An 89,580-nucleotide genomic window follows, 5' to 3' on the forward strand; every position below is an offset into this window, starting at 1 on the left:
CTGGGACACGGAGGGGGCTCCAGGGGTGCGGGGGGAGGTCAGCGCGGGCGCGCTGCGGTCGAGGCGCGGGGGACCAGCGAGGTGGCCAGCTCCATGCGCTGGCTGTCCAGCTGGCCGCCGGTGATCAGCTCGTGGAGCATCCGGCCGGCCATCCGGCCCATGTCGGCCAGCGGCTGGCGCACGGTGGTCAGCGGCGGCGAGGACCAGCGGGCCATGGGCAGGTCGTCGAAGCCGACCACGGAGAGGTCCGCCGGCACCGAGAGACCGGCCTGGCGGGCCGCCTCCAGGACGCCGAACGCCTGCTCGTCGCTGCCGGCGAAGACCGCCGTCGGCGGGTCGGGCAGCTCCAGCAGCAGGCGGGCCTGGTCGTAGCCGCCCTCGTGGTGGAAGTTGCCGTGCCGGACCAGCTCGGGGTCGACGCCGATGCCGGCGCGCTCGAGGGCGGCGCGGTAGCCGTCGATGCGGGCCCGGCTGCACAGGAAGTCCTGCGGCCCGCCGATCACCGCGATGCGCCGGTGGCCGAGCTCGACCAGGTGCTCGGTGGCGGCGAGCCCGCCGGCCCAGTTGGTCGCGCCGACGCTGGGCACGTCCTGCCCGGGCATGTCGACGGGGTCGATGACGACGACGGGGAGGTGCGAGCTGCCCAGGCGCCGCTGGTCGGCGGCGGTGATCCGCGAGGTGACGACGAGCGCGCCCTGCCGGCCACCGTTGATCAGCTGCTGCACCCAGTCGGCGCCGGGGTCGCGGGCGAGGGTGCCCACGACCACGTCCAGCCCGCTCTCGGTGATCCCGCGCAGGATCTCCACCGCCCAGGGGCTGTCCAGCGCGGTGAAGACGACGTCGACCAGCGGCCGCGCGGCAGCGGCGGCACGGCGGGTGACGGGCACGTAGTTGTGCTCCTCGAGCAGGGCGAGGACGTGCGCGCGGGTGGTGGGTGAGACGTCCTGGCGGCCGTTGACGACCTTGGAGACGGTGGGGAGGGAGACGCCGGCCGCGGCCGCGATGCTGGCCAGCGTCGGCCTGCCCAGCTGGGGTGTCGCCACTGCCGTCCTCCTCCAGGTGCGCGCCTGCACGTGATCCCACCGGACCACCGCCGGCGCGGCCCGTCCAGTGGTGCACGTCACCGAACGGGAGCGGCGATGCTATCGAAAGTTTCGGAGCACCGGTAGCCCGGACGGTCGATCCGGGACGCTAGCCGGGCCACCCGGAACGCGCCAGACATCACTCGACATGGTCAGATCACGCGGCGTTTACGACGCCGTTGACACCGATGGTGACCCGGCTTACATTCTCGCAACTGCTCGAAACTTTCGGTGTTCAACGACGAAACAGGAAGGTGGCGGTGGGATGTCCCTCCGGCGTCTGACCCGCGTGACCACTCAGGCGGGCGCACTGGTCCTGGCAGGCGCGCTGGTCGCGGCCTGCGGCTCTTCCGGCCCCGCGGGCGGGGGTGGGGGAGAGGGCGGCACCGGTCAGGTGTGGGCTCTCGAGGACGCCGCCCTCAACCCGATCGAGGAGGCCTCGATCGAGCGCTTCAACGAGGGCTCCGACTCCGGCGAGCTGGAGCTGGCGACCTTCGGCAACGACCCCTACAAGCAGCGGCTGCGCGTCGCGCTCGGCTCGCCGAACGCGCCCGACCTGTTCTTCAACTGGGGCGGCGGCAACCTCAAGGAGTACGTGGACGCCGGCCAGGTCGAGGACCTCACCGGTCTGCTCGACGAGAACCCGGAGCTCCGCGACGCCTTCCTGCCCAGCGTGCTCGCCGGCGCGGAGCTGGACGGCGCGAACTACGGCCTGCCGATGCGCGGCATGCAGCCGGTGGTGCTCTTCTACAACCAGTCCGTGCTCGAGTCCGCCGGTGTCGAGGTGCCGCAGACCTGGGACGAGCTGCTCGCCGCCGTCGACGCCCTCAGCGCGGCCGGTGTCACGCCGATCGCGCTGGCCGGCACCCAGGCGTGGACCGAGCTGATGTGGATCGAGTACATCCTCGACCGCGTCGGTGGCCCCGAGGTCTTCCAGGCCATCCGGGACGGCGAGGAGGGCGCGTGGGAGGACCCGGCGGTCCTCGAGTCGCTGGAGATGCTCCGCGAGCTCATCGACCGCGGCGCCTTCGGGAACGACTTCGCCTCCGTCGGCTACGACGTCGGCGGCGCGTCGACGATCCTGGCGCAGGGTGACGCGGGCTTCCACCTCATGGGCTCGTGGGAGTACACCAACCAGCTCAACGACAGCCCCGAGTTCGTCGAGGCCGGCGACCTGGGCTGGACCACCTTCCCGGCGATCGAGGGCGGCGCGGGCGACCCGTCGAACCTGGTCGGCAACGTGTCGAACTTCTACTCGCTGACCAGCTCCTCGGAGAACAAGGAGGCGGCGCGGGAGTACCTGTCGACCGCGCTCACCAGTGAGGAGTACATCTCCGACCTCATCGAGGCCGGTGACGTGCCGCCGGTGCAGGGCATCCGCGACCAGCTCGCGGAGACCGAGAACGGCGACTACGCGACGTTCATCTACGACGCGACGGCCGACGCGGACAACTTCCAGCTGTCCTGGGACCAGGACCTGCCGGCCGACGAGGCCACGGAGATGCTGACCCAGCTGGAGCAGTTCTTCCTCGGCACCCAGACGCCGCAGGGTTTCGTCGACGCGATGTCCGGCGTCTGACCGGTACCTGAACGGCATGCAGGACACGGCACAGCGGACCAGGACAGGGGCACCACGCATGGCGGTCACCCGGCAGGACCGGCCCTCGGGCTGGTACCTGGCACCAGCGGTCGCGTTCTTCGGGGCGTTCGCGGTGCTGCCCATGGTCCTGGTCGTCTACCTCAGCTTCACCTCCTGGAACGGCTTCGGGTTCCCCGCGCTGTCCGGCGCGGAGAACTGGACCCGGCTGATCGAGGACGGGCGGGCCTGGGACTCGCTGTGGCTGACCCTGCTGTTCATGGTGCTGACCTGGGTCGTCCAGACCCCGATCGCGATGCTGATCGGGGTCTGGGCGGCCGGGCACCAGCGCAACCGCGCGGTGCTCAGCTCCTTCTTCTTCCTGCCGCTGCTGCTCTCCACGGCGGCGATCGCGCTGCTGTGGGCCGCGGTGCTCGACCCCAACTTCGGCGCCACCCAGGCGCTGCCGTTCCTGGACGGCGTCAACTTCCTGGGCAACACCGAGCTGGTCGTCTACACCGTGGTCTGGGTGATCAGCTGGCAGTACATCCCGTTCCACACGCTGCTGTACCAAGCCGCCGCCCGGCAGGTGCCGCAGAGCCTCTACGAGGCGGCCACCCTCGACGGTGCCGGCCGCTACCGGCAGTTCTTCACCATCACGCTGCCGCTGCTGAAGTACACCGTGATCACCTCGACGGTGCTGATGCTCGTCGGCTCGGTGACCACCTTCGACACCATCCTCATCCTCACCGGGGGCGGGCCGGGCACGGCGACCCGCATCCTGCCGCTGCACATGTACATCACCGGCTTCAGCGGGTTCGAGTTCGGCTACGCCAGCGCCATCGCGGTCCTGCTGCTGCTGCTGGGGGCGGGGCTCTCCCTCGCCGTGACCAGCGCCACCGGCTTCCGCAAGATGCAGAGCCAGCAGGAGGGCATGTGAGCGACCGCGCGCCGCTGGGCGGGGACGACAGCACGAGGGGCGCGGTGGGCGTGCGGACGGCGGAGGCGCCGACCTCGCCGATCGCCCCGGTGCCCGAGGTGCCCGAGCGCCAGCGGCGCCGGGTGTGGAACCGGCGGCGTGCCCACGGCCGCCCCAACGTCCTGGCCGGGGTGCTGGCCACCGTCTGGCTGGCGCTGGTCGCCGTCCCGCTGTACTTCCTGGTCGCGGCGAGCTTCCGCACCCGCTCGGAGTACCTGTCGGACAACCCGCTGGCCCCGCCGCCGAATCCGACGCTCGAGAACTACGAGACCGTCCTCACCGGCGACTTCCCGACGTACCTGCTCAACACCGTGCTCGTGACGGTGGCCACCGTCGCGATCGTCGTGGGCCTCACGCTCCCGGCCGGTTACGCCGTCGCCCGCAACGCCGGCCGCGCGGTGCAGCGCGGCTTCTCCCTCATGCTCGTCGGCCTGGCCATCCCCGCCCAGGCGGCGATCATCCCCGTCTACCTGATGATCACCCAGCTCCACCTGTACGACACCCTGCTCGCGGTCATCCTGCCGACGGCGGCCTTCGCGATGCCGGTGGCGCTGCTGGTGATGACCAACAGCCTGCGCGACATCCCCCGCGAGCTGTACGAGGCGCAGACCCTCGACGGCGCCGGCCCGTTCCAGGCCCTGCGCCACCTCGTGCTCCCGCTGGCCAAGCCGGCGATCACCACGGTGGCGGTCTTCACCTCGCTCACCGCGTGGAACGGCTTCCTCTTCCCCCTCGTGCTCACCCAGTCCGTGAGCACCCGCGTGCTCACCCTGGGCCTGTGGGACTACCAGGGGCAGTTCGGCACCAACGTCCCGGCGCTGCTGGCGGCGGTCACGCTGTCGGTCGTCCCGATCTTCATCCTGTACCTCGTCGGCCGCCGGTACCTGCTGAGCGGCCTGACGGCCGGCGCCGGCAAGTAGCCCGGCCGCGCACCCGAGAGGAAACCCATGGCCTCCGTCACCTACGAGGGCACCAGCTGCGTCTACGGCGGCGCGGCACGACCGGCGGTGGACCGGCTCGACCTGGCCATCGAGGACGGCGAGTTCCTCGTCCTCGTCGGCCCGTCCGGGTGCGGCAAGTCGACGTCGCTGCGGATGCTCGCCGGCCTCGAGGACGTCACCGACGGCCGCATCCTCATCGGCGACCGCGACGTCACCGAGGTCCCGCCGAAGGACCGCGACATCGCGATGGTCTTCCAGAACTACGCGCTCTACCCGCACATGACGGTCGCGGACAACATGGGCTTCGCCCTGAAGATGGCGGGGCTCGGCAAGGCGGAGATCGCCCAGCGGGTGCAGGAGGCGGCCCGGCTGCTGGACCTGGAGCCCTACCTGGACCGCCGGCCCAAGGCGCTCTCGGGCGGTCAGCGCCAGCGCGTCGCCATGGGCCGGGCCATCGTGCGCCAGCCGCAGGTGTTCCTGATGGACGAGCCGCTGTCCAACGATGACCATGGGCGACCGCGTCGCGGTGCTCAAGGACGGCGTGCTCATGCAGGTGGGCCGCCCGCGCGAGCTCTACGACCGGCCGGCGAACGTCTTCGTGGCCGGCTTCATCGGCTCGCCCGCGATGAACCTCCTCACCCTGCCGGTGGTCGAGGGCGGCGTGCGCCTCGGCGACGAGGTGCACCCGGTACCCCGGGACGTCCTCGGCGACGCCTCCGACCCGCGGGTCACCGTCGGCGTCCGACCGGAGGACCTGGAGCTCGCCGGCCACGGGCTGCCCGTCGAGGTCGACGTCGTGGAAGAGCTCGGGGCCGACGCCTTCGTCTACGGCCGCACGACCGCCGGGGGCGAGGAGCACCTGGTCACCGCCCGGGTCGACGGGCGCATGCCGCCGGCGAAGGGCGAGGTGGTGCACGTGCGCCCGCGCGCCGGGCACGTGCACCTGTTCGACGGCCGCAGCGGCGCCCGGCTGGGCGGCTGAGACCCCCGTCCGGCGGCCTGGACGCGGGCCGCCGGACCGGGCACCGCGGCGCGTGCGGAGAGGTGCAGCGCGCGCGGGGGGAGCGTCCGGCGGTGCGCTCCCTAGACTCGTGTGGTCCCCGGGCGAACGGGGCCGCGCGAACGAGGAGTGTGCATGGCCGTCCGAGCCATCCGGGGTGCGACCCAGGTCGACGCCGACGACCGGCAGCAGGTGCTCGAGGCGACCCGCGAGCTGGTGAGCGCGGTGCTGGAGCGCAACGGGCTAGAGCACGACGACGTCATCAGCATCCTGTTCACCGCCACCCCCGACCTGGTGTCCGAGTTCCCGGCCCTGGCCGCGCGCGAGCTGGGCATGGGCGGGGTGCCGCTGATGTGCGCCTCCGAGATCGGCGTGCCGCACGCGCTGCCGCGGGTGCTGCGCCTGATGGCCCACGTCGAGACGCCGCGGTCGCGCGCGGAGATCCAGCACGTCTACCTGCGCGGCGCCGTGGCGCTGCGGCGCGACATCGCGCAGTGATCCGAGAACGACGAACGAGCAGGAGCACATGAGCACCCCCCAGAGCCCCTTCCGCGGGTCGGTGACCCTCGACGGCCCGTCGGGGACCGGAAAGTCCAGCGTCGCCCGCGGCGTCGCCGCCCGGCTGGGCGCGGCGTACCTCGACACCGGGGCGATGTACCGCGCGGCCACCGTCGCCGTCCTCGACGCCGGTGTGGACCCCGCGGACGCCGAGGCCGTGGCCCGCACCGTCGCCGAGGCGGGCATCGTCGTGGGCACCGAGGCCGGCACCGAGCGGGTCGAGGTCGGCGGCGCCGACGTCGCCGCCCGCATCCGCGGCGCCGAGGTGACCCGCGCGGTCTCCGCGGTCTCGGCCGTCCCCGCGGTCCGCCGGCAGCTGGTCGCCCAGCAGCGCGCCCTGGTCGCCGGTGCCGAGGCGGTCGTGGTCGAGGGCCGCGACATCGGCACGGTGGTGCTGCCCGACGCGACGCTGAAGGTCTACCTGACCGCGGCCCCCGAGGTGCGGGCGCAGCGCCGCGCCGGCCAGCTCGGCGTCACCGACGCCGCGGAGATCGCCGCGCTCGCCGCCGACCTGCGCCGCCGCGACGAGTACGACAGCAGCCGGGCCGACAGCCCGCTGCGCCCGGCGGAGGACGCCGTCGTCGTCGACAGCAGCGACCTCTCCCAGGCGCAGGTGGTCGACCGCATCGTGCTCCTGGCGGAAACGGCCGTGCCCGCAGGGGAGCGCCGGTGACCGAGCCCGAGGGCGGGCCGCTGCCCGTCGTGGCCATCGTCGGCCGGCCCAACGTGGGCAAGTCGACCCTGGTGAACCGCTTCCTCGGCCGCCGTGCGGCCGTCGTGCAGGACACCCCGGGCGTGACCCGCGACCGCATCTCCTACGAGGCGCTGTGGAACGGCAAGCGCTTCACCGTGGTCGACACCGGCGGCTGGGACCCCAAGGCCGCGGGCCTGGGCGCCTCCATCACCCGGCAGGCCGAGCACGCGATGAGGACCGCCGACGTCATCGTCTTCGTCGTCGACAGCCAGGTGGGCGCCACCGAGACCGACCTGGCCGCGGCGCGGGTGCTCCGGCGCAGCGACCGGCCGGTGATCCTGGTCGCCAACAAGGTCGACGACGAGCGCAGCGAGGCCAACGCCGCCGAGCTGTGGTCGCTCGGTGTCGGCGAGCCGCACCCGGTCAGCGCGCTGCACGGCCGGGCCAGCGGCGACCTGCTCGACCTCGTCCTCGACGCGATGCCCGAGGCGCCGCGCGAGCAGGAGGGCGAGGGCGGCCCCCGCCGGGTGGCCCTGGTCGGCCGGCCCAACGTGGGCAAGTCCAGCCTGATCAACCGGCTGGCCAAGGAGGAGCGGTCGGTCGTCGACTCGGTCGCGGGCACCACCGTCGACCCGGTCGACTCGATCGTCACCCTGGGCGGCGAGGAGTGGCGGTTCGTCGACACCGCGGGGCTCCGCCGGAAGGTCAACACCGCCAGCGGCATGGAGTACTACGCCAGCCTGCGCACCGAGGCCGCGATCCAGGCCGCCGAGGTCTGCGTGGTGCTGCTGGCCGCCGACGAGGTGATCAGCGAGCAGGACCAGCGGGTCATCACCCAGGTCATCGAGGCCGGCCGCGCGCTCGTCCTGGCCTTCAACAAGTGGGACACCCTCGACGAGGACCGGCACGCCCAGCTCGAGCGGGAGATCGACCGCGACCTCGCGCACGTGAAGTGGGCGACGCGGGTGAACATCTCCGCGTCCACCGGCCGTGGCGTGGGCAAGCTCCCCGACCACCTCCGGGCCGCGATCGCCGCGTGGGAGACCCGCGTGCCGACCGCCGAGCTCAACACGTTCGTGCGGGGGCTGGTGCAGGAGACGCCACCGCCGGCCCGCGGTGGGCGCGCGCCGAAGATCAAGTACGTCACGCAGGCCGACGTCCGCCCGCCGCGGTTCGTCGTCTTCTCCACCGGCTTCCTGGAGGCGGGCTACCGCCGGTTCCTGCAGCGCAAGCTGCGCGAGCGGTGGGGCTTCCAGGGGACCCCGATCGAGATCTCGGTGAAGGTCCGCGAGGGGCGGGAGAAGGACGGCAAGCGCGGCTGACCACCGTCGAGGCCGGGGAGGGCCGTGCGGTAGCCTTCTCGGGCGGTCGTTCGCGGCCCGGGGAGCCCCCGGGTGTCGTCCGGCCCGCGGGCTGTAGCGCAGCTTGGTAGCGCACCTGACTGGGGGTCAGGGGGTCGCAGGTTCAAATCCTGTCAGCCCGACAGAGCAGGCCAGGGGCCGTCCGGGAGCGATCCGGGACGGCCCTGTGCGTCTGCGCCGGGCGGTCGTGCCCACCGCCCCGCACGACGTCGGCGAGCACGCGGACGCCCCGGCGGATCTGCTGCTCGCGGACGTTGCCGAAGGCCAGCACGAGGGCCGGCGGGTGCTCGTCGGTGCCCGCGTCCCCGCACCGGTAGCTGCTCAGCCCGTCGACCAGCACGCCCCTGGCCGCCGCGGCCGCCGCGACGGCGCGCTCGGACGCCCCCTCGGGCAGCCGCAGCACGGCGTGGCAGCCGGCCGCCAGCCCCGTGAGCCGGCCCACCCCGAAGGCGTGCTCCACCTCGGCCACCAGCACGTCGCGCCGGGCCCGGTAGACCTCGCGCACCCGGCGCAGGTGGCGGTCGAACCGGCCCGACTCCACCAGCAGCGCCAGCGCCTCCTGGTCCAGCCGCGGGGCGTCCCGGCAGCTGAGCCGCTTCTCCTCCGCGATCGCCGCCACGAGGTGCGGTGGCGCCAGCACCCAGCCCAGCCGGATCGCGGGGGCGAGCGTCTTGCTGACCGACCCGAGCGCGACCACCCGGTTGGGGGCGAGGCCCTGCAGCGAGCCGACGGGCTGCCGGTCGTAGCGGAACTCGGCGTCGTAGTCGTCCTCCAGCACCACCCCGTCGACCTCCTCGGCCCAGGTCACGAGGTCGCGGCGGCGGGACGGGCCGAGCGCGACACCGGTGGGGCACTGGTGGGCCGGCGTCAGCAGCACCGCCCGGGCCCCGCTCGCGCGGAGGCGGTCGACGTCGAGGCCGTCGTCGTCCACGGGGACCGGCACGGGCACCAGGCCGGCGCGGCGCGCGAGGGCCTCGTGCTCGCGCGGGCCCGGGTCCTCCAGCCCGATGTGCCGGACGCCGCGCCGGGCCAGCACCGCGAGGGTGAAGGTCAGCCCCTGCCGGAACCCCGAGACGACGACGGCGTCCCCGGCCACCGCGCAGCCCGCCCGGACGCGGCGGTGGTAGGCGGTCACCACCTCCCTCAGGTGCCGCGAGCCGGCCGGGTCCTCGTCGCCCAGGTCCGCCGTCGGCACCGTCCGCGCGGCCTCCGCCACCGCCCGGCTCCACGCGGTCAACGGAACCGAGGCCAGGTCGGGCAAGCCGTAGCGGAAGTCGACCTCGACCGGCCGGGGGAGCGGACCGGCCTCGCTCCGCGCCGGCCGCGGTGACCCCGGGGCGGGGGTGGCGGCGACCCGCGTGCCCGAGCCGGCCGCCGACTCGAGGTAGCCCTCGGCCAGCAGCTGCTCGTAGGCCTCGACGACGGTGCCGCGCGAGACGCCGAGCCGCTCGGCCAGCCGCCGGGTCGAGGGCAAGCGCTCCCCGGCGCCGAGCCGGCGGCCGCGGATCGCCGCCCGCAGCTGGTCCTGGAGCTGGACGCCGAGCCCACCGGCGCCGCGGTCGAGCGTCACCAGGAGGTCCGGTCCGTCCCGGCCCCACGCCACCGCCATGCGGCGAGTACACCAACTGGACCGCTCCAGCGGCGGGCGAGTGGACCTCCCGCCCGGACCGCGTTCCGCGCACGATCGGAGCCGATCCCCACGGGGGCGGACCACGGGCGGGAGGAACCACCGTGCTGATCCAGGTCGCCGACGACGTGCTGGTCCACCGGAGCGAGCTGCTGCAGAACAACGCCGTCGTCGTGCGGGGACGGGACGGCGTGCTGCTCGTCGACCCCGGTCTGACGGGCGACGAGATGGCCTGCCTGGCCGGGGACCTGGCCGGGCTGGGCCGGCCGGTCGTGGCCGGGTTCGCCACGCACCCCGACTGGGACCACGTGCTCTGGCACCCCGCTCTCGGCGACGCCCCGAGATACGGGACGGCGCGCTGCGCGGCGGTGCTGCGCGAGCACCTGGCGCAACCGGACTGGCGGGCCCGCGCCGCCGAGGGCCTGCCGCCGGAGATCGCCGGCGAGGTGCCGCTGGACCTGTTCGGCCGGATCACCGGCCTGCCTCCCGCGGCCGAGCAGCTGCCGTGGGACGGCCCTCGGGTCCGGGTGATCGAGCACCCGGCGCACTCCCCGGGGCACGCCGCGCTGCTGATCCCGGACGCCCGCGTCCTCGTGGCCGGCGACATGCTGTCCGACGTCTTCGTCCCGATGCTCGACGAGTGGTCCGGCGCCAACGACCCGGTGGAGGAGTACCTCGCCGGCCTGCGGCTGCTGGAGGCGGTGGCGGACGACGTCGACGTCGTCGTCCCGGGGCACGGGTCCGTCGGCGGCGCCGGTTCGGCGCGCGCCCGGCTCGCGCTGGACCGCGCGTACGTCTGCGCCCTGCGGGACGGCCGCGAGCCCGACGACCCGCGGATCGGCCCGTCGGTGCCGCCTGGCTGGGAGTGGGTGGCCGGCATCCACGCCGGGCAGGCGACGGAGGTCGCGCGGTGGCGCGGGCACGAGGGCGCCCCGGCGTGAGCGCGCGACACCGGCCCGGCACGCCGTCGCGTCGACCGTTATCCCCAACATACAGGCGGCAACACCTCGACGGGCGACGGCGCAGCGAGGGCAGAGGAGCGCGCCGGCGGGTGACCGGGGCCGCCGCCGCACCTACCGTCGGGTCATGTCGCTGACCCTCGGCACCGGCCCCCTCGCCCGTCCCGCGCAGGGGCAGGTGAACGGCGATCTGTGGGCGGCGCTGCCCGCCCACGCCGTCTACACCCACCCGCTGCAGGAGCGCATCCACGGCGTGCTGGCCGGCCGCACCGTCGTCGACACCACCCGAGCGGTCCTGCTGCACGAGACCGGCCTGCTGCCGCGCTGGTACCTCCCGGAGGACGACGTGGCGCCGGGCCTCCTCGTGCCCAGCAGCACCCGCACCACCTGCCCGTTCAAGGGCGAGGCCCGCTACTGGCACCTGGAGGTCGACGGGCGCCGGGTCGAGGACGCCGCCTGGTCCTACCCGGCGCCCGTCGCGGGCTGCCCGCCGCTGGCCGGCCTGCTCTCCTTCTACCCCGAGCGGCTGGACTCCTGGTGGATCGAGGACGAGCAGATGCTCGGCCACCCCCGCGACCCGTTCCACCGGGTCGACGCCCGGCGCTCCTCCCGGCACGTCGTCGTCCGCGTCGGCGGCGAGGTGGTCGCGGAGACGTGGTCGCCGGTCGCCGTCTTCGAGACCGGGCTTCCCGTGCGCTGGTACGTGCCCGAGGCCGACGTCGCCGACGGCGTGCTGGCCGAGAGCCCGACGACCTCGGAGTGCCCGTACAAGGGCGTGGCGACCTACGAGCACGTCGTCGTGGGCGGGCGCCGCTTCGAGGACGCCGCCTGGTGCTACCGCGAGCCGCTGCTCGAGGCGCTGCCCGTCGCGGGGTACCGCTCCTTCGACGGCGACGAGGTCGAGGTGCAGGTCGGCGGGTGACCGGCCCGGCGCTCAGGCGTCGTAGTCGACCGTGACCTCGTCGGTGGCCGGCAGCGACTGGCAGGTGAGCACGAAGCCGGCCTCGACCTCGGCGGGCTCGAGGGCGTAGTTCCGCCGCATCTCCACCGCGCCGGCGGTGACCCTCGCCCGGCAGGTGCCGCACACCCCGCCCTTGCACGCGAAGGGCAGGTCCGCGCGCACCCGCTGGGCGGAGTCGAGCACGGGCTCGCCCCGGGGGAGGGCCAGCGTGGTGGAGCGGCCGTCGAGGACGACGGTCACCTGCGCGCTCGGCCCCTCGACCGTCCCCTCGTCGCCGCGCACCGGCTCCGGCGGGACGTCGTCGACGTAGAACAGCTCCTGGTGCAACCGCTCCGGCGGTACGCCCAGCTCGGCGAGCAGCGCGCGGGCGTCGGTGACCATCCCGTGCGGACCGCACAGCCACCAGTGGTCGACGTGCGGGGCGTCGACCAGGTTGCCCACCAGCGCGCGCAGGCGGTCACCGTCGAGCCGGCCGCTGGTCAGCTCGGCGTCGCGCGGCTCTCGGGAGAGCACGTGCACCAGCTGGAGCCGGGGGCCGTGGCGGTCCTTCAGGTCGGCGAGCTCGTCGGCGAACATGACCGTGCTCGTGCGCCGGTTGCCGTAGAAGACGGTCACGGTCGACTCGCCGTCCCGCAGCACCGTGGCGGCCAGCGAGAGCGCCGGGGTGATCCCCGAGCCGGCCACCACGAAGACGTGGTCGCCGGGCACCGACAGGTCGGCGGTGAAGGTGCCCGACGGCGGCAGCACCTCGATCCGGTCACCCGGCTGCACCTCGTGCACCAGCCACGAGGAGAAGAAGCCGCCCGGCACCTCGCGGACGCCGACCCGCGGGGCGGCGCCCGCCGGCGCGCAGATGGAGTACGAGCGGCGCTCGTCCCGCTCGCCGTCCACGCGACGCAGCGTGAGTGCCTGCCCGGGCCGGAAGGCGTAGTCCTCGGCGAGCTCCGGGGGGACGTCGAAGGTCACCGCCACGGCGTCGTCGGTCAGCCGCTCGACGTCGGCCACGGTGAGCGGGTGGAACCGCGGCCGGCGGCGGGTCGGTGCGCTCACTAGATCTCCTTGACGTGCTCGAAGGGCTCGCGGCAGGTGCGGCAGCGGCGCAGTGCCTTGCAGGCGGTCGACCCGAACTCCGACAGCTCCTCGGTGTCGGCCGACCCGCAGAGCGGGCAGTCCGCGGTGCGCCGGGGCAGGCCGAGCTGGAGGGGGACGGGCCCGTCGGCGCGGACGGGGGCGCTGCCCGGGGGTGCGATGCCGGCGGCGGCGAGCTTGCGACGGCCCTCGGCGCTGATCCAGTCGCTGGTCCAGGCGGGGGAGAGGACGGTGCGGACGTCGACGTCGGCGAAGCCGGCCTCGTGCAGCGCGCGCAGCAGGTCGGCGCGCATCACGCCCATCGCCGGGCAGCCCGAGTAGGTGGGCGTGATCTCGACGACGACGGCGCCGTCGACCTCCGTGCGGACGTCGCGCAGCACGCCGAGGTCGGCGAGGGTGAGCGTGGGCAGCTCGGGGTCGGTGACCTGCTCGGCGACGGCGCGCGGGTCGGGGGCCACGGCGCTCACCAGGTCGCCGCCGGGTGCTGCCGGGCCAGCCCCTGCAGGGTGCCCAGCAGCTCGGCGAGCTCCGGGCCGTGCTGCCCCAAGCGCCCCCGCGGCGGCGCGGCCGCGGGCCAGGCGGGCACGGGCAGCGTGGCGCGCCCGAGCACCTGGCCGAGGACGTCGCGCACCTCGTCGCGCACCCCGGCGGGGTCGACGCCGACGCCCGCCGCGGCCAGCCGGGTCTCGACGTCGGTGGGGGTGAACAGGTCGGCGAGCAGCGGCCACACCGCGTCGACGGCGGACCGCGCGCGCCGGTGCGACTCCTCGGTGCCGTCGCCCAGCCGCAGCACCCAGCGGGCGGCGTGGTCACGGTGGTAGGCCAGCTCGTGCACGCCCTTGGCGGCGATCGCGGCCAGCACCGGGTCGCGGGAGGAGCGCAACCGGGTGAACACCGCGAGCCGCACGGCGGAGGCGGCCAGCAGCCGGACGACGGCCCGCGCGAAGTCGGCGTCGGGGGCGGCGACGAGCGCGGTGCTGCGGAACTCGTCGGCGTCCCGGAAGTAGGCGAGCGCGTCCTCGTCGGGGATGGTGGCGCCGGCCCGTTCGCGGGAGCGGCCCAGCACGCCGGCCGAGCCGGCGCGGGCCAGCAGCAGCCGGGCCTGGCCGAGCAGGTCCAGGGCGATGTTGCCGATCGCCACCTCCTCCTCGAGCTCGGGGGCGCGGGTGATCCACTGCGTCAGCCGCTGGGCCAGCACCAGGGCGTCGTCGCCGAGCATGAGGCAGTACGTGCCGAGGTCGGCGGGGTCGACGCCGTCGGGCACGGTGGTGTCGACGCCGGCCAGCGGGTCGTCGAAGCCCGTGCCGAACGCCCAGTGCCCCGCCTCCCCGTCCGCGTTCACCAACGCCTCGTACACCGTCTCCTCGTGCATGGTGACCTTTCGTGGTGACGTGCTGGAACGGCCCCGGTGCAGGGGCCCGCCGCGAGCTTGCGAGTGGCGGGGGGCACCGGGGTCCTTTCAGAGGTGCGGGACGCCGTCCGGGATCTCGTAGAACGTCGGGTGGCGGTAGACCTTGTCGCCGCTGGGGGCGAACAGCGGGTCCTTCTCGTCGGGGCTGGACGCGGTGATGTCGGCGGCTCTGACCACCCAGATGCTGACGCCCTCGTTGCGCCGGGTGTAGAGGTCGCGGGCCGCGTCGATCGCCATCTCGTCGTCGGGCGCGTGCAGCGAGCCGACGTGCACGTGGTTGAGCCCCCGCTTGCCGCGGACGAACACCTCGTACAGCGGCCAGTCACGGCGCACCGCCCGGCTCCGCGGCTCCACCGGCACCTCCGGTCCGGTCGGGACGGCGCCGTGGCCCCCCTCGGCGGTCACCTCGCTCACGCGGGCACCTCCTCGTGCTTCCGGGCGTACGCCGACGCCGCCTCGACCACCCAGGCGTTGTCGTCCCGTGCCGCCCGCCGCCGCGCTATGCGGACCGCGTTCATCGGACCCTGGCCGCCGATGACCCGCTTGAACTCGTCCCAGTCGATCGCGCCGAACCGCCAGTGGCCGGCGGCCTCGTCCCAGGCGAGGTCGGGGTCGGGGAGCGTCACGCCGAGGTGCCGCGCCTGGGGCACGGTCATGTCGACGAAGCGCTGGCGCAGCTCGTCGTTGGTGTGCCGCTTGATGCCCCACGCCATCGACTGCGCGGTGTTGGGGCTCTCGTCGTCGGGCGGGCCGAACATCATCAACGAGGGCCACCACCAGCGGTCGACGGCGTCCTGCACCATCGCCCGCTGCTCGTCGGTGCCGCCCATCATCGTCATGAGCAGCTCGTAGCCCTGCCGCTGGTGGAAGGACTCCTCCTTGCAGACGCGGATCATCGCCCGGGCGTAGGGCCCGTAGGAGGAGCGGCACAGCGGCACCTGGTTGCAGATCGCCGCGCCGTCGACCAGCCAGCCGATCACGCCGACGTCGGCGTAGGACAGCGTCGGGTAGTTGAAGATCGAGCTGTACTTCTGGCGGCCCTCGATCAGCTTGTCGGTGAGGTCGGCGCGGTCGGCGCCCAGGGTCTCGGCCGCCGAGTACAGGTAGAGACCGTGCCCGGCCTCGTCCTGCACCTTGGCCAGGAGCACCGCCTTGCGCCGCAGGCTGGGCGCGGCGAGCAGCCAGTCGCCCTCGGGCTGCATGCCGATGATCTCGGAATGCGCGTGCTGGGCCACCTGCCTCACCAGGGTCTTCCGGTAGCCCTCCGGCATCCAGTCCCGCGGCTCGATGCGCCGGTCGGCGGCGATCGTGGCGTCGAAGTGCTCCTGCAGGGCGGCCTCGCCGGGGCTCCCGGCCGGCTGCCGGTCCAGCGTGGGGGCGGACATCGGTCCTCCTCGGGCCTCTTTACCGACCGATCGGTCAGGAATAGTGTGACCCAGGTCGCAGGCGGGCACAAGCGCCCGGCGTGGACGGCGAGGACGGCAGGCGATGACGACGACCGGACGGCGGCTCGGCGAGCCCCCGCGGCTCGAGCAGCTCGACCCCGCGGAGCGGATGCCCGCCGAGGAGCTGCGCGCCCTGCAGCTGGACCGGCTGCGGTGGTCGCTGCGGCACGCCTACGACAACGTGCCGCACCACCGGCGGGCCTTCGACGCGGCCGGCGTGCACCCCGACGACTGCCGGGAGCTCGCCGATCTGGCGCGCTTCCCGATGACGGGCAAGGACGACCTGCGCGAGAACTACCCCTTCGGCATGTTCGCCGTCCCCCGGGAGCAGGTCCGCCGGGTGCACGCCTCGTCCGGCACCACCGGCAAGCCGACCGTCGTCGGCTACACCGGGCGCGACCTCGCCACCTGGGCCGCCCTGATGGCCCGCTCCATCCGGGCCGCCGGCGGCCGTCCCGGGGACGTGCTGCACAACGCCTACGGCTACGGCCTGTTCACCGGCGGCCTGGGCGCCCACTACGGCGCGGAGGCGCTGGGCTGCACCGTCGTCCCCGTCTCCGGTGGCATGACGCCGCGCCAGGTGCAGCTGATCACCGACTTCCGGCCGCGGGTGGTCATGGTGACGCCCTCGTACATGCTCACCGTCGTCGACGAGCTCGAGCAGCAGGGCATCGACCCGCGCTCGACCAGCCTGGAGATCGGCATCTTCGGCGCCGAGCCGTGGACCGAGCAGATGCGCCTGGAGCTGGAGGAGCGCCTCGGCATCCAGGCCGTGGACATCTACGGCCTCTCCGAGGTGATGGGGCCCGGGGTCGCCCAGGAGTGCGTGGAGACCAAGGACGGGCTGCACCTGTGGGAGGACCACTTCTACCCGGAGGTCGTCGACCCGCTCACCGGCGAGGTGCTGCCCGAGGGGGAGCAGGGCGAGCTCGTGCTCACCTCGCTGACCAAGGAGGCGATGCCCGTCGTCCGGTACCGCACGCGCGACCTCACCCGGCTGCTGCCCGGCACCGCCCGGCCCGGCATGCGCCGGATCGAGAAGATCACCGGGCGCAGCGACGACATGATCATCCTGCGCGGGGTCAACCTCTTCCCGACGCAGGTCGAGGAGATCGTGCTGCGCACCCCCGGGCTCTCCCCGCACTTCACCCTCGAGCTCACCACGCGCGGCCGGCTGGACCACCTGACCTGCCGGGTCGAGGCGCGCCCCGACACCCCGGCCGGGCGCCGCGAGCCCGCTGCGGCGGAGGTGGCGCAGGCCGTCAAGGACACCGTCGGCACCAGCATCGACGTGGTGGTGGTCGACCCGGAGACGCTGCCCCGCTCCGTCGGCAAGCTCAAGCGGCTGCACGACCTGCGCGACCGACCGTGACCGCGACCGGGACGGCGACGGGGCGGCGGGGGCGCCCCGGTCACTCGCTGGACTCCCTCCTGCGCACGGCCGTCGCGCTGTTCAACGAGCGGGGCTACGACGCCACGAGCATGGACGAGCTCGCCGCGCGGCTGGGCGTGACCAAGTCGGCGATCTACCACCACGTGCCGAGCAAGGTGGAGCTGCTCCGGCTGGCGCTGGACCGGGCCCTCGACGCGCTCTTCGCCGTCACCGGGGAGCCGGGCGCGACCACGGGGCCGGCCATCGACCGCCTCGAGCACGTCGTCCGCGGCTCGGTGCGCGTGCTCGCCGCCGAGCTGCCGTTCGTCACCCTGCTGCTGCGCGTGCGCGGCAACTCCGCGGTCGAGCAGGCCGCCCTGGAGCGGCGCCGCCGCTTCGACCGCATCGTCACCGACCTGGTGCGGGCCGCCGAGGGGGAGGGGGACGTCCGCCCGGACGTCGACCCCGCCGTCACCAGCCGGCTGCTGTTCGGCACCGTCAACTCGCTCACCGAGTGGTACCGGCCCGACGGCGGCCTCTCCGCCGACGACCTCGCCGACGCCGTCGTCACCACGGCGTTCGCCGGGCTGCGGACGCGGCGGGCGGCCGGCGGCTGACGCGCCGCCGGGCTCAGCCGGCGCCGGGCGGCAGCAGCCGGCTGTGCCCGCGCATCTCGGCGAGCAGCAGGCCGTCGGCGTCCCGGGTGACGGCGACGTCGTAGATGCCCCCGCGCCCGGCGACGGAACGCTCGACCGCGGTCGCGGTCACGGCGTCGCCGGCCCGGGCCGGCGCGAGGTACTCGATGCCGCACGACCGGGCCACCGCCGCCGGGCCGTGCGAGTTGCAGGCCATCGCGAAGGCGATGTCGGCGACGGCGAACAGCGCGGCCCCGTGCGCGGTGCCGTGGCCGTTGAGCATCTCCGGGCGGATGGTCATGTGCGCCGTGACGGCGCCGGGGGCCACGGAGCTGACGGTGACGCCCAGCGCCCGCGCCGCGGCGTCGCCGGCCAGGTAGCGGCGGACGGACTCCTCCGCGACGCGCTGGGGACCGGGGCCGTCCATCAGGGCGAGGTGAGCCGGACGCAGTCGGGGCAGGGGTCGGCCGAGCCGCGGCCCCGGGGGCCGTCCCACGCCCCCTGGACGACGCCGACCGACGCCCCGCAGATGCCGGCCCAGGGCGCCGGGAGGTCGGCGGTGCTGCGGAGGACGGCGTGCGCCCGGCCGGAGGCCTGGTCGCGGCCGGCCGCGTGGTCGCTGGTCATGCCCCCAGCATGCGTCCTGGCTGGGCCGCGGGCTGCCGGGGGTCTTGTCCACCGCCCGCCCGCCGGGCAGGCTGTGACGCAGGACACACCGGCACCCGGGAGGCGTCGTGGCAGCTCGCACCATCCATCCGACCGGCCTCGGCGGCTGAGGCACCCATGGGCAAGGACTTCCCGCCGGCCCCCGCGCCCCGCCCGGCCGCGCAGGTGCGCAACGTGGCCCTGGTCGGCCGGGCCGGCGCCGGCAAGACGACCCTCGCCGAGGCGCTGCTGGTGGCCACCGGGGCGATCCCGCGCGCCGGCCGCGTCGAGGAGGGCACCACCTGCCTCGACACCGAGGAGGTGGAGATCCGCCAGCAGCGCTCGATCGCCCTCGGCGTGGCCACCGTCGAGCACGAGGGCCACCGGATCACCCTGCTGGACACCCCCGGCTCCCCGGACTTCGTCGGCGAGCTGCGCGCGGGGCTCCGGGCCGCCGACTCGGCGCTCTTCGTCGTCTCGGCGGTCAGCGGTGTGGACGCCGCCACCGTCCAGCTGTGGGAGGAGTGCGCCGCGGTGGGGATGCCGCGCGCCGTCGTGCTCACCCAGATCGACCGGCCGCGCGCCGACGTCGACGAGGCGGTGCGCCTCTGCCAGCTGATGCTGGGCGAGGGCGTGTACCCGATGCACCTGGTCGACCGGGGCCCCGACGGGGCGGCCCGCGGGCTGGTCTCGCTGCTCGAGCCGCACGTGGACCCCGACCGGGTGGGCGACCACGACGCCGACCGCCTCCGCGCCGAGCTGATCGAGGGGATCATCGGCGAGAGCGAGGACGAGACGCTCATGGAGCGCTACCTCGCCGGTGACGAGCTCTCCGTCCCCGACCTGGTCGCCGACCTGGAGACCGCGGTCGCCCGCGGGCACTTCCACCCCGTCGTCTGCGCCGCCCCGCTCACCGGGGTGGGCACCGAGGAGCTGCTGCAGCTCGTCGTCTCCGCGCTGCCCTCGCCCACCGAGCACGGCTGCCCGCCGGTCACCCGGCCCGACGGGGCGCCCGCGCCCGCGCTGGGCTGCGACGCCGAGGGGCCGCTGGTCGCCGAGGTCGTCCGCACCACCACCGACCCCTACGTCGGCCGCATCTCCCTCGTGCGCGTCTTCTCCGGCACCCTGCGGCCGGACGTGGCGGTGCACGTCTCCGGCCACGGCATGGCCGAGCGGGGCCACCCCGACCACGACGCCGACGAGCGGATCGGCGTCCTCACCTCGCCGCTCGGTGCCGCCCTGCGGCCGGTGGCGGCGTGCCCGGCCGGCGACGTCTGCGCGGTCGCCCGCCTGACGACGGCGGAGACCGGCGACACGCTGAGCTCGCCGGAGGAGCCGCGCCTGGTCCCGCCCTGGGAGCTGCCGGTGCCGCAGCTGCCGGTCGCGGTGGAGGCCGCCTCCCGCGGCGACGAGGACCGGATGGCCACCGCGCTGGCCCGCCTCGTCGCCGAGGACCCCACCGTCCGGCTGGAGCGGCGGGCCGACACCGGGCAGCTGCTGCTGTGGTGCGTCGGCGACGCGCACGCCGAGGTGCTGCTGGAGCGGCTCCGCAGCCGGCACGGCGTCGCCGTTACCACGGTGCCGGTGCGGGTGCCGCTGGTCGAGACCCTCCGCGGCCCGGCCCGGGTGACCGGCCGGCACGTCAAGCAGTCCGGCGGGCACGGGCAGTACGCGGTCGTCGTCGTCGAGGGCGAGCCGGGGGGGCCGGGCTCGGGGATCGTCTTCGAGCAGCGCATCGTCGGCGGCACCGTGCCCGGGCAGTTCCACGCCAGCGTGGAGAAGGGCATCCGCGCCCAGGCGGCCCGCGGCGTCAACGGGGACCGCCCGCTGGTCGACCTCCGGGTCACCCTCGTCGACGGCAAGGCGCACTCGGTGGACTCCTCCGACGCCGCGTTCCAGGCCGCCGGCGCCCTCGCGCTGCGGGAGCTCGTGGCCGCGGGCGGCACCCAGGTGCTCGAACCGTGGTGCGAGATCGAGGTGCACGTGCCCGGCGAGCACGTCGGCGCGGTGATGAGCGACCTGTCGTCCCGGCGGGCGCGGGTGACCGGCAGCGAGGCCGACCCGGGCCGCGACCGCGCCACGGTGCGCGCCGAGGTGCCCGAGGTGGAGCTGCTCGGCTACCCGGGCGTCCTGCGGTCGGTCACGCACGGGACCGGCAGCTTCGACCGCCGCCCGCTCGGCTACGAGCCGGCGCCGGCGGCGGTGGCCGTCCCGGCCTGACCCCCGCGGCGGCCCGCCCCGTCCGGAGGCTCGCCGCGAGCCTGCGAGCGGTGGGGGGCAAGGGGTCCTTCTACTAGCCTCGGGCACGCTGCGCTGGGACTGGAGGGAACGTGACGTCGTCGAACGGGCCGTCGGCTGCCGCACCCGTCCCCCCGCCCCGGACGACCGGGGTGCCGCTGCCCGACCGCGCGGCCCTCCCGGACCGGGTCTGGACCCTGCCCAACGCCCTGTCGGTGCTGCGGCTGCTCGGCGTGCCGCTGTTCCTGTGGCTGCTCCTCGGGCCGGAGGAGGACGGCTGGGCGCTCGTCGTCCTCATGGTCTCGGGCTTCACCGACTGGCTGGACGGCAAGCTCGCCCGCTGGCTGGACCAGGGCAGCCGCCTCGGGGCGCTGCTGGACCCCGCGGCGGACCGGCTCTACATCGTCTCGGCCCTGGTCGCCCTGGCGCTGCGCGAGGTCGTGCCGCTGTGGCTGGTGGCCCTCCTGGTGGGCCGGGAGCTCCTGCTGGGCGTGCTGCTGCTCGTCCTGCGCGCGCACGGCTACCCGCCGCTGCAGGTGCACTACCTGGGCAAGGCGGCGACCCTCCTGCTCCTCTACGCGTTCCCCGTGCTGCTGATCGCCGACGGGGAGGGCACGCTGGCCGCCGTCGCCGAACCCTTCGCCTGGGCCCTCACCATCTGGGGCACCGCCCTCTACCTGCTGGCCGCCGCCTTCTACACCGTGCAGGTGGTCGGCCTGGTCGCCGCGGACCGCGCCGCGGCCCGCCAGGGCCCGCCGTGACCGGTGCACGCCCGCCCGGCGGCATCCGCTCGCTGGGCGCCTCGCTCCTCGACGACGTCCTCGCGGAGACCCTCGACCCCGCGTACGCCCAAGCTGCCGCCCGTCGTGCCGGGGAGGATCCGCCCCGGCGCGGCCGCGGCCGGGTGCTGGTCGCGCTCACCATGGCAGCGGCCGGCCTGCTGGCGGCGGTGACCTACGACCAGGCGGCCGCCCGCGCGGAGGGCCGCCAGGAGATCCGCGAGGCGCTGGTCAACGACATCCAGGACGAGTCGGCGGTCTCCGACGACCTGGCCGCCCGCCTGGAGGAGGTGCGCGCCGAGGTCAGCCGCACCAGCGACGAGCTGCTCGCCGCGACCGCGGTGGGGCAGCGGGCGCTCGACGCCCTGGCCCGCGCCGAGCAGGGCACCGCCGCCGTCCCCGTCACGGGGCCGGGGCTGCTGGTCACCCTGGCCAACGCCGAGCCCGACGCCGACGACGACCCGCTCGGCACCGGCGCGGCCGGGAGCGAGGCGGTCCAGGTGGCCGACGGCGACCTGCAGCTGGTGGTCAACGCGCTCTGGGGCGCCGGTGCCGAGGCGATCAGCGTCAACGGCCAGCGGCTGGGCCCCACCAGCGCCATCCGGTTCGCCGGCGAGGCGGTCCTGGTCAACTTCCGCCCGGTCACCAGCCCCTATCGGATCCGCGCCGTCGGCGACCCGGACGCGCTGTCCCAGAACTTCCTGCTCGACCCCCAGGTGCGCGACCTCGCGGAGTTCGCCGCGGCCACCGGGCTGCAGTTCCTGTTCAGCGAGGAGGACGACCTGTCCCTGCCGGCCGCCAACCCGCCGGAGCTCCGCTCCGCCGAGGTCGTCAGTTCCCGCCGGGCCCCCGGCACCGAGCCCAGCCCCGGAGGCTGACGTCGTGATCCCGATCCTCGGCCTCGCGGCCGGCGTCCTGCTCGGCCTGGTCTTCGACCCCACCGTCCCGCTCTGGCTGCAGCCCTACCTGCCGATCGCCGTCGTCGCCGCCCTCGACGCCGTCTTCGGCGGGTTCCGCGCCCGCCTCGACGGCATCTTCGACGCCAAGGTGTTCGTGATCTCGTTCGTGTCGAACGTGGTGGTGGCCGCGCTCATCGTCTTCCTGGGCGACCAGCTCGGCGTCGGCGCGCAGCTGTCGACGGCGGTCGTCGTCGTCCTGGGCATCCGCATCTTCGGCAACGCCGCCGCCATCCGCCGGCACGTCTTCCGCGCATGACCGGTCCGGAACGGCCCGATCCGCCCGGCGAGGAGAACCCGGGCGCGGGACCGGCCGGCCCGGGACCGGCGGGGGAGCCGCCCCCGGCGCGGCGCCGGCGGCGCGACCCCCTCGCGGCGACGCTGATCGGCGTCCTCACCCTGCTGCTGGGGTTCGCGCTGGCCGTGCAGGTGCGCAACGCCGACGAGGCCCAGGTGCTGGCGGGCGCGCGCGAGGAGGACCTCGTCCGCATCCTCGACGAGCTCGACAGCCGCGAGGAGCGGTTGCGCTCGCAGCTGGCCGAGCAGCGGGCCGCGCTGCGCGAGCTCAACGGCTCGGGCAGCCAGACCGGTGCCGCGCTCGAGGAGGCCCGCCAGCGCGCCGAGAGGCTCGGCATCCTCAACGGGACCCTCGCGGCGCAGGGGCCGGGGATGACCCTCACCGTCCGGGACCCGGCGGGCACCGTCCAGGTGTCCGACCTGATCGACGTGGTCCAGGAGCTGCGCGGGGCGGGCGCGGAGACCATGCAGGTCGACGACGTCCGGATCGGGCACTCCACCGCCGTCACCGGCGCGCCCGGCGAGCTCGTGGTCGACGGGACGCCGCTGCGCTCGCCCTACGAGTTCGTCGTCCTCGGCGACCCGCAGGGGATGGAGACGGCCATGAACATCCCGGGCGGGGTGGTGCAGCGCATCGAGCGGCGCGGCGGGTCGGTCGAGATCACCGGATCCCCGGAGCTCGTGGTGGACGCGTTGCGGCCCCTGGACCGCCCTCAATACGCTGCGCCCGACACCGAATAAGGACCTCGGTGCCCCCCACCTCTCGCTCCGCTCGAGGTGGGCCCCTGCACCGAGGCCGTTCCATCACCTCACCCGGGAGACGACCGCCGCATGGCCACGCCTGACGACCGCCGCTACACCGACCAGCACGAGTGGGCGCTGGTGCAGGGGACGGACGGCACGTCGACCGTCGTCCGGGTCGGCATCACCGACCACGCCCAGGACGCGCTCGGGGACATCGTCTTCGTGCAGCTGCCCGAGGTGGGGGCCGAGGTCGCCCCCGGCACGCCGATGGGCGAGGTGGAGTCGACCAAGAGCGTCTCCGACGTCTACGCGCCCGTCACCGGCGTCGTGGCGGCGGTGAACACCCGCCTGTCCGACGCGCCCGAGACGATCAACGCCGACCCCTACGGCGAGGGCTGGCTGGTCGACATCGCGGTCCCGGGGGAGGGCGGCGACCCGATCGGCCAGCTGCTCGACGCCGACGCCTACCAGGCGGTGGTCGAGGGCTCGTGACCGGCCCGCCGGGAGGCTGGCCCCGGCGGTCGCTCACTATGATCGTCGCGGGGTGCAGAACAGCGGGGGACCTGCGGCGAAGCCGCCCCCCGGCCCCGCCCGTCCGGTTGACCCTCGGGCCGACCGGCTGGTTCCATGACCCACGGTCCGCCGCCCACCCGCGGCGGCCGACCCACGGAGGGCCGCCCGGCCCACCGTCCGCCGGCCGCCCGCGGCCAATCGGTCCGCGGCGGGCCCCTCGCACCGGAGGAGACGCAACGTGCACTGCACTCGATGTGGCCACGAGAACCCCGAGGGCAGTCGCTTCTGCGCGCAGTGCGGTGCGGCGCTCTCCCCGGAGCGCGTGGGTGAGGCCACCAGCGTGATCCCCAAGGTCGGCGGCGAGGACACCGGCGACCAGCCCGAGGCGGTGGAGGCGGCCGACGCGCACGCGGGCGCGGTGGAGTCGCTGCCGGCCGGCTCGGCGCTGCTGGTGGTCAAGCGCGGCCCCAACGCCGGGAGCCGGTTCCTGCTCGACCAGGACGTCACCACGGCCGGCCGGCACCCCGACAGCGACATCTTCCTCGACGACGTCACGGTCAGCCGCCGGCACGTCGAGTTCCACCGCGAGGGCGGCGGCTTCTCGGTGCACGACGTCGGCAGCCTCAACGGCACCTACGTCAACCGGGAGCCGGTCGACGTCGCCACCCTCGCCGGGGGCGACGAGGTGCAGATCGGCAAGTTCCGCCTGGTGTACCTGACCGGCCCGCGCACGGGCGAGCCCGCCGCTCGCTAGTGCACCGACCGGTGACCGCCCGCACGTGGGATCCGCGGAGCGGGACCTCTGGACGAGGTCCCGGGGAGAGAGGGGCGTGACCGCCGTGCCCGGGCGCGAACCAGCGCTCGGGGACGCCGGCGACCAGCACGCGCCGCGCCTGACCATCGGTGAGGTGCTCGCGGTGCTGCGCGACGACTTCCCCGACGTGACGATCAGCAAGATCCGCTACCTCGAGTCCGAGGACCTGGTGCACCCGCAGCGCACGCCGTCGGGGTACCGGAAGTTCTCGCGGGCCGACGTCAGCCGGCTGCGGTACGTCCTCACCGCCCAGCGGGACCACTACCTGCCGCTGCGGGTGATCAAGGACCACCTCGACGCGCTCGACCGCGGGGAGCCGCTCCCCGGCACCGGCAGCGGCTCCGCGCCGCTGCCCCCCGCCTCCACGGAGAAGGGGACGACGGCCCCGCTGACCGCCGAGCAGTTCGCGCGGGCCGCGGGGCTGGAGCCCGGGCAGCTCGCCGACTGCGTGCAGTTCGGGCTGCTGACCACCGACGACGAGGGCCGGCACCCCGCGGCGGACCTGCCCATCGCGCGCGCGGCCGCGGGGCTCGCCCGGCACGGCATCGAGCCGCGGCACCTGCGGGTGTACCGCAGCGCCGTCGAGCGGGAGGCCGGGCTGGTCGAGCAGCTCGTCGCCCCGGTGCTGCGGGCCCGCTCGGAGGAGGCGCGCACCCGCGCCACCGAGAAGCTGCAGGAACTGGCGGCGCTCTCCGCGCAGCTGCACACCGCCCTGCTCGAGACGCGCCTGCGGGAGCTCCTCCGTCCCTGAGCGGGCGTACCGTTGACGCGTCGCCGCCCGGCCCCGCCCGGCGCGGCCGACGAGACACCGGCCGCCTGACCACACCGTCCCGCCCGACCCCGGGCCGCAGCCGAGGGAGCCGCACCGTGCAGGAGCTCAGAGTCGTCGGCGTCCGCGTCGAACTGCCCGGCAACCAGCCGATCCTCCTGCTCAAGGAGACGCAGGGGGAGCGGTACCTGCCGATCTGGATCGGTGCCGTCGAGGCGGCCGCCATCGCCTTCGAGCAGCAGGGCGTGCGCCCCGCCCGCCCGATGACCCACGACCTCCTCCGCGAGGTGGTGCGCACGCTGGGCGCCGAGCTCGAGGCGGTCAACATCACCGAGATGCGCGACGGCATCTACATCGCCGAGCTGGTGTTCGGCGACGAGCGGGTGGTCAGCGCCCGCCCCTCGGACGCGGTGGCGCTGGCCGTGCGCACCGGTGCGCCGATCTTCGGCGCCGACGACCTGCTCGACGAGGTGGGGATCGAGATCCCCGACGAGCAGGAGGACGAGGTCGAGAAGTTCCGCGAGTTCCTCGACCAGATCTCGCCGGAGGACTTCGGCGCCGGGTCCGGCTCCGGGGGCGGCCCCGCATAGCCCCCAACGGGTACCTATCGGCAGGCGCGCCGCATCCGTCACCCGAAATGGGGCTGGTGTGGCGACACGCCGCTCCTCTCAGTTGACCGGCCTCCGGGCCCGGCTTACCGTCGGCGAACGACAACGGTGTGACACCTGAGGGCATGGGGTGCCGGGCCGTCTACCCGCCCCAGCCGAGGCGGGACTGAGGAGGACGCTGGACGTGAGCGACCAGGGCAACGGCTCGCAGGGTCAGCTGTTCAGCGACGCCGCCGTCGGGGCGCCGCAGTACGACGAGGTCGACACCGACCTCGTCGGCTACCGCGGCCCGACCGCCTGCGCCGCTGCCGGCATCACCTACCGCCAGCTCGACTACTGGGCCCGCACCGGCCTGGTCTCGCCGTCCGTGCGCAGCGCCACCGGCTCGGGCACCCAGCGGCTCTACTCCTTCCGCGACATCCTCGTGCTCAAGGTCGTCAAGCGGCTGCTCGACACCGGGGTCTCGCTGCAGAACATCCGCAAGGCCGTCGACCACCTCCGCCAGCGCGGCGTCAAGGAGCTGGCCAACGTCACGCTCTTCTCCGACGGCGCCACGGTCTACGAGTGCACCTCCGCCGAGGAGGTCGTCGACCTGCTCGCCGGTGGCCAGGGCGTCTTCGGCATCGCCGTCTCCGGGGCGCTGCGCGAGCTCTCCGGTGAGCTGGCGGAGCTGCCCGCGGAGCGGATCGACGGCGGCCAGGTCGTGCCGTCCGACGACGAGCTGTCGATGCGCCGCCGGCGCCGCGCGGCCACCGCCTAGGCCGCTCTCCGGGTCCCCGGTCGCCGGGGGCTCCCGCTGGTAGCGTTCGAGCAGTGGCCGACCGTGCTGAGAACGCGGCCGGACCGGTGGGGGAGACCCTCCCGCCGCTGTCCGGATCGCTCCCTTCCCTGACGTCCCTCGACCCCGCCGGGGCCTTCGCCGGCCGGCACATCGGGCCACGGCCGGACGACACGGCGGCGATGCTCGCCGCCGTCGGCCACCCGTCGCTGGAATCGCTGGTCGACGCCTGCGTCCCCGAAGGGGTGCGCGACCGCGCGCCGCTGGACCTGCCGCCCGCGGAGAGCGAGGCCGCCGTCCTGGCGCTGCTGCGCGAGCGCGCCGCGGCCAACGAGGTGTTCACCTCGATGATCGGCCTGGGCTACTCCGGCACGGTGACCCCGCCGGTCATCCAGCGCACGGTCCTGGAGAACCCCGCCTGGTACACCGCCTACACGCCCTACCAGCCCGAGATCAGCCAGGGCCGGCTCGAGGCGCTGATCAACTTCCAGACGACGGTCGCCGACCTCACCGGTCTGCCCGTGGCCGGCGCCTCGATGCTGGACGAGGCCACCGCGGCCGCCGAGGCGATGACGCTGGTGCGGCGCGCCGGGCGGGCGAAGGGCGACGCGGTATTCGTCGTCGACGCCGACACCCTGCCGCAGACCCTGGGCGTGCTGCAGACCCGCGCCGAGCCCCTGGGCATCGCGTTGCACGTCGCCGACCTCTCCGCCGGCTGGCCGACCGACCTGCCCGAGGCCGGCGCGTTCGGCGTGCTGCTGTCCTACCCGGGTGCCAGCGGCGCGGTCCGCGACCACCGGGCCCTGGCCGCCGCCGCGCACGAGGCGGGGGCGGCGGTGGTCGTGGCCGCGGACCTGCTGGCTCTGACCCTGCTGGAGGCGCCGGGGGAGTGGGGTGCCGACGTCGCCTGCGGCACCACGCAGCGCTTCGGCGTCCCCATGGGGTACGGCGGCCCGCACGCCGGCTACCTCTCGGTGCGCGAGGGGCTGGCCCGCCAGCTGCCCGGCCGGCTCGTCGGGGTGTCGGTCGACGCCGACGGCGACGTCGCCTACCGGCTGGCGCTGCAGACCCGCGAGCAGCACATCCGCCGGGAGAAGGCGACCAGCAACATCTGCACCGCGCAGGTGCTGCTCGCTGTGATCGCCGGCGCCTACGCCGTCTACCACGGGCCGGAGGGGCTGACCGCCATCGCCGCCCGGGTGCACCGCGCCGCCACGGTGCTGGCCGGCTGGCTGCGCGCCGGCGGGCTGGAGCCGGTCCACGAGCACTACTTCGACACCCTCGCGGTGTCGGTGCCCGGGCGGGCCGACGAGGTCGTCGCCGCCGCGGCGCAGCGGCGGATCAACCTGCGCCGGGTCGACGCCGACACCGTCGCCGTCGCCTGCGACGAGACGACGACGCAGGAGGTCCTGCGGGCGGTGGCGGAGTCCTTCGGGGTTGCTGCCGACGACGCCGCGCTCGACGACGACGGCGCGGACGCGCTCCCGGCCGGCCTGCGCCGCCGGACGCCGTTCCTCACCCACCCGGTGTTCTCCGCGCACCGCTCGGAGACGGCGATGCTGCGCTACCTGCGCTCGCTGTCCGACAAGGACCTGGCGCTGGACCGCACGATGATCCCGCTGGGCTCGTGCACGATGAAGCTCAACGCGGCCACCGAGATGGCCGCGATCACCTGGCCGGAGTTCGCGCACCTGCACCCCTTCGCCCCGGCCGAGCAGGCCCGCGGCTACCGGCAGCTGATCGACGAGCTGTGCACCGGGCTCGCCGAGGTGACCGGCTACGCCGGGGTCAGCGTGCAGCCCAACGCCGGCTCGCAGGGGGAGTTCGCCGGGCTGCTGGCCATCCGCGGGTACCACCGCGCGCGGGGCGAGGAGCACCGCGACGTCTGCCTGATCCCCAGCTCGGCGCACGGCACCAACGCCGCGAGCGCGGTCATGGCCGGCATGCGGGTGGTCGTCGTGGCCTGCGACGAGGCCGGCAACGTCGACGTCGCCGACCTGCGCGCCAAGGTCGGGCAGCACGCCGAGCGGCTCGCCGCGATCATGATCACCTACCCGTCGACGCACGGCGTCTTCGAGACCGACATCCAGGAGATCTGCGCCGCGGTGCACGACGCCGGCGGCCAGGTGTACGTCGACGGGGCCAACCTCAACGCGCTGGTCGGGCTCGCCCGGCCCGGCCGGTTCGGCTCCGACGTCAGCCACCTGAACCTGCACAAGACCTTCTGCATCCCGCACGGCGGCGGCGGTCCCGGTGTCGGGCCGGTCGCCGTCCGGGAGCACCTGCTGCCGTTCCTCCCGGGGCACCCCGTGGTGGGCACCGGGGCTTCGGGCCCGGTCGTCTCGGCGGCGCCGTGGGGGTCGGCGGGGATCCTGCCGATCTCCTGGGCGTACATGCGGCTCATGGGGCCCGACGGCCTGACCCGGGCGACGCAGCACGCGATCCTCGCGGCGAACTACGTGGCGGCCCGGCTGCGGGAGCACTACCCGGTGCTCTACACCGGCGCCGACGGGCTGGTGGCCCACGAGTGCATCCTCGACATCCGGCCGCTGACCAAGGCGACCGGGATCACCAACGACGACATCGCCAAGCGGCTGATCGACTTCGGGTTCCACGCGCCGACGATGAGCTTCCCGGTGGCCGGGACGCTCATGGTCGAGCCGACCGAGAGCGAGGACAAGGCCGAGCTCGACCGCTTCGTCGAGGCGATGGTGACCATCCGCGCCGAGATCGAGAAGGTCGCGACCGGCGAGTACGACCGCACCGACAACCCGCTGCGCAACGCGCCGCACACCCTGGCCATGCTGGCGGGGGAGTGGGAGCGGCCCTACCCGCGGACCGAGGCGGTCTACCCGGTGCGCAGCCTGCAGGGGCGCAGCTACCTCAGCCCGGTGCGGCGGATCGACCAGGCCTACGGCGACCGCAACCTGGTCTGCTCCTGCCCCTCCCCGGAGGCCTTCGAGGAGCACGACTTCGGCGCGCACCCGCCGGCGGCGGACGGAGCCGTGCCCGGCCGCGGCGCCGGCCACCCCGACGACCTCGGCACCGCAGCCGACGTGGTGGGCGCGCCGGCCTAGCGGGAGGCCCCCGTCCCGCGGCGTGCCCCGGGACGGGGGCCGTGCCACTCCCAGGGTGCTGTGCCGGTCCCTGGTGGCAGGGTGGCGCCCGTGGACGCGAAGACCGCGCTGCGGCGCGACCTCCAGGCCGGCCGGGACGCCGTGCTCTGGAAGCTCGAGGGGCTTCCCGAGTACGACGTCCGGCGGCCGATGACGCCGACCGGCACGAACCTGCTGGGCCTGGTCAAGCACCTGGCGTTCGTGGAGCAGGGCTACCTCGGGGCGGTCTTCGGCCGGCCGGTCCCGGAGGCGCAGGCCTGGATCGAGGACGACGGCAGCGAGCCGAACTGGGACCTGTGGGCCACGGCGGACGAGACGCGCGAGCAGGTCGTGGACGGCTACCGGCGGGCCTGGGCCCATGCCGACGCGACGATCGGCGCGCTCCCGCTCGACGCCCCCGGGCACGTGCCGTGGTGGGGGCCCGGTCGCCGCGACGTCACGCTGCACCAGGTCCTGGTGCACGTCGTCGCGGAGACGCACCGCCACGCGGGGCACGCCGACATCGTGCGCGAGCTGATCGACGGGGCGGCGGGGCTCCGGGCGGGGGGCAGCAACCTGCCGGAGGTGGACCGGGCCTGGTGGTCGGCCCACCGCGAGCTGATCGAGCAGGTCGCCCGGGACGCCGCGGCGCGCTGACCGGCCGGCTAGGCCTCGTCCAGGGCACCGCACCGAGCGCGCGAGGGGTGGGGAGGACGAGGTCCTTTCTCAGGCGGGGGTCAGCCAGACGTGGTGGTCGGGGACGGCCCGGCCGTCGGGGAGCAGCGCGCCGTCGTCGTCGAACAGGACGACGCCGTTGCACAGCAGGCGCCAGCCCTGCTCGGGTCGGCTGCGGAGGACGGCGGCGAGGTCGCGCGCCTCGCTGGTGGCGTCGGGGCAGGGCGTGACGTGGTGGCACATGGCGGTTCCTCTTCGTCCGGTGTCCTCGTCGGCCGGTGCGGGTTGCGCACCGTGCTCGTCCGAGGAGTGGATTCGGCAGGTTCGCCTCCCGGCTGAAGCGCCGGCGGGTGAGCTGGGTCACCAATTCACCCGGAGGAGTCGGCAGGTCCTGCCATGCCGGCCCGCGGCGCCGGCATCCCCGCAGGTCGGACGGGTGGGACCGGTCAGAGCTTGCGGAGCAGGACCCGGCGCACCGCGTGGTCCGCGGCCTTCTGCAGCACCAGGCGCGCCCGCGACCGGGTCGGCGCGATGTTGTCCCGCAGGTTCGGGCCGTTGACCGCCGACCAGATGCCCAGCGCGGTCTCCCGGGCCTGGTCATCGGTGAGGTCGGCGAACCGGTGGAAGTAGGCGGTGGTGTCCTGGAACGCCGTCCGGCGCAGCGCCAGGAACCGCTCGACGTACCACCGCTGGATGTCGGCCTCCGCGGCGTCGACGTACACCGAGAAGTCGAAGAAGTCCGACAGGAAGATCTCCGGGGCCGACCCGTCGGTGCGGCGGCCCGCCTGCAGGACGTTGAGCCCCTCGAGCACCAGGATGTCGGGCCGGTCCACCGCCTGCACCCGGCCGGGCACGATGTCGTAGGACTGGTGGTCGTAGACCGGCGCGAACACCTCCTCGCGGCCGGACTTCACGTCGGCGAGGAAGCGCAGCAGCGCCCGGCGGTCGTAGCTCTCGGGGAAGCCCTTGCGGCCGAGCAGGCCGCGCTCCTCCAGCACGGCGTTGGGCAGCAGGAAGCCGTCGGTGGTCACCAGGTCGACCCGGGGGACGCCGGGGGTGGCCGCGAGCAGCGTCTGCAGCAGGCGCGCGGTGGTGCTCTTGCCGACGGCGACGCTGCCGGCGACGGCGATGACGAACGGCACCTTGGCGGTCGTGTCGCCCAGGAAGTCGCTCTGCGCGGCCCACAGCCGGCGGCTGGCCGTCACGTGCAGGCTGAGCAGGCGGGCCAGCGGCAGGTAGACGGTGGCCACCTCGTCGAGGTCGATGCGGTCCCCGAGGGAGGCGAGGTCCTCCAGCTCGGCCGCGTCGAGGGGCAGGCTCGAGCCGGCCGCGAGCGCCCGCCACGAGTCGCGGTCGAACACCGCGTAGGGCGAGATGGAGCCACGAGTCCCAGCCGTCACGGGCCCCATGGTGCCGTCCGCACCCGGGGCGGCCTGCGCGCGGGTCACCCGGGCGGGTGTGCGGCCGGGCCGCGGAGGGCCGGCGGCGGCTCGGCGGCGGAGAGCGGGGCTAGTGTTCTCCCGTGCCTTCCCGCCCGGGGCTGCTCGAGTGCATCGAGCGCTACTTCGCCGTCGCGCCGCAGCCGGATGCGCGGATCCAGGCCGCCGGGGCGCTGGACGTCCCGATCGCCGATCCCGCCTGGCCCTACCCGGCCCGGCCCCGGGGCGGTGGCGCGCGGGTGAGCGCCGACGACGTCCGCGCGGCGGTCGCGCTGCAGCGGGCGGCGGGGCTGCCGGCGGCCCTGGAGTGGATCCCGGAGTGCTCGCCCGAGGTGGCGGTGGCCGCCCGCGCCGCGGGTCTGGCCGTCGAGGAGCTGCCGCTGCTGGTGGCCGACGACCCGGTCGACGTCGTCCTCCCGGCCGGGATCCGGCTGTTCCTCGTCGGCGCCGACGACCCGGGGCTGCCGCTCTACCAGCACGTGGCCGCGCTCGCGTTCGCCCACCCCGGCGGGGTCACCGACGCGCCCGAGGTGCCGCCGGAGCAGTCGGCCGAGGCGCAGCGCCGCACGGCGGTCCTGCGGGAGCGGATCGCCGAGGGCCGCACGGTCATGATGGTGGCCATGGAGCACGGCCGGCCGGTGGCGGTCGGCTCGCACCAGCCCGTCGACGTCGAGGGCACCGAGGTCAGCGAGGTGGTCGGGGTCGCGACGCTGCCGCGGCTGCGCGGTCGCGGCCTGGGTGCCGGCCTGGCCTCGGCGCTCACCGCGCACGCCCGGGAGAGCGCGGACCTGGTGTTCCTGGCCGCGGGTGACGACGACGTCGCGCGCGTCTACGAGCGCATCGGCTTCGCCTGGATCGCGACCACCGCCGTCGCCGAGCCACCGCAGGCCTGAGCCCGGTCGCCGGCTCACCGGTGGCTCGGGACGGTCTTCCCGGCGGCGAGGGCCGCGCCCGCGGCGGTGAGGGCCGCGCGCGCGGCGTCGTAGCCCACCGACCGCGGGACCTCGCTGAGCAGGACGGCGACCGTGGAGCCCAGGACCGCCACCGAGTGCAGGTGCCGCTGCCCGCCGACGCAGCACATCCACCCCTGCTTGACCGCCGGCTCCGCGGGCAGCGTGCCGAAGAGCCCGAACTGCTGGTCGAAACCGTCCGCGGCCACCGGCGTCGCCTCCCGCATCCAGCCGAGCAGCGTCGCGGCGTCCTCCGGGTGGGCGACGACCGGCAGCCGGGCGAGGAAGGTGGCCAGGTCGTGCGCCGTCGTGACCGCCTGGCCCCACTGCCCGGGGATCCGCGCCGGTGGGGGGCCGGTGCCCTCGAGGTCGTAGCGGTCGGCGACGTCGCGCACCATCTGCCCGCCGTCGTACCGGACCCAGAGCGCGGAGGCGGCCGGGTCGTCGGAGCGGCGGATCATCTCGCGCAGCAGGTCGCGGTCGGCCGGCCCCAGCGCGATGGAGCCGGCGCGCGCTCGGGTGAGGATGTCCTCGGCCATGAACAGCTTGACCATCGACGCGGTCGGGAAGGGCCGGTCGGCCACCGCACCGTTCCCGGCGCCCCACGCGCGCTCGCGGAGCGCGCGCGCCTCGGCCGCACGGATGCTGCCCTCGCTGATCCGGCTGTGCTGGCGGTCCACCACGACCGCCAGCGTCCCGGTCGCCCCGTACGCCTGCACCGCGTCGGCCACCAGCGCGGCCGGCGGTTCCCCACCGGCCGCCGCGCGCCCCGGGCGGAAGCCCTCCAGCGCGAGCAGGTGGACGACCGCGAGCACGGCCGTCACCAGGGGGAGGGCCACGGCACGGGACCGGTATCGGGCAACCGGATGGGACACGCCCCGATAACTTCCCCGGCCGGGGCCGGATCTACCGCGCGCGGCGCGGCGCCCGGACCCGCCGGGGTGGCCGTGCCGCTGCGCGACCGGACGGCTGCGCAGCGGCGGCGCCTGCTGCTACTGCTGTTCGTAGGTGGCGACCAGGGTGGCCCGGGCGAGCGTGTGCGAGAAAAGGTTGAAGCCCAGCACGGCCGGGGCGGTGCCGGCGTCGACGTCGAGCCGGTCGGTGTCGACGGCGTGCACCACCACGAAGTAGCGGTGCGGCCCGTGACCCGGCGGGGGAGCGGCGCCGACGTACCCGTTGAAGCCGCCGTCGTTGCGCAGCTGCACCGCGCCCTCGGGCAGCTGCGGGGAGTCCTGGTCACCGGCACCGGCCGGCAGCTCGGTCACCGACGCCGGGATGTTCGCCACCGCCCAGTGCCAGAACCCGCTGGCGGTGGGGGCGTCGGGGTCGAAGACGGTCACCGCGAAGCTGCGGGTGCCCTCGGGGAAGCCGGACCAGGCCAGCTGCGGCGAGCGGTCCTCGCCGCCCGCGCCCATGACACCGCTCACCTGCGGCATCGGCATCGGCTGCCCGTCGGAGACGTCGCTGCTGGTCACGGTGAAGCCCGGCACCTGCGGCAGGAAGTCGTAGGGGTTGGGCGGGGTGGGCCGGTCGGCCATGGTGGTCCTCTCCCTGGAAGTCGTGTCCCTGGACGTCGTGGCTGGTCGGGGCCGCCGGAGCGCCCCCGTCGGACCCTAGGCAGCGCCGCCGCCCGGCGCCCGTCGGGACCGGCGCCGACGGGCTCCCGGGACGTGCGGGACGCCCGGCGCCGGTAGCGTCGCGACGTGTCCACCTCGCGATCGGTCGGCCTCCCCGACGGCGTCCGGGCCTGCCTGTTCGACCTCGACGGGGTCCTCACCCGGACGGCCACCGTGCACATGGCGGCCTGGAAGCGGACCTTCGACGCCTTCCTGCGCTCGCGGGACCCTGCCGCGCGGGAGTTCACGCAGGACGACTACAACCGGTACGTCGACGGCAAGCCCCGCGCCGACGGCGTGCGCGACTTCCTGGCCAGCCGGGGCATCGTGCTGCCCGAGGGGGAGCACGGCGACCCGCCGGACGCCGAGACGGTGCAGGGGGTGGCCACCCGCAAGAACGACCTGGTGCAGCGCGAGCTCGAGGAGCACGGCGTGGAGGTGTACGAGGGGTCGGTGCGCTACCTCCGCGCCGTCAAGGAGGCCGGGCTGGCCACCGCGGTGGTGACCGCGTCGGCCAACGGCGAGCAGGTCGTCGCCGCCGGCGGGTTCGCCGACCTGGTCGACACCCGGGTCGACGGCGTCGTCGCCCGGGAGCGGGGCCTGGCCGGCAAGCCGGCGCCCGACACCTTCCTCGCCGGCGCGCACGCCCTCGGGGTGACGCCGGAGCAGGCCGTCGTCTTCGAGGACGCCCTGGCCGGCGTGGCCGCCGGCCGGGCGGGTGGCTTCGCGCACGTCGTCGGCGTCGACCGGGTCGGGCACGCCGAGGCCCTGCGCGAGGCCGGCGCCGACGTGGTCGTGACCGACCTCGACGAGCTGCTGGACCGGCCGTGACGGAGGGGCGGGCGATCTTCCCGGTCGAGCCCTGGTCGCTCACCGAGGTCGGTCTGGACCACGAGAGCCTCGGGGTGCACGAATCGGTGTTCGCGCTGGCCAACGGCCACCTGGGCATGCGGGGCTCCCTGGAGGAGGGTGAGCCCGTCGTCGTCCCGGGCACGTACCTCAACGGCTTCTTCGAGGAGCGGCCGCTGCCCTACGCCGAGGCCGGCTACGGGTTCCCCGAGCAGGGCCAGACCGTCGTCAACGTGACCGACGGCAAGCTGATCCGGCTGCTGGTGAAGGACTCGCCGCTGGACCTCAACTACGGCGAGGTCATCGACCACCGGCGGACGCTGGACCTGCGTGCCGGCGTCCTGCGGCGGTCCACCGAGTGGCGCTCGCCCAGCGGCCGGTCGGTGCGGGTCAGCAGCACCCGCCTGGTGTCGCTGGCCCGCCGGTCGATCGCCGCGATCGAGTACCAGGTGGAGGTCACCGACGACCTCGGCGACCTCTACGTCGCCCTGCAGTCGGACCTGCTGGCCAACGAGGACGGCGCGCCGGACGGGGACCGCGACCCGCGCGGCGCCGCGGCGCTTGCCCGTCCGCTGGACTGCGAGCTCGCCGCCGGCCGCGGCCGGCGGGCGGTGCTGGTGCACCGCACCAAGCGCAGCCGGCTGCGGCTGGCGGCCGGCATGGACCACGTCATCGACATCCCCGACAGCGCCACCGAGGACATCGAGGCCGGCGGCGATCTGGCCCGGTACACGCTCGCGGCGCGCATCCCGCCCGGCGGGTCCCTGAAGCTGGTCAAGTTCCTGGCCTACGGCTGGTCCTCCCGGCGGTCCAGCCCGGCGCTGCGCGACCAGGTGGAAGCCGCGCTGGCGACGGCCAAGCTCGCCGGGTTCGAGCGCCTGCTGCGCGAGCAGCGGGAGCTGCTGGCCCAGCACTGGGACGAGGCCGACGTCGAGATCGAGGGCGACGACGAGCTCCAGCAGGCCGTCCGGGTCGGCATGTTCCACGTCCTGCAGGCCGGGCTGCGCGGCGAGCGGCAGCCGATCCCGGCCAAGGGGCTGACCGGCCCGGGGTACGACGGGCACACCTTCTGGGACACCGAGACCTACGTGCTCCCGGTGCTCACCTACACCGCCCCGCACGCCGCCCGCGACGCGCTCATCTGGCGGCACACCACCCTCGGCCTGGCCCGGGAGCGGGCCCGCGTGCTCGGACTCCGCGGGGCGGCCTTCCCCTGGCGGACGATCCGCGGCGAGGAGACGTCGGGCTACTGGCCGGCGGGCACGGCGGCCTTCCACATCAACGCCGACATCGCCGACGCGGTCATCCGGTACTACGACGCCACGCTGGACGACGCCTTCGACCGCGACTACGGGGCCGAGCTGCTGCTGGAGACCGCCCGGCTGTGGGCGTCGCTGGGACACTTCGACGCCGAGCACGGCTTCCGGATCGACGGCGTCACCGGGCCGGACGAGTACACCGCCGTGGTGGACAACAACGTCTACACCAACCTCATGGCCCAGCGGAACCTGCGCGAGGCCGCGGCCGCGGTGGCCCGCCAGCCCCTGGTGGCCGGCCGGCTCGGGGTCACCGACGAGGAGGTGGAGGAGTGGCTGCGGGCGGCGTCGCTGATGGCGGTGCCCTACGACACCCGCCACGGGGTGCACATGCAGTCCGACGGGTTCACCCACCACGAGGACTGGGACTTCGCCGCCACGCCGCGCGAGCACTACCCGCTGCTGCTGCACTACCCCTACTTCGAGCTGTACCGGAAGCAGGTGGTCAAGCAGGCCGACCTGGTGATGGCGCTGCACCTGCGCGGTGACGCCTTCACGCTCGAGGAGAAGATCGCCGACTTCGCCTACTACGAGCAGCGCACCACCCGGGACTCCTCGCTGTCGGCGACCCAGCAGGCGGTCGTCGCGGCCGAGACCGGCCACCTCGAGCTCGCCCACCAGTACTGGGCCGAGGCGGCGCTGACCGACATCCAGAACCTGCACCACAACTCCGGTCACGGGCTGCACATCGCCTCGCTGGCCGGCGGGTGGACCGTCGCGGTGGCCGGGTTCGGCGGGATGCGCGACCACGGCGGGGAGCTCGCCTTCGCGCCGCGGCTGCCCGAGCGGATCAGCCGGCTGCGGTTCCGGGTGGTCTACCGCGGCCGCAAGCTCACCGTCACCGTCGAACGGGACCGGGCCACCTACCGGCTGGTGGACGGCGACCCGCTGGACATCCGGCACCACGGCCGCCAGGTGCGGATCGACCACGACGACGTGGTGCTGGAGCTGCCGCCGCCACCCGAGGTCGAGCCGGTGCGCCAGCCGCCGGGCTGCGAGCCGCGGCGCCGCTCGCGCGGCTGACCGCTCCACCACGCCCCGACGTGGTGGAGCGGCGCCCTGCCTCGCCTACTACCGTTATCCCCAACATCGACCCGGCTCAGCCGGTGGTGCCGTCGAGCAACCAACTCACGCCCAGAACCAAGGCACCAACGTCCACGGCCAGGAACACGCCGACCCAGACCAGCGCGGGGAACGGGGTGAGCCGGGCCAGCTGGTCGGCGTCGGAGTCGCGGGCGCCCCGCCGGCGGCGGGCGCGCTGCAGCTCGACGACGGCCCGCGGCGCGGCCAGGAGCAGGAACCAGGTGGCGACGGCGGCGAATACGACCTGGCCGGTGGGCGGCAGCCACCACGTCGCGGCGAAGACGATGCCGCCGGTGACCAGCACCGACCAGAGCCCGTACCAGTTGCGGATCTGCACCAGCAGGAGCGCCAGGAGCAGCAGCAGCGCCCACAGCAGCCCGACGGCGTGCCCGGCGGCCAGCAGGGCCGCGGCGCCGAGCCCGAAGAGCGCCGGCCCGGTGTACCCCGCGGCGCAGGTGAGCACCATGCCCAGGCCGGTCGGGCGGCCGGCGGAGACGGTCAGGCCCGAGGTGTCCGAGTGCAGCCGGATGCCCGCGAGCCGGCGCCCGGCGGCCAGCGCCACCAGGCCGTGCGCGCCCTCGTGGGCGATCGTCACCACGTTCCGGGCCGGCCGCCACAGCGCGGGGGAGAGGACCAGCAGCGCGGCGACCGCGGCCGTGCCGAGCATCCACTCCACCGGGAGCTCCGGGGCCGTCGCCGTCACGCGGGCCCAGAAGCGGCCGAGGAGCTCCACGCCCGGCAGTCAACCGCACGGACCGGGCGGCGGCGGGGGAGTGGCCGGGGTGTCGGCCGAGGCAGGGCTCACACCGCCGCGGGGGACACAGCGACCCCGGATCCGGGCGATCCTGGACGCATGACGACGAGCACCGCCCTCATCCGGGACGACCTCCCGGTGACGGTGTCCTTCACGCGGCGCGCCGACCCGGCGCACACGCGGGAGATGACGGCGTGGATCCGCGCCGGTCTGAGCATGGCGGAGGGCTTCCCCGGCTTCCTGGGCGGTGGCTGGGTGCGCTCCCGGCGTGACGCGGACGAGTGGCACATGCTCGTCCGGTTCGCCGACCAGCCTGCCCTGGCCGCGTGGGAGGCGTCCGCCGAGCGGCAGTGGTGGCTGCGCTCGGCGCAGGGCCTGGCCGAGGTCACGCGCACCGAGCGGCGCACCGGGATCGAGGGCTGGTTCGACTCGCCCGTCGCCGAGGTCGTCGACCCGCCGCCGGCCGTCCCCGCCCCGCCCCGCTGGAAGCAGGCGGTGACGATCTGGCTGGTGTTCTTCCCGGTCAACTTGCTCGCCACGGTGACGCTGGGCGCGGCGCTCGCCGACGTCCACGTGGTGCTGCGGGTGCTGGCCATCACGCTGGCTCTCACGCCGCTGATGACCTACCTGCTGCTGCCGTGGATGACCGCGCGCCTGCAGTGGTGGCTGCAGGGACGGCGCTGGCGGGACCGCTGAGCAGCGGCTTCCCGGCCTAACAGCGTCGACGGCCCGGCCTGCGCCTGCCACCATCGCCGCGTGGAGGTGCTCGCGTGGCTGCCGGCGTTCCTGGTGGCCGTGCTGCTCATGGCGGCGACGCCCGGTCCGGCGATGGCGTTGATCCTCCGGCGGGCGGCGCTGCGGGGGCTGCGCGGCGCGGTGCCGACGGTGCTCGGGCTGGAGCTGGGCCTCTACCTCTGGGCGCTGGCGGCGGGCGCCGGCCTTGCTGCCCTCGTCGCGGCGTCCGAGGTCGCCTACCTCGTGCTGCGGGTCGTCGGGGCGGGCGTGCTGCTCTACCTCGGGCTGCGCGCCTGGCGGGCGGCCTGGCGCGACCGGGGGAGCGCGCCGGCGGCCGGCCCGGAGGAGTTCCGGCTGCCCCGCCGGGGGTGGTGGGCGGCGTTCGGCGAGGGGCTGCTGGTGCAGCTGGCCAACCCGAAGGCCGCCGTCTTCATGCTGGCGTTCTACCCGCAGTTCGTGCCGGCGGACGGCCCGGTGCTCGCCACGACCGCGGTGCTGGCGCTGCTGCAGGTCGTCGTCGAGACCGGGCTCTACCTTGCCCTGGCCGCCGCGGTGGCGCGCGCGGGCCGGTGGTTCCGCCGTCCCCGGGTGCGGCGACGGCTGGAGGCGGCCAGCGGCACGGTGCTGGTCGCGCTGGGGCTGCGGGTGGCGGTCTCCAGCCGGTGAGGCGCTCAGCCGCCCGGCTTGACCGCCTTGCCCCGCTCGCGCTCCGCGTCGTCGGCCTCGTAGGCGCCGGGGACCGCGCGGGCCCCGCCGTCGTCGTCCGTGCCGGGCGTGACCGGCCGGTCGGTCAGGTCCGCGGGGCCGGGCGAGGGCGTGCCGCCCGGCTCGTGGTGCTCCTCGGTGTCGGGACGGGCCTCGGTCACGGATCCTCCAGCGTCTCGGCGGCACGGTCCGCCGACGCCTACCCGGTGCGCCGCGCAGGCGAACCCGCTGCGGGTGGTCAGGAATCGAGAAGTCCGCGGGCCGGAGCCCTCGCTAGCGTGCCGGGAGCGGGCAGGGTGCCTGCGGGAGCGCGGAACGGGAGGGGCGGGACATGGCGGATCTATCGGCGGAGGAACGCGAGGCGGTGCAGCAGCGGGCCGCCGAGGTGCGGTCGTCGCGGCGGCGCGGTCGCGGCGCAGACCGGGCGGCGGCCGAGGCGCAGGACGTGGTCGACAAGATCGCCTCGATGCCGGCCGGCGACCGGAAGCTGGCCGAACGGGTGCACGCCGTCGTGACCGCCGCCGCGCCCGAGCTGGCGCCGAAGCTCTGGTACGGCATGCCGGCCTACGCCCGCAGCGGCACGGTGGTGTGCTTCTTCCGCAGCGGGGAGATGGACGGCACGCGCTACTCGGTGTTCGGCTTCAACGACAGCGCCGCCCTCGACGACGGCGGGATGTGGCCGACCTCCTGGGCGCTGACGGAGATGACCGACGCCGCCGAGGCGGAGATCGGCGCGCTGGTGCGGCGCGCCGTGCGCTGAGCTCAGACCAGCCCGGCGTCGTGCCCCACCAGCGCGACCTGCACCCGGTTCGCCGCCTCCAGCTCGGCCGGCAGCCGCGAGACGTGGGCCTCATCGCCTGAGCGGTCACTCCTCGCGGGTGAACAGCCAGCGGGCGAAGGACGCCTCCTGGTCGAGCTCCGTGCGCCACAGCACCGACAGCCGGAAGGTTCCGGGGGCGACGACGAGCAGCGGGCTCGCGTCGGTGGCAGCGCCCTCCTCCAGCGCGGCCGAGCGCGGTGTCGGGCCGGGTGACTCGGGCAGGAGGAAGGCGCCGTCCTCGCCGGTGCCGTCCAGCGCGGCGCTGATGAACGCCAGCCGGCCGCTGGGCACGGCGACGGCGTCCCCGACCTGGTCACCGGTCACGGGGAACGCCAGCGCGGTGTCCAGCGCGGTGCGGTAGTCCTCGGCGGCGGCCTGGACGACGGCCACGCTGCCGTCGTCGGCGCGGAACACCTCGAGCCAGCCCTCGTCGCCGACCTCGGGGTCGGTGAGCACCAGCGCCGCGCTTCCGCCGTCCAGGGGGATGCCCGTCAGCTGGTAGCCCAGCCGGGGCACCAGGGCCTCGTACGCCTGCTCGCTCATGCCCCGCCAGTGCGGGAGCAGGTCGCCGTCGAGGGCGAGGAACGGTTCGCCGTTGGTCCAGCAGCGGCCGACGTGGGTCCAGGAGCGGGGCATGCCCTCGATCATCACCCGGCACGGGGACGCACGCCGGGGGCGGTCAGCCGGCGCAGCAACTCCGGGGGAAAGCACCGGTCCCGGGTGCCGATGACGACACCGGTCGGCACGTCCGGCCACGCGCGCAGCGGCCATGTACCACCCGCCGTCGCCGGCTCCGTGGACCAACGCGTACGTGCTCACCCGGGACCTCCCGTCCTCGACGTGGAGAGGATCCGCCGGCGCGGCCGGACTCATCGGCAGCCGGGCCAGGTCAGCCGCCGTCGGAGGCCACGATCTCCTGCAGCGCGCGCACGTGCCCCCGGTAGGCGCGGTTCCCCTCCGCGGTCAGCGCCAGCCAGAGCCGGCTGCGGGCATCACGGACACCCTTTTCCTGCGTGACGTAACCGGCGTCGACGAGCTGGGACAGCTGCTTGCTCAGCGCCGACTTCGAGAGGCCGATCTTCTGCTGCAGCGCACCGAACTCGACCTTCTGGGCGGCGCTGAGCATCGCGCAGATGCGCAGCCGGTGCGGGGCGTGGATGACCTCGTCGAAGGCGGGCGCGTCAGCGGGCATGCCCGAACTCGCGGACGTAGCGCTGGCCGGTGACCAGCACCGCGGTGGCGGTGACGGCCGCGCACGGGATCCAGATCCACCACGCGTCGGTGGTCGCCTCGACGAGCCAGCCGACGGCGAAGGTTCCGAGGACGACGGTCAGGTAGCCGGCCATGTCGCCCAGCTTCACGGAGGCGCCGGAGACGCCGTCGGCGTTGAACCAGTAGCGGTGCGCGAGCAGGCCCATGACGACCACGAGGGGGAGGACCACGAGGCCGGCCGTCCTCGGCGGCAGCATCTGGGCGAGGGCGACGCCCGCGACGACGGCGGCTCCGACGAGGAAGAACCACCGGGGGATCGGTGGGTACCGGACGGCGTCCTCGTCCTCCGCCAACTGGGCGAGGGCTTCCCGGGCTTCCTGGGGCGACAGCCTGCGACCGCTGGGAGTTTCCATGCAGGAAACACTAGGGCAGTGTTTCCTACGTGGCAACTGTCTGGGACTGGCGAGGGAGCGGGGTGGTCATCGCCTCGGTCCGACTTGTCGGCCATGATGCTGGGGCAGCATGGTGCCGCGGCAGTGCATCGGCCACCAACGCGTGCTGCGCGGTCCTGGCCGGGTGTTGATCACGCAGGCCGCGCGGCGAGGCCTCACGTCGGTGTCAGCGGATCGACGCTTCGTCGACCACGGCGTCCAGGTGCTCGGGTAGCGGAGTCTCCTCGCTAGTTGACATAACGTCGATTATCGGCGCGAAGTTCAGAGGTTGGAGAGGGGGTGTGGACCCCGGATCGCCGCATCCGATCTGCCGGCGCCGACCACTCGACGATCGCCGGCGCCCGTTCCAGCCGGACGTGCTCGGTGACCCCTGATGCGCCGCCGCGGTTCGCAGCGCCGGCTCCTCGTCGACCGGCACGGCGACGTCGACGGCGATTCCCGGGCGGCGCATCGAACGGCTCGCGACGGCGAGCCGGCCGCCGTGCCTGTCGCCGACTCCCCCATGAGTTGATCTTGCAGACAGCGATCTTGATGAGGAGCCACCGGCCGGCCGGTACGACCGAGCTGACGTCCCTGTCGACGCCCGCCGTGGGGGTCGACGGCCGTCATGGCCGGCGCTCCCCCCATCCGCCCACACCACCCGTATTGCGTCACTGTGACGTAAGCACCGAGGTGTTGCGCGTTCGACGGGCGCCTGCCCGTCACCGTTCGTAGGCTCGACCCATGAGAACCCGACGACCGCTCGCCGCTCTGCTGACCTCACTGGCGCTGTTCGGTGGAGGTGCCACGCTGGCCGGCTGCCAGGCGGCCGGCGACGAGCAGAACGACGGCACCACCGACGAGGTCGTCGACACGCTGAGCCCGGAGGAGGCCGACCGGGAGAACCTGCCGGACGTCAGCAACCCGGAGGTCGAGCAGAACACCGACGAGGACACCCAGGACCCGGACTGATCCGGCCGGTCAGCTGGAGCGTTCGGTGACCCAAAGGCGGTCGAGCCGGCCCGTCGAGCGGACGAGATCGGCCAGCGAACGCTCCAGCTCCGCCTTGGTGGGCCGTTCCTGCAGCAGCGTCTGCACGTCCTCGAGGGCGCAGCGCAGCTGGTACAGCCGGTCCTGGAGGCCGTCGAGCTCGGCCCGGGACACGAGCACCACGTCACCAGGCAGCCCCGCCTTCGCCGTCGCGGAGCGCTGCTCGTAGGCCCGCTGGCGGCAGGCCTGCCCGCAGTACAGCCGCGGGCGGCCGACCGAGCCCTGCTGAGGGAGGACCCTGCGGCACCAGCCGCACCGCCGTTCCTCACCGCTCCCCCGGCTGGGGAGCGGCGCGACGGGGAGGGACGCCGTGCTGCCGGACGCGTGCTGCTGTGCCACGCAGCGCACGGTAGACGTCGCTGCCGACAGTCCGGCATGACACGCCAGGACGCCGGCTGGAACGGCGCCGCCTGCGGCTCCGGGCCGGCGTGGGGCGGCGCCCGTGGGGCCCCGCACGCCGCCGTGGGGCTGCCACTAGCGTGGACGCGTGCCCGCCGCGCGCTTCCCGTTCCTGGACGCGCCGACCCCGTTGGCCATGGCGCACCGCGGCGGGGCGATCGAGCACCTGGAGAACACCATGCCGGCCTTCGAGGCCTGCGTGGAACTCGGGTACCGCTACATCGAGACCGACGTCCAGGTGACGGCCGACGGCGTCCTCGTCGCCTTCCACGACCCCACCCTGGAACGGGTCACCGGCCAGAGCGGCCGGATCGACGGCCTCACGTGGGCCGAGGTGGCCGAGGCCCGGATCGGCGGCCGCGAGCCCATCGTGCGCCTCGAGGACCTGCTCGGGGCCTGGCCCGACGTCCGCTTCAACCTCGACGTCAAGGCCGCGGGGGTGCTCGTCCCGCTGGTGCGGCTGGTGCGCCGGATGCAGGTCCTCGACCGCATCTGCCTGGGCTCGTTCTCCGACGCGCGCATCGCCACCGCCCGGCGGCTGTTCGGCCCCGCCGTCTGCACCTCGCTGGGCCCCCGCGGGGTGGCGGCGCTGCGGCTGTCCTCCTACTCGCCCCGCGCCGCCGGGCTGGTGCGCATCTCGGCCGGCTGCGCGCAGGTACCCCTGCAGCTGGGCGGGCGCGCGCTGGTCGACGAGCGGTTCGTCGCGGCGGCGCACGCGCGCGGGCTCCAGGTGCACGTGTGGACCGTCGACGACCCGGCCGAGGCCGAGGCGATGCTCGACCTCGGGGTGGACGGCATCATGACCGACCGGCCGGCGATGCTGCGTGGGCTGCTGGAGAAGCGCGGTCAGTGGGCGCCTCCGTCGTGACGGCGCCACCCGACCGGGTGCCCGGCTCCGCGGGCCGGTGCTGGACCCCGGCCCGACCGGCTGGCACCCTGCCGCGGTGACCACCGCCGTGCCCTCCGCCGCCCCCGTGCCGCCGGCCGACCGGGCGCTCTCGCGCGAGCGCTTCGGCTGGTACTCCTACGACTGGGCGATGTCGGTCTTCAACACCTCGGTGACGACCGTCTTCCTCGGCCCCTACCTGACCGCCATCGCCCGCGACGCCGCCGGCCCCGACGAGCGGCTGTCCTTCCTCGGGCTGTCCGTCGCGGCCGGGAGCTGGTTCTCCTACGTTCTGTCGGCGTCGGTGGTGCTCCAGGTGCTGGTGCTCCCGCTCACCGGCGCCGTCGCCGACCGCACCGGCCGCAAGCGGGAGATGCTCGCCGGCTTCGCGCTGCTCGGGGCGCTGGCCACGACCGGCCTCTACTTCGCCGGCGACGGCCGGTGGCTCATGGCGGCGTTCCTGTTCGTCCTGGCGAACATCAGCTTCGGCGCGGCCACCGTCGTCTACTACTCGTGGCTGCCCGACCTCGCCGGGCCCGACGAGCGCGACCTGGTCTCCAGCCGGGGCTGGGCGTTCGGCTACGTCGGCGGGGCCCTGCTGCTCGCCGTCCACCTGGGGCTGGTCGTCGCCGCTGAGGACCTGGGGCTGACCACCGGCGAGGCGGTGCGGATCGCCCTGGCGACCTCCGGCCTGTGGTGGGGCGCCTTCACGCTGTTCTCGGTCTCCCGGCTGCGCAACCGCCCGGTGGCCGACTCCGCGGTGCGGTCGGGCAGCAGCTTCCGGCAGCTGGCCACCACTTTCCGGGAGATGCGGGCCTTCCCGCTCACGCTGTGGTTCCTGGGCGCCTACCTGCTCTTCAACGACGGCGTGCAGACGGTCATCTCGCTGTCGGCCACCTACGCCACCGAGGAGCTCGACCTCGCGCAGGACGTGCTCACCGGCGCGATCCTCATGGTGCAGGTCGTCGCGATCTTCGGGGCGCTGGGGCTTGGTCGGCTGGCGGGCCGCTACGGGGCCAAGCGGGTCGTCCTGGGCGCGCTGGTGGCCTGGATCGGCGTGCTGCTGGCAGCCTTCTTCCTGGAGACCGGCGCGGTCGCGCAGTTCTACGCGCTGGCCGCCGTGATCGGCCTGGTCCAGGGCGGCACGCAGGCGCTCTCCCGCTCGCTGTTCAGCCAGCTGATCCCGGCAGGCAAGGAGGCCGAGTACTACGGGTTCTACGAGATCAGCGACCGCGGCACGAGCTGGCTGGGCCCGCTCGCCTTCGGGCTCACCTACCAGCTCACCGGGTCCTACCGGCTGGCGATCGTCAGCCTGGTGGTCTTCTTCGTGGGCGGGTTCATCGCGCTCGCCGCGCTGCCGATGCGCCGGGCCGTCCTCGCGGCCGGCAACACCCCGCCGGAGAAGCTGTGACGCCCACCCCCTCCGGCGCCGCTCCCCTGCCGCCCGGCTCGGTACCCGCCTCCGGCGACCGGCGGCGGCACCCGGCCCCGGCGCACCTGCGGTTCTTCCACGGACCCATGGACTGCGGGAAATCCACCCTCGCGCTGCAGGTCGACCACAACCACAGCCGGCAGGGCCGGCACGGCCTGCTGGTGACCCAGGGCGACCGCTCCGCGGCCCCGCGCATCACCTCCCGGGTCGGCCTCTGCCGGGACGCCGTCGAGATCGACGCGGCCACCGACCTCCGGCTCCTCGTGCGCGACCGCTGGGCCGACGGGCACCGGGTCGACTACCTCATCGTCGATGAGGCGCAGTTCCTCTCCCCCGCCCAGGTCGACCAGTTGGCCGAGCTCGTCGACGAGTCGCACGTCGACGTCTACGCCTTCGGACTGACCACCGACTTCCGCACCCGGCTCTTCCCGGGCACCCAGCGGCTGCTGGAGCTCGCCGACGACGTGCAGCGCATCCAGGTGGAGGTGCTGTGCTGGTGCGGCCTGCCGGGGCAGCTGAACGCCCGTGTCGTCGACGGCGTCATGGTGCGCTCGGGCGCGACCGTCGTCGTCGCCGACACCGCCCCGGCCGAACTGCCCGGCGAGGGCGCCGTCGCGCCCGCCGTCCGGTACCAGGTGCTCTGCCGGCGGCACTACGTCCGCGGCGAGCTGGGCCCGACCGCGGCCGGTCCGGGGCAGCTGGCCCTGCCCTGAGCGGCGGATCCTCACCCGTGCGGGGGGCGCTGGGGGCGAGGATCCCACCCCATGCGATGATGGGCAGCCGATTCGGCGGAATCTCTCCGCCTTTTCCGTCGTTCATCTCTCTGACTCCCCGGTCGCCTGGGTACTGCCCTGGCCTCCGGACGTCGAGTCCAGACCGACACGAGCACGAGAGGACGGTGTGCCATGGGTGAGCGTTCCCTGCGCGGCAGCCGACTGGGCAGCGTCAGCTACGAGACCGAGCGGAACACCGCGCCCATCGAGCGGCAGTACGCCGAGTACCGGTGCCCCTCGGGCCACCTGTTCACGGTGCCCTTCGCCGACGACGCGGAGCTCCCCGACACCTGGGAGTGCAAGTTCGACGGCTCGGCCGCCAAGCTGGTCGGCGGGAGCGAGCCCGCGCCCAAGAAGGTGAAGCCGCCGCGCACGCACTGGGACATGCTCCTCGAGCGGCGCAGCGTCGAGGACCTCGAGGAGGTCCTGGCCGAGCGCCTCGAGGTGCTCCGCGGGCGGCGGACCCGCGCCAGCTGACGACGGACCCGCCCACGGGGCGGGTGGCGCACCGTCTTCGCGAACGGCCCCGGTGGAGGGATCCACCGGGGCCGTTCCGCGTCCCGGGCCGTGGCGCCGGTCGCTCAGGGACGCTGGTCGGGGTCCCGGAGCACCTCGCCCTCGATGACGAGCGGCTGAAAGGGGTCGGTGGCGTCCACCGGTGCGGTCCGCGTGCTGCCGACCCGGACCGGCCCGCGCAGGTGCTCGGGCAGGCGGGCCAGGACGACCCGCCGCAGCGCGGCGCGCACCAGGCCCCGCGTGCCCGGCAGCAGGCACAGCAGCCCGACGAGGTCGCCGAGGAAACCCGGCAGCACCATGAGCAGGCCGCCGACGGCGACGAGCCCGGCGTCACCGAGCTCGCGGCCCGCGGCCTCGCGCGAGCGCGCCCGCTGCCGCAGGTCGGCCAGCGTCCGCCGGCCCTGGCTGGCCAGCAGCACCCAGCCGAGCACGCTGGTGACCAGGGTGGCGACGATCGTCCACCCCAGCCCGATCCAGGCGGCGACCAGGACGAAGACCACCAGCTCCGCCAGCGCGGTCAGCCCCACCACCGTGCGCAGTCTCCGACGCACCACGTCAGCCACGCCGCCTCCTCATCCTCCGTCGTCCCCTCGCCGCTCCCCCGCCGGCCGCTGCCGAGGGGGGCGCTACCGCCCGGCCGGGTCGGCCGTGCCGGTCACCGGCGGGCGCACGCGGCCCGGCAGCCAGTCGGCCAGCCGGTCCTGCACGCCCCACGCGGTCACGCGGGCCCACGCCTCTCCAACGATCGAGCCGCTCATCTTGCTCCGGCCCCAGGTGCGTTCGGTGAAGGTGATCGGGACCTCGGTGACGCGGGCCCCCGCGCGCAGCGCCCGCCAGGCCCAGTCGACCTGGAAGCAGTAGCCCTCGCTGGCCACCTCGTCGAAGGGCAGCCGGTCGATCAGCTCGGCGCGGGCGGCGCGGAAGCCGCCGGTGGCGTCGCGCAGCGGCAGGCGCAGCGCCCAGCGGGTGTAGCGGTTTCCCACCCGGGACAGCAGCAGCCGGTGCGCCGGCCAGTCCTCGACCCGGCCGCCGGGGACGTAGCGGGACCCCAGCACGAGGTCGGCGTCGGCCAGCGCGGCGAGCAGGTCGGGCAGCTGCTCGGGCGCGTGCGACCCGTCGGCGTCCATCTCGACCAGCACGTCGTAGCCGCGCTCGCGGGCCCAGCGGAAGCCGGCCACGTACGCCCGCCCGAGACCGGCCTTGGTGCTGCGGTGCAGCACGTGCACGCGGGGGTCGGCGGCGGCCCGTGCGTCGGCGATCGCGCCGGTGCCGTCGGGCGAACCGTCGTCGACGACCAGGGCGTGCGCCTCGGGCACGCTGGCGTGCAGGCGGTCCAGGACCCGCGCCAGGTTCCCGGCCTCGTTGTAGGTGGGGATGACCACCAGCACGCGTCCGGTCACGGACGTGCCGCCCGGCGGAGCCGCAGGACCGCCAGCAGCACCGCGCCCAGGCCGAGAGCGGTGAGCAGCGCCTCGGGCAGCACCCCGAGGCGCTGGGCGACCGTGCGATCGTCGCGCTGGGCGATCTCCTCCACGAACACCGCCGGCTCGAACAGCTCCGAGGAGCGCACCACGGTGCCGTCGGGGGCCACGACGGCCGAGATGCCGCTGGTGGCCACCACGGCGACGCTGCGCCCGAACTCGACCGCGCGCACCCGGCTCATGGCCAGCTGCTGCTCGCTCTCGTCGGTGTAGCCGAAGGTCGCGTTGTTCGTCTGGACGACGAGCATCCCCGCGCCGCCGTCCACGACGTCGCGCACGAGACCGTCGTAGACCACCTCGAAGCAGATCAGGTCGCCCAGCCGGATGCCGGCCACGTCGAGCACCCCGACCTCCTCGCCCGCGGCGAAGTCGCGGCGCACCAGGTCGACCTTGTCGCTGAACAGCCGGAAGAAGTCGCGGTGGGGGACGTACTCGGCGAAGGGCACCGGGTGCCGCTTGACGTAGGTGTCACCGGGCCCCACTTCCGGTGACCAGACGATCGCGGTGTTGCTGATGAACTCGCCCGGCCCGCCGACGACGGCGCCGACGAGCACCGGCGCCCCCACGGCGTCGGCCGCCCGCTGGATCTGCGCGGCGGCGTCGGCGTTGCGGTAGGGGTCGATGTCGGAGCTGTTCTCCGGCCACAGGACGACGTCCGGGCGCGGCTGCCGGCCCGCCGCCACCTCCTCGGCGAGCCGCAGCGTCTGCTGGACGTGGTTGTCCAGCACCGCCCGTCGCTGCGCGTTGAAGTCCAGGCCCGCCCGCGGCACGTCGCCCTGGATGACCGCGACGGTGGTGGTCGGGCCGCCCGTGGTGAGCGACTCCCCCGGCAGCGGCAGCCAGGCCAGCGCGCCGACGAGCGGGAGGGCGAGCACCCCGGCCAGCGCCGCGGCGGCCGCGCGCAGCCTCCGGGCGCCGGTGCGCCGCGCCGAGGCCGCGGCGAGCAGCGCGGCGGCGAGCAGGGTGCCGGTCAGGGCGACGGCGAAGCCGGCCAGGGGGACGCCGCCGTAGGCCGCGAGGGCGAGGAACGGACCGTCGGTCTGGGAGAAGCCCAGCCGCCCCCAGGGGAAGCCGCCGAAGGGGAACCGCCCGCGGGCGGCCTCGACGGCCACCCAGAGCGCGGCCGCCCACAGCGGCCACCCGGGCAGCCGGGACGTGAGCGCGGTCAGGCCGCCCAGGACGGCGAGGTACAGCGCCTGGCTGATCGCGAGCGCCAGCCATGGGAACGCGCCGACGTAGATGCCGGTCCACGACAGCAGCGGGACGAAGAAGGCGAGGCCGGTGACCAGGCCGAGCCAGAGGCCGGCCCGCAGACCGCGCCCGTGGACGGCGACGGCCAGGGCGGCCGGACCCAGGACAGCCAGCGCGACCAGGCCGTGGCCGGGGAAGGCGAGGAACATGGCCAGCCCGCCGGCGGCGGCCAGCAGGGTGCGCCACGGTGCGCGGGACCAGCGGCTACCGGGTGCGGTCGACGGCGGCGCGGCCGCTCCGGCACCGCCGGGGCCGGTCGTCCGCGGGAGGGTCCCGGTCCCCGGCCCGCCTATGCCTGCGGGCACCCAGCGCCTCCCCGGTGCAGCCGCCCTGCGCGGGCGGGACGTCCCCGCGCCGTCCGGGCGGGGTCCGGACCGCGGTGTCCCGCGGTCCCGACCCAGCATCCCATCCCGGCGGCGCCGGCGGACGCGGCTGGGCCGCTCCCACCTGTCCGGGCACCCGGACCCCTGCCCCGGACGCGCCGGCGGTCGCTCCCGTGGGCGGCGCACCTTCGGGCCGGACGGCCGGTCGCTGGGTGCGATCGGCGCGACCGTTGTCTGATGGCGTGGGTCCACGCGGGCTCCGCCGGTTTCCCGCGCACGGTTCCCGGCCGGCCCGCCCGCCCCCTGCGGCCCGGGTGCGGCCCCGGGGAGGGGCGCCGGCCGGCGGGGTGAACGCGCCTGCCGGGGGACGCGCGCGCGGTGCTCCCGGTCAGGAACTGCAGGGACTGTAAGAAGTGCGCGGGCCCGAATCGAGACCTCGGACACCCCCGGGCCGCAGTGTGATCGGATCGTTACTGATCGTTGTGGCGCTCACACGGCGTCGAGCGGACGGCCGTCGACCACGAGCCCCGCGCACGCCGGGCGGCCGCGCTGCTCGAGGACGTCCGAGAGCCCGGCGTCGGTGGCCCAGAGCGCCAGGTCGGCCGGCGCGCCGACGGCCAGCGGTCCCACCGGGTGCTCGGCCCGGATCGCGGCCCAGCCGCCGTGCGTGGCGGCGTCGAAGGCGTCGAAGGGGCGCAGCCCGGACGCCGGGTTCCGGTGGTCGATGGCGGCGTGCACCGCTCCCCAGGGGTCCAGCGGGGTGACCGGCGCATCGCTGCCCAGCGCCAGCGTGACCTCGGCATCGGCGAGGTCGGCGAGCGGGTTGGTGGCCAGCGCCCGACCGGTACCGAGCCGCTCGGCGTACATCCCCGAGTCCCCGCCCCACGCCGCGTCGAAGGCGGGCTGCATGCTGGCGACCATCCGCCACTCCCGCATCCGGCCGATCACCGCCGCCGACGGCATCTCCAGGTGCTCGAGCCGGTGCCGGCAGGCGCGGACGGCGGCGACGCCCAGCTCGCCGACGACCACGCCCACGGCGTCGAGGACCTGCTCGACGGCGGCGTCGCCGATGACGTGGAAGCCGGCCTGGATGCCCGCCGCGGTGCAGGCGCGCACGTGCTCGACCAGCGCACCCGAGTCGAAGCGCAGCGCGCCGGAGGTCTCGGGCCGGTCGCTGTAAGGAGTGCTCAGCGCCGCCGTGTGCGAGCCGAGGGCGCCGTCACAGAAGAGGTCGCCCCCGGCGCCGGCCAGGCCGAGCTCGCGCACGAGGTCCAGCCCGCCGCGCTCGGAGAGCTCGCCCCAGTAGCCGACGACGCGCGGGCCGGGGACCTCCGCGGCCAGGGCGAGCAGCTCCCGGAGGTCGTCGGAGGAGGACACCTCGGGGCCGGCCATCTCGTGCAGGCTGCCGATCCCGAGCGCGGCCGCGGCCCGGCGGGTGGCGTGCTGGGCTGCGGCCCGCTGCACGGCCCCGACCGCTCCGTAGGCGGCCTGCCGGGCCGCGTGGTGGGCGTCCAGCCGCAGCCGCCCGTCCGCCGAGAAGCCCGGGAGCGCGGCGATGCCGGGGACGAGGTCGAGCAGCGCGGTGGAGACCGTGGCGGAGTGGACGTCGACCCGGGCCAGGTAGACGGGCCGGCCGGCGGCCACCGCGTCGACGTCGGCCCGCGTGGGCCCCCGCCCCTCGGGCCAGCCGGTCTCGTCCCACCCCGTGCCCAGGACGATGCCGCCGGGGGCCGCGGCGACGTGGTCGCGGAGGGCGGCCATCGCGTCCGCAAGGCTCAGGCTCGAGTGGAGGTCGAGACCGGTCAGCGCGAGCCCGGTCGCCGTCGCGTGCACGTGCGCATCCACGAAGGCGGGGGTGAGCAACGCCCCCTCCCCCGCGATGACCCGGTCCGCCGGGGGCGCCTCCCCCACGGTGCCGGTCCACGCGATCCGCCCGTCCACGACGTGCAGGGCACGCCCCGGCCGGTCGCCCACCCGCACGTCGGTGATCAGCAGGCTCACGCCGGTCCCTTCCCTCGCCGTCGCCTGCCGGGACGGCGGGCCGGCGAGTAGGAGACCACGGCCACCTCCGGCGGCATCCGGGTGGCCGGTCGTGCGGGGCAGCGGTAGGCAGGAGCGATGGGAGAGGGGCCGGCGGAGCTGCGCACGGAGCGGTTGCGCCTGCGCCCGTGGACCACGGGTCCGGCGGACCTGGCCCGGCTGTGCGACCTCTACGGCCGCACCGAGGTCACCTGCTGGCTGGGCGGGGCGCCCTCGGTCGCACCGGCGGAGCTCGTCGAGCGCTGGGCGGAGGTGCACCGGCAGGACGAGCGCTTCCTGTGCTGGGCGATCGAGCGGCCCGACGGGGTCCCGGCCGGCACGGTGCTGCTCAAGCCCCTGCCCGACGGCGTGGGCGAGGTCGAGGTGGGCTGGCACCTGCACCCCGACTCGTGGGGGCGGGGGTACGCCACCGAGGCCGCACGCGCAGTCATCGACCGCGCCTTCGGGCTCGGGCTCCCGGAGGTGTACGCCGTCGTCCGGCCCGGCAACGAGCCGTCGGTGGCGGTGTGCCGGCGCCTGGGCATGGCTCCGCTGGGGCGGATGCGCCGGTGGTACGGCGTGGAGCTGGAGGCGTTCCGCCTCATGGCCCCGGTCGTCGTGGAGTGAGCCGGGCGCTCAGCGGCGGAGCAGCGCGGTGAGCCTGGCGAGCGGCGACTTCTTCCGCTTCTTCACCTCGCGGCCGGCGGCGCGGAGCGTGTCGGCGGCCGCCGCCTCTGACGGCGTCGGCGCGGTACCCCCGAGGTGGGCGGGCAGCCACCAGCGGTCGTCGTCCCCGGCCGGCCGGTCGGGGTAGCTGCGCTGGGCCTCGTCGAGGAGCGCCTCCATGGCGGTGCGGGTGCGGTCCAGCAGGGCACCGATCTGCTCCCCGGGCTCGGCGACGATCGGTTCCCCCAGGACGACCGTCACCGGGACGCCGCGGCGCAGCTCGACCTCGTGGTTCTTGGTGGCCACGCGGTGCCCGCCCCAGACGGCGGCCGGGATGATCGGCGCCCCCGAGTCGACGGCCATGCGGGCGGCCCCGGCCTTGAGGTCCTTCACGGTGAAGCTGGTGCTGATGGTCGCCTCGGGGAAGACGCCGACGACCTCGCCGTCCTTGAGCGCCCGGACGGCCGCCTCGAACGCGGCGGACCCCGCCTTGCGGTCGACCGGGATGTGCTTCATGGCCCGCATGAAGCGGCCCGCGAACCAGTGCTCGAACACCGGCGACTTCGCCATGAACCGCACCAGCCGGTGCTGCGGGAGCGCGCCGAGCCCGAGGAACGTGAAGTCGAAGAAGCTCACGTGGTTGCTGCAGATGATCGCGCCGCCGGTGGTGGGCACGTGCTCCGAGCCGCGGACGTCGAAGCGGAACCCGAACAGCCGGAAGACCACCAGTGCCAGCCGGATGATGGCCCGGTAGGGCCTGTCCCGCGGGTCGGGCGACGGGCCGAACAGGCCGGGACGGACGACGTCACGCCAGCTCGCGGTGTACATGGCGGGAATCTAGCGGCTGGCCACGGCGGTCGCCCGAGGGGTCTCCTGCCCCGCCGTGGCGTCGACCGCCGCGCGGACGACGGCGGCGAGGTCCCCGGTCTCCCGGTGCACCTGCCGCTGCAGCTCCGCTCCCGTCCCGCGGGTGAGCAGCGCGGCCACCCCGTCGTGCACCCGCTGTTCGTCCCCGGAGTCGGCCAGCGCCGCGCCGACGTGCGCCAGGAGATCGGCGAGGACGTCACCGGCCGGCGCCGGCCGGCCGGTGCGCGGGTGCACCAGCTCGTCGGACAGCCCGGAGCGGGAGGCGCGCCAGCCGGCCAGGCGGAGCACCTCGGAGGACATCTCCGGGACCGCCCCGCCGGCGCGGGCGTCGCGCGCGGCGGTCTCGACCAGGCCGCGCACCAGCCCGGCGAGCGTGACGGCGTCCTCGACCCGGAGCAGCACGTCGGCGGTGCGGACCTCGACGGTGGGCCAGCTGGCCGACAGGCGGGCGTCGAAGTACACCATCCCGTCGTCGAGGACCGTCCGCGTCGCCAGCACCGCCTCGACGAGCCGGTGGTACTCCCCCGCGTCCCGGAACGGACCGGTCGGGCCCGCGGAGGGCCACCGGTGCCAGACCTGCGAGCGGAAGCTCGCGTAGGAGGTGTCCCGGCCCTGCCAGAACGGTGAGTTGGCGCTGATCGCCGTCAGCACGGGCAGCCAGACGCGGATGCGGTTGAGCACCGCGACGCCCTCCTCGTCGTCGGCCACCTGCACGTGCACATGGCAGCCGCAGGTGAGGACCTCCTCGGCGGTCCGCCCGAACGCCTCGTGCAGCCGCCCGTACCGCTCCCCCTCCGTGGGCACCGGGACGACGTCGACCGGCGAGGTGGCCAGCGCCGCGACGCGGGCCCCGACGGCACGGGCGGCCGCGTCGGCCCGGGAGCGCCAGTGCCGAAGCTGGGTGCCGACCTCGGTGAGCGTGGAGCACACCGGCGTCCCGAGCTCGAGTTGCTGCGCCTTGAGCTCGGGCACCAGGTGGGCGGTCTCGGGGACGGCGACGTCGTCGCCCTGCTCCTCGAGGTCGTGCTGGTGCACGTCCTCCCCCTCGCCCCGGCGCGCGGCGACGGCCAGGGCCTCCGGTGCCCGGGCGACGGGGATGCCGTCCGCGTCGACCACGAGCAGTTCCTCCTCGACGCCCACCGTCCGCACGGCTCCATGATCCGGAGGAGGATCGCCGGGCGCGCGGTCAACGGCCGAGGTCACCCGCCCGGGTCGGTTGCTGCGCCGGCGCCCGGAGGGCGCCCAGGTGGTCGTCTCGGCAGGTGACCACAAATGGTAGTCGCACATTTGTTGGGGATAACGGTAGAATTCGGGCATGCCTCGTGCATGGCAGCAGCCGCTGCCCCAGATGCCCGCTCTCCCGCCGGCGCGCGCCTGGGCCCGGCTGCGGCCCCCGCCGGGCTACGAGGACCAGTGGCGCCGCCTGGCCGATGCGGCGCTGGAGCTGGACCGGGGGCCCGAGGAGCTCGCGGCCGAGGGTCTCGACGAACTGGCCGCCGCCCGGGGGTGGAAGCCGGCCACGGTCGCGCTGTACAGCAAGGTCGCCCGCTACGGGGGGCTGGCGGTGCCGCTGCCCGTCACCCCGGAGCCGGATCCACCGCGGCTGGACCTGCGTCCGCTCACGAGGATCCGGGCCGAGGACCCGGAGCACCTGCGGTCGGTGGCCTGGTGCGCGCTGGCGCTGGGCTGGCCCGCCCCGGTCGGGACGTTCCGCTCGTTGCGGCGGGACCAGGTGCGGGCGACCGCGCGCCGCCTGCTCGTCACGACCGACGACGGCGAGTGGTCGGTGCCCGGTGCCCTCACCGCCTGGCACGCCTGGGAGGCGACGCGCGGGCGGTTCCCGGCGCTGGCCGCGAGCCCATGGGTGCTGCCCGCCCTGCGCCGCGGCCCGGGTCTGGACTCCCGCGTCGGGGGCCGGCTGTCCAACCAGGCGCTGCAGGCCACCTTCACCAAGCACGTGCGCGCGACCGTGGGCCACCTGCGGGCGACGGTGACGCCGTCGCGGCGGGAGGCGGTGGAGGAGCTCGCCGCCGCCTACCGCCTGCTCTCCTACGACAGCTACCGCCGGCTGGCCCTGGCGGCCGGCGCGCCACCGGTCGGCGCCCGCGGCGTGGTGAGAGCGGCGCGGGCCACCGCCCGTGCGGCCCGGGCCGGCGGCTGAGGGCGGCTCACAGCAGCGTCAGCTGCTCGGCCGGGTCGGCGGGCGCTACTCCGGAGCCGGGCGCCCGCGCGGGCAGGCTCCCGGCCGGGAAGCCCACCTCCTCGTCGCCCGGAACACCCTGCACCTCCACCTGGCGCGCCTCTCCCCCGCGTTGCCGGTCCAGGCCGTGCCGGGCCAGCAGCGGTGCCACCTGTCGGGCCAGCCAGGTGCGGTACTCCGCCGGGACGTAGGCCCGGCGGGCGTAGAGCCGCTCGTAGCGCGGCGCCAGCTCCGGGTGGGCGCGGCCCAGCCAGGCCATGAACCACTCCCGGGCGCCGGGGCGCAGGTGCAGCGGGATGACGGTCACCCCCGTCGCGCCGGCCGCGGCGATCGCGCCGAGCGCGGCGTCGAGGTGCTCCGGCGAGTCGGTGAGGCCGGGCAGCACGGGTGCGAGGAAGACGCCGCAGGGCAGCCCCGCGTCGGCGAGGGCGCGGACCAGGTCCAGCCGCGCCCGCGGCCTGGGCACGCCCGGCTCGAGCGCGGCGTGCAGGTCGTCGTCCCAGGTCGTCAGGGAGATCGCGAGGCCGATCGGGACCTCCCGGCCGGCAGTGGCCAGGAGCGGGATGTCCCGGCGGAGCAGCGTGCCCTTGGTGAGGATGGAGAACGGCGTCCCGGAGCCGGCGAGCGCGCCGATGACACCGGGCATCAGCCGGTAGCGGCCCTCGGCGCGCTGGTAGGGGTCGGTGTTCGTGCCCAGGGCGACGTGCTCGCGCTGCCACGACGGCCGACCGAGCTCCCGCCGCAGCACCTCGACCAGGTTGGTCTTCACCACGATCTGACGGTCGAAGTCGCGCCCGTTGTCGAACTCCAGGAACTCGTGCGTCCGCCGGGCGAAGCAGAAGCGGCAGGCATGACTGCATCCCCGGTAGGGGTTGATCGTCCACGGGAAGGGCATCGCCGACTCCCCCGGCACGCGATTCAGCGCGCTCTTGGACCGCACCTCGTGGAAGGTCAGCCCCGGGAACTCCGGCACCTGCACGCTGCGCAGCAGGCCCCGGATGCTGGGCATGCCGGGCAGCGCCCCGGGCTCGTCGAGGTCCAGCCGCTGCGCGTCCCACCGCATGACCCCATCCGAACACACGTTCGAACAGGTGTCCAGCCGGTCAGATCGGCGGCCGGGCCTCGTAGGAGGTGGAGAGCACCACGGTCGTGCGCGTGGTGACGTTCGCGGCCGACCGGATCTCCTTGAGCAGGTTCTCCAGCGCGTCCGGCGAGGCGACCCGCACCTTGAGGATGTAGCTCTCCACCCCGGCGACCGCGTGGCACTCCTCGATGGCGTCGAGGTGCGCCAGCAGTGAGGGGGCGTCGTCGGTCTGCGCGTCGGTCGGGGTGATGGACACGAACGCCGTCAGCGGCAGCCCGATCTGGGTCGCGTCCAGCGTCGCCCGGTACCCGGTGATCAGGCCGCGCTGCTCGAGCCGGCGCACCCGCTGGTGCACGGCCGAGACCGACAGGCCGACGTGCTCGGCCAGCTCGGTGAAGCTCGCCCGCCCGTCGCGCGCCAGCGCCGCCATGAGCGCCCGGTCGACGTCGACCGCGCCGGGCTCAGCCGGGGAGTTCGACGAGCTCACGGGGACCGTTGTTGAGCACGCGGACGCCGTCGTCGGTGCAGACGACGATGTCCTCGATGCGGGCGCCGTGGCGCCCGGGCAGGTAGATGCCCGGCTCCACGGAGAAGGCCATGCCGGGCTCGAGCGGCAGCCCGTTGCCGGACACGATGTAGGGCGCCTCGTGCGAGTCCAGCCCGATGCCGTGACCGGTGCGGTGGATGAAGTACCCGCCCCACCCGGCGTCGGCGATGACCGAGCGGGCGGCGGCGTCGATCTCCTCGGCCGGGACCCCCGGGCGCACCGCCGCGGTCGCCGCCTGCTGCGCGGCGTGCAGCACGGCGTACCAGTCGGCGACCTCGGCGTCCGGGCGGCCGCCGACGACGTAGGTGCGGGTGCAGTCTGAGCGGTAGCCGGTCGCGGTCTCGCCGCCGATGTCGACGACGACCAGGTCACCGGCCTCGACGACGCGGTCGGAGAGCTCGTGGTGCGGGCTGGCCCCGTTCGGGCCCGAGCCGACGATGGTGAAGTCGACGGCGACGTGCCCCTCGGCCAGGATCGCCGCGGCCACGTCGGCCCCGACCTCGGCCTCGGTGCGGCCGACGGTCAGCCACTCCCCCATGCGCGCGTGCACCCGGTCGATCGCCGCGCCGGCCCGGGCCAGCTCCTCGACCTCGGCCGGCGTCTTCACCATGCGCAGCCGGTCGACGACCGGTGCGGCCAGCTCCAGCGCGGCGCCGGGCAGGGCCCGCTGCACCCCGAGCGCGTGCTCGGCCCAGGTCCGCGAGCCGACGGCGACGCGTGCGGGGCCGGCGCCCAGGCGGGCCGTGGCCTCGCCCGCCAGGACGGCGAAGGCGTCGTCGGTCTCGTCCCACGCGAGCACCTCCAGCCCGAGCGTGCCCGCGGGGCCGGCGTCGACCATCGGGGCCTCCAGCCGCGGCACGACCAGGAACGGCTCGCCGCGGCGCGGCACCGCGAGCGCGGTCAGCCGCTCCATCGCGTGCGCGGCGTACCCGCAGAGGTAGCGCAGGTCGGCACCCGGGGTGAGCACGAGCAGGTCGATGCCGAGCTCGCCGGCGACCGCCCGGGCGGCGTGCAGGCGGTCGAGCGTCACGAGCGGGCCGGATCCGGGTTCTGGCGCGTTTCCCACCGGCGCAGAGTAGCCAGGCGGGACCGGGGTTCTCCCGAATCGTTGCCGGACCGCTACCGTCCGCGGACGTGGGCGAGCGCACGAGGCACCAGCGGACGACGGCACCGGGCGCCGGGGGTGCGCGGGCGTGACCACCATGCTGCTGGACGCCGCGTCGCTGTACTTCCGGGCCTTCTACGGGGTGCCCACCAGCGTCACGACCCCCGACGGTCGGCCGATCAACGCCGTCCGCGGCTTCCTGGACATGACGGCGCGGCTGGTGACCGCGCACGCACCCGACCGGCTGGTCGCCTGCTGGGACGACGACTGGCGGCCGGCCTTCCGGGTCGAGGCGCTGCCCTCCTACAAGGCGCACCGCCTGGCGCCCGACGGCGGCGAGGAGACCCCCGACGAGCTGGGGCCCCAGGTGCCGGTGCTGGTCGAGGTGCTGGCGGCGGCGGGGATCGCCCGCGTCGGCGCCCCCGGCTACGAGGCCGACGACGTGATCGGCACGCTCGCCACTCGGGCCCGCGGCCCGGTCGACGTCGTCACCGGCGACCGCGACCTGTTCCAGCTCGTGGACGACGCGCGCGGCGTGCGCATCCTCTACACCGCCCGCGGGATCTCCGACCTGGAGTACGTGGACGAGGCCGCCGTGGCCGAGAAGTACGGCATCCCCGGCCGCGCCTACGCCGACTTCGCGGTGCTGCGCGGCGACCCGAGCGACGGGCTGCCCGGGGTGGCCGGCGTGGGTGCCAAGACCGCGGCGGCGCTGATCGGCGCGTTCGGCGACCTGGCCGGCATCCGGGCGGCCGTGGCCCGCACCGTCGTCCCGGCGCCACCGCTGACCGCGGCGGTGCTGAAGAAGCTGCACGCGGCCGCGGACTACCTCGACGCCGCGCCGGTGGTGGTCGCCGTGGCGCGCGACGTCGACCTGCCGGCCGTGGAGGGGACGCTGCCCCGCTCCCCCGCCGACCCGGACGCGCTGGCCGCGCTCGCCGAGCGGCACGGGCTGCAGTCCTCGCTCGGCCGCCTGGGTGCCGCGCTGGGCTGGCCGCCCGACGTGCTGGGCTGAGCGGGGTCAGGGCTCGCTCCAGGTGTAGCGGGCGCCGTCGACGTCGGTGATCTCGATCCGCAGGGTGACCTGCTCGTCGTCGGCCGTGACGCCGGTGCACTCGTAGGTGGCCCCCGGCTCGACGTGCATCTCCTGCTCGCAGTCCAGGTCGACCGCGACCCCCTCCCGCTGTTGGAACTGCTCGGCCACGTCCCGCTCGACGGCCGGGCGGGAGAGGACGGTCGGCCCGGTCGTGCTCGCCAGGAGCGCCACGCCGGCGACCACCGCGAGCGCGACGGCGGCGAGCAGGAGGAGCAGGCCGGCGCGGCGTCGGTTCCCGGACGGCCGCGGGGCCGGCGGACCGTGACCGGGTGCCCCGTAACCGGGTGTGCCGTAGCCGGGTGTGCCGTAGCCGGGTGGGCCGTAGCCGGGTGCCCCGTGGCCCGGCGCGGGTGCGGGGTACGGCACCGGACGCGTGTGCTGCGGGGAGCCGCCGTAGGACGGCCGACCGGGCTGCTGCGGCGGTGGCCAGCCCGGCTGCCGCGGCGCACCGAGCGGGGGCTGCTGCGGCGCGCGGGGCGGGTCGTACGCGGGCGGACCGGAGGGCCCGGGCCCCTCCTGCGGCCGGTCGCCGTAGGGCGGCTGCGTCATCGTCGCTCCCGGGTCGGTGGGTGCCCCTGGGGGCCGGTCGGATTCTGCCCCACCTGCCGGGGGCGCCGCGGGCCGTGCGCCGGTCAGCCGCCGACGGCGACCGCGACGACCCCGCGCCGGATGCGGTCCACGGCCGCCCGCGCCGTGCGCGCCACCGGCTCGTCGGCGACCTTGCCCAGCTGGTCGAGGAGGTCCAGCAGCTGCCGCGCCCAGCGGACGAAGTCACCGCCGGAGAGCTCGGTGCCGGCCTGCTCGGCGCCGGCCAGCACCCGGTCCAGGCTCTGCCCGTCGGCCCAGCGGTACGCCGCCCAGGCGAAGCCGAGGTCCAGGTCGCGGCCGGCGGGGACGCCGTGGTCGAGCTCGACGTCCTGCAACCGGGAACGGATGCCGCGCATCACGCCGATGGCGGCGCCGACCTTGCCCGCCGGCACCGCGGGCAGCCCCGGCATGTCCCGCCGCGCCTCGAAGACCAGCGTGGAGACCGCGGCCGCCAGCTCGGCCGGGTCCAGGCCCCGCCACGCGCCGGCGCGCAGGCACTCGGCGGTGAGCAGGTCGGCCTCCGACCAGATGCGGGCCAGCCGACGGCCGTCGTCCGTCGTCACCGGCACGTCGTCCACGGCACCGACCACCTCGGTGTCGGCAGGGACCAGCGGCGCCGCCTCCGGCACCAGGTAGCCCAGCTCCTCGAGGACGTCGCAGGTGCGGTCGAACTGCCGCGTCAAGGAGCCGGTGCGCTCGGCCATCGTGCGCTGCAGCTTCTCGGCCTCGTGCACCGCCCGCAGCCAGCGCTCGGCCACCCGCACCCGCTCCTCGCGGTCGGGCAGCTGGTGGACCGGGTGGTGCCGGAGTGCCTGGCGCAGGTCGGCCAGCACCGGGTCGTCCGCGGCCGCGGACCGGCCCTTCTTCACCCGCCGCGCACCCAGGTCGTGCTCCACCCGCGCGTTGCGCAGCGTCGAGGCGAGGTCGCGGCGGGCGTGCGGGCTGCGGTGGTTGAAGTTCTTGGGCACCTTCACCCGCGCCAGGGCCTGCACCGGCGTCGGGAAGTCCACCGACGCCAGCCGGCCCGCCCACTTGTCCTCGGTCAGCACCAGCGGACGCGGGTCGGCCAGGTCGGTGATGCCCGGGTCGAGCACGACCGCCAGCCCCTGACGCCGGCCGCTGGGCACGCGGATGACGTCGCCCGGGCGCAGGGCCCCCAGCGCGTCCGCGGCCTCCGCCCGGCGCTTGGCCTGGCTGTCGCGGGAGAGCTCCTTCTCCCGCTCGGCGATCTCCCGGCGCAGCTGCGCGTAGGCGCCGACGTCCCCGCGGTCGGAGTGCATCTGGGCGGCGAACTGCTCGGCGTCCCGCTCGTGGCGGGCCGCTGCGCGGGCCAACCCGACGACCGAGCGGTCGGCCTGGAACTGCGCGAAGGAGCTGGCCAGCAGCTCCCGCGCGCGGGCGCGACCGAAGGAGCTGACCAGGTTGACCGCCATGTTGTAGCTGGGGCGGAAGGAGGACCGGAGGGGGTAGGTGCGGGTGCTGGCCAGCCCGGCCACGACGCTGGGGTCCATGCCGGGGGCCCAGACGACGACGGCGTGCCCCTCGACGTCGATACCGCGCCGCCCGGCCCGTCCGGTGAGCTGGGTGTACTCCCCCGGCGTGACGTCGACGTGCGCCTCGCCGTTCCACTTCACCAGCCGCTCGAGGACGACGGTGCGGGCCGGCATGTTGATGCCCAGTGCGAGGGTCTCGGTGGCGAACACGGCCTTGACCAGGCCCCGCACGAAGCACTCCTCGACCGTCTCCTTGAACGCCGGCACCAGGCCGGCGTGGTGGGCGGCGAGGCCGGCGAGCAGCCCCTCGCGCCACTCCCAGAAGCCGAGGACGTGCAGGTCCTCCTCCGGCAGCGAGCCGGTGCGCTCGTCGATGATGGCGGCGATCTCGGCGCGCTCGGCCTCGTCGGTCAGGCGCAGGCCGCTGAGCAGGCACTGGTGCACGGCGGCGTCGCAGCCGTTGCGGCTGAACACGAAGGTGATCGCCGGCAGCAGCCCCGCCCGGTCGAGCCGTTCCACGACGTCGGACCGGGCCGGGGGCCGGTGCCGGGGCCGGTGGTGGCCCTCGCGCCGGCCGGAGCCGCCCCAGCTGTCGAGCCGGCGCTCCTGCTCCCGGACGAAGCGCACCAGCTCCGGGTCGACGACGGATGCCCCGCGTTCGCGGGTGGACAGCGGCCGCGGCCCCTCCCCCTGCTCCGCCGCGTGCGCCGCGGGGCGCAGCGAGAACAGGTCGAACACCCGGTTGCCGACGAGCATGTGCTGCCAGAGCGGGATCGGCCGGACCTCGCTGACCACGACCTTCGTGTGGCCGCGCACGGTCACCAGCCAGTCGCCGAACTCCTCGGCGTTGCTCACAGTGGCCGAGAGCGAGACCAGGGTGACCGACTGCGGGAGGTGGATGATGACCTCCTCCCAGACCGCGCCGCGGAACCGGTCGGCGAGGTAGTGCACCTCGTCCATCACCACGTAGCCCAGGCCGGCGATCGACGGGGACTCCGCGTACAGCATGTTGCGCAGCACCTCGGTGGTCATCACGACCACGGGGGCGTCGCCGTTGACGGCGTTGTCGCCGGTCAGCAGCCCGACCCGGTCGGCGCCGTAGCGCTCGACCAGGTCGTTGTACTTCTGGTTGGACAGCGCCTTGATCGGCGTCGTGTAGAAGGCCTTGCGCCCCTCGGCCAGAGCCTTGTGCACGGCGAACTCGCCCACCACGGTCTTGCCGGCGCCGGTCGGCGCGCAGACCAGGACGCCGGAGCCCTCCTCCAGCGCCTCGCAGGCCTCGACCTGGAACGGGTCCAGGGACAAGCCGAGCTCGGCGGTGAAGTCGGCCAGCGTCGGGTGGGAGGTCCGCCGCCGGGCAGCGGCGTACCGCTCAGCGGGGCTGGACATGCCTCCACGTTAGGCGCGCGCCCCCGCGACGGCTCGCCACGCCCGCCCTCGACGCCTGCTGGCCACGATCAGGGTCCCTGATCATCGGGTGTCCTCCCTCACCGCCCACCGTGCGGGAGGACGCTTCATGATCACGTCAGCTGATCGTGGCGCGGCCGGTGCCGACGACGGTGAACGCGCCGGGGACGCACTCGGTGACGGCGGGCAGCGGCGCGACGAGCTCCCCGTCGGCGTAGGCGCTCACCCCGGCGCAGCTGAGCTCCACCCGCGCCGCGCGGTGCACCGTCACGGCGGGGTGCTCGACGTGCGTGCCGTCGGCGAGCCGGGGCCGGGTGCGCACCAGCTCGCGGCGCGACACCGGCCCCACCACGGTGACGTCGAAGACCCCGTCGGCGCAGTCGGCGCCCGGGCACATCCGCAGGCCGCCCCCGTACCAGGCGGTGTTGCCGACGGCGACCATCGTCGCGGGCAGCGTGCGTTCGACGCCGTCCAGCCCGAGCGTCACCTCGTAGGGGCGCAGCCGCGCCAGCTCCGCCAGGACGGCGAGGTCGTAGCGCCGGCGGCCGCGGGGCCAGCGCAACCGGTTGGCCCGGTCGGTGACGGCCGAGTCGAAGCCGCAGCACAGCACGGTCGCCCACCAGCGGCCGGCGGTCCGGCCCGCGTCGAGCGCCCTCGAGCGCCCGGCCAGCAGGTCACCGGCGGCGGCGCGGGCGGCGGTGACCGGGTCGGCCGGGACGTCGAGGGCCAGCGCGAGGTCGTTGCCCGTGCCGGCGGGGACGACGGCCAGCGGGACCGCCGTCCCGGCGACCGCCTGCAGCCCGGCGTGCGCCGCGCCGTCCCCGCCGACCGCGATCACCGCGCCGGCGCCGTCCGCGACCGCCTGCGCCGCCTGCCGCTCCGCGTCGGGCCGGGTGGTCGCGTCCAGCACGTGAGGCGCCACCCCCGCGTCGCGGAGCGCGTCCAGGACGGCCCGGGTCACGGCGCTCGCGCGCCCCCGCCCGGCGGCCGGGCTGACCAGGACCGCGGTCTGCACCGCCGTCAGCTGCGGGCCGACGGCGTGCGCTCGACCGGTTCGTCCAGCTCCGACGGGGTGGTGTCCAGCGGCGAGGCGACGTCGTCGTCCAGGTCGTGGAAGTGCTCCGCGGCGGCGCGCCGTGCCCGGCGCCGGTCGACGATGCGGGCGAGCTGGATGGCCAGCTCGAACAGCACGATCATCGGCCCGGCCATCAGCAGCATGGTGAACGGGTCCTGCGTCGGGGTGACGAAGGCGGCGAAGACGATGGTGAGGAAGAAGATCCAGCGACGGCTCTTCGACAGCACCTCGTAGCTGAGCACCCCCGCGAGGTTCAGCGCGACGGCGATGAGCGGCACCTCGAAGCTGACCCCGAACGCGACCAGCAACGACAGCACGAAGCCGATGTAGTCCTGCGCGGTCAGCGCCACGACCACGCCGTCGCCGGCGAGGCTCAGCAGCAGCTCCAGGCCGGCCGACAGCGAGACGTAGGCCAGCACGGCGCCGAGCGCGAACAGCGTCGAGGAGACGGCGACGAAGCCGATGCCGTAGCGCTTCTCGTTGCGCTTGAGGCCCGGGGTGATGAACGCCCACAGCTGGTAGAGCCAGAACGGGGACGAGAGCACCACCCCGGCGAGGAAGGACACCTTGAGGCGGATGAAGACGCCGCCGAAGACGTTGGTGATCAGCAGCCCGCAGCCGCCGGCGTCGTCCCCGGCGTAGCGCAGGTCCTCGGGCAGGCCGCAGTACGGGGCGCGGATGAACTCACCCAGCCCGTGCCCGTACCACCAGAAGGCGATCGCGGTGGCCACCAGGATCGCAAGCCCCGCCTTGAGGATGCGGTTGCGCAGCTCGGTCAGGTGCGCGATGAGGCTCATCGTCGCCTGCGCGTCGCGCGGTGGCCGCCGCCGCCGTCGCGCGCCACGGGTCGCCTCGCTCACCGCCGTCCCCCCGGGTGCGGTGCGGTCAGCGGGTGCGGTCGGCGGCGCACGCCTGGTCGGCCTGCGTCCGCAGCTCGGCGGCCCGGAGCTCGGCCTGCCGCGCCTCGTCCTGGAGCCGCGCGGCCGTGTCGTCCGACGCGGGCGTGACGATCTCGCCGCGCACCGGCGTGGTGCGCGCGGCGTCCTTGGTGCGGACGTCGTCGTCCTTCATGCCCTTCATCTCGCCCTTGAAGATGCGCAGCGAGCGGCCGAGCGAGCGGGAGGCATCAGGCAGCTTCTTGTAGCCGAAGAGCAGCAGGATGGCCAGGATGATCAGGCCGATCTCCATGGGGCCGAGGTTCATCGGGTCCTCCGAAAGTGGGTGGCGTCGTCGATGCTACGTGCCCGGAGGCCTCCTGCCGCCCCCGAAACGGGGGGATCAGCGCGGGGCCCTCGGCACCTCACGCGATGCTCACCGGCCGTTCAGCCGGCCGACGCCCGGGCGTCGCGGAGCCGCGCGGCCCGGTCGGCGGAGTCCTGGACCCCGGCCCGGACCGGCGCGACCTCGGCCTCTGCCTCGGCCAGCTCGCGGGAGAGCCGCCCGGCGGCACCGAGCACCCCGTGCACGAGCACGCCGAGGACGGCGAACGCCAGGACCACGACCACGCCGAGGACGATCCAGAACACCACGGTCGAACCCTAGCCCGCGTCGCCGGGGACGACGCCGTACCGGGCCAGGGCGGCCCGCGCCTCGGCGGCGACCTGCGCCCCGATCTCGGCCGGCTCCTCCACCACCGCGCTCCCACCGAGCAGCGCGACCAGCCGCCGCGCCCAGGCGAGGTCCGCGGTGCGGACCGTGACGGCCAGCCCGCCGGGCGGGTCGTCGACGGGGGTGACGTCCTCGGTCGGGTAGTAGTCGGCGACCCAGCGGGCGCTGCGGTCGAGCCGGAGCCGGACGGCGGGGGTGTCGGGCCCGGGCTGGTAGAGGCCGTCGTCGATGCTGCGGCTGGTGGCCTGGGGCGGGGCCGCGGCCGGCTCGTCGAGCACCGTGGCCTCGTCCACCCGGTCGAGCCGGAACAGCCGGACGCCCTCGGCCCGGCGGCACCAGGCCTCCAGGTACCAGTGGCCGTCGACGTAGAGCAGCTGCATCGGGTCGACGGTCCGCTCGGTGCGCTCGTCGCGGGCCGGCACGTAGTAGTGGAGGTGCACGGCCCGGCCGTCCTGGAGCGCGCGGCGGGCGAGCGCCAGGGTCTCCTCGCGGGCGTCGACGCTCACGGCCAGCGGCGCGAGCCGCGCCGCCGCGTCCCCGGCGGCCGCCGACACCTTGGCCAGCGCCCGGCTCACCGCGTCGCGCTCGGCCAGGCCCGGCAGCTCCAGCAGCGTGCGCAGCGCCACGACCAGCGCGACCGCCTCGTCGGTGGTCAGCCGCAGCGGGCGCACCATGCCGGCGTCGAAGGTGACCCGCACCCGGTCGCCCTCGAAGGCGACGTCGATCAGGTCGCCCGGGCCGTAGCCGGGGAGGCCGCACATCCAGAGCAGCTCGAGGTCGCGCTGCAGCTGCCGCTCCGGGACGCCGAAGTCGCGGGCGGCCTCGGCCACCGCCACCCCCTCGGGGCGGGCGGTGAGGTAAGGGACGAGGGCAAGCAGCCGGGTCATCCGGTCGGTGGTGCCGGTCGCGGTCACGCGCGCACCTCCAGCGCGGCCAGGCGGGTCAGCCGGGCGACGACGGCGTCCCGCATCGAGGTCGGGGCCTCCACGACGACGTCGGATCCGTAGGCGGCGATCTGCTCGGCCAGCACCCAGGGCTCGGTGGTGCGCAGCTGCAGCCGGTCCTCGCCCGCGCCGTCGCCGTGGGGAGCCGGGCCGAGGGGGGTGGCGTGCCGGCGCAGCCCGACGGCGGTGCCGGGGCGGGCCCGAACCACCACCAGGTGCTCCTCCCCCTGCCCCTGCTGCCGGGCGACGACCGCGGTCAGGTCGAGGTCGGCCGGCGGCTCGAAGGCCCCGGCCGGGCCCACGGCCGCAGGCCGGCCGACGACGCGGGACAGCCGGAACACCCGGGGCGCCCCGCGGTCGAGGTCCTGGCCGACCAGGTACCAGCGCCCGCGCCACGCGACGACGCCCCACGGCTGCACGTCGCGGCGGACGGCGGTGTCCTCGTCGGGGCGCTGGTAGTCGAACTGCAGCCTCCGGCGGTCGCGCGCCGCGGCGTAGCAGGGCTCGAAGGCGGCCTCGCCGCGGTCGATCCGGGGCTTGATCGGCAGCGAGCGGGACGAGTCGACGTCGACCCCGGCGGCGCGGAGCTTGACCAGGGCGCTCTGCGCGGCGCCGGCCAGCTGCGCGGACTCCCAGAACCGCAGCGCCAGGCCGACGGCGGCGGCCTCCTCGCCGGTCAGGTGGATCTCGGGCAGCTCGTAGTCGGCGCGGGCGATGCGGTAGCCGTCCTCGGTGTCGAAGACGCTGGTGCGGCCGGTCTCCAGGGGCACGCCCATCTCGCGCAGCTCGGCCTTGTCGCGCTCGAACATGCGCTTGAACGCCTCGTCGGCCCGGTCGGTGCCGTCGTCGGCCTCGTAACCCGGCACGGTGGCGCGGATGCGCGCCGCCGTCACGTACTGCCGGGTGCTCAGCAGCGCGATGACCAGGTTGACCAGTCGTTCCGCCCGCTTGGCCGCCATGGCCCCACAGGCTAGTCAGGCCGCCGCCGGCCCGCTGCCGCCCGGCCGCGCGCCGGACCCCTGGATAGCCTGCGGGCATGACCAGTGCTGCTCCCCCCGCGCCCGCGTCCCGGATCCGCTGGCGACGCGGGCGGGTCACCGCGACCGGCCGCTCCTGGCGCGATGCGCTGGAGCTGACCGTCGAGGTGGCCGGCGAGGGCGAGCTGCGGGCGCTGGCCTACCCCTCGCTGGTGGGCGTGCCCGAGGTGGGCGACGACGTGCTGCTCAACACGACGGCGCTGGCGCGGGGGCTGGGCACCGGCGGGTACGCCCTCGTGGTCGCCGTCCCCGACCGGCTGCCGCCGGACCCGGAGGGCCCCGGGCACCTGGTCAAGGCCCGGTACACGCCGCTGCAGGTGATGGTGCAGGGCGTCGACGAGCAGGAGACCGAGCACCACGCGACGATCGCCGGCGCCGAGGACCTCGGGGGGATGCCGGTGGTCGTGGCCGACCTGCACTCGGCGCTGCCGGCGGTGCTGATCGGGATGCTCGCCACCGACCCCGACCTGAAGGTCGCCTACGTGATGACCGACGGCGGGGCGCTGCCCGCGGCGTTCTCCCGCACGGTGGGCGCCCTGAAGAACTCCCTGGCCGGCGTGGTGACGGTGGGCCAGGCCTTCGGGGGCGACCTGGAGGCGGTCACCCTGCACACCGGGCTGCTGGCCGCCCGGCACGTGCTGGGCGCCGACCTCGCGATCGTGACCCAGGGGCCCGGCAACCTGGGCACGGGGACGCCGTGGGGCTTCTCGGGCGTGGCCGCCGGCGAGGCGTGCAACGCCGTCAGCGTGCTGGGCGGGGTGCCCGTCGGGGCGCTGCGCATCTCCGACGCCGACCCGCGCCCGCGGCACCGCGGCGTGTCGCACCACTCGCTGACCGCGTTCGGACGGGTGGCGCTGGGCGGAGTGACGCTGGTGGCGCCGCGCGGGCTCTCCTCCGAGCTCGGCGGGCAGGTCGACGAGGACCTCGCGAGCCAGCCGGAGCGCAACACCGTCGTCTGGGTGGACACCGACGGGCTGGAGACGGCGCTGGGGCTCTCCCCCGTGCCGCTGAGCTCGATGGGCCGCGGCTACCCCGAGGAGCGCGCCTACTTCCTGGCGGCCGCCGCGGCCGGCCGCTACGCCGCCCTGCAGGTGCCGACCGAGGACGCCGCGGAGCCCCGGACCGCCCGTCCCGACGCCGGTGGGCCCGGTCCGGCCGGATCAGGGGCCACCGCACCCGGCGCTGGCTGACCGGCGCCCGGGGTCCGCTCCCACCACCGGGCCGGGGGCTCCCCGGTCAGCGGTGGAAGCCGTGCTCGGCGTCGATCGTGGTCCCGGTGAGGGCCATGGCGGCGGGGCCGGTGAGCCAGGCGACGATCTCCGCCGTGTCACCGGGCCTCGGCCAGTGGCCCGAGGGGAAGCGAGCCGCGACGGCGGCACGGGTGGCGTCGTCGGCGTAGCCGGTGTCGACCGGGCCGGGGTTGACGCACACCACCCCGATGTCCCGCACGGCCAGCTCGGCGCCCAGGGTCGCGGTCACCTGCTGGACCGCTCCCTTGCTCAGGACGTAGGCGAGCTCACCCGGCATCGCACCGCGGTGCTGCCCGGAGGTCATGAGCACCACCGCACCCCGCCCCCTGTCCCGTCGGTGCTGGGCGGCGAAGCCCTGGACCAGCAGCACCGTCGCGCGGGCGTTGACCGCCCAGGACCGGTCCAGCTCCGCGGCGGTCACCTGTTGCAGGCCTCCGGAGCTGCTGCGCGCGTGGTTGGCGACGAGCGCGTCCACCGGTCCGACGAGCGACCGGGCCGCGCTGATCAGCTCGGCGGGCGCCGCCGGGTCGGCCAGGTCGGCGGCCACGTGCGGCGGGCGCCCCAGCTCCGCCAGGACGGCGTCCACGTCGTCGGCACCCCACGGCTGCTCGGCGTCGTGCGCCGACCACGAGTGGACGACGACGCGGTGCCCGTCCGCCAGCAACCGGCGCGCGACGGCGAAACCGATCCCGGCACGACGGCTGACGCCGGTCACGAGGACGGTGCGGGCCACCCCTGCATCGTCCCCGTCCGTTCCGCGGGTGGCCACCGACCGGGGGCCCGACCCGGCGGGCGGGTCGGGGCGATCACATCGAGGCGATCAGTTTCTCGACGCGCTCGTCGACGGCCTTGAACGGGTCCTTGCACAGCACCGTGCGCTGGGCCTGGTCGTTGAGCTTGAGGTGCACCCAGTCGACGGTGAAGTCGCGGCGCTTCTCCTGGGCCTTGCGGATGAACTCGCCGCGCAGCCGGGCGCGGGTGGTCTGCGGGGGCACGTTCTTCGCCTCGTAGATGCGCAGCTCGTGGGCCACCCGGTCGACCTGCCCGTTGCGCTCGAGCAGGTAGTACAGCCCGCGGGTGCGGCTGATGTCGTGGTAGGCGAGGTCCATCTGGGCGATGCGCGAGGAGGACAGCGGCAGGTCGCGCTTGTCCCGGTAGCGCTCCAGCAGGCTGTACTTGATGGCCCAGTCGATCTCGCGGTCGATCAGGCTCAGGTCCTCGCCCTCTACGGCCTTGAGCACCCGCCCCCACAGCTCCAGCATCTGCCGGTGCACGGGGGTGGCGCCCTCGCGGTCGGCGAACTCGGTGGCCCGGCTGTGGTACTCCGACTGGATCTCCAGCGCCGACATCTCGCGGCCGCCGGCCAGTCGCACCTTCCGGCGCCCGGTCATGTCGTGGCTGATCTCGCGGATCGCCCGGATGGGGTTCTCCAGCGTCATGTCCCGGATGGGGGTGCCGGCCTCGATCATGCGCAGCACCAGGTCGGTCATGGTGACCTTGAGCAGCGTCGTCGTCTCGCTCATGTTCGAGTCGCCGACGATCACGTGCAGCCGGCGGTAGCGCTCGGCGTCGGCGTGCGGCTCGTCGCGGGTGTTGATGATCGGACGCGAGCGGGTGGTGGCGCTGGAGACGCCCTCCCAGATGTGCTCGGCGCGCTGGCTGACGCAGTAGAGGGCGCCGCGCGGGGTCTGCAGCACCTTGCCCGCGCCGACGACGATCTGCCGGCTGACCAGGAACGGGATCAGGACGTCGGCGAGCCGGCCGAACTCGCCGTGCCGGCCGACCAGGTAGTTCTCGTGGCAGCCGTAGCTGTTGCCGGCGGAGTCGGTGTTGTTCTTGAAGAGGTAGATGTCGCCGGTGACGCCCTCCTCGGCCAGGCGCTGCTCGGCGTCGACGAGCAGCCCCTCGAGGATCCGCTCGCCGGCCTTGTCGTGGACGACGAGCTCACCGAGGTCGTCGCACTCCGCGGTGGCGTACTCGGGGTGGCTGCCGACGTCGAGGTAGAGCCGGGAGCCGTTGCGCAGGAACACGTTGGAGCTGCGGCCCCACGACACGACCCGGCGGAACAGGTAGCGGGCGACCTCGTCCGGCGAGAGCCGCCGCTGACCCTTGAAGGTGCACGTGACGCCGTACTCGGTCTCGATCCCGAAGATCCGTCGCTCCACGGTTCGAGACTAGGCGCCGGGAGCGACAGCGGCCCACCGCCGGACCGCGGACGCGCTACCGCTTCGCGTCCAGCCGCTGCAGGAGCTCGTCGAAGGCCCGCTCGATCTCGTCGTGCCCGTTCTGCGACGCCCGCTGCTTGCCGTGGATCAGCGCCGCCCGGTTGACCTTCGAGAAGTCGCCGTACGGGAAGTGGTGGCGCTTCTTGGTCTCCTCGCCGGCGTCCGGGTCGACGGCGAGGTGCCAGGCGGCGTAGCCGTCCCAGCCGTGCGCGTTGATCTCGGCGTTGCCGTCGTCGGCGGACGGCGCGGCGTCGGACCACTCGGTCCGGTCGTCGAACTCGCCGTCGTCGATCAGCTTCTTCGCCTGCTGGAGGGCGTCGTCGTTGAGGTCGTAGTCCGGCATGCCCGTTCCCCTACCCCGCCCGCCGACGGGGGTCACCCATCGCTCTGCGGGTGCCCCTCGCCGGTGTCGGCGGTGCCACCGGCGGTGTCGGGCGCCGCCGGGTCACCCAGGCCGGCGGGCGTGCCGGGCGCGGGATGGCTGGGCACGTGCCCGGGAGGGGGTGCCTCCGTCTCCCCGGTCTGGCCGTCGCCGAGCAGGGTGTGCAGCGCGGCGCCGACGACGCGGCGGAACGCCCGTTTGGGCCGCCGGCGGTCGAGGACGGCGACCTCCAGCTGCTGGGCGGTCAGCCGCGAGGGGCCGCCGTCGCCGGCCCCGGCGGTGGCCGGGCTGACCGCCGAGAGGGCGTCGACGCCTACCCGGAGCGCATCGGCCAGGCCCATGCCGCGGTGGAAGTTCTCGCGCAGGTGGGCGGTGACGGTGTCGGCCTGCCCGCCCATCACCACGAAGTCGGGCTCGTCGACGACCGAGCCGTCGAAGGTGAGCCGGTACAGCTGGTCGCGCTCGGGGCTCTCCCCCACCTCGGCGACGCAGAGCTCGACCTCGTAGGGCTTCATCTGCTCGGTGAAGATCGCCCCTAGGGTCTGGGCGTAGGCGTTGGCGATGACCCGGCCGGTGACGTCGCGCCGGTTGTAGGAGTAGCCGCGCACGTCGGCGAGGCGGACGCCGGCGACCCGAAGGCTCTCGAACTCGCTGTAGCGGCCCACGGCGGCGAAACCGATGCGGTCGTAGATCTCGCCGACCTTGTGCAGCGTGGAGCTGGGGTTCTCGGCGATGAACAGGACGCCGTCGGCGTAGGTGACGACGGCGACGCTGCGGCCGCGGGAGATGCCCTTGCGGGCGTACTCCGAGCGGTCGCGCATGACCTGCTCGGCGGAAGCGTAGTACGGCATGGTCATGGCTCAGGCCTCCCCGGCCGTGTTCTGGCGCTCGGCGGCCGCGCGCTCGGCGACGATGGCGTCGGCGACGGCGGCGACCTCGGCGTCGGTCAGCCGGACGGCGCCCTCGGCGTCCACCCGGTAGACGATCGGGTAGAGCCGCCGCACCGGGTCGGGCCCGCCGGTGGCCGAGTCGTCGTCGGCGGCGTCGTAGAGGGCCTCGACCACGGTGCGGGTGGCGGCTGCGGCGTCCAGGCCGCGGCGCCACGTCTTCTTGAGGCTGTTGCGGGCGAACAGCGAGCCGGAGCCCACGGCGGAGTACCCGCGCTCCTCGTAGTTCCCGCCGGTGACGTCGTAGCTGAAGATGCGGCCGGGGAGCTCGCCGGGGGCGGCGTCGAGGTCGAAGCCGGCGAACAGCGGGACGACGGCCAGGCCCTGCAGCGCCGCGCCCAGGTTGCCGCGGATCATCTGGGCGAGCCGGTTGGCCTTGCCGTCGAGGCTGAGGGTGAGGCCCTCGATCTTCTCGTAGTGCTCGAGCTCGACCTGGTAGAGCTTCACCATCTCGATGGCGATGCCAGCGGCGCCGGCGATGCCGATGACGCTGTAGGAGTCGGCCGGGTAGACCTTCTCGATGTCGCGGCTGGAGATCAGGTTGCCCATGGTGGCGCGGCGGTCGCCGCCCATGAGCACGCCACCTTCGTAGGTGGCGGCCACGATCGTGGTGCCGTGCGGCGCGACGTCACCCACGGGCAGCTGCGGGACCGGGCGCCGACCGGGCAGCAGGTCGGGCGCGGACGCGGCCAGGAAGTCGGTGAACGAGGAACCCACCCGGTCCAGGTACGCGGGCGGGAACCCGCTCCGGCCAGCTGACGACTCGTTCACCCATCCGCCTCTCCCGCCTGCTCCCGCCGGCGTCCACCGCAACCTGCCGGGCGCCGCTCCGTGCTGCTCGGACGCGGTCCCGGTCGTCCTCAGGGACCCTACCGGCGGCCGCTGACGTCGGCTTGACCGTCCGGGTCCTCCGCGCAGGCAGTCATCGCCGTTTCGAGTGCGTGCTGTTCGCGGTGGCCGCTGACGTACAGCGCCGCCACATGCAGGAGGTAAGGGTCATCGCGGAACAGGCCGAGACCGTGATTGCACCGCTGGCACAACAACCGGCGAATCCTGCCGCTCGAGTGATCGTGATCGAGATGTTGAGGCTCGGGCTCGCCGCAGATGCCGCATGCGTCGCCCTGTGCGGGCGCGCATGTCAGCGATGGCCTTCGGGGTCAACTTGTACGTGCGATAGAAGTAGCTAGCGGAGTTCGCGGCATTCGCGCAGGCTCGGCACCGACTGCCGAAGCCTGAGGACGTGCGGCTGTTCCGGGTGTAGTCCTCGTGCGCGACCGGCTGCTCACAAGCGGGACACCATCGAAACCCGTCGGGGATCCAGGAGTGATCCCGCACCTGCTTGCCCTGTGCCCGACGGTTCTTGCGGTACCACGTGTTGTTGCGCTCCCGGTTGCATGCAAGGCAGTAGAACGACAGCCCGTCCTTGAGTGAGCGGTTACGCCCGAAATCAGCGGCTGACTTGTTCTTCCCGCAGGCCGGGCAGACCTTCGCTTTCACGCTAGGTAACTGCTTGTCTGCGTAAAGTAATCACTCCCCTCCCTTCTGCACGTAGGCCCGAACGAAGTCTTCACTGTTCTCCTCGAGCACGTCGTCGATCTCGTCCAGGAGCGAGTCGACGTCCTCGGACATCTTCTCGTGGCGCTCGGCGACGTCGGAGTCGACCGAGGCCTCGATCTCCTCGTTCTCCTCGCGCGACCGCGTCGCCTTCTGCTGCCCGCCGGTGTCCCTGGTGGCCATACTGCCCTCCGGTCCTTCTCGTGGCTGGTGCTGATCGAGAAGCTACCCGCAGCAGCCGACATCCGGCGGGCAGGAACCGGGCGCGGTGTACGCCGAGAAGACCTGTGGACGCCCGGTCAGGGGCCGGTGATCGTGTCCACCAGCTCCTGCGCCGTCGCCGAGGCCTCGAACAGGGCACCCACGTGCTCACGCGTGCCGCGGAGCGGCTCCATCGTCGGGATGCGCACCAGGTTCTCCCGGCCCAGGTCGAAGACCACCGAGTCCCACGAGGCCGCGGCGATCTGCGCGGGGAAGCGGCGCAGGCACTCCCCTCGGAAGAACGCCCGGGTGTCCGACGGCGGCGCCAGCACGGCCCGGGCGACCTCCTCGTCGGTGAGCAGGCGCTGCATCGCCCCGCGCGCCACCAGCCGGTTGTACAGCCCCTTGTCTGGGCGGACGTCGGAGTACTGCAGGTCGACCAGCTGCAGCCGCGAGTCGGTCCACTCCAGGCCGTCGCGCGACCGGTACCCCTCCAGCAGGCGCAGCTTGGCCGGCCAGTCCAGCTGGTCGGCCAGGCGCATCGGGTCGACCTCGAGGTCGTCGAGCACCGCGGCCCAGCGGCGCAGCACGTCGTCGGTCTGCTCGTCGCGCTCCCCGCGGGTGTCCACGAAGCGCTCGGCCCGTTCCAGGTAGAGCCGCTGCACCTCGATCGCGGTCAGCCGCCGGCCGTCGCGCAGCCGCAGCTTGTGGGTGAGCGAGGGGTCGTGGCTCACCGCCTGCAGCTCGGCGACCGGCTCCTCGACGGCGAGGTCCGGCGGGAGCGCCCGCCCCTCGATCATGGCCAGCACGAGCGACGTCGTCCCGACCTTCAGGTAGGTCGACAGCTCGGCGAGGTTCGCGTCACCGATGATCACGTGCAGCCGGCGGTACTCGTCGGGGTTGGCGTGCGGCTCGTCGCGGGTGTTGATGATCGGGCGCTTCAGCGTCGTCTCCAGGCCGACCTCGACCTCGAAGAAGTCGGCGCGCTGCGAGAGCTGGAAGCCCGGCGTCCGGCTCTCCACCCCGATGCCGACCTTGCCCGAACCCGCGAACACCTGGCGGGTGACGAAGAACGGCACCAGCCCGCGGATGATGTCGATGAACGGCGTCCGCCGGTCCATCAGGTAGTTCTCGTGGGCGCCGTAGGAGGCGCCCTTGCCGTCGGTGTTGTTCTTGTACAGCTGGATGGGCTGCGTGCCGGGGATCTGCGCGGCCCGCCGGGCGGCCTCGGCCATGACCCGCTCCCCCGCCTTGTCCCACAGCACGATGTCGCGCGGGGTGGTGACCTCCGGCGTCGAGTACTCCGGGTGCGCGTGGTCGACGTAGAGCCGGGCGCCGTTGGTCAGGATGACGTTGGCCATCCCGGTGTCCTCGTCGAGGTCGTTGTGGTCCAGCGCCTGTGCCGGCGTCAGGTCGAACCCGCGGGCGTCGCGCAGCGGCGACTCCTCCTCGAAGTCCCACCGGGGCCGGCGGGGCGTCGGCGCCTCCGCCACCGCCCAGGCGTTCACCACCAGGCTGGACAGCGTCGTCGGGTTGGCGCCCGGCTGCCGCGGCACCGAGATGCCGTACTCGACCTCGGTGCCCATGACCCGCCGCACGCTCATGGCCCAACCCTAGGCCGCGGCTGCCGGCCCCCCGGGTACCGCACCGGTGCCCTGGCACATGCCGGATCCGTTCCGTAGCCTCGGTCGTGCCCCGGCCGCACCGAGCGGTCATCGGGGTCGTGCGCGGATCGCGGCCGTCGAGCCGGTCCGCCGCCAACTCAGGACGCGCCGCGCGCCCTCTCCGCCCAGCGGCCTGCGCTCCTCCGTCGATCCGGCTCCGTGGGTGGAACGTGCCGTGCCCCCCGCGGGTCCGGTCGTCCGGGCGCCCGCCGTTCTGAGAGGACCATGACCGAGCGCAGCACCACCCGCACGTCCACCCGCACCCTCCGCCGCGGCGCCGCCGGCGTCGCCGTCGCCGGGGCCGCCCTCGTCGCCCCGTTCCTCGGCACCGGCACCGCCGCGGCCGCCGACGGCGCGACCTGGGACCGCCTCGCGCAGTGCGAGAGCAGCGGCAACTGGGCGATCAACACCGGCAACGGCTACTACGGCGGCCTGCAGTTCTACCAGCCCACCTGGGAGGCGTTCGGCGGCCTGGAGTACGCCGCGCGGGCCGACCTGGCGACCCGGGAGCAGCAGATCGCCGTCGCCGAGAAGACCCTGGCCGCGCAGGGCTGGGGCGCCTGGCCGGCGTGCTCGGCGAAGCTCGGGCTGACCGAGGCCGACAAGGCGGGCAGCGCTGCCGCCCCGGCACCGGCGCCGGCTCCCGCCCCGGCACCCGCGCCCGCTGCGGCCGACGCCGGCCAGCAGTACACCGTCCAGGCCGGCGACACCCTCTCGCGGATCGCGGCGTCCGCCGGGCTGGACTGGCGCGCCGTCCACGACGCCAACCGCGACGTCATCGGCGCCGACCCGGGCCTGATCTACCCCGGTCAGGTGCTCCGCCTGGGCTGATGCACTGGCGGCGTCGGGGGCCCCGGCGCCGCCACTGCTGTCCTCCCTCACCGCAGCGTGTCCTCCCTCGCCGTCCGCGGTGAGGGAGGACACCCGATGATCAGGGCACCTGATCATGGCCGGGTCGGCGCCGAGCAGACGCCGCCGCCACCCGGGAAGCCGGCACAGACCGACGGCCCGGTCAGCGTGCAGGTGGCCGGGCCGTCGGTCGTGCGTGGCTAGAGGTACTGACCGGTGTTGGTCGCCGTGTCGATGGCGCGGCCGGCCTCGTTGCCCTTCCCGCTGATGAGGGTGCGGATGTAGACGATCCGCTCGCCCTTCTTGCCCGAGATCCGGGCCCAGTCGTCGGGGTTGGTCGTGTTCGGCAGGTCCTCGTTCTCCTTGAACTCGTCGAGGCACGCCTGCATGAGGTGGCCGACGCGCAACCCGCCGGTGCCCGTCTCCAGCCGCTCCTTGATCGCCATCTTCTTCGCGCGGTCGACGATGTTCTGCAGCATGGCGCCGGAGTTGAAGTCCTTGAAGTAGAGGACCTCCTTGTCACCGTTGGCGTAGGTGACCTCGAGGAAGCGGTTCTCCTCGCTCTCGGTGTACATGCGCTCGACGGTGCTCTGGATCATCCCGGCGATCGTCGACTCCCGGTTGCCGCCGTGCTCGGCCAGGTCGTCGGCGTGCAGGGGCAGGTCGGGCACCAGGTACTTGCTGAAGATGTCGCGGGCGGCCTCGGCGTCGGGCCGTTCGATCTTGATCTTCACGTCGAGCCGGCCGGGGCGCAGGATCGCCGGGTCGATCATGTCCTCCCGGTTGGAGGCGCCGATGACGATGACGTTCTCCAGCCCCTCGACGCCGTCGATCTCGCTGAGCAGCTGCGGCACGATCGTCGACTCGACGTCGGAGGAGACCCCCGACCCGCGGGTGCGGAAGATCGAGTCCATCTCGTCGAAGAACACGATGACCGGCGTGCCCTCGCTCGCCTTCTCGCGGGCGCGCTGGAACACCAGGCGGATGTGCCGCTCGGTCTCCCCGACGTACTTGTTGAGCAGTTCGGGGCCCTTGATGTTCAGGAAGTAGGACTTCGCCTGGTTGACGCCCTCGCCGCGCACCGCGGCGACCTTCTTCGCCAGCGAGTTCGCCACCGCCTTGGCGATGAGCGTCTTGCCGCAGCCGGGCGGGCCGTAGAGCAGGATCCCCTTCGGCGGGCGGAGCTGGAACTCGCGGAACAGGTCGGCGTGCAGGAACGGCAGCTCCACGGCGTCGCGGATCTGCTCGATCTGCCGCGAGAGGCCGCCGATGTCCGCGTAGTCGATGTCGGGGACCTCCTCGAGGACGAGCTCCTCGACCTCGCTCTTGGGGATCCGCTCGTAGACGTAGCCGGACCGGCTCTCCAGGAGCAGCGAGTCACCGACGCGCAGCGGCTGCCCGGCGAGGGAGTCGGCCAGGTAGACGACGCGCTCCTCGTCGGTGTGCCCGATGACCAGCGCCCGCGGCGTGACGCCGTCGACCGGCTCGAGCAGCTCCTTGAGCATGACGACGTCGCCCTGGCGCTCGAAGTCGCGCGCCTCGACGACGTTCATCGCCTCGTTGAGCATGACCTCCTGGCCGGCGCGCAGGCCCTCCACCTCGACGTTGGGCGAGACGGAGACCCGCAGCTTGCGGCCGCTGGTGAAGACGTCGACCGTGCCGTCCTCGTAGGAGGTGAGGAAGACGCCGTAGCCCGACGGCGGCTGGCCGAGCCGGTCGACCTCCTCCTTCAGCGTCACCAGCTGCTCGCGGGCGTCCCGCAGCGTGCCGGCCAGCTTGTCGTTGCGCTCGGAGAGGAAGGCCGCGCGGCCCTCCGCCTCGGCGATCCGCTCCTCCAGCGCGCGCACCTGGCGCGGGCTGTCGGCCACCTTGCGGCGGAGCAGGCCGATCTCTTCCTCGAGGTAGGAGATCTGGCTGAGCAGCGAGGCGACGTCACGCTCACGCCGCGCCCTCAGCTCGTCAGGACCCAGGCCCATCACGCACCTCCGCACTGTCGGGGGAGCCAGGACGCAAATCTATACACGCGGGCGGACAGTTCGCCGTGGGCTCGCGGAGGTCGTGGCGGGCTGCTACGGGCCCGCGCGGCACTCGCTAGTCGACCAGGTCCAGGGCCGCGCCGACCAGGGAGTCGACGTCGAGACCGTGGTAGCGGTACACGCTCTCCAGGTCACCGCTCTGCCCGAAGCGGGTGACGCCCAGGTGCGCGGCGGGCGCGCCCCGGACCCCGGCGAGGAACGCCAGCGTGTGCGGGTGCCCGTCGAGGACGGTGACCAGCGGGGTGGCGCGGTCGGCCGGGAACACGCTGTCGAGAACCCACGGCGAGGCCTCGTCGAGCCCCCGCCGGGCCTGCGCCGCGCGGAACAGCAGCCCCGGGCTGGTGACGACGACGACGTCGGCCGGGAAGCCCAGCCCGTCGAGCCGCTCGGCGGCCGCCAGCGCCTCCGGGACGACCGCGCCCATGGCGGCGAGCGTGACCGCCGGGCGGGGCACCCGCCGCAGCGGGTAGGCGCCGGCCACGACCTGGCGACGGCGCCGCTCGCGGGCGGCCGGGTCGTCCGGCACGGCGGCCAGCGCCTGGTCGACCGGGCGGGTGGAGAGCCGCACGTAGGCCGACCGCCCGCCCGGGCGGCCCATCTGGCCGAGCGCCGCGAGCAGGCACCACTCCGCGTCGAGGGCGAACGCGGGCTCGTAGGAGAGGCAGCCGGGTTGCTCCAGCCCGATCGACGGCGTCTTGATGGACTGGTGGGCGCCGCCCTCGGGGGCCAGGGTCACGCCCGACGGCGTCCCGACCAGCAGCGACTGGCCGCCGGCGTAGACGGTGAACGACCACGGCTCCAGCGCCCGCTCCACGAACGGGTCGTAGAGGACGCCGATCGGCAGCAGCGGCTGCCCCCACCGCGACCAGGTCGCCCCGAGCTCGCCGATGGCGCCGACGAGGTTGGTCTCGGCGATGCCGAGCTCCACGTGCTGCCCCGAGGGCCGCTCCCGCCAGTGCAGGATCGTCTCGGGGTCGTCGGCGAACCAGTTGCGGCGGTCCTCGTGCGACCAGACGCCGACCTTGTTCACCCAGCCGCCGAGGTTGGTCGAGCTGGACACGTCGGGGCTGACGGTGACCACCCGCCGGCCCACCTCCGGCGCGGCCCGGTTCAGGTCGAGCAGCGTGCGCCCCAGCGCGGCCTGGGTCGTCGCCGTCCCCGAGGGCGTGCGGCCGAGGTCGGTCGGGACGTCCGGCGCGCCGGCGTCGGCGGCGGGGGTGCGGGCCAGCCGGGCGGCGGTGCGGGCGAGCAGACCGGCCGGGGCGCTGCCCGGCGGGAAGCCGGCCCACGGCTGCGTCGGGTCGACGCCGACGCGCGCGGCGAGCTCGTGCAGCTGGGCCTCGGTGAGCAGCGCCGAGTGGTTCTGCGGGTGCCCCTCGGTGGCCAGGCCGTAGCCCTTGAGCGTGTAGGCGATGACGACGGTCGGGCGGGTGTCGTCGATCCGCGCGAAGGCGGACCGCAGCGCGGCGAGGTCGTGCCCGCCGAGGTTGCGCACCGCGGCCAGCAGGTCGGCGTCTTCGACGCCGGCGATCAGCCCGGCGACCGCGGCCGCCCCCGGCCCCTCCCCCGGCAGCTCGCGGCGGACCTCGTCGGCGGTGCGGCGCAGCAGCCGCTGGTACTCGGCGTTGCTCATGCCGTCGATGCGGTCGCGCAGCTCCGCGCCGCCGGGCCGGGTGAACAGCTCCTCGAGCAGCCGCCCGTACTTGACGGTGAGCACCTGCCAGCCGGCGGCGGTGAACATGCCCTGCAGCCGGGTGGCGCCCATGGTGGGGACGACCCGGTCCAGCGACTGCCGGTTGAGGTCGACGACCCAGACCACCTCGCCGAGCTCGGCGACCATCGGGTCGAGCACCGCCTCCCAGACGGCGCCCTCGTCGAGCTCGGCGTCGCCGACCAGCGACCACTGGCGCCCGGTGCCGCCCGCGCCGAACTGCGTGTTGACGTAGCGGCGGGCCAGCGCCCCCCAGATCGGCGCGGTGGCCCCGATGCCGACCGAGCCGGTCGAGTAGTCGGCCGGGACGGGGTCCTTCAGCCGCGACGGGTAGGACTGCAGGCCGCCGAACTCGCGCAGCGTGGTCAGCCACGAGGCGTCGAGCTGCCCGAGCAGGAACTCCAGGGCGTGCAGCACCGGGCTGGCGTGCGGCTTGACCGAGACGCGGTCCTCGGCCGTGAGCTGCTCCAGCCACAGCGCCGTCATGATCGTGACCATCGAGGCGCTGGACGCCTGGTGGCCGCCGACCTTGAGCCCCGAGGGGTTGGGCCGGACCCGGTTGGCGTGGTCGACGACCGCCGTCGCCAGCCACAGCACCCGCTGCTCGATCTCCCGCAGCGCGGCGTCGTCGGGGGCTTCCGTGGGCGGCGTGCTGGGCGCGAGGTCGGTCACGGCGGGCTCCTCCGGGCTCGGGTCAGTGCTTCTGCGCGCGGCGCTGGCGCACCGGGGCGACCGTGCCCTCGGCCAGGCGGCGGGCCGTGACGAGGAACGCGGTGTGGGCGACCATGCGGTGCTCGGGGCGGACGGCCAGGCCGACGGCGTGCCACGGCCGCAGCAGGCTCTCCCAGGCGTAGGGCTCGGTCCAGACGCCCTGCGCGCGCAGCGCCTCGACGTAGGTGGACAGCTGGGTGACCGTCGCGACGTAACCGACCAGCACGCCGCCCGGTCGCAGCGCCGCCGCGACCGTCGGCAGCACCGCCCAGGGCTCGAGCATGTCGAGGACGACGCGGTCGACGACCTCCTCGGCCGGGTGGTCGGCGAGGTCGCCCTGCCGCAGGCTCCAGTTGGCCGGCACCTCCCCGAAGAAGGCGCCCACGTTGGCCCGCGCCACGTCGAGGAAGTCCTCGCGCCGCTCGTAGCTGGTCAGCGAGCCCTCCGAGCCGACGGCGCGCAGGAGCGAGCAGCTCAGCGCGCCCGAGCCGGCGCCGGCCTCCAGCACCCGCATCCCCGGGCCGACGTCGCCGAAGCCGACGATCTGGGCGGCGTCCTTGGGGTAGATGACCTGGGCGCCGCGGGGCATGGAGAGCACGTAGTCGGCCAGGAGCGGGCGCAGCGCCAGGTAACCGGTGTTGGCCGTCGAGTGGACCACCGAGCCCTCGGGCGCCCCGATGAGGTCGTCGTGCTCGATCGCGCCGCGGTGGGTGTGGAACTGCTTCCCGGGCGTCAGGACGATCGTGTGCAGCCGCCCCTTGGGATCGGTCAGCTGCACCCGGTCGCCGGCGACGAACGCGCCCTGCACCGCGGAAGGACCCTCCTGCCCCCCACCGCTCGCAGGCTCGCGGCGGGCTCCTGCAGAGGGGCCATCGGTCGCTGTGCTGGCGTCGAGGTCGGGCTCGGGCTGGGTGTCCACGGGTGACCAGCCTACGGACGGCGTCGGTGTGACCCCGGACGCCGACGCGGCGCGGGCGCTTCGAACTGTCGGAGGGGCGACCTAGCCTCGGGTGCATGACGGCGATGGTGCAGACCGACCTGGCGACCGACGGCCCCGCGGCAGCGGTCGCGCCGGCCGAGGAGGTCGCCCCGCGCCGTCCCTCCCTCTCCCCCAGCCGCGCGGCCGACTTCAAGACGTGCCCGCTGCTCTACCGCTTCCGCACGATCGACCGGCTGCCCGAGCGCAAGAGCCTCGCCGCCGTCCGCGGCACGCTGGTCCACTCCGTGCTGGAGCGCCTGTACGACCTGCCCCCGGCGCAGCGCACCCCCGAGCACGCCTTGGAGCTGGTGGAGCCGGCCTGGGCGGAGCTGCGCGACGAGCCGGGCATCGCCGAGCTGTTCGAGACCGGGCAGGAGGACGGCGCCGAGAGCGACGCGAACGCCCCCGAGTCGGTGGCGGCGTGGCTCGCCTCCGCGGGCAAGCTGGTCGAGAAGTACTTCGCCCTGGAGGACCCGCGCCGCATCCAGCCGGCCGGCCGCGAGGAGCTCGTCGAGGTCACCCTGCCCGACGGGCTGCTGCTGCGCGGCTACGTCGACCGGCTGGACGTCGCCCCGAACGGCGCGCTGCGGGTGGTCGACTACAAGACCGGCTCGATGCCGCGCGAGGCGTTCGAGTCCAAGGCGCTGTTCCAGATGAAGTTCTACGCGCTGGTGCTGTGGCGCACCCGCGGGGTCGTCGCCGCCCAGCTGAAGCTGCTCTACCTGGGCGACGGCGACGCGCTGACCTACGCCCCCGAGGAGGCGGAGCTGGTCCGCTTCGAGCGCACCCTCCTGGCCATCTGGTCGGCGATCGAGCGGGCGGTGGCCACCGGCGAGTTCCGGCCGAACAAGAGCCGGCTGTGCGGCTGGTGCGACCACCAGGCGCTCTGCCCGGAGTTCGGCGGCACGCCCCCGCCGTTCCCGGCCGAAGCCGCTGCTGCGGCAGGGTGGCGGACGACGCTGCCGGTCACCCCGGTCTGAGCCGCAGCGCGCGGGCGTCGGCATCCGCGCCGCCCGCGCGCCGGCGGATCAGCAGGACGCGGCCTCCCGGGCGGCGAGGACGCCGGCCAGCTCGCCCACGCCCGTCCCGGCCAGGGTCTCCACCAGCGTGAGCCCGGGCGCGGGCGGCACCGGCTGCATCGCCGGAACCCCGAGCACCGCCATGCCGGCGGCCAGCCCGGAGGTCACGCCCACCAGCGAGTCCTCGACCACGACACAGGCCGACGGCGCCACGTCCAGCGCGGCGGCCGCCTGCAGGTAGGGCGCCGGGTCGGGCTTGCGCGCGGACACCTCGTCGCCGCACACCGTCACGTCGAACGGGCTGCCACCCAGGTCCGCGGCGATGCTGCCCAGCACGATGTCGGCGAGCCGGCGCGGCGTCGTCGTCACCAGCGCCGTGCGCACCCCCGCGGCCCGCACGGCCGCCACCAGCTCCCGGGCCCCGGGCTGCCAGGTGACGCCCGAGCCCATGCGCTCGGCGACCCGCTCCTCCACCCACCGGGCGTCGGCCTGCAACTGCTCCTCCGAGCGGACCACGCCCAGGTCGGCGTGCAGCACCTGCATCGAGCGGCGCATGCTCGTCCCGACGGTCCGGGCGCGCGCCTCGGGTGACATGCGCCCGCCCAGCGACGCGGCGAGCTCGAACATCGCCTCGCCCCAGTACTCCTCGGTCTGCACCAGCGTGCCGTCCATGTCGAACAGGACGGCGGCGAGCTCGTTCGGCATCAGGGTTGCGACGTTCCTTCGCGACGGGTTCCCGGCCGCGCGGGGGCACGGCGGGGACGGGTGGAGCAGACCTCGACCGTCCCCGGCGGGCGTCCACGCGGTGGGTGTTCCGCGCGGCCGAGTCTCCCAGCACCCACGGACCGCAGGGGACGGGCCCCTGGAGCCGGCCCCCTCCTCCGGGTCAGGCCGGTCACGACGGCTCCAGCAGTCCCGATCGCCGGCCGATGACGGACCGGTGAGCGCAGTGTCGGCCGAGCCGGTCACCCGGGACGTCGCCTCCCCCCGGGCGATGGCGCGGACCCTGGCGCTCTTCTACGTCGCCGGCGGGAGCACGGCGGTGCTGGCCGTGGGCGGCGGGAGCGACCAGCCCGGGCGCCGGTGGCTGGTCGCCGGGATCGGCCTGCTGGCCGTGGGCGTGGGTGCCGGGATCCTCCGGTGGGACGTCGTCCCGCCGCGCGTCGTGCAGGGCGGCCTGGTCACGGTGGGCAGCTGCCTGATCGGGACGGTCGTGGTCCTCTCCCCCGACGCCGCCACCGCCGTCATCTGCGCGTCGATCAGCGCCTTCGTCGGCGTCATCGCCTGCTTCTTCGCCGACCGTCGGGTGGCCGTGGCGCACGTCGCGACCGTCGTGGGCGTCACCACCTCGGCCCTCCTGCTGCGCGGCGACGCGTCGGCCGTGGCCGCCGCGGCGCTGGCGGTCGTCGTGAGCACCCTCGCCTCCGTGACCCGCGCCCTGGTCCTGCGGGCCTCCGACGCGGGCAGCGACTCGCTCACGGGGCTGGCCAACCGGCGCGCTTTCGACGAGGCGCTCGGTGAGCACGTCCGGCGCCCCGACGTCCCGCTCTCCGCGGCGCTGCTCGACCTCGACCACTTCAAGCAGATCAACGACACCGACGGGCACGAGGCCGGCGATCACCTGCTGCGCCGGGTCGCCGGCAGCTGGCGGCCGGCGCTGCCAGCCGGTGCGCTGCTGGCCCGGCACGGCGGCGACGAGTTCGCCCTCCTGCTGCCCGGGCTGGACGGTCCCGACGCGCTGGCGCTGGTCCGGCGCCTCTGCGCACTCGTGCCGGGCGTCGGCGTCTCCGCGGGTGTCGCCCAGCGCTGCCCCGGGGACTCCGCCGCCCAGCTGATGCGGCGCGCCGACCTGGCCCTCTACCGCGTCAAGGCCGCCGGCCGAGGATCGGCCGCGCTGCACAGCGACGCCTGCCCCGAGGCGAGCCCGTCCCGATGACGCCGGGGACCGCACACCGCCGGGTGGATCAGGCGGGTCGGGTCCCCACCAGTGTCGCGAAGGCGATGACGTTGTCCTCGTAGCTGCGGGCGGAGGAGTCGAAGTCACCACCGCAGGTGATCAGCCGCAACTGCGCGTCCTCGGTGTTGCCGTAGACCGCGAGGGTCGGGAAGTCGTCCTTCGGGTGCCGCTCGACCCGGTCGACGGCGAAGACCGCGACCGTGCCGTCCGCACGGGCCACCTCCACCTCGTCGCCGGGCCGCAGGGCACCGAGGTCGAAGAAGATGCCGGGCCCGTGCTCGGCGGAGTCCACGTGCCCGAGCAGCACGGCGGGCCCGACCGCCCCCGGGGCCGGTCCGCGCTCGTACCAACCGGCCTGGTCGTCGGGGCCCAGCGGCGGGACCTCGACGGTGCCGTCGTCGTTCAGCCCGAGCCGCAGCAGGTCGCTGGTCACGCCGATGGCGGGAACGCTCACCGAGACCGGCTCGGCGGCCTGTGCGGCCTGTGCGGCCTGTGCGGCCGGGGCTGCCGGCACGTCCGGGGCGGCCGGCACGGCGGGCGTCGAGCGCGTGGCCGGTGCCGACCCCTCGGTCGCGGCCGCCGGCCGGGGCGCCTGCCGCTGCCCGCTCACCACCACGGCCAGGGCGACGGCGGCCACGAGGGCCAGGCCCACGGCCAGCGCCATCCAGCGGCGGGTGCTCGGTCGAGGGGCGTCGTGATCGGTCACGCGAGGTCCTCCCGGGAGTGGTGGGCGGGGTGCGGGCCGCGCGGGAGGCGTGCTGCCCCCCGCGCGGCCCGGCGCCGGATCAGGCCTGGTCGGCCTGGCGACGGCGGTAGGCGACGGTGCCCGCGGCGACCGCACCGGCCGCGGCGAGCGCCCCGACGCCGATGGCGGCCTGGTTCTCGGTACCGGCCGTGCTGCCCGCCCCGGTCTCGGCACCGCCGGCAGGGGCGGCGCCCATCTGGGCGGTCTCGAGCACACCGCAGGCCGCCGGGGCGGTGGCCTCCATGGGCAGCGACGGGTCGAGGTCGCTCATGACGTCACCGTCGTAGGCGCCCGAGCCGTCCTTGTCCACGCCGTGGAGCACCAGCACGGCAGTGCCGACCTCGAAGGCCTGGTGCACCTCGTCGCTGACCTCGAAGGTCCGCTCGTAGCTGATCGAGCCGCCCTCGGCGGTCGGGAAGCGGTCGATGGCCAGGCCGCTGTCCGGACCGGTGTCACCGGTCGTGGTCAGCGACGACCCGATCGCCCCGTAGTAGGGGGCGCCCTCGGTGACGCTGACGAAGCCGTCACCGTTCTCGTCGTCCGCGTCGGTGGGGCACGCGCCCTGCGCACCGATGTGGAAGTGCTGGGCGTGCGGCGACCCGGCTAGCAGGCCGGTGGCCTCGATCATCACGGTGGCGGTGTTGCCGTCCAGGGTGACCATGCCGGTGCCCGCAACCCCGGATGCGTTGAGCGCGGCGAGGTCGGCCTGGTAGCTGTGCGGGCCCTCGTGCGCCGAGGCGGTGGAGACGGCCAGCAACGGGAAGGCCGCGGCGGCCAGGGCGACGGTCGGGAGTGCGAGTGCCTTGCGCAAGGTGTGCTCCTCGTGGTCGGAAGGGGGCGGCGGTCGGCGACCGTCCGCCCGTCGTGCCGGCCGGTGCGTCGTGCACCGACCGTGGTTCCGGTCCGGGGACCTGAGCAGCGCGCCGGTCCCCCGGCGCCTCGCTGCACGTCCTGCATTCGGAGGCCGGCCCGGGATCGGTTCACCCCGGTTTTGGGGAGGCCGTGACCCCGTGGGTGGTGGTCGACCGGAACGGCCCGGTGCCGGAGGCTGGCCGTGCCCCGGGCAACCGGAAACCCCGCTGGGAACGAAGGACGGGCATGACTGCTTCGCGACAGGTCCACCGGCGGAGGGGGGCCGCGCTGCTGCTCGCCGTGGTGGCCGGCGTGCTCCTCGTCGGCACGGCCCCGGCCGCGCTCGCGCACGACGGACTGGTGGGCACCGCCCCGGGGGCCGGGACCACCGTCCCCGCGCCCCCGGCCACGGTCGAGCTCGAGTTCACCGGTGCACCCCTCCCCCTCGGCACCCTCGTGCAGGTGACGGACGCCGCCGGCGCCGTCGTCTCCGAGGGCGATCCGGAGATCCGTGGCACACCGTCGTCCAGGCGCTCGCCGGCGAGCTGCCGGCCGGCGGCTACCAGGTCCGGTGGCGCAGCACCTCCTCCGACGGCCACGCGCTGACGGGCTCGTTCGACTTCACCGTCGCCACCGCGAGCACCCCGGCCCCGGGACCGTCGGCACCCGTCGCGCCCGCACCCGTCGCGCCCGCACCCGTCTCGGCCGCACCCGCGGCTGCGGTCGAGGACGTGCAGCCGACGTCCAGCGGCATCCCCGTCGACGGCGTCTGGCTCGCCACCGGCGCGGTCGTCCTCGTGGGGCTCGGCGTCCTCCTGGCGAGCCGGCAGCGCGGGCGCCGGTGAGCCTGCGCGTCGCGCCGGCGCGCGCGGCCGGTGTGCGGGCGCCGCGTGTCCGGCCCGCCGTGGCGCTCGCGGCTGCGTGCCTGGTGGCGCTGCTGGCCGGGGCCCTGGTGGCCGGCGGCGCGGCACCGGAGGCGGACCCGTCCGGGCTCGGGAGCGCCGGTGCGCTGGTCGAGTGGGGGCTGCCCCTGGTGACCCTCGCCGGGCAAGTCGCCGCGGTCGGCACGGTGGGCACGCTGCTGCTCGCCGCCGCCCTGCTCCCCGGCAGGGGCGGTCTGCCTGCGGAGTCCCGCCGGGCGCTGCGTGCGGCGTCGTCGTGGGCGCTGGGCTGGGCGGCGGCGGCGGCCCTGGGCGCGCTGCTCACCGTGAGCCGGCTGCTGGGCGCCTCCCCCACCGCGCTGACCTGGGCTCCGCTGCGCGTCTTCCTCGAGGACACCGGCGCCGGGCGGGCCGCCCTGCTGGTCGTGGCGCTCACCGGGCTGGTCGGGGTGGCCGCCCGACGGTGCACCGGCGTCCCGGCCGCGCTCGCGCTGCTGCTCGTGGCGGGCGCCGCGCTGGTCGTCCCGGTCGTGCTCTCCGGCCACTCCGCCGCGGCGGAGGACCACCTCCTCGCGGTCACGACCCTCGGCGTCCACGTCGTCGCGGCGACGGTCTGGATCGGCGGCCTGCTGGCCCTCCTCGTCCACGCCCGCCACGGCGCGGCGGCGCGGGTGGCGGCGCCCCGGTTCAGCCGCCTGGCGCTGGGCTGCTTCCTCGCCGTCGCCGCCTCGGGGGTGCTCGGCGCGGGGCTGCTGCTCGGCGGCGCCCCGGGCGCGCTCGCGGCGCTGGGCACCGGCTACGGCGCCCTGCTGCTGGCCAAGACCGCCGGGCTGACCGTCCTCGGCGTCATCGGCGCGCTGCACCGCCGGCACACGCTCCCCCGGCTCGGGGTCGGTGACGCCCGGGAGTTCCGCCGGTTCGCCGTGGGCGAGGCCGTGCTGATGCTCGCGACCGTGGCGCTGGCCGTCGCGCTCGCGGCCTCACCGCCCCCGGCAGGTGCCGGCCACGCGGCCGCGTCCACGACCGCGCCGGCGGCGGGCGCCGACCCGATGGCCGGGCACGACCACGGCGAGCTGTCGGTGGGCGTGCTCGTCGACGACGACCGCTTCCACGTGGCCGGCCCGGTCGCACCGGGTGCCCGGGTCACCGTCTTCAACTCCTCCGCCGCGGAGGTCACGCTGACCGCGGCCGACGGGTCCTTCGACGTCGTCGTCCCGAGCGGGACGCTGACCACCTTCCTGGCCCCGGCCAGCAGCGCC

91 protein-coding genes, 1 tRNA gene and 2 pseudogenes are annotated in these 89,580 nt (G+C 75.0%); 44 read left to right on the forward strand and 50 right to left on the reverse strand.

Going from position 1 to position 89,580, the window contains the following annotated elements; genetic code table 11:
- Window positions 1-38: 38 nt before the first annotated feature.
- Window positions 39-1,043 carry a LacI family DNA-binding transcriptional regulator gene (locus E9529_RS01965; protein ID WP_236829429.1) on the reverse strand — a complete coding sequence of 335 codons (1,005 nt, stop codon included), beginning with the start codon at window positions 1,041-1,043 and terminating at the stop codon, window positions 39-41.
- 328 nt (window positions 1,044-1,371) lie between these two features.
- Between E9529_RS01965 and E9529_RS01970 the strand changes: the two genes are divergently transcribed.
- The 8 genes and pseudogenes from E9529_RS01970 to E9529_RS02005 all read left to right on the forward strand — a co-directional run bounded on the left by E9529_RS01970 (window position 1,372) and on the right by E9529_RS02005 (window position 8,313).
- A complete protein-coding gene (locus E9529_RS01970; protein WP_236829430.1) occupies window positions 1,372-2,661 on the forward strand; it encodes an extracellular solute-binding protein in 1,290 nt (429 codons plus the stop codon).
- Between the two features lie 58 nt (window positions 2,662-2,719).
- On the forward strand, window positions 2,720-3,598 hold the full coding sequence (locus tag E9529_RS01975; RefSeq protein WP_236829431.1) for a carbohydrate ABC transporter permease: 879 nt from the start codon (window positions 2,720-2,722) through the stop codon (window positions 3,596-3,598).
- Window positions 3,595-4,557, forward strand: coding sequence for a carbohydrate ABC transporter permease (locus tag E9529_RS01980; RefSeq protein ID WP_236829432.1), 963 nt, complete (start codon window positions 3,595-3,597; stop codon window positions 4,555-4,557). The genes E9529_RS01975 and E9529_RS01980 overlap by 4 nt, the downstream gene beginning before the upstream one ends.
- 27 nt (window positions 4,558-4,584) lie before the next feature.
- A pseudogene (locus E9529_RS01985) lies at window positions 4,585-5,560 on the forward strand (ABC transporter ATP-binding protein).
- A gap of 153 nt (window positions 5,561-5,713) precedes the next feature.
- On the forward strand, window positions 5,714-6,076 hold the full coding sequence (gene aroH / locus E9529_RS01990; protein WP_091932722.1) for a chorismate mutase: 363 nt from the start codon (window positions 5,714-5,716) through the stop codon (window positions 6,074-6,076).
- A gap of 28 nt (window positions 6,077-6,104) precedes the next feature.
- Window positions 6,105-6,809 (forward strand): (d)CMP kinase, encoded by a 705-nt coding sequence (gene cmk, locus E9529_RS01995; protein WP_236829433.1) that lies wholly within the window; start codon window positions 6,105-6,107, stop codon window positions 6,807-6,809.
- Complete coding sequence (gene der / locus E9529_RS02000) at window positions 6,806-8,152, forward strand: ribosome biogenesis GTPase Der (RefSeq protein ID WP_236829434.1); 1,347 nt, start codon at window positions 6,806-6,808, stop codon at window positions 8,150-8,152. Before cmk ends, der begins: the two co-directional genes overlap by 4 nt.
- Before the next feature lie 87 nt (window positions 8,153-8,239).
- Window positions 8,240-8,313 (forward strand) — tRNA-Pro (locus tag E9529_RS02005).
- Here E9529_RS02005 and E9529_RS02010 read toward each other — a convergent pair.
- Window positions 8,295-9,800, reverse strand: a complete 1,506-nt coding sequence (locus tag E9529_RS02010; RefSeq protein WP_236829435.1) for a PLP-dependent aminotransferase family protein — start codon at window positions 9,798-9,800, stop codon at window positions 8,295-8,297. The two genes, E9529_RS02005 and E9529_RS02010, sit on opposite strands and share 19 nt — an antisense overlap.
- Before the next feature lie 122 nt (window positions 9,801-9,922).
- On the opposite strand from E9529_RS02010, the gene E9529_RS02015 reads away from it, so the two are divergent.
- Together E9529_RS02015 and E9529_RS02020 are read left to right on the forward strand one after the other, a co-directional pair.
- Window positions 9,923-10,759 carry an MBL fold metallo-hydrolase gene (locus E9529_RS02015; protein ID WP_236829436.1) on the forward strand — a complete coding sequence of 279 codons (837 nt, stop codon included), beginning with the start codon at window positions 9,923-9,925 and terminating at the stop codon, window positions 10,757-10,759.
- Between the two features lie 145 nt (window positions 10,760-10,904).
- Window positions 10,905-11,699 carry a DUF427 domain-containing protein gene (locus tag E9529_RS02020; protein WP_236829437.1) on the forward strand — a complete coding sequence of 265 codons (795 nt, stop codon included), beginning with the start codon at window positions 10,905-10,907 and terminating at the stop codon, window positions 11,697-11,699.
- Window positions 11,700-11,711: 12 nt separating this feature from the next.
- On the opposite strand, the gene paaE is transcribed toward E9529_RS02020, so the two are convergent.
- From paaE to paaA, 5 genes are all read right to left on the reverse strand, one after another.
- A complete protein-coding gene (gene paaE, locus E9529_RS02025; RefSeq protein WP_236829438.1) occupies window positions 11,712-12,788 on the reverse strand; it encodes a 1,2-phenylacetyl-CoA epoxidase subunit PaaE in 1,077 nt (358 codons plus the stop codon).
- Window positions 12,788-13,294: a 1,2-phenylacetyl-CoA epoxidase subunit PaaD gene (gene paaD, locus E9529_RS02030; RefSeq protein ID WP_236829439.1), complete on the reverse strand. Its 507-nt coding sequence runs from the start codon at window positions 13,292-13,294 to the stop codon at window positions 12,788-12,790. Before paaD ends, paaE begins: the two co-directional genes overlap by 1 nt.
- Window positions 13,291-14,199: a 1,2-phenylacetyl-CoA epoxidase subunit PaaC gene (gene paaC, locus E9529_RS02035; RefSeq protein ID WP_236829440.1), complete on the reverse strand. Its 909-nt coding sequence runs from the start codon at window positions 14,197-14,199 to the stop codon at window positions 13,291-13,293. The genes paaD and paaC overlap by 4 nt, the downstream gene beginning before the upstream one ends.
- Before the next feature lie 87 nt (window positions 14,200-14,286).
- Window positions 14,287-14,652, reverse strand: coding sequence for a 1,2-phenylacetyl-CoA epoxidase subunit PaaB (gene paaB / locus E9529_RS02040; RefSeq protein ID WP_374201301.1), 366 nt, complete (start codon window positions 14,650-14,652; stop codon window positions 14,287-14,289).
- Window positions 14,649-15,623 (reverse strand): 1,2-phenylacetyl-CoA epoxidase subunit PaaA, encoded by a 975-nt coding sequence (paaA, locus tag E9529_RS02045; RefSeq protein WP_236829441.1) that lies wholly within the window; start codon window positions 15,621-15,623, stop codon window positions 14,649-14,651. Before paaA ends, paaB begins: the two co-directional genes overlap by 4 nt.
- 103 nt (window positions 15,624-15,726) lie before the next feature.
- On the opposite strand from paaA, the gene paaK reads away from it, so the two are divergent.
- Both paaK and E9529_RS02055 read left to right on the forward strand, forming a co-directional pair.
- Entirely contained in the window at window positions 15,727-17,055 is a 1,329-nt protein-coding gene (gene paaK, locus E9529_RS02050) for a phenylacetate--CoA ligase PaaK (protein WP_236829442.1), read from the forward strand.
- Window positions 17,052-17,672 carry a TetR/AcrR family transcriptional regulator gene (locus tag E9529_RS02055; RefSeq protein ID WP_236829443.1) on the forward strand — a complete coding sequence of 207 codons (621 nt, stop codon included), beginning with the start codon at window positions 17,052-17,054 and terminating at the stop codon, window positions 17,670-17,672. The genes paaK and E9529_RS02055 overlap by 4 nt, the downstream gene beginning before the upstream one ends.
- 13 nt (window positions 17,673-17,685) lie before the next feature.
- On the opposite strand, the gene paaI is transcribed toward E9529_RS02055, so the two are convergent.
- Both paaI and E9529_RS02065 read right to left on the reverse strand, forming a co-directional pair.
- On the reverse strand, window positions 17,686-18,117 hold the full coding sequence (paaI, locus tag E9529_RS02060) for a hydroxyphenylacetyl-CoA thioesterase PaaI (protein WP_236829444.1): 432 nt from the start codon (window positions 18,115-18,117) through the stop codon (window positions 17,686-17,688).
- Entirely contained in the window at window positions 18,117-18,317 is a 201-nt protein-coding gene (locus E9529_RS02065; RefSeq protein WP_236829445.1) for a hypothetical protein, read from the reverse strand. Before E9529_RS02065 ends, paaI begins: the two co-directional genes overlap by 1 nt.
- 156 nt (window positions 18,318-18,473) lie before the next feature.
- On the opposite strand from E9529_RS02065, the gene E9529_RS02070 reads away from it, so the two are divergent.
- The 12 genes from E9529_RS02070 to E9529_RS02125 all read left to right on the forward strand — a co-directional run bounded on the left by E9529_RS02070 (window position 18,474) and on the right by E9529_RS02125 (window position 30,583).
- Complete coding sequence (locus tag E9529_RS02070) at window positions 18,474-20,555, forward strand: elongation factor G-like protein EF-G2 (RefSeq protein ID WP_236829446.1); 2,082 nt, start codon at window positions 18,474-18,476, stop codon at window positions 20,553-20,555.
- Between the two features lie 110 nt (window positions 20,556-20,665).
- Window positions 20,666-21,334: a CDP-alcohol phosphatidyltransferase family protein gene (locus E9529_RS02075; protein ID WP_236829447.1), complete on the forward strand. Its 669-nt coding sequence runs from the start codon at window positions 20,666-20,668 to the stop codon at window positions 21,332-21,334.
- Complete coding sequence (locus E9529_RS02080) at window positions 21,331-22,230, forward strand: DUF881 domain-containing protein (RefSeq protein WP_236829448.1); 900 nt, start codon at window positions 21,331-21,333, stop codon at window positions 22,228-22,230. Before E9529_RS02075 ends, E9529_RS02080 begins: the two co-directional genes overlap by 4 nt.
- Window positions 22,231-22,234: 4 nt before the next feature.
- Entirely contained in the window at window positions 22,235-22,567 is a 333-nt protein-coding gene (locus E9529_RS02085; RefSeq protein ID WP_091932660.1) for a small basic family protein, read from the forward strand.
- A complete protein-coding gene (locus tag E9529_RS02090; protein ID WP_236829449.1) occupies window positions 22,564-23,346 on the forward strand; it encodes a DUF881 domain-containing protein in 783 nt (260 codons plus the stop codon). The genes E9529_RS02085 and E9529_RS02090 overlap by 4 nt, the downstream gene beginning before the upstream one ends.
- A 90-nt stretch (window positions 23,347-23,436) precedes the next feature.
- Window positions 23,437-23,841, forward strand: coding sequence for a glycine cleavage system protein GcvH (gene gcvH / locus E9529_RS02095; protein WP_236829450.1), 405 nt, complete (start codon window positions 23,437-23,439; stop codon window positions 23,839-23,841).
- A 259-nt stretch (window positions 23,842-24,100) separates the two neighbouring features.
- Window positions 24,101-24,616, forward strand: coding sequence for an FHA domain-containing protein (locus tag E9529_RS22520; protein WP_091932657.1), 516 nt, complete (start codon window positions 24,101-24,103; stop codon window positions 24,614-24,616).
- 76 nt (window positions 24,617-24,692) lie between these two features.
- On the forward strand, window positions 24,693-25,427 hold the full coding sequence (locus E9529_RS02105) for a MerR family transcriptional regulator (RefSeq protein WP_236829451.1): 735 nt from the start codon (window positions 24,693-24,695) through the stop codon (window positions 25,425-25,427).
- 116 nt (window positions 25,428-25,543) lie between these two features.
- Window positions 25,544-26,035: a bifunctional nuclease family protein gene (locus tag E9529_RS02110; protein ID WP_236829452.1), complete on the forward strand. Its 492-nt coding sequence runs from the start codon at window positions 25,544-25,546 to the stop codon at window positions 26,033-26,035.
- A 235-nt stretch (window positions 26,036-26,270) separates the two neighbouring features.
- A complete protein-coding gene (locus E9529_RS02115; protein WP_236825939.1) occupies window positions 26,271-26,813 on the forward strand; it encodes a MerR family transcriptional regulator in 543 nt (180 codons plus the stop codon).
- A 53-nt stretch (window positions 26,814-26,866) separates the two neighbouring features.
- Window positions 26,867-29,908 carry an aminomethyl-transferring glycine dehydrogenase gene (gene gcvP / locus E9529_RS02120; RefSeq protein ID WP_236829453.1) on the forward strand — a complete coding sequence of 1,014 codons (3,042 nt, stop codon included), beginning with the start codon at window positions 26,867-26,869 and terminating at the stop codon, window positions 29,906-29,908.
- A gap of 90 nt (window positions 29,909-29,998) precedes the next feature.
- Window positions 29,999-30,583, forward strand: a complete 585-nt coding sequence (locus E9529_RS02125; RefSeq protein ID WP_236829454.1) for a DinB family protein — start codon at window positions 29,999-30,001, stop codon at window positions 30,581-30,583.
- A gap of 69 nt (window positions 30,584-30,652) precedes the next feature.
- Here the strand turns inward: E9529_RS02125 and E9529_RS02130 are convergent, their stop codons facing one another.
- Complete coding sequence (locus E9529_RS02130; RefSeq protein ID WP_236829455.1) at window positions 30,653-30,844, reverse strand: DUF5999 family protein; 192 nt, start codon at window positions 30,842-30,844, stop codon at window positions 30,653-30,655.
- A gap of 203 nt (window positions 30,845-31,047) precedes the next feature.
- The gene (gene coaA, locus E9529_RS02135; RefSeq protein WP_236829507.1) at window positions 31,048-32,010 is read right to left on the reverse strand and encodes a type I pantothenate kinase; all 963 of its coding nucleotides are present in this window, start codon (window positions 32,008-32,010) and stop codon (window positions 31,048-31,050) included.
- Window positions 32,011-32,123: 113 nt separating this feature from the next.
- Here coaA and E9529_RS02140 point away from each other — a divergent pair, with 113 nt between their 5' ends.
- A complete protein-coding gene (locus E9529_RS02140) occupies window positions 32,124-32,933 on the forward strand; it encodes a GNAT family N-acetyltransferase (RefSeq protein WP_236829456.1) in 810 nt (269 codons plus the stop codon).
- Between the two features lie 14 nt (window positions 32,934-32,947).
- On the opposite strand, the gene E9529_RS02145 is transcribed toward E9529_RS02140, so the two are convergent.
- Both E9529_RS02145 and E9529_RS02150 read right to left on the reverse strand, forming a co-directional pair.
- Window positions 32,948-33,829, reverse strand: a complete 882-nt coding sequence (locus E9529_RS02145) for a class A beta-lactamase-related serine hydrolase (protein WP_236829457.1) — start codon at window positions 33,827-33,829, stop codon at window positions 32,948-32,950.
- 153 nt (window positions 33,830-33,982) lie between these two features.
- Window positions 33,983-34,528, reverse strand: a complete 546-nt coding sequence (locus E9529_RS02150) for a YbhB/YbcL family Raf kinase inhibitor-like protein (protein WP_236829458.1) — start codon at window positions 34,526-34,528, stop codon at window positions 33,983-33,985.
- Between the two features lie 165 nt (window positions 34,529-34,693).
- Here E9529_RS02150 and E9529_RS02155 point away from each other — a divergent pair, with 165 nt between their 5' ends.
- Together E9529_RS02155 and E9529_RS02160 are read left to right on the forward strand one after the other, a co-directional pair.
- Window positions 34,694-35,437: a beta-phosphoglucomutase family hydrolase gene (locus E9529_RS02155; RefSeq protein WP_236829459.1), complete on the forward strand. Its 744-nt coding sequence runs from the start codon at window positions 34,694-34,696 to the stop codon at window positions 35,435-35,437.
- On the forward strand, window positions 35,434-37,794 hold the full coding sequence (locus E9529_RS02160; protein WP_236829460.1) for a glycoside hydrolase family 65 protein: 2,361 nt from the start codon (window positions 35,434-35,436) through the stop codon (window positions 37,792-37,794). Before E9529_RS02155 ends, E9529_RS02160 begins: the two co-directional genes overlap by 4 nt.
- Window positions 37,795-37,870: 76 nt before the next feature.
- On the opposite strand, the gene E9529_RS02165 is transcribed toward E9529_RS02160, so the two are convergent.
- Window positions 37,871-38,587, reverse strand: a complete 717-nt coding sequence (locus tag E9529_RS02165; RefSeq protein ID WP_236829461.1) for a M50 family metallopeptidase — start codon at window positions 38,585-38,587, stop codon at window positions 37,871-37,873.
- Window positions 38,588-38,707: 120 nt separating this feature from the next.
- Between E9529_RS02165 and E9529_RS02170 the strand changes: the two genes are divergently transcribed.
- The gene (locus tag E9529_RS02170) at window positions 38,708-39,304 is read left to right on the forward strand and encodes an antibiotic biosynthesis monooxygenase (RefSeq protein WP_236829462.1); all 597 of its coding nucleotides are present in this window, start codon (window positions 38,708-38,710) and stop codon (window positions 39,302-39,304) included.
- Between the two features lie 60 nt (window positions 39,305-39,364).
- Entirely contained in the window at window positions 39,365-40,009 is a 645-nt protein-coding gene (locus tag E9529_RS02175) for a LysE family translocator (protein ID WP_308195245.1), read from the forward strand.
- A gap of 5 nt (window positions 40,010-40,014) precedes the next feature.
- Here the strand turns inward: E9529_RS02175 and E9529_RS02180 are convergent, their stop codons facing one another.
- A complete protein-coding gene (locus E9529_RS02180; RefSeq protein WP_236829463.1) occupies window positions 40,015-40,209 on the reverse strand; it encodes a hypothetical protein in 195 nt (64 codons plus the stop codon).
- A gap of 170 nt (window positions 40,210-40,379) precedes the next feature.
- Between E9529_RS02180 and E9529_RS02185 the strand changes: the two genes are divergently transcribed.
- Window positions 40,380-40,808 carry an iron chaperone gene (locus E9529_RS02185; RefSeq protein ID WP_236829464.1) on the forward strand — a complete coding sequence of 143 codons (429 nt, stop codon included), beginning with the start codon at window positions 40,380-40,382 and terminating at the stop codon, window positions 40,806-40,808.
- Between the two features lie 105 nt (window positions 40,809-40,913).
- Here E9529_RS02185 and E9529_RS02190 read toward each other — a convergent pair whose 3' ends face one another.
- The 3 genes from E9529_RS02190 to E9529_RS02200 all read right to left on the reverse strand — a co-directional run bounded on the left by E9529_RS02190 (window position 40,914) and on the right by E9529_RS02200 (window position 42,493).
- On the reverse strand, window positions 40,914-41,504 hold the full coding sequence (locus E9529_RS02190; RefSeq protein ID WP_236829465.1) for a hypothetical protein: 591 nt from the start codon (window positions 41,502-41,504) through the stop codon (window positions 40,914-40,916).
- A 253-nt stretch (window positions 41,505-41,757) separates the two neighbouring features.
- On the reverse strand, window positions 41,758-42,060 hold the full coding sequence (locus tag E9529_RS02195; protein WP_236829466.1) for a transcriptional regulator: 303 nt from the start codon (window positions 42,058-42,060) through the stop codon (window positions 41,758-41,760).
- On the reverse strand, window positions 42,050-42,493 hold the full coding sequence (locus E9529_RS02200; protein WP_236829467.1) for a hypothetical protein: 444 nt from the start codon (window positions 42,491-42,493) through the stop codon (window positions 42,050-42,052). The genes E9529_RS02195 and E9529_RS02200 overlap by 11 nt, the downstream gene beginning before the upstream one ends.
- Before the next feature lie 762 nt (window positions 42,494-43,255).
- On the opposite strand from E9529_RS02200, the gene E9529_RS02205 reads away from it, so the two are divergent.
- Complete coding sequence (locus E9529_RS02205) at window positions 43,256-43,483, forward strand: hypothetical protein (protein WP_236829468.1); 228 nt, start codon at window positions 43,256-43,258, stop codon at window positions 43,481-43,483.
- Between the two features lie 9 nt (window positions 43,484-43,492).
- On the opposite strand, the gene E9529_RS02210 is transcribed toward E9529_RS02205, so the two are convergent.
- Window positions 43,493-43,900: a hypothetical protein gene (locus E9529_RS02210; protein ID WP_236829469.1), complete on the reverse strand. Its 408-nt coding sequence runs from the start codon at window positions 43,898-43,900 to the stop codon at window positions 43,493-43,495.
- 148 nt (window positions 43,901-44,048) lie between these two features.
- Here E9529_RS02210 and E9529_RS02215 point away from each other — a divergent pair, with 148 nt between their 5' ends.
- The 4 genes from E9529_RS02215 to E9529_RS02230 all read left to right on the forward strand — a co-directional run bounded on the left by E9529_RS02215 (window position 44,049) and on the right by E9529_RS02230 (window position 47,528).
- A complete protein-coding gene (locus tag E9529_RS02215) occupies window positions 44,049-44,828 on the forward strand; it encodes a glycerophosphodiester phosphodiesterase (protein ID WP_236829470.1) in 780 nt (259 codons plus the stop codon).
- A gap of 76 nt (window positions 44,829-44,904) precedes the next feature.
- Window positions 44,905-46,257, forward strand: a complete 1,353-nt coding sequence (locus E9529_RS02220) for an MFS transporter (RefSeq protein WP_236829471.1) — start codon at window positions 44,905-44,907, stop codon at window positions 46,255-46,257.
- Window positions 46,254-46,991, forward strand: coding sequence for a thymidine kinase (locus E9529_RS02225; protein ID WP_236829472.1), 738 nt, complete (start codon window positions 46,254-46,256; stop codon window positions 46,989-46,991). The genes E9529_RS02220 and E9529_RS02225 overlap by 4 nt, the downstream gene beginning before the upstream one ends.
- A gap of 192 nt (window positions 46,992-47,183) precedes the next feature.
- On the forward strand, window positions 47,184-47,528 hold the full coding sequence (locus tag E9529_RS02230; RefSeq protein ID WP_091932539.1) for an RNA polymerase-binding protein RbpA: 345 nt from the start codon (window positions 47,184-47,186) through the stop codon (window positions 47,526-47,528).
- A gap of 104 nt (window positions 47,529-47,632) precedes the next feature.
- Here the strand turns inward: E9529_RS02230 and E9529_RS02235 are convergent, their stop codons facing one another.
- From E9529_RS02235 to E9529_RS02250, 4 genes are all read right to left on the reverse strand, one after another.
- Window positions 47,633-48,130 carry an FxsA family protein gene (locus E9529_RS02235; RefSeq protein ID WP_236829473.1) on the reverse strand — a complete coding sequence of 166 codons (498 nt, stop codon included), beginning with the start codon at window positions 48,128-48,130 and terminating at the stop codon, window positions 47,633-47,635.
- A 63-nt stretch (window positions 48,131-48,193) separates the two neighbouring features.
- Entirely contained in the window at window positions 48,194-48,967 is a 774-nt protein-coding gene (locus E9529_RS02240; protein WP_236829474.1) for a polyprenol monophosphomannose synthase, read from the reverse strand.
- Entirely contained in the window at window positions 48,964-50,604 is a 1,641-nt protein-coding gene (gene lnt / locus E9529_RS02245) for an apolipoprotein N-acyltransferase (RefSeq protein ID WP_236829475.1), read from the reverse strand. Before lnt ends, E9529_RS02240 begins: the two co-directional genes overlap by 4 nt.
- Before the next feature lie 507 nt (window positions 50,605-51,111).
- Complete coding sequence (locus tag E9529_RS02250) at window positions 51,112-52,623, reverse strand: amidohydrolase (protein ID WP_236829476.1); 1,512 nt, start codon at window positions 52,621-52,623, stop codon at window positions 51,112-51,114.
- 117 nt (window positions 52,624-52,740) lie between these two features.
- On the opposite strand from E9529_RS02250, the gene E9529_RS02255 reads away from it, so the two are divergent.
- A complete protein-coding gene (locus E9529_RS02255) occupies window positions 52,741-53,268 on the forward strand; it encodes a GNAT family N-acetyltransferase (RefSeq protein WP_236829477.1) in 528 nt (175 codons plus the stop codon).
- A gap of 9 nt (window positions 53,269-53,277) precedes the next feature.
- Here the strand turns inward: E9529_RS02255 and E9529_RS02260 are convergent, their stop codons facing one another.
- Both E9529_RS02260 and E9529_RS02265 read right to left on the reverse strand, forming a co-directional pair.
- A complete protein-coding gene (locus E9529_RS02260) occupies window positions 53,278-54,135 on the reverse strand; it encodes a 1-acyl-sn-glycerol-3-phosphate acyltransferase (protein ID WP_236829478.1) in 858 nt (285 codons plus the stop codon).
- Window positions 54,136-54,144: 9 nt separating this feature from the next.
- Complete coding sequence (locus E9529_RS02265; RefSeq protein ID WP_236829479.1) at window positions 54,145-55,323, reverse strand: glutamate--cysteine ligase; 1,179 nt, start codon at window positions 55,321-55,323, stop codon at window positions 54,145-54,147.
- A gap of 166 nt (window positions 55,324-55,489) precedes the next feature.
- On the opposite strand from E9529_RS02265, the gene E9529_RS02270 reads away from it, so the two are divergent.
- Window positions 55,490-56,335: a hypothetical protein gene (locus E9529_RS02270; protein WP_236829480.1), complete on the forward strand. Its 846-nt coding sequence runs from the start codon at window positions 55,490-55,492 to the stop codon at window positions 56,333-56,335.
- Window positions 56,336-56,342: 7 nt separating this feature from the next.
- Here the strand turns inward: E9529_RS02270 and E9529_RS02275 are convergent, their stop codons facing one another.
- The 3 genes from E9529_RS02275 to E9529_RS02285 are packed head-to-tail and all read right to left on the reverse strand — an operon-like array spanning window position 56,343 to window position 59,035.
- A complete protein-coding gene (locus tag E9529_RS02275) occupies window positions 56,343-57,437 on the reverse strand; it encodes an Rv2578c family radical SAM protein (protein WP_236829481.1) in 1,095 nt (364 codons plus the stop codon).
- 40 nt (window positions 57,438-57,477) lie between these two features.
- Complete coding sequence (locus E9529_RS02280; RefSeq protein WP_308195246.1) at window positions 57,478-57,945, reverse strand: Lrp/AsnC family transcriptional regulator; 468 nt, start codon at window positions 57,943-57,945, stop codon at window positions 57,478-57,480.
- A complete protein-coding gene (locus E9529_RS02285; RefSeq protein ID WP_236829482.1) occupies window positions 57,920-59,035 on the reverse strand; it encodes a Xaa-Pro peptidase family protein in 1,116 nt (371 codons plus the stop codon). Before E9529_RS02285 ends, E9529_RS02280 begins: the two co-directional genes overlap by 26 nt.
- A gap of 172 nt (window positions 59,036-59,207) precedes the next feature.
- On the opposite strand from E9529_RS02285, the gene E9529_RS02290 reads away from it, so the two are divergent.
- Complete coding sequence (locus tag E9529_RS02290; RefSeq protein ID WP_236829510.1) at window positions 59,208-60,125, forward strand: 5'-3' exonuclease; 918 nt, start codon at window positions 59,208-59,210, stop codon at window positions 60,123-60,125.
- A 6-nt stretch (window positions 60,126-60,131) separates the two neighbouring features.
- On the opposite strand, the gene E9529_RS22355 is transcribed toward E9529_RS02290, so the two are convergent.
- The 8 genes from E9529_RS22355 to E9529_RS02330 all read right to left on the reverse strand — a co-directional run bounded on the left by E9529_RS22355 (window position 60,132) and on the right by E9529_RS02330 (window position 68,280).
- Entirely contained in the window at window positions 60,132-60,755 is a 624-nt protein-coding gene (locus tag E9529_RS22355) for a DUF4333 domain-containing protein (protein WP_304505558.1), read from the reverse strand.
- Window positions 60,756-60,838: 83 nt separating this feature from the next.
- Entirely contained in the window at window positions 60,839-63,676 is a 2,838-nt protein-coding gene (locus tag E9529_RS02300; protein ID WP_236829483.1) for an RNA helicase, read from the reverse strand.
- Window positions 63,677-63,812: 136 nt separating this feature from the next.
- On the reverse strand, window positions 63,813-64,709 hold the full coding sequence (locus E9529_RS02305) for a diacylglycerol kinase family protein (protein ID WP_236829484.1): 897 nt from the start codon (window positions 64,707-64,709) through the stop codon (window positions 63,813-63,815).
- Window positions 64,710-64,714: 5 nt separating this feature from the next.
- Window positions 64,715-65,566, reverse strand: coding sequence for a twin-arginine translocase subunit TatC (gene tatC, locus E9529_RS02310; protein WP_236829485.1), 852 nt, complete (start codon window positions 65,564-65,566; stop codon window positions 64,715-64,717).
- Between the two features lie 88 nt (window positions 65,567-65,654).
- Entirely contained in the window at window positions 65,655-65,972 is a 318-nt protein-coding gene (gene tatA, locus E9529_RS02315; protein WP_236829486.1) for a Sec-independent protein translocase subunit TatA, read from the reverse strand.
- A gap of 119 nt (window positions 65,973-66,091) precedes the next feature.
- Window positions 66,092-66,298: a hypothetical protein gene (locus E9529_RS02320; protein WP_236829487.1), complete on the reverse strand. Its 207-nt coding sequence runs from the start codon at window positions 66,296-66,298 to the stop codon at window positions 66,092-66,094.
- Between the two features lie 9 nt (window positions 66,299-66,307).
- Complete coding sequence (locus E9529_RS02325; RefSeq protein ID WP_236829488.1) at window positions 66,308-67,291, reverse strand: YafY family protein; 984 nt, start codon at window positions 67,289-67,291, stop codon at window positions 66,308-66,310.
- Window positions 67,288-68,280 (reverse strand): YafY family protein, encoded by a 993-nt coding sequence (locus tag E9529_RS02330; RefSeq protein ID WP_236829489.1) that lies wholly within the window; start codon window positions 68,278-68,280, stop codon window positions 67,288-67,290. Before E9529_RS02330 ends, E9529_RS02325 begins: the two co-directional genes overlap by 4 nt.
- Before the next feature lie 77 nt (window positions 68,281-68,357).
- Here E9529_RS02330 and E9529_RS02335 point away from each other — a divergent pair, with 77 nt between their 5' ends.
- Window positions 68,358-69,548, forward strand: a complete 1,191-nt coding sequence (locus tag E9529_RS02335) for a DUF3866 family protein (protein ID WP_236829490.1) — start codon at window positions 68,358-68,360, stop codon at window positions 69,546-69,548.
- Between the two features lie 46 nt (window positions 69,549-69,594).
- Here E9529_RS02335 and E9529_RS02340 read toward each other — a convergent pair whose 3' ends face one another.
- From E9529_RS02340 to dop, 8 genes are all read right to left on the reverse strand, one after another.
- The gene (locus E9529_RS02340; RefSeq protein WP_236829491.1) at window positions 69,595-70,341 is read right to left on the reverse strand and encodes an SDR family oxidoreductase; all 747 of its coding nucleotides are present in this window, start codon (window positions 70,339-70,341) and stop codon (window positions 69,595-69,597) included.
- Between the two features lie 73 nt (window positions 70,342-70,414).
- The gene (gene pafA / locus E9529_RS02345; RefSeq protein ID WP_236829492.1) at window positions 70,415-71,773 is read right to left on the reverse strand and encodes a Pup--protein ligase; all 1,359 of its coding nucleotides are present in this window, start codon (window positions 71,771-71,773) and stop codon (window positions 70,415-70,417) included.
- Window positions 71,774-71,828: 55 nt separating this feature from the next.
- Window positions 71,829-72,176 carry a hypothetical protein gene (locus E9529_RS02350; protein WP_236829493.1) on the reverse strand — a complete coding sequence of 116 codons (348 nt, stop codon included), beginning with the start codon at window positions 72,174-72,176 and terminating at the stop codon, window positions 71,829-71,831.
- Window positions 72,177-72,208: 32 nt separating this feature from the next.
- Window positions 72,209-73,072, reverse strand: a complete 864-nt coding sequence (gene prcA, locus E9529_RS02355; protein WP_236829494.1) for a proteasome subunit alpha — start codon at window positions 73,070-73,072, stop codon at window positions 72,209-72,211.
- 3 nt (window positions 73,073-73,075) lie between these two features.
- Window positions 73,076-73,933: a proteasome subunit beta gene (gene prcB / locus E9529_RS02360; protein WP_236829495.1), complete on the reverse strand. Its 858-nt coding sequence runs from the start codon at window positions 73,931-73,933 to the stop codon at window positions 73,076-73,078.
- 98 nt (window positions 73,934-74,031) lie between these two features.
- Window positions 74,032-74,304 carry an endonuclease domain-containing protein gene (locus E9529_RS22925; RefSeq protein ID WP_374201302.1) on the reverse strand — a complete coding sequence of 91 codons (273 nt, stop codon included), beginning with the start codon at window positions 74,302-74,304 and terminating at the stop codon, window positions 74,032-74,034.
- A 385-nt stretch (window positions 74,305-74,689) separates the two neighbouring features.
- Window positions 74,690-74,899 carry a ubiquitin-like protein Pup gene (locus tag E9529_RS02365; protein ID WP_236829496.1) on the reverse strand — a complete coding sequence of 70 codons (210 nt, stop codon included), beginning with the start codon at window positions 74,897-74,899 and terminating at the stop codon, window positions 74,690-74,692.
- Window positions 74,900-75,015: 116 nt separating this feature from the next.
- Window positions 75,016-76,521 (reverse strand): depupylase/deamidase Dop, encoded by a 1,506-nt coding sequence (gene dop, locus E9529_RS02370; RefSeq protein WP_255707967.1) that lies wholly within the window; start codon window positions 76,519-76,521, stop codon window positions 75,016-75,018.
- A 285-nt stretch (window positions 76,522-76,806) separates the two neighbouring features.
- On the opposite strand from dop, the gene E9529_RS22360 reads away from it, so the two are divergent.
- Window positions 76,807-77,412 (forward strand): transglycosylase family protein, encoded by a 606-nt coding sequence (locus tag E9529_RS22360; protein ID WP_304505559.1) that lies wholly within the window; start codon window positions 76,807-76,809, stop codon window positions 77,410-77,412.
- A gap of 218 nt (window positions 77,413-77,630) precedes the next feature.
- On the opposite strand, the gene arc is transcribed toward E9529_RS22360, so the two are convergent.
- The 3 genes from arc to E9529_RS02395 form a co-directional block, all read right to left on the reverse strand.
- Window positions 77,631-79,406 (reverse strand): proteasome ATPase, encoded by a 1,776-nt coding sequence (arc, locus tag E9529_RS02385; protein WP_236829497.1) that lies wholly within the window; start codon window positions 79,404-79,406, stop codon window positions 77,631-77,633.
- 115 nt (window positions 79,407-79,521) lie between these two features.
- A complete protein-coding gene (locus E9529_RS02390; protein ID WP_236829498.1) occupies window positions 79,522-81,849 on the reverse strand; it encodes a hypothetical protein in 2,328 nt (775 codons plus the stop codon).
- A gap of 22 nt (window positions 81,850-81,871) precedes the next feature.
- A complete protein-coding gene (locus E9529_RS02395) occupies window positions 81,872-82,696 on the reverse strand; it encodes a tRNA (adenine-N1)-methyltransferase (protein WP_236829499.1) in 825 nt (274 codons plus the stop codon).
- Window positions 82,697-82,902: 206 nt separating this feature from the next.
- On the opposite strand from E9529_RS02395, the gene E9529_RS02400 reads away from it, so the two are divergent.
- Window positions 82,903-83,847 (forward strand): PD-(D/E)XK nuclease family protein, encoded by a 945-nt coding sequence (locus E9529_RS02400; RefSeq protein WP_236829500.1) that lies wholly within the window; start codon window positions 82,903-82,905, stop codon window positions 83,845-83,847.
- A gap of 48 nt (window positions 83,848-83,895) precedes the next feature.
- Here the strand turns inward: E9529_RS02400 and E9529_RS02405 are convergent, their stop codons facing one another.
- On the reverse strand, window positions 83,896-84,591 hold the full coding sequence (locus E9529_RS02405; RefSeq protein WP_236829501.1) for an HAD family phosphatase: 696 nt from the start codon (window positions 84,589-84,591) through the stop codon (window positions 83,896-83,898).
- A 235-nt stretch (window positions 84,592-84,826) separates the two neighbouring features.
- On the opposite strand from E9529_RS02405, the gene E9529_RS02410 reads away from it, so the two are divergent.
- Window positions 84,827-85,822 carry a GGDEF domain-containing protein gene (locus E9529_RS02410; RefSeq protein WP_308195247.1) on the forward strand — a complete coding sequence of 332 codons (996 nt, stop codon included), beginning with the start codon at window positions 84,827-84,829 and terminating at the stop codon, window positions 85,820-85,822.
- Window positions 85,823-85,850: 28 nt separating this feature from the next.
- Here the strand turns inward: E9529_RS02410 and E9529_RS02415 are convergent, their stop codons facing one another.
- Window positions 85,851-86,549: a class F sortase gene (locus E9529_RS02415; protein ID WP_236829502.1), complete on the reverse strand. Its 699-nt coding sequence runs from the start codon at window positions 86,547-86,549 to the stop codon at window positions 85,851-85,853.
- 79 nt (window positions 86,550-86,628) lie between these two features.
- Window positions 86,629-87,399, reverse strand: coding sequence for a hypothetical protein (locus E9529_RS02420; RefSeq protein WP_236829503.1), 771 nt, complete (start codon window positions 87,397-87,399; stop codon window positions 86,629-86,631).
- Window positions 87,400-87,686: 287 nt separating this feature from the next.
- Between E9529_RS02420 and E9529_RS02425 the strand changes: the two are divergent.
- Together E9529_RS02425 and E9529_RS02430 are read left to right on the forward strand one after the other, a co-directional pair.
- Window positions 87,687-88,009: pseudogene (locus E9529_RS02425) on the forward strand (copper resistance protein CopC); the annotation flags it as partial.
- 272 nt (window positions 88,010-88,281) lie between these two features.
- A partial coding sequence (locus tag E9529_RS02430) for a copper resistance D family protein (RefSeq protein ID WP_236829505.1) occupies window positions 88,282-89,580 on the forward strand: 1,299 nt, incomplete at its 3' end.

The sequence above is a fragment of the Blastococcus sp. KM273128 genome, assembly GCF_021698975.1.
Classification (GTDB): Bacteria; Actinomycetota; Actinomycetes; order Mycobacteriales; family Geodermatophilaceae; genus Blastococcus.

Excerpts from the sequence above, each read along its gene's own strand:
- prcA (WP_236829494.1), bottom strand. The coding sequence starts at position 73,072 with ATGACCATGCCGTACTACGCTTCCGCCGAGCAGGTCATGCGCGACCGC.
- aroH (WP_091932722.1), top strand. The coding sequence starts at position 5,714 with ATGGCCGTCCGAGCCATCCGGGGTGCGACCCAGGTCGACGCCGACGAC.
- dop (WP_255707967.1), bottom strand. The coding sequence starts at position 76,521 with ATGAGCGTGCGGCGGGTCATGGGCACCGAGGTCGAGTACGGCATCTCG.
- E9529_RS02090 (WP_236829449.1), top strand. The coding sequence starts at position 22,564 with ATGACCGGTCCGGAACGGCCCGATCCGCCCGGCGAGGAGAACCCGGGC.
- E9529_RS02070 (WP_236829446.1), top strand. The coding sequence starts at position 18,474 with ATGGGCAAGGACTTCCCGCCGGCCCCCGCGCCCCGCCCGGCCGCGCAG.
- E9529_RS02350 (WP_236829493.1), bottom strand. The coding sequence starts at position 72,176 with ATGCCGGACTACGACCTCAACGACGACGCCCTCCAGCAGGCGAAGAAG.
- E9529_RS02185 (WP_236829464.1), top strand. The coding sequence starts at position 40,380 with ATGGCGGATCTATCGGCGGAGGAACGCGAGGCGGTGCAGCAGCGGGCC.
- E9529_RS01975 (WP_236829431.1), top strand. The coding sequence starts at position 2,720 with ATGGCGGTCACCCGGCAGGACCGGCCCTCGGGCTGGTACCTGGCACCA.
- E9529_RS02365 (WP_236829496.1), bottom strand. The coding sequence starts at position 74,899 with ATGGCCACCAGGGACACCGGCGGGCAGCAGAAGGCGACGCGGTCGCGC.
- E9529_RS02190 (WP_236829465.1), bottom strand. The coding sequence starts at position 41,504 with ATGCCCCGCTCCTGGACCCACGTCGGCCGCTGCTGGACCAACGGCGAA.
- E9529_RS22360 (WP_304505559.1), top strand. The coding sequence starts at position 76,807 with ATGACCGAGCGCAGCACCACCCGCACGTCCACCCGCACCCTCCGCCGC.
- E9529_RS02230 (WP_091932539.1), top strand. The coding sequence starts at position 47,184 with ATGGGTGAGCGTTCCCTGCGCGGCAGCCGACTGGGCAGCGTCAGCTAC.
- E9529_RS02400 (WP_236829500.1), top strand. The coding sequence starts at position 82,903 with ATGACGGCGATGGTGCAGACCGACCTGGCGACCGACGGCCCCGCGGCA.
- E9529_RS02065 (WP_236829445.1), bottom strand. The coding sequence starts at position 18,317 with ATGACCAGCGACCACGCGGCCGGCCGCGACCAGGCCTCCGGCCGGGCG.
- paaC (WP_236829440.1), bottom strand. The coding sequence starts at position 14,199 with ATGCACGAGGAGACGGTGTACGAGGCGTTGGTGAACGCGGACGGGGAG.
- E9529_RS02200 (WP_236829467.1), bottom strand. The coding sequence starts at position 42,493 with ATGGAAACTCCCAGCGGTCGCAGGCTGTCGCCCCAGGAAGCCCGGGAA.
- E9529_RS02405 (WP_236829501.1), bottom strand. The coding sequence starts at position 84,591 with ATGCCGAACGAGCTCGCCGCCGTCCTGTTCGACATGGACGGCACGCTG.
- E9529_RS02300 (WP_236829483.1), bottom strand. The coding sequence starts at position 63,676 with ATGTCCAGCCCCGCTGAGCGGTACGCCGCTGCCCGGCGGCGGACCTCC.
- E9529_RS02330 (WP_236829489.1), bottom strand. The coding sequence starts at position 68,280 with ATGGCGGCCAAGCGGGCGGAACGACTGGTCAACCTGGTCATCGCGCTG.
- E9529_RS02270 (WP_236829480.1), top strand. The coding sequence starts at position 55,490 with ATGCCTCGTGCATGGCAGCAGCCGCTGCCCCAGATGCCCGCTCTCCCG.
- tatC (WP_236829485.1), bottom strand. The coding sequence starts at position 65,566 with ATGAGCCTCATCGCGCACCTGACCGAGCTGCGCAACCGCATCCTCAAG.
- E9529_RS02130 (WP_236829455.1), bottom strand. The coding sequence starts at position 30,844 with ATGTGCCACCACGTCACGCCCTGCCCCGACGCCACCAGCGAGGCGCGC.
- E9529_RS02255 (WP_236829477.1), top strand. The coding sequence starts at position 52,741 with ATGGGAGAGGGGCCGGCGGAGCTGCGCACGGAGCGGTTGCGCCTGCGC.
- E9529_RS02290 (WP_236829510.1), top strand. The coding sequence starts at position 59,208 with ATGCTGCTGGACGCCGCGTCGCTGTACTTCCGGGCCTTCTACGGGGTG.
- cmk (WP_236829433.1), top strand. The coding sequence starts at position 6,105 with ATGAGCACCCCCCAGAGCCCCTTCCGCGGGTCGGTGACCCTCGACGGC.
- gcvH (WP_236829450.1), top strand. The coding sequence starts at position 23,437 with ATGGCCACGCCTGACGACCGCCGCTACACCGACCAGCACGAGTGGGCG.
- E9529_RS02195 (WP_236829466.1), bottom strand. The coding sequence starts at position 42,060 with ATGCCCGCTGACGCGCCCGCCTTCGACGAGGTCATCCACGCCCCGCAC.
- E9529_RS02020 (WP_236829437.1), top strand. The coding sequence starts at position 10,905 with ATGTCGCTGACCCTCGGCACCGGCCCCCTCGCCCGTCCCGCGCAGGGG.
- paaI (WP_236829444.1), bottom strand. The coding sequence starts at position 18,117 with ATGGACGGCCCCGGTCCCCAGCGCGTCGCGGAGGAGTCCGTCCGCCGC.
- E9529_RS02170 (WP_236829462.1), top strand. The coding sequence starts at position 38,708 with ATGACGACGAGCACCGCCCTCATCCGGGACGACCTCCCGGTGACGGTG.
- E9529_RS22355 (WP_304505558.1), bottom strand. The coding sequence starts at position 60,755 with ATGACGCAGCCGCCCTACGGCGACCGGCCGCAGGAGGGGCCCGGGCCC.
- E9529_RS02205 (WP_236829468.1), top strand. The coding sequence starts at position 43,256 with ATGAGAACCCGACGACCGCTCGCCGCTCTGCTGACCTCACTGGCGCTG.
- paaA (WP_236829441.1), bottom strand. The coding sequence starts at position 15,623 with ATGTCCGCCCCCACGCTGGACCGGCAGCCGGCCGGGAGCCCCGGCGAG.
- E9529_RS02150 (WP_236829458.1), bottom strand. The coding sequence starts at position 34,528 with ATGGCCGACCGGCCCACCCCGCCCAACCCCTACGACTTCCTGCCGCAG.
- E9529_RS02335 (WP_236829490.1), top strand. The coding sequence starts at position 68,358 with ATGACCAGTGCTGCTCCCCCCGCGCCCGCGTCCCGGATCCGCTGGCGA.
- E9529_RS02010 (WP_236829435.1), bottom strand. The coding sequence starts at position 9,800 with ATGGCGGTGGCGTGGGGCCGGGACGGACCGGACCTCCTGGTGACGCTC.
- E9529_RS02260 (WP_236829478.1), bottom strand. The coding sequence starts at position 54,135 with ATGTACACCGCGAGCTGGCGTGACGTCGTCCGTCCCGGCCTGTTCGGC.
- paaK (WP_236829442.1), top strand. The coding sequence starts at position 15,727 with ATGACGACGACCGGACGGCGGCTCGGCGAGCCCCCGCGGCTCGAGCAG.
- coaA (WP_236829507.1), bottom strand. The coding sequence starts at position 32,010 with ATGGGGCCCGTGACGGCTGGGACTCGTGGCTCCATCTCGCCCTACGCG.
- E9529_RS02275 (WP_236829481.1), bottom strand. The coding sequence starts at position 57,437 with ATGCGGTGGGACGCGCAGCGGCTGGACCTCGACGAGCCCGGGGCGCTG.
- tatA (WP_236829486.1), bottom strand. The coding sequence starts at position 65,972 with ATGAACCTCGGCCCCATGGAGATCGGCCTGATCATCCTGGCCATCCTG.
- arc (WP_236829497.1), bottom strand. The coding sequence starts at position 79,406 with ATGGGCCTGGGTCCTGACGAGCTGAGGGCGCGGCGTGAGCGTGACGTC.